Here is a 112,601-nt window from a genome sequence, read left to right on the forward strand (position 1 = left end):
CGTGCCGTACCGTGCTTCTGAATCAGAAACAACGCAACCAGCACGACCAGTGACAGCGGCACCACCCAGTGATCAATGCCATCGAATGCCAGGCCCAAACCCTCAATCGCCGACAGAACGGAAATCGCCGGGGTGATCATGCTGTCGCCGTAAAACAGCGCCGCACCGATCAGTCCGCAGACCACCAGCAACGACCGCAGCTTCTTGCGTTCCCCCGCTGCTCGCCGCGCCAGCGCGGTGAGTGCCATGATCCCGCCCTCGCCCTGGTTATCGGCGCGCAGCACGAACATCATGTATTTGATCGACACGACCCAGATCAGCGACCAGAAGATCAACGACAGAATGCCCAGCACGCCATCGTGATTGACCGGCACACCGTAACCGCCGGAAAACACTTCTTTGAGGGTGTACAACGGGCTCGTGCCGATGTCGCCATAAACCACCCCGACCGCCGCGACCAGCATGCTCAGCGGTTTAGAGGCCGAACCCTCGGCGCCTGCCGCGTGACTACTTGCCTGACCCATCCAACAACTCCTGATTCCAGACCGGCTTCTTCGAATGAAGCACTATGCTTTGTGGTGCAGCATGCGCGTTTTTACGCCTTGTAACAGACGTTTTCTTGACTGTAAAAATTCAGTAAAGCGCAACGGCGCGAAGCATAGCGCAGCACTCGTCGTATTTCCCTGCATAAAGCTGGTCAAGAGAGCTGCTCGTCGATAGAATTGCGCACTTTTTGATCAGAGGCGCGCCCTAAGCGCCCATCCGCCGATTCCCGCGTCAGGCAATCGACGTCACAAAATACCGAGGTTAGACATGTCCACCACTCCTGCGCCAGCCAATCCAAAGGTTGGCTTCGTATCCCTGGGTTGCCCGAAAGCGCTGGTCGACTCCGAACGGATCCTGACCCAGCTGCGCATGGAAGGCTATGACGTGGTGTCCACTTATCAGGACGCCGACGTCGTGGTGGTCAACACCTGTGGCTTTATCGATTCGGCCAAGGCTGAATCTCTGGAAGTGATCGGCGAAGCGATCAAGGAAAACGGCAAGGTCATCGTCACCGGCTGCATGGGCGTAGAAGAAGGCAACATCCGCAACGTGCACCCGAGCGTGCTGGCCGTGACCGGTCCGCAGCAGTACGAGCAGGTAGTCAACGCTGTGCACGACGTCGTGCCGCCGCGCAAAGATCACAACCCGCTGATCGATCTGGTGCCGCCGCAAGGCATCAAGCTGACTCCGCGCCACTACGCCTACCTGAAGATTTCCGAAGGCTGCAACCACAGCTGCAGCTTCTGCATCATCCCCTCGATGCGCGGCAAACTGGTCAGCCGTCCCGTGGGTGATGTGCTCGACGAGGCCCAGCGACTGGTCAAGTCCGGCGTCAAAGAGCTGCTGGTGATCTCGCAAGACACGAGCGCCTACGGCGTTGATGTGAAATACCGCACCGGTTTCTGGAACGGCGCGCCGGTGAAAACCCGCATGACCGAACTCTGCGAAGCGCTGAGCACGCTGGGCGTCTGGGTGCGTCTGCACTACGTTTACCCGTACCCGCATGTCGACGAGCTGATCCCGTTGATGGCCGCCGGCAAGATCCTGCCGTACCTGGACATCCCGTTCCAGCACGCCAGCCCGAAAGTGTTGAAGTCGATGAAACGCCCGGCGTTTGAAGACAAGACCCTGGCGCGGATCAAGAACTGGCGTGAAATCTGCCCGGACCTGATCATCCGTTCGACCTTCATCGTCGGCTTCCCGGGCGAAACCGAAGAAGACTTCCAGTACCTGCTGAACTGGCTGACCGAAGCCCAGCTTGACCGCGTCGGCTGCTTCCAGTACTCGCCGGTTGAAGGCGCACCGGCCAATGACCTCGACCTGGACATCGTGCCGGACGACGTCAAGCAGGATCGCTGGGACCGCTTCATGGCGCACCAGCAAGCCATCAGCTCGGCGCGCCTGCAACTGCGCATTGGCCGCGAAATCGAAGTGCTTGTGGACGAAGTCGACGAGCAAGGCGCGGTCGGCCGCTGCTTCTTCGACGCCCCGGAGATCGACGGCAACGTGTTCATCGATAACGGCAGCAACCTAAAGCCGGGCGACAAGGTCTGGTGCAAAGTGACGGATGCTGACGAATACGATTTGTGGGCCGAGCAGATCTAACACAGCACACCACTGTAGGAGCTGCCGCAGGCTGCGATCTGTTGATCTTGTTTTTTAAAATCAAAAGATCGCAGCCTTCGGCAGCTCAGGATTTTTTCGCCGCGTCAGAAAGCCCCGCTCTTTTCTTGAAGATGCGGGGCTTTTTTACGGCTATCGTTTACCGGGGGATGGACTCCCTTGAAACGGACAAGAGGCAAACGCGCATGCGCCACCATTCGGTCATCCACACGCCGAAACTCAGCGATTATCAGAAACTGACCCAGGTCTGGGAGGCCTCGGTCCGCGCGACCCACGATTTTCTGCCCGACAGCTACATCGAGCTGCTGCGCAAACTGGTGCTGACCCGCTACCTCGACGCGGTAATGCTGATCTGCACCAAGGACAGCCACCAGCGCATCACCGGGTTTGCCGGTGTTGCAGCAGGCAAGATCGAGATGCTGTTTATTGACCCCGCACACCGCGGCCAAGGCCTGGGCAAGCGATTATTGCGTTACGCCATGGAGCACCTGAACGCCGACGAACTGGACGTCAACGAACAGAACCCGCAAGCGTTGGGGTTTTACTTCAAGCAGGGTTTCGAAGTGATCGGACGCTCGGAAGTCGATGGCATGGGCCAGCCGTTTCCGCTGCTGCATATGCGGTTGCGCCAAACCGAGCAACGCTCGGGTAACGGCTGACACAACATAGATCCTTGTGGGAGCTGGCTTGCCAGCGATGCAGACGCCGCGGTCTGACAAATACATCGAGGTGATGCCATCGCTGGCAAGCCAGCTCCCACAAGTAATGCGAACGCACCGAAATGGAACCGGGCTTAACCGGCGCCACACAGGTACAATGCACACCCCTTTTTTGTTACGGCCCTGTCATGACTGACCCGATTCGCCTCTCCAAACGCCTCATCGAACTGGTCGGTTGCTCCCGCCGGGAGGCCGAACTGTTCATTGAGGGCGGCTGGGTCACCGTGGACGGCGAAGTCATCGACGAGCCGCAATTCAAGGTCGAAGGCCAAAAGGTCGAGCTCGACAAAGACGCCAAGGCCACCGCGCCTGAGCCCGTCACTATTTTGCTCAACGTGCCGGCCGGCATCGATACCGACAGCGCAATGCAGCTGATCAGCGCCGAAACCCTGAGCGAAGAGCACCGCTACGGCAAACGCCCGTTGCGCGGGCACTTCCTGCGCCTGAGCACCAGCGCCGACCTGCAGGCCAATGCCAGCGGTCTGCTGGTATTCACCCAGGACTGGAAAATCCTGCGCAAGCTCACCGCCGACTCCGCCAAGATCGAGCAGGAATACGTGGTTGAAGTAGAGGGCGATATGGTCGCTCACGGCCTCAACCGCTTGACCCACGGCCTCACCCACAAGGGCAAGGAGTTGCCGGCAGTCAAAGCCAGCTGGCAGAACGAAAACCGCCTGCGCTTCGCCATGAAAAACCCGCAGCCAGGGATCATTGCCCAGCTCTGCCAGGCCGTTGGCTTGAAGGTTATCAGCGTGCGCCGCATCCGCATTGGCGGTGTGTCCATCGGCAAGGTGCCAGTCGGCCAATGGCGCTACATGTCCGGCAAAGAGAAGTTCTGACGACTCTGTTTTGCCGCCCCACATTTTCGGCAGCGCCCCGCGCGATGCCCACAGCGAAAGATCAGGATTGCTCACATGATTCATAACGACGTATTGCGCAGCGTGCGCTACATGCTCGACATCAGCGACAAGAAAGTCATTGAAATCACCAAGACCGGCGGCATGGAAATCGCCCTCGAAGACCTGGTGAAATACCTAGACAAGAAAGAAGAAGACGAAGAAGGCTTCGTGCGCTGCCCGGACGAAGTCATCGCGCACTTCCTCGACGGCCTGGTGATCTTCAAACGTGGCAAGGACGAAAGCCGTCCGCCGCAGCCGATCGAAGTGCCGGTGACCAACAACATCATTCTGAAAAAGCTGCGTGTGGCCTTCGAACTGAAAGAAGACGACATGCACGCAATCCTCAAGGCTGCCGAGTTCCCGGTGTCCAAGCCTGAGCTGAGCGCGCTGTTCCGCAAGGTTGGCCACACCAACTACCGTCCGTGCGGCGATCAACTGCTGCGCAACTTCCTCAAGGGCCTCACGCTGCGCGTGAGAGCGTAAAACCAGCTACGAGCCGCGAGCTGCAAGCTCTTACTTGTAGCTTGTAGCTTGCCACTCGCAGCTGGCCGCATGGCCTAGAGTGTATTGATCCCTAACACTCAGGACTCGCCATGCACCCGTACTTTTCCCTGCAAGGCCGCACCGCTCTGGTGACCGGTGGAACTCGTGGTATCGGCAATGGGCCGAGCAAGGCAGCCTTGCATCAGTTGTCACGGATTCTGGCACGCGAACTGGTGAGCCAGCACATCAACGTCAACGTGATCGCACCGGGCCGCTTTCCGAGCAAGATGACCCAACATATTGGCAACGATGAGCAGGCATTGGCCGAGGACACGGCGCTGATTCCGATGAAGCGTTGGGGGCGAGAGGAAGAGATGGCGGCGCTGGCGATCAGTCTGGCGAGTACGGCAGGGGCGTATATGACCGGGAATATCATTCCTTTGGATGGCGGGTTCAGCCTCTGAATCGGCGGTGAAGCTATCGCTGGCAAGCCAGCTACCACAAGGTTCTCGAGCGTTTCCGTTATTTTGTGCACCACACAACCTGTGGGAGCTGGCTTGCCAGCGATGGCGTCAGCCCTGCCAACACCAGACTTGAGGTTGGAAGGGTTATCATGCCCGCCCTGATCCCGCTTCTGACCTCAAACCATGACTTACAGCGTCTCCCCCATCGGCTTCGTCCGCTCCTGCTTCAAGGAGAAGTTCGCCATCCCGCGCCAACCGCAATTGGCACCCGCCGCCCGTGGCGTGCTGGAACTGGTGCCGCCGTTCGATCAGGGTGACGCTGTGCAGGGTCTGGAACAGGTCAGTCACGTCTGGCTGCTGTTCCTGTTCCATCAGGCTCTGGAAGAAAAACCGCGTCTGAAAGTGCGCCCTCCCCGGCTCGGCGGCAACAAGTCCATGGGCGTGTTCGCCACTCGCGCCACCCACCGCCCGAATGGCATTGGCCAATCCGTGGTGAAACTGGACAAGGTCGAAGCCAATCGCCTGTTCATCTCAGGTATAGATCTGCTCGACGGCACGCCGATTCTCGACATCAAACCTTACGTGCCTTACGCCGACATCATCCCCGACGCCTCCAACAGCATCGCCAGCGCTGCGCCGCAACTGATTGACGTGCAGTGGACGGACACAGCGCTGCAACAAGCGCACACACACGCACAGCGCCTGGCCGAGCCATTGGTTGAGTTGATCGAGCAGTGTCTGGCGCAGGATCCGCGCCCGGCGTATCAGACGCCAGCGCCGGAGCGTGAATACGGCGCACAATTCTGGGATCTGGATGTGCGCTGGCATTACCCCGTGCCTGAGCAGATTCGCGTCCTCGAAGTCATCCCCGCCCACGCATAAACCCCGAAAACGAAAAAGCCCGCGCCGCCTTCTCAGGCAACGCGGGCTTTTTGCTGTCACACCACAACACCCATTGTGGGAGCGAGCCTGCTCGCGAAGGCGTTGTGTCAGCCAACATAAATGTTAATGACAGATCGCATTCGCGAGCAGGCTCGCTCCCATAGGGAATGTGTCTTACTTCTCGACGAACGCACGCTCGATCAGGTAATCACCCGGCTCGCGCATGCGCGGCGAGACTTTCAGGCCGAAGCTGTTCAACACTTCGCTGGTCTCGTCGAGCATGCTCGGGCTGCCGCACAGCATGGCGCGGTCGTCCTGCGGGTTGATCGGCGGCAGGCCGATGTCGCTGAACAGCTTGCCGCTGCGCATCAGATCGGTCAGGCGACCTTCGTTCTCGAACGGTTCGCGGGTCACGGTCGGGTAGTAGATCAGCTTGTCGCGCAGCGCTTCGCCAAAGAACTCGTTCTGTGGCAGGTGCTCGGTGATGAATTCGCGGTAGGCGACTTCATTCACATAGCGAACACCGTGGCACAGGATCACTTTTTCGAAACGCTCGTAGGTTTCGGGATCCTGGATCACGCTCATGAACGGCGCCAGACCGGTGCCGGTGCTGAGCAGGTAAAGGTGTTTGCCAGGTTTCAGGTCATCCAGTACCAGCGTGCCCGTAGGCTTTTTGCTGATGATGATCTCGTCGCCTTCCTTCAGGTGCTGCAACTGCGAAGTCAGCGGGCCATCAGGCACCTTGATGCTGAAGAATTCCAGATGCTCTTCCCAGTTCGGGCTGGCGATCGAGTAAGCGCGCATAAGCGGGCGGCCATTTGGCTGTTGCAGGCCGATCATCACGAACTGCCCATTCTCGAAGCGCAGGCCCGGGTCTCGGGTGCACTTGAAGCTGAACAGGGTATCGTTCCAGTGATGAACACTGAGGACACGCTCGTGGTTCATGTTGCTCATGTACGTTTGACTCCTGGATATTGGGTCTGCGCGTCTCTTGAAGCCAATGATGGCAGGCCGACGGTGCGCAATTGCATCGCATTCTAATAGCGACGACAATATCTGTTAACTGGATTATTAAGATAAGGGTTATCGGTTATATCGATATGCGATTTACTCTCCGTCAACTGCAAGTCTTCGTCGCCGTCGCCCAGCAGGAAAGCGTGTCCCGTGCTGCGGGTCTGCTCAACCTCTCACAATCGGCGGCGAGCACCTCGATCACCGAACTGGAACGCCAGTCCAGCTGCCAGCTGTTCGACCGCGCCGGCAAACGGCTGAGCCTCAACGCTCTCGGCAAACAGCTGTTGCCGCAAGCGGTGGCCCTGCTTGATCAGGCCAAAGAGATCGAAGACCTGCTCAACGGCAAGTCCGGTTTCGGCTCACTGGCAGTCGGTGCGACGCTGACCATCGGCAATTACCTGGCGACCCTGCTAATCGGCAGCTTCATGCAACGCCATCCGGAAAGCCAGGTGAAGTTGCACGTGCAGAATACGGCTAACATCGTGCAACAGGTCGCTCACTATGAAATTGATCTGGGTCTAATCGAAGGCGATTGCAGCCACCCGGACATCGAAGTGCAAAGCTGGGTCGAGGATGAACTGGTGGTGTTCTGCGCGCCGCAGCATCCACTGGCCAAACGCGGTAGCGCGAACATGGAGGAGTTGACGCACGAGGCGTGGATTCTGCGCGAACAAGGCTCCGGCACGCGCCTGACGTTTGATCAGGCCATGCGTCACCATCGCAGCGCGCTGAATATCCGACTTGAGCTGGAACACACCGAAGCGATCAAACGCGCGGTGGAATCGGGGCTGGGGATTGGCTGCATTTCGCGGCTGGCATTGCGTGATGCATTCCGGCGCGGCAGCCTGGTGGCGGTGGAAACGCCAGATATGGATCTGGCGCGGCAGTTCTACTTCATCTGGCACAAACAGAAGTACCAGACCTCGGCCATGCGCGAATTTCTCGAGCTGTGCCGCGCTTTCACCGCGGGTGTTCAGCGCAGCGACGAGATCGTCTTGCCGACTATCGCTTAAAGCAGAATCACTGCCCACACCAGCGCGATCATGCTCAACGCCACGAATTGCGCGGCGCTGCCCATGTCCTTGGCGTTCTTGGACAGTGGGTGCAGCTCCAGCGAGATGCGGTCGATGGCCGCTTCCACTGCCGAGTTCAGCAGTTCGACGATCAGCGCCAGCAGACACACGGCGATCAACAGCGCCTGTTCAACACGGCTGACATTCAGGAAAAACGTCAGTGGCACCAGCACCACATTGAGCAGCACCAGTTGGCGGAATGCCGCTTCGCCGGTGAAGGCTGCGCGCAGACCATCCAGCGAGTAACCGGAAGCGTTGAGAATGCGTTTCAGGCCGGTCTGGCCCTTGAAAGGTGACATAAAGTAGAAACCAACCAAAAAGGAGTGGGAAAGCTAGATCAACCAAAGTCAAAAAAGCGTGAACGCGCCAGCCATTACTGGCTCGGAATTGACTCCAGTTGTTGCAGAAGCAATGCAGCCTGAGTTCGGGTACGCACATTCAGCTTGCGAAAGATCGCCGTGACATGAGCCTTGATGGTCGCTTCCGACACACTCAACTCATAGGCAATCTGCTTGTTCAACAGACCTTCGCAGACCATGGTCAATACGCGGAACTGCTGGGGGGTCAGGCTGGCCAGGCCATCGCTGGCGGCTTTGGCTTCGGCAGAAACGCTGACCGCTTCAAAAGCTTGCGGCGGCCAGAACACATCGCCATCGAGTACTTTGCGCACGGCTTCCTGAATCACGCTGAGGTCGCTGGACTTGGGAATAAAGCCACTGGCGCCGAACTCGCGGGATTTGACCATCACTGAGGCTTCTTCCTGCGCCGAGACCATCACCACCGGAATTTGCGGGTATTGGCCGCGCAACATCACCAACCCGGAAAACCCGAAAGCGCCGGGCATGTTCAGATCCAGCAGGACCAGATCCCAGTCAGCCTTTTCTGTCAGACGCGTTTCCAGTTCGGCGATGCTCGCCACTTCCACCAGCCGTACACCCGGGCCAAGGCCCAGCGTCACTGCTTGATGCAGGGCGCTACGAAACAGGGGGTGATCATCGGCAATCAGGATGTCGTATGTGGCCATTTTTCAAATGATCCTGTTTTTTGATGGCAGACCCGGTCTAGTCGGCTCTGGCCAAAGCAACTCAAGATGCCGCTTGTAGCGGCATCCACAGGGGCACGTTCAACGCCAATAACCAGCAAACACGGCGTTTCAAACCTTGGCAGCACCCTAATCGGCGCCAAGCATGCCCAGCGAAGACGGGGTGGTCAAGCAACACGGTCGCCGCGATGTGCAGTATGGGCCACTATTGGGCCAAGACCGCCTGCGGCTTTCGTATAAAGGGTTGCAGCTCGGCGTGGGCCGGCGTCGATTCATTCATATCCAATTGCTGTTTGGCGCCCAGATAATGCTGGCTGAACACATCGAAATAAGCGTCCAGCGCCGACGCTGCGTCGCTGTCACCTGCCAGTTCCAGACACAGCGCCGCGACTTCGGCGGTGCACAGGTGCTCACTGCGGGTCGAGCGGCGCAACCGGTAGCGCGACAGTTTGTCGGGCAGCAGACTGAGAATCGGCAAGCGCTCAAAATACGGGCTCTTGCGGAAGATCTTGCGCGCCTCCGTCCAGGTCGCGTCCAGCAGAATAAACAGCGGGCGCTTGCCGCTTTCGAGTTCGACGGTGTTGGTCACCCGCGACGGCTCGACATATTCCCCGGGAAACACCAGATACGGCTGCCACTGTGGGTCATTGAGCAGTGCCAGCATCTGCGGGTCGGGCTCGGTACGTGACCAGATGAATGCGTGGTTATCCCGTACCACATCAGCAATCAGCCAACCGGTGTTGCTCGGTTTGAACACTTCCTTGCCGGTCATGATCAGGCACACACCCGAGCGGGAGTCGACGCTTGGCCGCCAAGCGCACAGGCAATGACTGATGATTACCCGACAGTCACGGCAGCGCTCGGAGCGAAAGCCTCGGGCCTGAATCGGCTTGATGCCCTCGTCCTCGCGCTGATCACGCAAGCGGGCTACGGCGTTGGGGGCATGATGGATCACGGGCGGCGCCACACAGCAGGGAAACTCGACACGAACGACACTCGGCAGGGCAATAAAGACCGGAAGTTTACCAGAGCGACAAGGACAAACCTGTACCGTCCAGACCGGCTCCCCTATAATTCGCCGCCACTGAACGCACAGTCACGTGGCTGGTCGAAACACCAGTCACTGAACCAGGAGAGTTTCATGCTGCGCCTTATCGTTCCCACCGCTGCCATTCTGCTGGCGTCGTCCTTCACCGCTCAAGCTGCATCCTTGAGTGAGCAGAATCTGAACAGAGAGCTGCGCAACGTCGCCGCCCAAAGCAGCGTCGGCACGCCACGGGCAATCAACGAAGACATTCTTGATCAGGGCTATACCGTTGAAGGCACTCAGTTGATCAATCACCTGAGCGTACAAAAGAGCCACGCCGACAAAATGCGCGCAGACCCCAAAGCCGTGTATTTCCAGTTGGGTGCGTCGGTTTGCAACAACCCATCGTTCCGCAAGCTGATGGCCAAAGGCGCGATCATGCGTTACGAATTCACCGAAGTGAAAACCAACAAGGCTGTTGGCGCTGCCAGCTACCAGGATTCGGATTGCCCGAAAGCCGCTCCGGCGAAAAAGAAGTAATCATCGCGAATTGGCGCGCCGCTGTTCATCCTCGGCGCGCAATTCGGCCACCAAGGCCTGTAAATAACGAGAACGCCGCTCCCCGCCTGCCAACCTTCGGCAGCACTCCTCTTCGAGACTCACCTGATTGGTCTCGGCTGACGCCTTCAACATCCGATACAGCTGCGTATCGATTTCCAGAATCACTCTGGCCACGTATCACGCCTCCCTGCTACCCACAAATCCTTGAATAGCTTGCTCCTTGCGTACGGTCAGTAATACCAAGTTGTAGCAAGGTGCCTGTAGGTTAGTTAATCAGAGGGTTTGCCGTTCGGCGCACGTTCGGACGAACGGTGAAATCATCGACCGGACAATCAACAAGCGATTGCTATCCGCCGCGCTGCAGCGCAATGATCAACTCAGCGCAATCACGCGCAAGGGTCTAGATTCAGAGTATTCACGATCAGTTGTCAGCGGCAGGAAAAGGAACTGTCGATTGTGTGTTTTCGCAGCGCAACCCTGACGCCGCATGTCAGGGCGACCCGCTCTGTGCAGAAGGAGACGTTGAATGCCTTACCAACCGAATGACCTGCTCAGCCGTCATTTTCAGGAAAGCGGCCCCGACCTCATCAGCCAGGTCGAAGAACAACTCAACCGTGTTTCCACCAACAGTCCAAATATTCCCATCTACCGAGACATGATCCTGACTGTGCTGCGCATGGCCCAGGAAGACCACAACCGCTGGAACGCCAAGATCACGTTGCAAGCTCTGCGCGAGCTGGAGCAGACGTTTCGGGTTCTGGAACAATTCAAGGGCCGACGCAAGGTCACTGTGTTCGGCTCGGCGCGCACGCCGGTCGAGCATCCGCTGTATGCATTGGCCCGAGAACTCGGCGCGAAACTGGCGAGTTCGGACATGATGGTCATCACCGGTGCCGGTGGCGGCATCATGGCCGCCGCCCATGAAGGCGCAGGGCGTGATCACAGCCTCGGGTTCAACATCACCCTGCCTTTCGAACAACATGCCAACCCGACCGTGGACGGTACCGGCAACCTGCTTCCGTTTCACTTCTTCTTCACCCGCAAGCTGTTCTTCGTCAAGGAGGCCGACGCATTGGTACTGTGCCCGGGTGGCTTCGGCACGCTGGATGAAGCACTGGAAGTGCTGACACTGATCCAGACCGGCAAAAGCCCACTGGTTCCGGTGGTACTGCTGGACGCACCGGGCGGTACGTTCTGGCAAGGCGCGATGGATTTCATCCGCCAGCAACTGGAGGAAAACCACTACATCCTGCCGACCGACATGAAGCTGATGCGATTGGTCTACACCGTCGAGGAAGCGGTGGAACAGATCACCCAGTTTTATAGCAACTTCCACTCCAGTCGCTGGCTCCAGGGGCAATTCGTGATTCGCATGAATCACAAGCTCAGCGATCAGGCGTTGGAGCATATGCAGGAAGCCTTTGCTGATCTGTGTTTGAGCGGCCATTTCCATCAGCATGCCTACAGCGGCGAAGAACACGACGACGCCCAGTTCAGTCATCTGTCGCGCTTGGCTTTTGCCTTTACCGCCCGCAATCAAGGGCGCTTGAGGGAGTTGGTGGACTACATCAACTTGCCGGAAAACTGGGCCCATTCCCAACCGCAAACCGCCCAACGCAGCCGAGAATCTTCCAAGGTAATTTGAAGGCAAAAAAAAACGGCCCGCTATTTTCATAGCGGGCCGTTTCGTTTCAACCGTTCAATCGTCCATCCCTCTGCCGCTGAACAAGCGGTTGATCATCTCCATCGAGAAGCCCCGATACGCCAGGAAGCGGCCTTGTTTGGCCCGTTCCCTAGCATCAATCGGCAAATGCCCGGAGAATTTCCGCTGCCAGGTTTCCTGAAGTTGCTCCTGCCAGCTGATACCGCTTTCGCGCAGGGCGAGTTCGATATCGGCACGTTGCAAACCACGCTGGCTCAGCTCCTCGCGAATTCGCAGAGGGCCATAACCGGAACGGGCTCGGTAGGAAACAAAGCTTTCAAGATAACGGGCTTCGGAAAGCAACCCTTCTTCCGTCAAACGGTCGAGGGCTGTTTCGATCATTTCCGCCTCAGCGCCGCGCTGACGCAGTTTACGCGTCAGCTCGACTCGACCGTGCTCGCGACGTGCGAGCAGGTCCATGGCGGTTCGCCGCACCGCGACGAGGGTATCGAGTACAAGTGTCATTCAAAGACTTCAAACGTCGACATCGGCCTCAGCCATATCGTCGACTTTGTCCTTGGCCAGCGAAGCCTTGACGTCTGCCGCCGGGGCCAGCAGTTTGTCACGCAGTTGCTTCTCGAGCTTCTTGGCGATTTCCGGATTGTCTGCCAGGAACTTGGCCGAGTTGGCCTTGCCCTGACCGATCTTGGTGCCTTCATAGGCGTACCAGGCGCCGGACTTCTCGACGAAGCCGTGCAGCACGCCCAGGTCGATCATCTCGCCGTTGAGGTAGATGCCCTTGCCGTAAAGAATCTGGAACTCGGCCTGACGGAACGGCGAAGCCACCTTGTTTTTCACAACCTTGACGCGGGTTTCGCTGCCGACCACTTCGTCGCCTTCTTTCACCGCGCCAGTACGGCGGATGTCGAGACGAACCGAGGCGTAGAACTTCAGCGCGTTACCACCGGTGGTGGTTTCCGGGCTACCGAACATCACGCCGATCTTCATGCGGATCTGGTTAATGAAGATAACCAGGCAGTTGGCGTTCTTGATGTTACCGGTGATTTTACGCAGCGCCTGAGACATCAGACGGGCTTGCAGGCCCACGTGCATGTCACCCATTTCGCCTTCGATTTCAGCCTTCGGCACCAGTGCAGCCACGGAGTCGACGATGATCACGTCAACGGCGTTGGAGCGCACCAGCATGTCGGTGATTTCCAGAGCTTGTTCGCCGGTGTCAGGCTGGGAAACCAGCAGGTCATCAACGTTGACGCCCAGTTTGCCGGCGTACTCAGGGTCGAGGGCGTGTTCGGCGTCGACGAATGCGCAGGTCGCGCCAGCTTTTTGAGCCTGGGCGATCACGGACAGTGTCAGTGTGGTTTTACCGGAAGATTCAGGACCGTAGATTTCAACGATACGGCCTTTTGGCAGGCCGCCAATGCCGAGTGCAATGTCCAGACCCAGAGAGCCAGTGGAGATAGCCGGGATCGCCTGACGGTCCTGATCGCCCATACGCATTACGGCACCCTTGCCGAATTGACGTTCGATCTGACCCAGGGCCGCAGCCAAGGCTTTCTTCTTGTTGTCGTCCATTAAAGTCCTCACGTAATCAATAAGGCCTGACGGCCAACACCTGTATAAGTAGCCAGTATTATTCCACAGCGTTCGCGGATCGCCTACCCCTGATTTTCGATTTCTCGTGCCGCTAGTCGCATGAGCCCCTCTAGCGCGGCCTTCACCGTTTGTCGGCGGACTTCATCGCGATTGCCCGCGAAGTGCTGCACTTCACTGGTAACCACATCGCCAACGCCCCAGGCCAGCCACACGGTGCCCACCGGTTTGTTTGGCGTGCCACCGTCGGGCCCGGCCACACCGCTGACCGCCACGGCGAACCGCGCCAGGCTCTGTGCCTGCGCACCTCGCACCATCGCCTCGACCACCTCGCTACTGACTGCGCCCACCGAGTCGAACAACTCGGCCGGCACATTCAGTTGCTGGGTTTTCTGTCGGTTGGAGTACGTCACGTAACCGGCCTCGAACCACGCCGAGCTGCCTGGAATCCGCGTGATAGCTTCGGCAATCCCGCCGCCGGTGCAGGACTCGGCGGTGGTGACGTGGGCATTGAGCACTTGCAGACGTCGGCCAAGCTCGGCTGCCAGTTGAGTGATCTCTTTCACGTTGCTCTCCGGATCGTGTGGAATGCGTCCACCGTACACGAGCCGGTTGTGCTTTCAATACACAAGCTTATTCAAAATGTTCGGGCGCCAACGCTCTGACATAGGCCTGACAGGCCTGCAAGGCAATCAGTCCGCGATCGCCTTCGTCGGTGATGGCGACAATTCGTTGAGCATGCGCCGGGTCAAGTCGGGCGCGTACGGTTGCATGATCCACGCCGCCGGTGCCGGCGGCGGCTGGCACTGCACAGCCTGCGGTAACGTCGCCTGCGTCGAGGAGGACTGACAGGCGCACATCAGCAGTGGCAAGACGATCGCGCAGGCGATCCTGATCACGTTGGGCATCACTGAGTGCTCGATAGTGGGTTTGCTCACTGGCTGCGAGCCGCTGCTCGAGGGCCAGACGTTTATCCTGCTCGGCTTGTTGCGCGGTGGCTGCGGTCAGGGTCAGTTGATTGAGGACTTCTGCGTTTAACCGAGCCTGTTCGGCCAGTTGCCGTCCATAGCGCCAGTCCTGAACCTGCCAGCCCAGCGCCGCGGCCCCCAGGGCCAGCAACGCCACGCCGATCACTCGCCAGGTGATTGGCATAACACAGCCCTCGCTCGCGCCCAGATCTCGAGCCGTTCCTGCAAGCCGTTCAACCCGCCGTTGATACGACGGGTGATAGTGTTGAACTGGTCGCGGTCGGCGAGCTCGTTCAAGCCATTCTTTTCCCAGAACCACGCGGCGGACTCGGCGGCCCATTGCGGCTGCTCCAACAGTTCCGGCAAGGACAGCAGACGCTCATCGCCGAACAGCCCGACGCTGCATTGACGATAGTTGCTAAGGCCGGTGATCTGTATCAACCCGCGACCGCGGTACTTTTGTCCATCACCATCGGCCTGCGGCGTATTGCCCAGACGTAACGCCAGCGTGCCGGTGTCGTATTTGCTCAGGTACTGGTTGTTGCCCAACTCGCGCACGTACTGCAACTGGCCCGATTCGTGGCCGATTTGCGCAAGAAATGCAGCGACACGTTTAGGCGTATTGATGCGGTGGTTGGCCATGGCGCTATTGAGCGCAGAAACAAAAACGCCCGCTTGGCTGCGGGCGTTTGGCATGATGTTTAAAAGGTTGTTTTCAGTTATTTGCATGATGCGTAATCCTCCCTGGATGATCGGATTGAATCATGGTTGCCGACCAAACACTGCCAACCATTTGCTTTCCGGAATTTTCGGGGAAACAGTATTGAATTTGAGGCCTGCAGATTTAGAACGCAGCTTCCAACCAACTCGGCGCCACCGGTCGATGCTCGCTGAACGGGAAGAAAGAACCCTGCGGCCAGTCACGCAATTGACGGCGATAGGTTTGCAATTCGGCGTATTGCTCGGTGGTCAGCGTCGTGCCGCCACCGTCCTCGAGCTCATCGCGATCGCGTGCGACCAGACCGTCCGTGGCAGCCAATTGCGCAGTGCGCCACCGGCGCTCGATGTCGGCTGCTGCTTCTGCCGACGGAGGCGGTGGATCAACAAGAATGGGGTAGCCGTTATCCGCACGCACTCCAATCACTTTTGCAGTGACGGCCAGTTGCTGCAGCAGCGAAATCCAATAAGTCTGAGGAATTTCGATGACATCAGCGGGAATGTCGGTTGAGTTGATACCCGGTACATAAACGCCCCGGGTGCTGGCGCTGAACAAAACGTTATGCAGATTCATTCAATAGCCCTTCGCGAAATAGTTGATACCCCAGCCCGCGGCAACGTTACCGCCGAAATCACGCACCTTGAGCTTGCAGCCTTGTTGCTTTCCTGAGCCTGCGATCAAGATGACCATTGCCCCGTCGCCGCCCGCATGGGTGGCCACTACTGAAGAAAATGCAGTGGGGAAGGAAATTGGAAATGTGATATCGACTTCGCCCTTGGCATCCGTTGTGCCGACGCCCCATTGGTCAATGTTGCCGCTGGCAAACCTTTGATAGCCAACGTTGCCGTTAATGCCGGAATGGGCGGTGGCGTACCGATCGCTGACCGACCCTCCGTACAGCCGCCATTGGTTGGCCAGTTTGATCAGACACGCGGAATCACCGAGACCGAGTTTCAACGACCCGATCGTACCGTTACAGGTTTCTATTTGTTCGTTAGCGGCGGGATTGATGGTGAGCACACCGTTACCCGCGTTGATCACGTGAAGTGTGCTGGCATGGGTGATGCCATTAATGGTGGGCAGCGTTGCCGTGATCGGCGTTGTACTGGCAAAACTCGCCACGCCCCCCACGTTGGCCATGGTCAGGGCAGTGCTCGTCGGGTACGAAATGAATCCGGAAAACTGCAAACCCGCGCGGGCCACGAACTCGGTAGTAGCGACTGTTTTGCCTTTGTCGAACTGCGGCGCAGTCACGAACAGATTGCTGCTACGCAGCGCACTGAGCAGCTGATTATTGGAGGCCTCCGTAGGGGTCAGGCCCGCGCTCTGGATGACCGTCAACAACTCTTGCGTAACACCATTGCCCCAACTGGCTGGAATCAACGACCCCGGCTTGCCCGTCAACAAATCCTCATCAACGAACTTGCCGTCTATCAACCCGGCGCTGGGAACACTCTTTGGATAATCCATGACTCATCTCCTTATCTGAAAATACATGCGAGCGGAGCGTCAGCCTGCATCGGCCATCAACCAATGCGGCGCTGTCGGTCGAGAGACCGCTGCCGGGAAAGTTCTGGATTCGGGCCAATCGCGCAGCGCTTGTCGGTATTCGAGTAGCTCCAGATATTGCTGGGCCTTGAGCGTCGTGCCCCGGCCAAGTTCCTGCTCATCGCGATGACGCGCCACCCGCCACTCGGTCGCCGCAAGGGACGCATCCCGCCACGTGCGATCAGGTGTCCTTGGGTCTTGCTCTGCAACAACGCCTGCTGGAGTAACCACTGCTGTTTGCAGAACCTCCTGTGTCTTGATTTGCTGCGGCACCTCGCTCAGCGGCGCACCGATTTCGATCTCCATGCCTTCCGGCACCAACACCATCGACTCGACAAAAGCCGGGGCGAACAGTTGGGTAATCAGGTAGTCACCGGTATCGATCAGTTCGACCGCGACACCGTTTTCAACTCGTGCATAACGGGCCATTATTCGTACTCCCAGATTTCACAGAAGGCGTTGCCGCCAGCGCCGCTGAGCACTGAAGCGGAAGCGTTGGTTGAGCAAGAGCCGCTTCCCCCTGAGCCACGGCCACCAGAACCGCCAGTTCCGTTTACGCCGATACGTGGGGCACCGCCGTCGAACGGACTAGAGCCGCCAGCCCCGGCAAGTACCCCCCAATTGGCGTTGTACATCCCGTACTCACCACCGATGCCACGCGCATTGGAAAGTGTGCCACCGGTAACGGCCTGCCCTCCTGCACCTCCCTGAATGAACCCCACTGCCGTTGCAGTTACCGCCAACGTCAGGATTTGCCCTCCCGCACCGCCCGCAGCACTCATATATGTGCCGAAGGAAGCGCCTCCTCCTGGCTGGCCCGCCGCGTTACTTGCTGCACCACCGGCCCCCAGCGAAACAGGGACACCTGCCAGCATTTGTGGAGTTACCTCATACAGGCTCTCCACGTACGCACCGGAACCTCCGCCGCCGCCGATCATTTGATGACTCGCAGCTACTGGCACACAACCGCCGCCAGATCCACCCGCCCCAACCAATCGCACGCGAATACGTTTGGCTTTCGGATTTGGCTTGTAAACAGTGATACCAACCGTCTCGATCTGCCTGATTGCCAACAGTCGCCCGCCGGCATCGGTGATGCCGTAGCCACTCAGCGTGGTCGGGGTGTTTTTCAGTTTGCGGAAGTCGACCAGCGCGCCAATGGCGATGGCCAACTGGTCGGTTTTAGCCTCATCGGGCGTCAGCCCGGCAGCCTTGATGGCGTTAAGAATTTCTTGTGTAACGTTGTTGCCCCAGGCGGCGGGGATCAACGATCCCGGTGTTCCGGCCACGGGGTTTTCATCGACGAAACCGCCGTTGACCAAGCCCACACCGGGGATGGTTTTTGGGTAGTCCATTGCACTTCTCCCTGTGCAGCCATCAGCTGTCTACGGTTGTGCCAGGCGCGATCGGCCAAGTGATTTGTTCGGGGAAGCCGGGCAGCTTTTCGATACGGTTCAGCTCAACGCTGTAGAGCTTCCATTCGAGCAGTCGCAGCTGTTCATCATGGCTGGCATCACCGATGTCTTCGGCGTATTGCAGGGGCGCGATGCGCAGGACGGCGTCACGAAGTAACGTGTCTCGCAAGCGGAACACATCGACCTTGATCGCAGATACGCGCGCGGTTTCATCGAGTTTCCAAGTGTTGTCGATCCAGAAGTAACCGTCGCCCGGCCACGGTTCGGCAGTGAGTTCGTCTGGTAACTCTCCCGGCTCACTCCATATCTGCTTTACTCCGTTTTCCTTCCGATACACCAATCCTCGACGGTCTATCACCTCACGGGGAACGTTATTCACCAGCGTCCAGACGCGGCCGCTTTCAGGCGCAGGCAATTCGAATGAAAGTTGAACGGCATTACTCGGTAGTTGGACACCGAGGCCTGGCGTAACCGCAAGTTCAATAGGGCCAGTCAGGAAGCCCGAGTGATCAATCAGATAATTAAACATGGGCACCTCAGATAAGTTTGATTCGACCCGGATAGGCAATATTTCGAGGTCGCGTGACACCGCCGTGGTTCAGCAACTCAGAGTCTGCAATTGGCGTAACCGGTGCAGCAGGTGTGATGTACTTGACAGTGGCACCCGCGTAATCGGTGTAGTTCCCCATATCGAGTCCCAACTGGACCTTCTGGGAAACGATGTGTGTCGCGAACAGAATGTTGTCAGCGATGCCGTTGTCACCCTGGACCAACGAGCCTTTTTGCCAAGACCCTGGCGCGCGTCCGGTATCAACCAGACCGCCTTCGGCCAGCACGCGCAAAAATTCACCACGGGCCTCTGGCAGGCGGAAGGTCGTGGCGCCGTCTCCTGGAGTCCACGCACCACCGCGATCAGCTTCAGAACGCAACATGCCCGACTGCTGAGCGTGATCCCAAAGCCATGGCCATTCCGAGCGATTCAGCAAGGAACCATTCAGCGCGGCATAGCCACCCGGTAGAACTGCCAGCGTGGTCTCAAAATCGATACGTCCGATTGAAGAACCGTCCAGACGACCGACCGGCCACCAGTTGCCCGCCAGATCGCTGCGCAGATGCCACCAGTCACCCGCCCCCATCAACACTAGAAATGGATAGCCCGAAGTATTCAGGTGGGTGTGAAACCTGATCACATCACCGCTTGAACTTTGCACGACCAAGCGGTTACCGCTGTTATCAACACGCCGCACAATGACGTCGCGGATACCCAGTTTGGCGTTGGCTGGCGGTAGGCTGACGCTCAATGCGCCGGCCCCGGCATCGATCAAAACCAGACCGAGTTCCTGCTCGATCAACGTCTTGGAAGCAGCGATCCGCGTGACAACCGAACGCATCGGACTGGCACTCCCGACAATCGCCTGAATCGCCTTGAGCAACTGGCTGTTGTCCGCTTCCGAAGCCACCAACCCACCGCCGCTGATCACACTCAGGATCTCCTGAGTCACGCTGTTGCCCCACACCGCCGGAATCAACGAACCGGGCTTACCCGCCACCGGGTTTTCATCGACGAAGCGGCCATCGACAAGGCCGACGCTGGGGACGCTTTTTGGATAATCCATAGGTCTTTCGTTCCTTTGAAATAACAAATGAACCGCGTCACGAGCGCTGCCATTGCAACCTCGTCTACGGTCAGTTTCTGAAAATAAAAAAGCCCACTTTGGAGTGGGCTTTGGTGATACAGCACGAAGGGATCGCAACTGATTGATCGGATGACCGATCTTGATCGGAACAATTTTTCAAGCCACTCGTTAAGACAACCGGGCAAGCCACTTAGGCGTTTGTGGGCGCGACGCGGTATCAACGACATCGTTTGCGGCGGGCCAATCACGCAGGGCTTGGCGATAGGCGAGCAACTTCGCAAACTGCTTGGAACTCAAACTTGTTTGTACTCCGGCGTCTAGTTCATCGCGATGACGGATCACCACCCAGTCAGATTCGATGAGCACTGCCGTGCGCCATTGGCGCTCCGCTGTTGCTGCAGCGTCCTGCGAAACGGTCAATGCGGCAGGCTCGCTGAAGGTGTCGCCCTTAAAGATCCAACCTGTGGAGACCGGCTTGCCAACAGGAATCAAAACGCCGCAATCGACGTCTCCGTTCACCAAAGCAGTCACCAAACCGTTTTCGATTATGGCTTTCATAGTCAAACCTCCCAACGCACGCGCGCGTTGATGACACCTGCAGCACTAAGGTTCTGCGCCCACGCTACAATTAACACGCGTCCCATATAACGGTCCGTAAATCCACCCTCTGGTACAACCTGCGTCCCTGACACCGCTACACCGATCTCTTCACTGACCACGCCATAATCGGTTTTCACGTTGCCGTCAAAGTCGTAGATCCCTGCAATGTAGGCGCGCGGTTTACGGGCCCAGTTCAACGCTACCGAGTAACTGCCACTGGCAGCGGACCAGACTCCTACGGCTTCAAGCCGCGCCTTGTTCGCCAAAAGCGTTAGCTTGGGCGCCGTCCCTGCGCCTGCGGTCACCACTTTGGCTACAAGCATGTCGATACAGGTGGAGTCGAATCCGCCACCTCCGCCCCCGGTTCCGCCCTTCAATGCCGCCGGGATCGCATCGGTATCGGCACCTTTTTGCATGTAGCAAACCAGTGCCTCATCACGCACCTGCAATCGCAGAAAATAAGTGCTGTTGATATCAAGCGCAGGCGATGCCCATGCTGTCGTCAACAAGCCACGCGGCCGAGCTGTCATGCCAACGGTCACTTCTTCGCAGAGACTGACCAGAACACCGCCCGGTACCGACACGTTGCCTCCCGCCAAGCCGCTCGCAGCGGTCACTGCGATGCGGCCATCCACCGTAGCCACCGTCGGGAATGCCAGCGCGGCGAAGGGCAAGGCATCCTGGGACAGCACGGTTTTGAGTGACTTGAACAGTTGGTTCGACTCACTCTCGGAAGGCACCAGACCTGCCGCACGAATCACGGTCAGCAGCTCCTCGGTCACCGCATTGCCCCAAGTGGCCGGAATCAACGACCCCGGCGTTCCCATCAGCGGGTTCTCATCGACAAACTTCCCGTTCACCAACCCGGCGCTGGGCACACTTTTCGGATAATCCATCCCATTTACTCCCTAGTCATAGTTGATGTGCACCTTGGTATGCGCCGGCGCACTGCGGTGGATCAGGCATTCCAGTGCCGAGCCCGGGTTTACGCCGAAGCGTTCGCCCCAGTAACTCGCCCCGAAGCGTCGACCCAGCAGCAGGCGGCCGCCGGTGTTGAGCGTCCACATGAATTGCGCTTCCCAGGTGCCGAAATGCGCCGCGCCGAACCGTGCACGACCCATGCGTGGGGCTTCGTGTTCGGTGATGGAGGCGTTGGGGTAACCCTGGCTTTTGGCGATTTCGAGGTAGTAACCGACGGCCTGACTGCCAACCGCGAGCAAGCGCCGGCGCACGGCGAGGCGGCGGTCGTCGAACAGCGGTTCGGCGCCCAGGCACGGGTCGGGCAGGTTCATCACCCGCTCCCAGTCCGGCACCAGTTCACTGACGCCGGCCGGGTCCATTTCGTTGAGCAGGTCGGCGGCGCGGGCGTCGAGGCGCGCCAGTTCGACGGCGACGCCTTGCAGCACTTCTTCAAGTTCCGGAACCCGCTCCGGGTCCCATGCGGGACCCGATGGCAGCAATGCGCGAAGTTGCGCCTGATATTGTGCGGCGGTTCTTATGCCCCCCATACGCAACCTCCGAAGGTGAGCAGTTCACTTGGGGCGGCGGGCACATCGACGACCGGTGCGGTGAGCGTGTGATCGTATTCGCCGCCAGCGCTGCTGATGGCTTCGCGGATGTGGCTGATCAGCAACGGCACGCCAAGATCGGCTTCACGGTTGTGCAAGTCGCGCAACTGCGCTTCGACGGCGGCACGCACGGCGGTGGTGTCGGGATTGACGCTTTTGAAGCGATACACCACCGGCACTTGAATCGGCTTCTGCACATGCACTTCGGCGGTGACCGGACGCAGCGGTTCGATATAGTCCTGAACCTCTGCCAGTTGCTCGTCGTTGGGCACTGGTTGCGGATCGTCGTCACGCATGATGAACACCGTCACCGTACCCGGACCGAGCAAACCGCCACGGCACCACGCGCGGGTCACGCCCGGCACTTCCAGCGCCCAGGTCTCGTAGTCATTGGCCGAGCCGCCATGGGGGATGACGCGATAGGAGCGGATCACCCGCGAACGCAGCGACTCCAGACTTTCGCGAGCCACGCCACCGCTGAGTCCCGGCGCCAACACCACAAAACTGCTACCGACAATGCCGGCAATCGGCTGCACCGGGGTCAATGCCAGACCGGCATCGGCGTTACCCAAACTTCCGGCATCCAGCGCGGCGATGGTCGTGGCGTTGATGCCATTGGCGGTGGTGCGCGCCGTGGTCACTTTGTACGTGCGACCGTCGTTCGTTTGCAGCAGCGTGTCCACGTCCAGCACCGCACCGGCCGTTGCTGTGAAACTGACGCTGCCGCTGGCCACTTGCGCGGGTTTGCGCGGCTGGTTCAGACGCAGGGCGGCGATGCGTTCCAGGGTCGACTCGTCGGCCTTGTCCGGCAGGATCTGCTCGGCGATCCAGTCGAGATAACCGTACAGACCATAAGCGGCGCCGCCCAAGGTGCGGGCCAGCACTTGCGCATCGGACTGGCGCAGCGAATCGCCGGCCAGGTCGCTTTGGGTGCGCTTGATCAGCACCGGCAGCGAAGGGGTTTCAAACGGCATAGATCACCTGCCAACTGTTATCGGGGTTGATGTCCAGACGTTCACCGTCGGCCAGGGTCAGGACCGTGCGCAGGTTCAGGCGCTGGGCGTCGAGGCGTTCGCTGATGATGTCGATGGCGCTGCAATGGCCGTCGTCGATCAGCCATTGCAAGGCTTCGCGGGCATAAAACTCGGCGTCCATCTGGGTCTGTCGGGTCAGCTTGACCCGACGCAACAGCCACAGACGCGAGCCGATGCGATCGTCGGCAACGGTGGGAAAAGTGTCGCCCCACCAGCCGTAGCGCTCTTCATCGTCGAGGGCGTCGTCATCGGCGGCGCGACGCCAGCTGAACAGGCTGATGAGCACGGCGCGGGTCAGCGCGGCGTGGAGGTTCTGGCTGATAAACATCACTTGCCTCCTGCCGGTGCGCCGGTCTGGCCGTTGCCGGCCTGCACGCCGACGTGCACGTGTTTGATCTGGCTGATGCCGCCGGCGAGTTGATCGCCGGTGGACACGATCTTGCCGGTCTGGTTGATCACCGGCGTATCGAAGTTCACAGCGGTACTGGCGCGTATGTTCAGCGTGGCGGTTTCGATGTCGATGATCCGCCCGCGCTTGAAGTGAATTTTGTCGCCCTCGTCGGTGTAGATCGCCACTTCGCCACTGGCGAGCGATTGCAGGCGGTAGCGACGATCGGCGACCACCAGGGCGATAGCGTGGGAACGGTCACCGCCCAGAAATGTGACGACACCTTCGGCGCCGGGCAGCGGGTTGCTGGTGAAGCCGTAAGGTTCGAAGTGTTCGAGGTCATCGTTGACTTCGCCGGCGGTAAGGCGCATTTGCAGCGATTGCAGCTTGGATGCCGAATTGGCGAGCACGACAGTGCCGCGCGCCAGCAGGCGTGTCAGTAGGCTCATGGGGTGTCCTTCAAAAAGTGGCCCGAATGGGATCAATGTGGGAGCGAGCCTGCTCGCGAATGCGCTGGGTCAGGCACTGTGATGCTGAGGCTGCCGACGCTTTCGCGAGCAGGCTCGCTCCCACAGCGTCGGTGTAGGGCTCAGGTTTTTTTCGGGGGGATTGGATCAGGATCGAAGGTATGCGGCGGCGCGACTTGCAGGGTCGTCACCGAGCCCTGCGCCGACAGTGAATAAGTCACTTTGGATATCAGCATGTCGCCATCAAACCCGAGCACCGGATCCGTGACTTTCACCAGCGTGTTATGACGCCACAGATCACCGTTGGACTGACGCCAGCCCTGCACTTGATAAGTGGTGGACTGCGCCCGACCCATGCGCGTGGCGCTTTCCCATTGGGCGCGCTGCTGGGCCAGTTCGAAAGTCAGCGCGGTGCCCTCGTTGATGATCGTGGTTCGTCGACGTTTGAAGCTCAGGTCGGCCGCTGTCGATTCAACTTCGCTGACGGCCGCCCCACTCTTCTTGTCCGAGCCCTTTTGCTGACCGATCACCCGGTATTCGGAGAACACCTGGCTGTGATCCATCGCAGCGTTGGCCGACAAAATGTTCTTGCCCAACTCCAATGCATCGCTGGCCCGCCCGCCACTGCCGGGCTTGGCCAGTACCAGCCGGCCTTGCTCGTCATCGGTGGAAAACACCCGGAACAACGAGAGCAAACGGTCGATCGACTGGAACACCGTTTCACCCGGCACAATCGTGTGCTTGGCCAGCCGTGAGGTCTCGGCAATTTCGTTGACCACCATCAACGAATACTCCATCGCCAAGGCCTGGACAATGCTCAGCAACGGTTGCTCCTGCCATTGATTGGGCCGGTTGGTGGCGGCGCAATCGACCAGATCCTGAGTTTTGGAACTGCCCTCGACACTCAGGCTGATCTGCCGACCGTCGTAGGTAATGGGCGCCTTGAACACGTAACCGGTGAGCACTAGGTCCTTGCCGATTTTCACTTCGCAGGGGTCACCCGGTTTGATCCGTTGATCCACCGTCTGCCCCGGCCATTGCCAGGTGATGTCGAGTTTGAAGGTGCGAAACTGGCGCTCAAGATCAGCTGTGATTTGCACGCTTTTCCAGCCGCCGTACTCCATGTCGTTGACTATCAACGTAACGCGGTTATCCATCTCGCTCATGGTTCACTCCCCGGAGACTTTCACGTCGTTGGGCGAAAAACCCGGATGAGATATCCCGTTACGCTGAGTCACTTCGGTCACCCGAGTTGCATCGCCAAATTGCTTGTAGGCCACGACCACCGCCGGAAAGCTCTCCTGAAAGGATTTGCTGACTTGCCGCACACCGGACGACGCCACAGCCTTGAGATGCGCAATCAGCGCCTCTTTCACATCGCTGATGGCCTGGAAGTGCGCGGGGTCGGCCTTGTCCAGCATTGGATTGATCGCCACGGCCACGGCGTCACGCAGAGCCTGCATGTCGTCACTGACCGGGACTTCCTGCCGGGCCACCGGGCTCGTCGCCTGTTGGCCTACCGATGGCGTCGATTGCAGCTTCACCGGGGTGGTCGCCACCGGCATCGATGCCACCCATTGCGCCACTTTGACCAGCATTGTGTCCTGCACCAGATCCGCCATGGCTTGCGCCGCCGCGGTGGTGTCCTTGCCGGTGGTGATCTTCGGTGCATCGGCCTTGCGGATGGCTTCGAGTTGTTGCGACACGTCGGCAATCACGCCACGGTAGCCCTCCTTCGCGAACGCCTTCAGCTCCTTGATATCGCCGAGCAAACCCTTGAACTCCGCCGCCACTTCCTTGGGCAGCTCCTTGACGGCTTTGACCAGTTCGGTGATCTGTTTGTATTGCTCGATCAGCGGTTTGAGCTGTTCCTTGATCACTTCATAAACCCCGGTCAGGCTGTTGCGCAGATTGGCGATACCGATCCGCGCAGCCTTGATCAAGGTCATCGCCTGTTCGAAGCGTGCCACCGCCGAACCCAGCAAAGTGTCAGCCTTGGACAACAACACTTTCTGCGTACTGACGGTTGCCGTCGGAAACGGCAACGGCTGATCGGGATAGAACTTCAGCGCGAACGTGACCAACCCACCGTCCTGGCGGGTGTGGGTCATGTCGCACTCGCCGACCTTGACTTGCACGCGTCCGAGCCATGGATGCACCAGCTCACCGCTACCCGCCTCCAGCGCCTTGAGCAATTTGTCGCGCTGCTCCAGGCAATCGGCGCCGACGATAAATGCCGTCACCTCATGAGTCCGGGCCTGCTGGCCGAGATCCTCGAAAAAAGGCAGGTCACGCTGCGGATATTCATGCAACTGACCTTTGCGACCGACCGGGGTTTTCGCCTGATCGATCCAGAACCCGACACCGCGAAAGGATGCCGGCAACAAGCGGTCACGCCAGTTCATTGGAACCTCCTGCCGACAGTGAGCGATAGCCGATGCGCGACGACAGCGCCAGGCCCGGTTGATTGGTTTGCGGTTGATCGGTACGCAGCCCGGCCGGCGCGTTTTCGAAGCGCACGGTGAGGCCGCCCTCGAGTTGCGTGCGGTTGTTGGCGGCGCTTTGCTGGATCAGCGTGTTGGAGGTTTGCGACAGAGAGCCGGCCTGTAGGGCCGGTTTTTCCGGCGTAGTTCCGGGTGCCGCCAACGGGCTCGGTGACGACTCCACGGCGCCTTTGAAAAACACCGGCGCCAGTTCGCCTTTACCTTCAGCGTTGGTTTTCAATTGGGCTTGAGTGAAAACATCCACCCTGGCCTTGGCATCAGCGATCAGCTCGCCGAAACCGCCGTTGAAAAACGCCTTGATCGGTGCGATGGCGTCCTGAAACTTCTGCGCCCACTTTTCGATCCAGGCAGTAACAGGTGCCCAGTTCTCGATGATTTTTTCCAGCGGTGACCAGCCCAGTTGCTCGCGAATAACCGCGTACATCGCCACAAACGGCAGTTTGATGTAATCCCAGATCGCGGTGAACACACTGACCACCCCGCCCCAGACTGCCTGGATTACTTCCAGCGGCGACCAATCAAAGAAGCCTTGCAGGAAAGTCTGCACAGGCACCGAGACCGCCCTGAGCAAATCCCAGATCGAAGAGAACAGCCCGACCAATGGCCCCCAGTTATTCACGACCAGCCCATGAGGCGAATAGTTGAACCAGGTCTTGAAGAACTCCATCACCGGCGCCGCGACAGCCTTGACGCCCTCCCATAACGCCGCGAAAAAAGCCGTGACCGGTCCCCAGTTACTGATCAATTGCCCCAGCGGGGTGTAACCGAACATCGTCTCGAAAAACTCGGCCATCGGAATGACAACCGGCGCAATTTTCTGCCAGAGCCCGATGAAAAACGTCGAGACCGGTTTCCAGTTGGCCACGATCAAACCGGCAGCCAAGGCAATGCCAGCGGCAATCAGCATGATCGGGTTGGCCTTCATCACCATGCTCATCACGTCGAACACCTGGGTCGCGCCGGCCACAGCGGTTTGCATCGCCGAGAAAGCGATAGCCCCCGCCGCCAGGCCTTCGACCAGTTGCGGGTTGTCGGCGAGGATACCGCTGACCTGAGTGAGCATCGGCTCAAGTCCGACGACCAATGCACCGACAGCGGGCACCAGCGCGGCATCAATTGCGCCCGTGACCTTTTCCATCGACGCACTGAACACGTTCATGTTCTGCGCCGCGACTTTCGGTGCGGCGGGCAGGTCGACGGTTTTTGCCGTCGCGCTGACCTCGGTCAATTTGCCCTGAAACGCCGCCGCCGACTTGATCCCATCCACGAACGGCGTAATCACGCTGCCGCCCTTGAACAGACCACTGATGTCCAGTTTGCCGAGACCGGTCTGCTCAAGGTTTTTCTTGAAACTCTCGACATTGGCTCGAAGGGCGCCGAGTTTGGGCGACAGTTCATCGATGCCCGTGATCAGCACCGGTGTTTTCAATTTCTTTTCTTCGTCTGCCATCACTGCACCTGCTGCATCGCATTGATCCGTTGCGCGTGCTCCAGCGATTCGCGGAGCACATCCAGTGGCCTGGCCATCATCTGTTCGGGGTCAACCTTCCAGAACCAGGCCAGGTCATAGGCGACTGCGATCAGGTCGGTGATGGCGCCGACGCCGCACTCATGAAAAAACTCGCAACGGCCCAGCTCAGCGCATTGAGGTCAGCCAGATCCAGCTGGTTGACCGACGACGGCGGAATGCCGGCGCACACGGCGATGTATTTGGCCGCGACGTCCATGTCGAGGCTGACTTCTTCGCTCTTGTCGATCTTGTACGGCAGCGCCTTGATCGCTCGCACTTCCTGCACCGTCGGACGGCGCAGGACGAGTTCGGTCAGGGGCTCGCCGTGAGCTTCGATCGCAACCTGAAGCTTCACGGCGCCGCTCATTGCCAGGTCCCCTTGATGCCTTCGAATTTCAGTTCGATGGTCGCGTCATCGCCTTTGGAGACTGGCTCTTCGACCAGGTAAGCGCCGGCCAGCACATAGACTTTGCCGTTGCTGAATTCGCAGGTGACGGTGATATCGGTGCCGTCGATCAGCTTCTTCAGCGGGAAGTCGGGGGTGTGCAGCGCAGTCACTTTGAACGACGGTGCGATGTCGGTTTCCTTGTAGAAACCGGGTACGACGGTTTCGCGTTTGACCGCCATCAACGGGGCTTCGCAGCCGCCATTGATAGTCAGTTGTGCGCCGTCGACCTTGACGTAGCAGGTGCCTGCAATCAGTTGACCCATGGTGTTACTCCCTTTCATAAAAAAGCCCACGCGAGGTGGGCTGAATGCTTGACGTCAAACGCTGCGATCAGGCTGCGTCGTCGTATTGCAGGCGGAATTGGTTGAGCAGTGCGAACACGCGCAGACCGTTGATGTAATCCGGCGGGAACAGTACGTTCACGCGGCTCGGGTCCTGCACGTCGCGCTCGACGATCAGGTGCTCGGCGAACAGTTCGGCGTTCTCAACGTGGCCTTCCAGTTCGAGCTTGGCGTACTGGGCGATCAGCTCACCGCGAATGGTGCTCGGGGTGACGATTGGCTGGCCGGCGCCGAAACGGGTGCCGTCGGAAGCCAGTTTGTGCCGGCCGTACTTGCTGGTGATCACGCTTTGCAGACGACGCACGATGAACGCCGACTGGTGCATGGTTTCGCTGTCCAGGTAGGAGTTGTCAGCCTGGCCGTAAGCGTTTTTCTGGTAGGTGGTGATCGAACGCTGGATGCGCACGTAGCCGCCTTCGTAGTACGCGGTGGCGATGCCGTAGTTGAGCAGCGACTGACGCTCGGTCAGGGTGAAGCGCTCGCTCGCCGGCGCCGGATCGACACCCGGCAGGCTGCCGCTTTGGGTCGGACGGCTGGCGTCGGCGGAGATGAACACCGAGGTGCGTGCAGCCAGTGCGGCGGCTTGTACCCAGACCGGTTGCGGTACGCCCGGCTCCAGCGCCTGAATGGTCATATGCTGATCGTTACGCGCCTGGCCTGCAGCGACCAGAGTGCCGACGGTGCCGCGTTTGGCGCTGTAGACGTGACCGAACAGTTGCTTGGCCCAGGACCAGCGACCGGTGCTGTCATCCATGACCGCTTGCCAGGTGTTGAGGGTGGCCAGATCCGACCACGGCAGTGCGATGAACTCGAACGGCTCGTCACCCAGTGCCGCGAAAGCAGCGATCTGATCGGGCACGCCGGCGCCGCCGGTCATGGCGGTGACTGCGCTGGTCAGGCCAGCCGGGGTTTCTTCGCCGTTGCTCTTGCCCAGGCGATTGAATTGCAGGCTGATGTCATTGCCGCTGTCGCCAGTCCATTTGGCAGACAGGGTGACCACACCTTCGGCCGCTGCCGCACTCACCGGGAGATCGGCACTGGCATTGATTTTCTGCGCCAGCGCAGTGGCTGCCTGAGCAGCGGTTGCACCGTTGACCACGGTGGCTTGTACACGCACGCCGCCAACATACAGGTTGAGCAGACCCGCCTGAGTCGCGGTGCCGGTCAGGGTCAGCACGCCTTTGGCGACGGCGCCTTCAGTGTTGTGCAGCGGCAGGCACCAGATCTCGCCAATCGGGTCGGCCTTGCGGAAGGTCTCGTACATCGAGGCGAGCATCGAGCCCTGACCACCAATGCTTTTCGCCAGTGCAACGCTGGAGACCAGCACCAGTTTGCCGACCTCGCTCGGGGCGACGTTATCGTTGACCTGGGCGACGATCAAACGGCGCATGGTCGAGCTCGCGCTATTGGCGGCCGAGTTGTCCATTTCGGCATAGAACAGCGGTACACGAATGTCCGCGGGGATGTTGCTGAATCCGATCGCCATTATTTGGCTCCCTGTGGTTTAGCCGCTTTTGCGGTTTTGAGTGTGATATCGCCGTCGGCCAGACGTCGGCGCCACCAGGCGCTGTCCAGCACTTCACGGCCTTCGAGGGGCAGCAGATCGCCCGCCTCCGGGTCAGGTACGGCACGGCCAGCGGCCGGCAGTACGGTGATGCGATTGCTCATGGGGTTACCTCTGCAGAGAAAGTCAGTTCCACGCGCCCATCGGGGCCCGGGCGTTTCAGGTTGGGGTCGGCGGGGTCGATCGCATCGACTCGCACGGTGGCCCCGGTAAAGGACGACAAACCGTCCAGTTCACGTTCGTGCCAGCTCTGCGCAGGTTGACCGGGCAGATTGCGACCGAGCTGGAACTCGGCAAAAAAGCGCAGCCGATAGAAGGCCCGGCTGCTGTTGATCGAGATCATTTCGCCGCCGTCGTAGACGATGGCGCTGTAGTCGGTGCCCGGCTTGAACCCCACCAGCGCGCGCCACAGTTCGGCGCGCAGGTCGTGCAACAGATCCAGCGCTTTTGTAGCGTCGGTGGCGTCAAGCGCGAGGACGATGTCGAAGCGGTCGCGGATTGGTTGGGTGGTGAGGTTTTGTGCGGTGCTGTTGCTGGCCATATCGGCCAGCGGTGTGACGTGGGCCGAAGGTGTCGGCAGATCAGGGTTGCCTTGCAGCAACGCCAGATCGACACCCACTGCAATGTGATTGGCCAGGCTGGGGCATTGCGCACGCAACTGCGTGAGGATCGGGGTGATCTTCATGGTGGTGTTCCGGAATTAGGGGGAGTTAACGCAGAGCCCAATGTAGGAGCGAGCCTGCTCGCGAAAGCGGTGGATCAGTCGCCATCAAAGTTGAAGGTGCCGGCCTCTTCGCGAGCAGGCTCGCTCCCACGGGGTGTTGTGCAGGGATCAGGCTTTGGGATCGAGGCCGGTTGCCTCGATCAGACAGCGATAGCTTTCCTCGCGCTTGCCGCTGGCGGTGACTTTTTCGATCGACCAGCGACCGCGCATGAAGTCTGGCCAGGTGTCATCGAGCACCAACAGGCCTTCGGCAGCCAGCAGCGGATCGCCCGGGCAGGTGACCTTCAGCTTGTATTTCTCGCGCAGCATCTTGCGCACTTCGGCTTCGCCGATGGCTTTGGCTTCTTCTTCACTGGCCTGTTTCTGGCGAATGACCTTGTAGGGTGCGGAACCGGTTATCACCTCGCGCAGTTTGCCGGCGGCGATGTCCCAGAAGCAGGTCTTGCAACCCTGATTCTGGGTGCGGGCAGTCTCTTCCAGTGTGGCGCTGATGAAGGCGTGATCACCCGGTCGATTGTTGCGGGTCACCGACAGCCTGACGTCCGGTATCACTTGGCCCGACAGGTTTTTCAGTTGCGCCGGTTTCGCCAGCACGTAGAGGTCGTTGAACGGTTTGGCCACCGCGTCGTACTTCTTTGCCAGTCGCGTGATAAAGCCCATGTCGGTTTCGTTCGACTGATCAACATGAGCAATCCGGATCAGCGCCAGTTCGGGATCGACGCGCGGCGAAAAACCGTGCGGCGAGACCAACTGGCGAAACAGTGCGCCAAGGGTGGTGGGGCCATGACTGGCCGTGCGCCGTTCCTTGAATCGGGTCTCATCCTTGCCGCTGAAAGGCGCTGCGGTCGCCACCAGCGTCAGGCGCAAAGGGAACAGCGTCGGGGTCAGTCGAGTCACCTTGAACTGGCCCTTTTCGACCAGCCCGGACTCCAGATAGCCCACCCGCAGGCCGATGGTTCCGCCCAGGGTCGGCAAGCCTTCAAGGCCTTCCAGGTCGATCACCAATGTCAGTTGATCGGACTCCATCCCGGCAGCATCAATGTGTTCCCAACTGATCAGGCGCTGGTTCAGCAAGGCCTGGTTGGCGCCGTAGATTTCGATTGCCGGTGTAAATCCCTGTGCCATGCAACCTCCTTAGTCCCAAGCCAAAACCGGTTTGATTGCGGCGGGTCGGCTGTCGAGTTCCGGCAGCGTCACCCAAATGCCCGCCGGCAAAACGGGGCCGTGTTCGGCCAGGGTCGCATTAAGTTGCCACAACGCTTCTTCGGCCTGATCGTCTGAGCGACCCGATTCGCGGTAGAGCAGCAGATTGACCGAATCACCGGCCACGCTTCGGACCTTACGCATTGTTGAACTCCGCTAATTCGAGTACCCACTTGATCACCATCGCGGTGCCGTCATCGATGACCTCGCTCTGGTTTTCCTGAACGCTGTTGATCCGCCACAACCCCCAGTTGCGACCGATGCCGTCGATCAACGGCAGCGGTGCTCTCAAGGCTTGCAGCGCACGCAGTTCATTGAGCCGTTCCATGGCCACGGCGTACATCGCGGTGCCGCCGATGGTCAGGGTTTCGGGCTTCTGTCCGGTCTGATGGGATTTGGGTTTACTGGTGAGGATCTGCAATTCAGTCCAGCCACCGTCGGATTTGCGCGCCAGCGTGCTGTAAGCAAACTCGCGGGACAGGCCGAAGATGAAACTGCCGAGTGCCATTTGTTGTTTCATCAGGCGACTCCATCGCTGAGGGCTGCGTCGCGGCGGGTGGCGAGGGGGTTGGTGCTTATCAAAGGCGTAAAGTCAGAAGTGAAATGTGACTGCATGACCTGCGCGACCATGGCGGTCACTTTTTCAGCGCTCACCAGATCGCCGCCACTGAAGTTAAAAGCGGGCGCGTAGGTGACATTCTGGCTCTGCTGATTTTGCGTCTGCACACTGCTCAGGCCGGCGCTGACTTCTGACGGTGGAGCAAGCCGATCAGGCGCGGGTGTCGCAAGCTTTTCACCCAGCGCTTCCCCTTCCTGACTGCCGTAAAAACTGCCGATAGCACCGCCCAATGCACCACCGATTAACGTACCGATGCCGGGCAGAATGAAAGTACCGATCGTGGCGCCGATACTCGCGCCGGCATAGCCACCGGCCAGGCCGCCCGCTGCCATGCCTACGCCACCAGCGACTTTTTTCGTATCGCCCTCGGCCACGCCTTCGACGACTTTCATACCGGCTCCGACCATCGTCAACGGCATGCTCAATGGACCTGCCACCCGGCCGACCCGGGCGCCCTGACTGATCAGACTGCGGCCTGGAGCGGAGACCAGAAATCTGGCCCGATTCAGGGCGGCGGTACCGAGGGCGCCGGCACTGGCCGTGAGACTGCCCAAGCCGGATCTGATGCCGGCCATGACGGGGCCTGTCCACGTGGCGGCTTGGGACGCCAATGCGCCCAACGGCTTGCCGCCCTTCATTCCGGCAGCCATCAGGATCAGCGCGCCAGCGAGTGCCGGGGCTTTTTCCGCCACCTCACTTAAACCATCGGCTGCACCTCCGACTTTTTCCACCAGGTAATCAAAAACTGGCAGCACGGTATCGCCGGCGGATGAATAGAGCCGGTCCTTCTGGGCGCCGAAGATGTTCCAGCGTGCCTGCGAAGTATCCGCGAGTGTCAGGGCAGTCTGATCAACCGCCCCTGTGTACTGTTTTTTATCCTTTTCATCCTTTTTACCCGCCACCAGTGCAAAGGCGCGCTGCACGTCAGCGGTGTTCTCGAGCATTTGCCGCACCGGTTGGGCGACCGAGAACAACGTTGTCGACAACGCGGATTGCTCATTCGGGGATTGCTTTTTCAGCGCCTCCAGCAACTCCAAGATCGCGCCGGGAGCATTGCCTTTCATTTTCTCGGCCAAGGCCTTGGGGTCGAGCTGCAGCTGAGCGAACGCCGCTTTCTGGCTTGCAGAAGCTTTATCCCCGAGTGCCAGGGTCGTCGTGATTTTTTCGAACGCTACGCCCGCATCGGCCTTGTTTACCCCGGCGTTAAGCAACGCCGCAGAAAATGCCGCGGCTTGCTCGGGCGCCATTCCGGCGCCTTTTGCCGATGTGCCGTAAGTGCCCAGAATCGAACCGATATCAGCGGCAGAAGCGGCCAATCGACTGTCGAGCAAACTGGTCGCGTCAGCGAGATCGAGGGTTTGCGCGCGATTGAGGCTCATCGAGGTACGCCAGCCGATCAACAGGTCCGCGGCATCCAGCGGTTTCATCTTGAACGCGGTCGCCGTGACCGCTGTGTCTCTGGTGAAATCCATCAGGTCGTTTTGCCTGCCGGCTTGATCGATATTGCCTTCGGCATCCAACCGATCATTGCCGACCCCGGCCTTGGCGCCAGCGTAGCCGATGCTTGCCAGCTCAACCGCAGTTGTACCGCCGGCAGCCACCTTCGCCTCGGTGGCCATCTTCTCCAGCGCGACCTGCAACGTTTTGCGTTGGTCGCCTTCAAGCCCGACGACCAGATCAAGCCTCGCCATCGCGGCGTCGAGATTGATGGCCGGTTGCAAAGGCTGATATGGCGCCGTGGCGGCATTCTCACTCGGCGTTTTTTGCCCGGCGTCAAGGGCCATTCCGCCCATTTGTGATTGTCGGTCGTTCAGTGCCTGTTGCAGCGAGTGCTGTGACATCAGCACCGTGTGTATCGACCCCAGCACATCCCTGAGCTGAACCTGTTCGGCCGTCAACTGACGCAGCTCGGCGGTGGCATCTGCCAGCGCCAGGCTCAGCCCGGCAAACCCGCCATCCGCTTTCAACATCGGCTCCACACCTGCCGAACCGATGTCTCGCGCAGACATCACTGGAGACTTCAGCGTGGCCGTGGTGTGTGCCGTTCGGGTCTCTTGATTGACATTCGCGAACGTCAACGCATAGTTATCGTCTGCCATGCCGCTCTACTCCTGTTTCACGCCAAGGCGAGTGATCGCTATGTCGTAGCGGCGCAACGCCTTTTCGGCGTCCCATTCCAGAATTTCCGCCTCACTTACCGGGTAAATGAGCGGCACGATATCGAGGATTACTTCGATGTCGCGTTCCGAAAGTAGGCCGCCGGCTGGTTTAAAAAATCGTCTATGCGCACCTGCAATTGTGTCCAGTCCGGGACGCTCAACAGGGCCAGATCGGGGATCATCAGGCCGGTGCAATGGGCGGTGATGAACTCGGCGCGTTCCTTGGCCGTTTTCAGTTTCTTCATCACTTTGGTGGCGCGCAGTGCGGGCATTTCCAGGCTCAGCGACGTCACAGTGCGGCCGGTGATGGCGAGCGGTTGCAGCAGTTGGATTTGATCGGGATCGTCGGACTTTTCCGCGTTTTCAACCTGATCGAGAAAGTACGACGCCGGACGGGTCGACATTTCGTGCACGTACTGGGCGATGCTCACGTAGTCCGGGCGTTTGAGCTGGTCGAGTTCCTTGACCGACAGGCCGGTGGCCAGCAACGCGAGTTCGAAGAACTGATCGTCTTCGTCATCGCCGGCACGTTCCAGCGCATCTTTCTGCGCGGCGTAGAACAGCGGCTTGAGCTGGATCGTTTCGATCTGCGAGCCGTCGTCACCGGTAATCGGCGACAACAGGTCATGCTTGGGTGGCATCCACGACATGAATGAATTCCTTGGTGATTCTTGGGGGTTACTCAATTTTTCTGCCAGTCACGCTGGCCCACTGTGGGAGCGAGCCTGCTCGCGAAAGCGGTCGTTCAGTCACATTGATGTTGAATGTGCTCAAGCCTTCGCGAGCAGGCTCGCTCCCACAGGTTTTTGCTCTGCGCCGGGTTACGGCATCAACACCGCACGCCGCGCATCACCGAGGATGTCGACGCCGTTGAGCACAAACTTCTGCGTGCGCACGTCGATGTCGATCACCGGTACGCCGTTTTCCAGACGGTTGTAGGTGCGGCAGGACAACTCCAGATTGGTCTTGGGTTTTTCGCCCATTTTCACCGCCGTTTCCTCAAGGGATTTCAGCTTGCCGCCGACGGTGTGGTAGGTGAACCAGGTGTTGCCATCCTGATCCTGACCGGCTTCACGCACGTTCAGCAGAATGTCGTCGCCAAGGTTCACACCCAGCGCCAGCATCACTTCTGTACCCATGCCTTGCAGGGTCAACTTGGCGTTGAGGGCTTTGCCACCTTTGACCATTTCTTCAACAATGAAGCGGCCACCGCGCATCTCTTCCACGTCGAATTCGATCTTCGGCGGAGTAAATTCTTCCACGGTCGCCGACAGCGGCAGGCCTTGCAGAGTGGCCGCGATGGCCTGGCGATTACGGTTGGTAAACATTAGAGAACGTCCTCCAGGAACTGCTCGATGATTTCATCGCGGGCGTTGAGTTGATAAACCATGTGTTCGTTCGGCGCGTAGCGGCCGTAGTCGATGACCACGTACCAGGTGCCGTTCTTGTACTTCTCGACGCTGTTGAGTTCCGGGTGCAGGTACACGCTGCCGCCGGGAATGGTTTCGTCGGCGACCAGGGTTTGCAGCCAGTCGTTGATGCGCTTGACCTCCTGATCCATGAAGGACTTGGTCAGGTTCTTGGCCATGGCTTTCTGGCCGGCCTTGACCAGTTTGCGGCTGATCGCATCTTCGAGGCCGACGTAGCTGATGAACTTGCCGGTGATCGAGCGGTTACCCAGCAGCGAGAAGCCGCCGAGCACGGTGCGGGCGTAGTAGCTGACGCCATAGCGGTTGAGCAGATCGCCTTCGGTGGAGGTGTCGAGGATGTTGTATTCGACGACCCGCGATACATCTTCGGCGTAGGTCACCTGGTTGCCCGGGCTTTCCCATTGCTTGACCTTGGCCAGCGCGGCGATCGCCAGGCTGGAGGGCGACAGGAAGACGTTTTTCTTCGCCGCTTTGGAGTAAACGGCGGGCATGTTGTGCACCACCAGGCAACGGTCGAAACCGAGATCGGCGCCGCCGAGTTCCTGGCTGTAAGCCACTTGATCAGCGACCGAGGCGTCCTTGCCATCCAGTACCACACGGGCCTTGATGCGCTTGCCGAACGAGGCGAACTCGCTGGCCACCGCTTTGGTGCCGGTGAAGCCCGGCGCGCCGATGATGGTCAGGTCTTCCGGGACACTGCCCAGCGCAGCCAGACCAAGCTTGCGGCCAGTCGCCGGCTCAACGCCGCCGATCACTGCATTGACGGTATCAGCCGGGGTCGCACCCGCTTCGACGATCACGACATACACCGGCACCTTGACCACTTTGAGGATCTGGTAAACCGCGTGGTACAGGGTGCCCTCTTCCGAACCGGTCGGATCGAGCAGTGCATGGGTGGTGAAGCTGTTGATGCGGAACGGTGCGTTACGCGGAATCAGCGGATCAGCCTTCGGCGCGGTGCCGACCAGACCGATGACGTTGTCACCCAGGCCACCCATGGCCTCGGGGGATTCAGTGGCATTGACGGTAATGCCGTTGTGCTCGAAGTTCAGAACCTCAGCCATGTTTAGTCAGCCTTCTTGGCAGCGGCCTTTTTGGCCTGAGTGGAGGGTGTTTTCAGTTCAAGTCGACCAGCGATGTGCAGCGCACTGGCCTCGACGTCGAGCAGATCAAGGTCTTGACCGACGCTCGACCAGTGCCCACCGCCGGTGGGGAATGGGACGAGCACGATGTAGGTTTGGCGGGTTGCCATTTTTCGTTTCTCCATAAACGGGAAAGCCCCTCGGGGAGGGGCTTTGGCGGGTGTAGGTTTTTTTAGGCAGATAAGAAAACGCCTCGGGGTTCGGGGCGTTTATTGCAGATTTGCGGATTCAGGCGGCGATGAATCCGGCCAGCCTTCGGCGAGCATCTCATCGCGATACTCGCCCGCCTCGATTGCACGTAACAAGCTCAGCTCACGGTCAAAACAGGCTTGTACGTGTGCCCGAACGGCTTTGGCAATGACGATGATCTGCGCTGATCCGATCTCGACGAAACCGGTCAGGGTTTTGAAATTGCAGCGGTAATTGGTGTCGAGGACGGCAGCCAATCCGGTACTCGCAATGAGCGCCTGGCTATCGCGGGTTGTTTCGATGTGTAGGCCTTCGACAACGACCCCCGTAGCCTCGCGCTTGTAACGTTCAGCAGCGACTACCTGCTTATAGTCCGGAACCACTGCCGGGAAAGGTTGTTTGACAATATCGTCACCCTCCCGTCGCCAGATTCCGTCAGTTTCCTGGGTGATCTGGAAAAACAACGATTCGCTCAGTTTTACAGCAGAGTCCGGAATGACGTGTAGACCATCGATCAGGCAGGTTTGCAGCGTCGAGTCATCGTTAAATACAGCGTATTTCATATGTCCCCCCCCTTAATGACCAATGGCGATGTAGCGGGCAGAGGATGCTCCTTGCCCGTCTGTGCCGTTTGTTCTGACTGTCAGCGTTGTTTTGGATGTCATACCGGAAGCGGTTGCGTAGAGGGTTATGCCAGGCATTACGCCAGTCGTTTTATCCCCCATGCTTACGACGGCTTGAAAGACCCCGTTGGGGAACGCAATTGGATATGGCGCCGACTGATCTCCGATTGTGCCGTTGACAGTGCCCCACTGAATGATCACCCCCCCCAACCAACTCGGGAAAACGATATAGCCATTCGTGGCCTTTTGGATCTGAACCCCCCAGCGTAGCTTTTTCGGGGTCACGATCGTGGCGTCGTCAGTCCCTTCTACCATTTGAGTCTGGGTGGCAACCTTCGCCGTACCCTGATTGCTTTCCGATGCTTGCTGCGCTAGAACGGTCAGCGGTGCAATGTCGATGTTTCCCTGATTGACCGGGGCGTTCCAGGCTTTGATGCACCACATGACGGCGAGGTTGCGAGGCCGGGTTTCAGCGGAAGTGCGCGCTACCCTGGAAGCATCGAAGGTAACGGCGTGATAGGCCTCCTTCTGATTAAGCGGATACGGAGCGGTGTTCAGATTCGACTTTTCAAAAACACCACTGGCCGAAGTGATGTCCAGATAGCCGTCAAAGACGCCGGTAATGTTCTGCAAGCTGTCTAGCTGAGTGCTGCCGATTGCGCGTCCTGCATCCACACCCCGCCCATGATCCCAACCGCGTAAAAACTCCCCACGCGCCTCAGGCAATCGAAAATTCCCAACACCCTCATTACCCTTGTTGAACTTGCCGCCCAGATAAGCGCTCAAGTCCGGGTAGGTCGCACTGCTTCTGACGCTGTTATCCAGCTCAAGAAACCCCGGCGGTGCCGCATCAACCGGGAACGCAACAATCGAACCCACCGGCAATGCCGACGTCTTGGCAATCAGCGCTTCAACTTCAGCCTTGGTGTAAGAGTCCTTGATGCCAAACCCTGCCAACGTCTCAGGATTTGCCCCAGCAGTCGCCCGTCCATATTCATCAACGGTCAGACTCTTGTAAGTCCCGGCAGCAATCCCGGTGCGCCCTGCCAGCATCTTGAACGTCAGCGCAGTTGTACCGAGAGTAATCGGCGCATTGGTAGTCAGGTGCCACAGCGAATCACCATTGGCAGTACCCTCCTCCACCATGACCGTCAAGCCCGGCGTCACCTTGGCACTGGTGCTGGCATCGTTCGCTCGAACCCAGTCACCGTTGGCAACAATCCACAGGCCGTTGTCCTTGGCCAAAGCCTGGTTCGCCAGCAGCACTCGATCACCAGCAATTACCGCCACACCGTCAATCTGCTGCGGGCCTTTCATCACCACGTTGCCAGTTGCCGCAACGCGTACCGATTGCTTGCCATCCAGTTTGCCGAGTTCTTCGGCGAGGTAACTCATGACCCACGCACGCGTCGCTTTCACCACCGTGTCATCAATCAACAACGTCACCAGCGACGCGTTACTGGTCTCGAAAATCGAGCGGATGTAGAACTCTTTACCCGACCCCGAGTTGGCCAGAATCGGCTTGAACGACTCCGGGTACTTGACGATGGCGTAGAGAACACCGGTGTCAGTCCACAACCCCGCTTCGCGCACATACCAACCGCCAACATCCGGCGGGATGGTTACTTCAGCGAGCAGCCAACTCGGATTTTTCTCGTCCTGGAACAGCGCATTGAGCGGCCCGCGCCAGACTTCGCGTTTGAGCGCGGTGGCGGTCGCGGCCGGGTTGTAGACCCCGCCCTCGCCGCCGTCACCGACGGAAATCTGCGTCAACTTGATCGGCGTGCCCGCGGCCTTGCACGCCGTTTCGTAGGCAATCCCTGCGTTGGTGAGCAGGGTGTAATAGTCAGCCATTCAGGCCCCCTGAGGATAAATAGTGGATGTTTCGACGGAGTACATACCGGCAGCCATGAATGCCTCTCCCGAGGTTTCAAGCCCTTCGATGAACACCGGATAAACCGTGGTCAGTTCGCCGCAGAAGGTCGCGGCGCCGATGTAATGGCTGCCGAATGCGCTCAGCCCGACCGACACCGACAGAATGTCCCGTTCGCTCTTGGCATCCGCCAGACGGCGGTCGAGACGAGCATCGATTGCTGCGCTGTAGGGTTGGTCGCTGAAGGCGCGCACGGAAAAACTGTACGGCGCGCCAGGCGGTGTCTGTTCGTACCAGGCGCGGATTTCCGGGCGCAGTTGCAAACCCTTGGCGGCGTTCTCCAGCGCTTTGCGAGTGCCGGCCTGGCGCGCGGTGGGCCAGGCGAGTTCGACGGTCAGGCGCTTTTCCGCTTCCGGTGCAGTCGTGCTCCATTCGGCGACGCCGCGATCCGCCGCCAGATACGGCAGGAACGCGACCGGCGTTTCGCTCGGATTCATCAGTTCGGGAAACGGCGGCGCGATGCGATCAAGCAGTGCGCCGAAGCCCAGATCCAGCCCTCGTTCCAGTGCCGAACTGTTCGCCGGCAGCAACGTCGGGCGCTGAGTTTGATCGCTCATATTGTCAGCACCTCGACTTCGACCGCCGTGCAGTACGGTGCTTGAAACGCGCTGGAGATGATCGAATCCACCGGCTCAAGAATTTGCAGTTGCACGGCGCCGGCGCTGTGCAGCGTGTAGTCGATCCAGCTCGGATCGACCCGCCCTTCAAGGCGATGACAACTGTCGGCGTAGGCCTGCAATTGTTGTTGCGCAGCGACTTTGGTCAGACCCGAATCGGGGCCAGAGTTGATCTTGGCGACGACACGGATTTTGTAGCGCTGAATGTCGGCAGCCTTGACCGTGACCCGATCTGTTTCCGGGCGGACATCGGGCCGGGCAAAGTGTTGGCGAACGCCATTGAGCAATGCCTCGGAAGGCGTGCCGTCACCATCGCGGGAAAGCACAGTGACCTGCACTTCGCCGGGCGCTGTGCGGCGGCCGTTGCCATCCTTGACCTGCGCGGCGAGGCCGTCGGGGTTGAAGGTGTAAGTGACGTTCACCACGCCCGCATCGGCCGACTCTACTTTCACCGTCGGCCGCTCGCCGAGGGTGAACACTTCGCGGCGATACTGCATCCGCGAACCCGCCGCCGGGGCGTGGGGCGCGAGGTAATAACGCAGCCGCGCATCATCGTCGCTTTCATAAATTGCCGGCACTGGCGGGAAGGCTGCCGGATCGCCCGGATCGAGCAACTGCCGCTCCAGGCCCATGTCGGCCAGCCGTGCATCGAGGTTGCTGCCGGTCGCCCACCACGCCAGCATCTGCTTGATACGGGCGTTGTATTTGCGTTCGTGGGTTTGCAGCCGGACGCAAAACGCTTCAAGCGCAAGCGTCAGCAATTCGCTTTCGTTTTCCAGGCTGCTCTTGAGTTTCGCTGCGCTGTCCGGTGCTCGGGCGCCGACGTATTCGACGACGAAGGTCTTGAACTCGGCGAGCAAATCTTCGAAGGCTTCGACGGTAATCAGCGAAGGTTCGGCCAATTGGTTCTGGCCGGGGATCAACATGCTCATGTCACTACCTCGAAAGTCTGTTGACGGTTTTTCCAGGTGCCGGCGAAACGCAGCAACAAACCGGCGCCCTGACGGCTGGCGACAATCACTTGCGGCTGAAAATCATCGATGCCGTTTTGCTTGTTGTAGAACGCCTGCGCCGCGTGGCTCTGGGCCAGAAGCAGCACGTCGTCACCGAGGTTCTGCCCCAGCAGCGTGGGGATCAGCGAGCCATAGAGGGGCCTTTTTTGCCGGGTGCCCAGCGGCGTGGTCAGGGCTCGGGTCGCGCGCTGCACAAACTGCAGCCAGTCGTCGACCGTGGCCCCACTGTCTCTGTCGATTCCGATCATGGGAGGCTCTTGAATCAGGGGCTGATGACGCGACCCTGGTGATCCACCAATGGGCCGCTGAAGTGAACGCCCGAAGCGTCGATGGTCAGGCCGACGGCGCCCAGTTGCAGGTTGATCACCTGCGGGGTCAGCGTCAGTCGCGCCGGGCCGATGCTCAGTTCAAGCGATTCGCGAGACCCGTTGAAAGCCGCCGGGCCGTTAAGCCAATTCAGTGTGTGCGTGGCGTCGTCATAACCGCTTTCGCTGCCGTCCTGATGCACGCGGCGCGTCAGCGTCGGTACGGTCGAGGTGGGCGGAAAACGATCACTGTTCAAGCCGAACAACGCCACGCTCTGCGCGCCGCTTTCACCGCTGCCGTAATTGAACAGCAGGCACTGCTCACCCACCGTCGGTATCCGCGATTCGCTTTGAGCGCCAGCGCTGGGGTTGAAGAACTTGATCGATGGCGTCAGCAATCCACCGTGGCTGACCTTGCAGGTGTTGCTCGCCGCGTCGGCTTCCTGACAGACGCCGATGCGGCAGAAACTTTCGGCGCGTCGGTGCAGGTCTTCGATCTCCGCTTCCATCTCGGCCAGCCGTTCAATGATCGGGCCCAGCTGCATGCGCAGTAATGCGTCAAACATCGGTCAGGCCTCCAGCGTGGTGTATTGGTCGGGGTCGTCGATGTTGCTGACCTCCCAGGTGCGGGCGAATTTCGGGATGCCGAGCGGGTCGTCGAGCAAGGTCGGACCGAGGTAAAGAGTCTGGTTGAATGACAACGTCCAGGCTTTGTATGGTTGCTCTGTGCGGATGAGCAATGACGGCAAGCCATCGATGTTCATCGGCAGATCGCATTGATCGCCGGGCAGGTTCCAGCGGTTGTCGGTGATCAGGTTTTTCAACACGGCAATCAGATCGCAGGCTGCAAAAGCACTCGCGGAAAGCGCCGGGATGACTTGCAGTGACAACGTCAACACATGGGCAATACGCCCGTTGGCGGCGCGCTCTCCCGGTGCATTACGTTCGATGTCGATCAGTACCCAGGCTTGTTCGCCGGGTGCAGTGAAATCGTCGTGATTGCCGACATTGATATTGAGCGCGGCGGTGTTGCGCAGCGTCGTCGCGATGGCTGTAAACAGTTGCGACGGCTGCTGGATCGGTGTGGGCATGCATGACCTCCTTTTCAATCGTCCACGCGCAGCCCTGCCGCCAAAATGGCGGCACGGAGAAACAGTCGGGGTTAAGGCTGGTCGCGCGGTGGAACTTCGCAGACGCCGATGCGCTTGGCGGCCCAGCGTTCGTATAGACCGATGGCCACGTCGGCGCCGGCCATTGCCGTCAGGCAACCGAACGCGCCGGCGGCCCAGATCGACAGCCCTGCGGCATACAGCAGCATGATCGCCGACACGCCGCAGATCATGCAGGCGCCGGAGCGCAGGGCCAGGCGCCGCAGCAGTGACCAGCCACGGGCGCCCTCTTTATCGGCACGCCACATTTCGCCGGACACCCCGCCCACTACGGCAAGGAGGATGACCAGCCAGATCGGCATTTCTGCCAGCGCTTGTTGCTCGCTTGTCATGTCACGCCTCCTGGTGTGATGGATGAGTGGTATGTGTTGGGTTCAATCGTTTTCTCTTGAGGTAGGCATTCCAAAAAGCCCGGCCATTCGCCGGGCTTTTCAGTAATGCGCTCCTTCGCCTTCCTTTAAATCCTGTGTTCAAAAAAGGAAGCTGACTTTTCGGCGCTACTGGCGCGGTACGAGTCCATTCAAATTGTTTTTCCGACCGCGGTCCCTGCCCGCCGGATAACTGCTTGTGGTGCTTTACGCTGCACACCCGGGTCAGTTGCCAACCCTCTGAACCGTTGAGGCCGGTTCATCGCTGCCTGTTCTTGTGGAACTAAAGAGCTTTCGTTTCCAGCCGCTTTGTCGAGCGGCTTGGTGGCAATAATATGCATGGATGCATATACAGTCAATGCGTAAATGCATTTATTTATGCGCGATAAATGCATAGACGCATGGAAGCCGCATGGATCAAGGTTCCAAGGGTTTTTGACGGGCGAAAAAAAACCCGCCGATGGCGGGTTTTATCTGAAAGCGTTGTGATTACCGGGCGTACATGCCCCACCAGAAGACGTGACCGAGGATGACGATTTGCTCCTCCTGGATTTCCTGGAAGCTGTAGTCCTCGTCAGGGTGCTCGTCACGATTGAAGCTGCGCAGTCGAATCCCGGTAGGCAAGCGATAGAGCTGCTTCACCCGCAACTGGCCGTTGTGGTTGATCGCGTACAGATCACCATCAATGATGTCGCCGATGCCGCACTTGCCCGCGTTCACACCCACGGTTGCGCCGTCACGCAGTACCGGCAACATGCTGTTGCCGCGCACGGTCACGCATTTGGCCTGGTCGAACTGCACGCCGTTATGGCGCAGGCTGCGCTTGCCGAAGCGCAGGCTAGAGCGCTCGCTCTCTTCGATGACGAATCTTCCTGATCCTGCTGCCAATTCAACCTCGCGAAGAAACGGCACCGACACCTCGTCGTCATCGACAGGTGTGTCGTCGTCCCACAGCATTATGTCCTTGAGTTCTGCGTGTACGTCACCGCGCCCGGCACCCGCCGACGGCGCGACATCCGCGCGCCCGCGCAACTGATCGGTGCTCACGGCGAAGTACTCGGCGATCTTCGAAATATGTTTATCCGAAGGATCGACGATCTTCCCGCTGAGAATCCGCGAGAGAGTGGATTGAGGCACGCCGGTGCGACGGTGGAGCTCCGTGGGGGAGATCCCGTGCTGATCGAGCAGTGCTCTTAAGACGGAGGATACGTTGCGTTTTTGCATAACGCGCATAATGCTTGAAGTTATTCGCCAAGACAAATGCTGATTTGCATAATCAATGCATATAGCGTCTTTTCGACGAAGGAAATACACAGCGACCTGCGACGCCTGCGTCGAGCAGACTCCCCATGGTAACCTTGCGCCCATCGCGGAAAAGCCCGGCCGTTGTCCCCGCTTTTGCCCTACATCTTTTAACGAGTTGCCTGACAATCCGATGAATAAAGCCGTCTCCGATCTGTCCTCCCACACCCCGATGATGCAGCAGTACTGGCGCCTGAAGAATCAGCACCCGGATCAGCTGATGTTCTACCGCATGGGTGACTTCTACGAGATCTTCTATGAAGACGCGAAGAAGGCCGCCAAGCTGCTCGACATCACGCTGACTGCGCGCGGGCAATCGGCGGGACAGGCGATTCCTATGTGCGGGATTCCTTACCACGCCGCAGAAGGTTACCTGGCGAAACTGGTCAAGCTTGGCGAGTCCGTGGTGATCTGCGAGCAGGTTGGCGATCCGGCCACCAGTAAAGGGCCGGTTGATCGTCAGGTGGTGCGAATCATCACGCCGGGCACGGTCAGTGACGAGGCACTGCTCGATGAGCGCCGCGACAACCTGATCGCCGCTGTACTGGGTGACGAGCGCCTGTTTGGTCTGGCGGTGCTGGACATCACCAGCGGCAACTTCACCGTGCTGGAAATCAAGGGCTGGGAAAATCTGCTGGCCGAGCTGGAGCGGGTCAACCCGGTGGAACTGATGATCCCGGATGACTGGCCGAGGGATCTGCCGGCGGAAAAACGCCGTGGCGTGCGGCGTCGTGCGCCGTGGGATTTTGAGCGTGATTCGGCGCTGAAAAGTCTCTGTCAGCAATTTTCCACCCAGGATCTGAAAGGCTTCGGTTGCGAAAACCTGACACTGGCCATCGGCGCTGCCGGTTGCCTGCTGGCCTATGCCAAGGAAACCCAGCGCACCGCCCTGCCCCATCTGCGCAGCCTGCGCCACGAACGTCTCGATGACACCGTTGTGCTCGACGGCGCGAGCCGGCGCAATCTGGAGCTCGACACCAACCTGGCCGGGGGCCGCGACAACACCCTGCAATCGGTGGTCGATCGCTGCCAGACCGCCATGGGCAGCCGTTTGCTGACCCGTTGGCTGAACCGTCCGCTGCGTGATCTGACCGTACTGCTGGCGCGTCAGACATCGATCACTTGCCTGCTCGACCGCTATCGTTTCGAAAAACTGCAGCCGCAGCTCAAGGAAATCGGCGACATCGAGCGGATTCTCGCGCGAATCGGCCTGCGCAATGCGCGTCCGCGTGACCTTGCGCGCCTGCGCGATGCCCTTGGTGCGCTGCCTGAACTGCAAGTAGCGATGACCGATCTGGAAGCGCCGCACCTGCAAAGTCTGGCGACGACCACCAGCACTTACCCGGAACTGGCGGCACTGCTGGAAAAAGCCATTATCGACAACCCGCCTGCGGTGATCCGTGACGGCGGCGTGTTGAAGACCGGTTACGATAGCGAACTCGACGAGTTGCAATCGCTAAGCGAAAACGCCGGCCAGTTCCTGATCGATCTGGAAGCCCGGGAAAAGGCTCGCACCGGGCTGTCCCACCTGAAAGTCGGCTACAACCGTATTCACGGCTACTTCATCGAATTGCCGAGCAAGCAAGCCGAATCGGCACCGGCGGATTACATCCGTCGCCAGACCTTGAAAGGTGCCGAGCGTTTCATTACGCCAGAGCTGAAAGAGTTCGAAGACAAGGCGCTGTCGGCCAAGAGCCGCGCCCTCGCTCGCGAAAAGATGCTTTATGAGGCGCTGCTGGAAGATCTGATCAGCCAGTTGCCACCGCTGCAGGACACTGCCAGCGCGCTGGCCGAGCTGGACGTGCTGAGCAACCTCGCCGAACGCGCACTGAATCTGGATCTGAACTGCCCGCGCTTCGTCAGCGAGCCGTGCATGCGCATCACTCAGGGTCGTCACCCGGTGGTCGAGCAAGTCCTGACCACGCCGTTCGTGGCCAATGACCTGAGTCTGGATGACAACACGCGGATGCTGGTGATCACCGGCCCGAACATGGGCGGTAAATCCACCTACATGCGTCAAACTGCTTTGATCGTGCTGCTGGCACACATCGGCAGCTTCGTGCCGGCGGCCAGTTGCGAACTGTCGTTGGTTGACCGGATCTTCACCCGGATCGGTTCCAGTGATGACCTGGCCGGTGGCCGCTCGACCTTCATGGTGGAAATGAGCGAAACCGCCAACATCCTGCACAACGCCACCGAACGCAGTCTGGTGCTGATGGACGAAGTCGGACGCGGTACGAGCACCTTCGACGGCCTGTCGCTGGCCTGGGCTGCTGCCGAGCGCTTGGCGCATCTGCGCGCCTACACGCTGTTCGCCACGCACTATTTCGAACTGACCGTGTTGCCGGAAGCCGAGCCGTTGGTGGCCAACGTCCACCTCAACGCGACCGAACATAACGAGCGCATCGTGTTCCTGCACCATGTGCTGCCAGGGCCTGCAAGTCAGAGCTACGGCCTGGCGGTCGCGCAACTGGCGGGCGTACCGAGCGAAGTCATCGTACGGGCGCGGGAACATCTGAGTCGACTGGAAGAGACCGCGCTGCCCCATGAAGCGCCGAAACCGGTCAAGGGAAAACCCGCAGCGCCGCAACAAAGCGATATGTTCGCCAGTTTGCCGCACCCGGTGTTGGATGAGCTGGCTAAACTGGACATTGACGACATGACGCCGCGTCGTGCTCTGGAAATGCTCTATGCGCTGAAGAACCGGATATAAGCACTGAAGAAGCGGATATAACGCAAACGGCTTCAAGCTGTTAGAATCTCGCGCGGTTTGGGATGCTGCTGGCTAATAGCCTGGCCAGCAGACATCGCTCCCGAACCTGGCGACCCCAACCGTGAAGGGGCAACGCTGCCGCCGCCTGAGGAGAGAACTAGAAATGACCTTCGTCGTCACCGACAACTGCATCAAGTGCAAGTACACCGACTGCGTAGAAGTCTGTCCGGTGGACTGCTTTTACGAAGGCCCGAACTTCCTGGTGATTCACCCGGATGAGTGCATCGACTGCGCCCTGTGCGAACCAGAATGCCCGGCCGTAGCCATTTTCTCCGAGGATGAAGTTCCGGAAGAGATGCAGGAATTCATCCAGCTGAACGTTGAGTTGGCGGAAATCTGGCCGAACATCACCGAGAAGAAAGAATCGCTGCCGGATGCCGAAGAGTGGGATGGCGTCAAAGGCAAGATCAAAGATCTCGAACGCTGATCTGTAACGCGCTCGAAAAAAGGCCCCTTGCGGGCCTTTTTGCTTTTGCGGTTTTTACTTTTTTGCAGACAAAAAAAGGGGCGGTTTGACCCGCCCACATTTTTCCCTATTCCCTGTGTTCCCTTTCATCGTCCTGATGAATCGCATCCTGCGATGTCCATTCCCCTCTTCCTTGAAGGGCGTGTCTGTCCGTCGACACAACCCCGATACTAGAGAATTTCCCGGCAAGAGCAATGCGTCCTGAGCGCTCAAACGGTCCGTCACAAACGCTTCATATTAAAAAATAATCATATTAATCAATAGGTTAAAAACAGCCCATTAAAAAACAGACGCCTTCGACCGTGTAAAAATAACGAACACTTACGAAACAGTAAGAAAAGGCTTACAGAGCGAGACTACAAATCTCGACCGATAGCTTTTGTAGGAGCTGCCGAAGGCTCGGGCCGAGATTCGACGCGAACTCCAGGCAACAAAAAACCCCGAACCAGTCGGGGCTTTTTGCGGGTGGTCGTTTGAAGCGCTTACTGAAACAGCGACTCGCTCGACAGGCCATTCTTTTCAAGGATTTCGCGAAGGCGCTTGAGGCCTTCTACCTGGATCTGTCTTACCCGTTCCCGGGTCAGGCCGATCTCCAGGCCTACATCTTCCAGCGTGCTGCTCTCGTGGCCGCGCAGGCCGAAGCGGCGAATGACCACCTCGCGCTGCTTGTCGGTCAGTTCCGACAGCCATTGATCGATGCTCTGCGACAGGTCATCGTCCTGCAGCAGTTCGCATGGATCGGTCGGACGATCATCGGTAAGTGTGTCCAGCAGGGTTTTATCCGAATCCGGACCCAGCGAGACGTCGACCGAAGAAACGCGCTCGTTCAGGCCCAGCATGCGCTTGACCTCACCTACCGGTTTTTCCAGCAGGTTGGCGATTTCTTCGGGTGAAGGTTCGTGGTCGAGTTTCTGCGTCAACTCCCGTGCAGCCCGCAGGTACACATTGAGCTCCTTGACCACATGGATCGGCAACCGGATGGTCCGGGTCTGATTCATGATCGCGCGCTCGATGGTCTGACGAATCCACCAGGTCGCGTAGGTCGAGAAGCGGAAGCCGCGCTCGGGGTCGAACTTTTCTACCGCGCGGATCAAGCCGAGGTTGCCCTCTTCAATCAGATCCAGCAACGACAGCCCCCGATTGACGTAACGCCGGGCGATTTTCACCACCAGCCGCAGGTTACTTTCAATCATGCGCTTGCGCCCGGCCGGATCGCCACTTTGCGACAAGCGCGCAAAATGAACTTCTTCCTCGGGGGAGAGCAATGGGGAAAAGCCGATTTCGTTGAGATACAACTGCGTGGCATCAAGTGCCCGAGTGTAATCGATGTATTTATGTTGTTTGAGTGAAGCAGATTGTTTGGATTTGGAACGAACGGAAGGTGGAGCAGCCCCTTCATCATTCGACATCGAAGATTCCGAATCGATGCCGGCCTCCATAAGGAGAACCTCATCGTCGATGTCAAACTCCGGCACTTCTTTACTGAGAGCCATTGTTATAGTCCTTTGGTGAGTTCGACCCCAAGCTCAAGCGACGCCTCTATCCTTGGCAACGCTGGAGCCTGTCCCCTCTACGCGACGGAACAGGCTGGATTGCAAATCAACGCCTTGGCAGGAACTGCAGCGGATCTACTGGTTTACCTTGTCGGCGAATCTCAAAATGCAGTTTCACCCGGTCTGTACCCGTTGACCCCATTTCGGCAATTGTCTGTCCGACTTTGACCTGCTGTCCCTCCCGAACCAACAGCCTGCGGTTATGTCCGTAAGCACTGACGTAGGTTTCGCTGTGTTTGATGATGACTAATTCGCCGTAGCCCCTTAAGCCACTCCCGGCGTAAACCACCGTCCCATCAGACGCAGCTAAAACAGGCTGTCCCAAATCTCCGGCGATATCAATTCCTTTATTCAAACTACCGTTTGAAGAGAATTTACCAATCAGAATGCCATTAGATGGCCATCCCCAGCCGTTCGGGGCTGGGCCGGCTGGAGGCATTGGAGCCGGGGTTTGCTTGTTGGCGACGGACGGTACAGCACCCGCAGAACCGCGGGTTGTGGTGGTCGTTGTGCCATTTGCCTGGCGCCGGATTACCGTGGTTTTGCTGGACGATGATGGCGAAGAACTGGCGCTGCTCACCACGGCAGTCGACGTTGAACCGGTACGCCCGTCGAAGCGAATTGTCTGACCCGGATGGATCGTATACGGCGTAGGAATATTGTTCCGCGCCGCGAGGGCTTTGTAGTCCCAGCCGTAGCGAAATGCGATGGAAAACATCGTATCGCCCGGACGGACTACATATTGACCGGTCGTCACGGTAGGACGCTGTGCGGCCGCGCCGTTGCGATCGACTACCCGGACACTGCTCGATTTGGTGCTGGAGCAACCCACCAGCAAGGTGCTCAAGACAAGGCCAGTCACCAGGCGCTGAAAGCTCGTGTTACCCATACGCTGCGCAATGACAGTGAGACTCACCCGCCGCTCCCTTTGTGGTGGCTGAAAAATTCGAATGCCGAACTCCGGCATGAGGTGTCGCAAGTATAACGGGCCGAATCGGCTTTACCTTTAATGAAGCGAATTCGCTTCACGCACACGTTTGCAAGCTGACAATCTGCTGCGTTTAAACGATCGCCGCCGGTGTAAGACCAAGGCCAGCGAAAGGAATTCAGCGCCGTTGAACAAATGCTCAGGCCAGTGGACCATTGAGCAATGGCACAAAACGCACGGCGCCTAAAACGCGTCGAGAAAAACCATTTTCTTCGCGCACGATCAGCATCAATTGCTGCACTTCTCCGGAACCGACCGGGATCACCAATCGCCCGCCCGGTGCCAGTTGATCAAGCAACGCTTGCGGCACATCGGTGGCCACGGCAGTCACAATAATGCCGTTGTACGGTGCCAGCGCCGGCCAGCCTTCCCAACCGTCCCCCCAACGAAACACCACGTTGCGCAGATTGAGTTCGACCAGACGCTCCTTGGCCCGATCCTGCAAGACCTTAATGCGCTCGACCGAGAACACCCGCTCAACCAGTTGCGACAACACGGCAGTCTGGTAACCGGAACCGGTGCCGATCTCCAGCACCTTGTCCAAGGGGCCCGCCTCCAACAGCAGCTCGCTCATGCGCGCCACCATATAAGGCTGGGAGATGGTCTGGTTATGGCCGATCGGCAGCGCAGTATCTTCATAAGCGCGGTGCGCCAACGCTTCGTCGACGAACAGGTGACGCGGCGTGCGCCGGATGACTTCCAGCACCTTGGCGTTGGACAGTCCTTCTTCATACAGACGCTGGATCAAACGCTCCCGCGTGCGCTGGGACGTCATGCCGATGCCGCTGCGCATTCTGTCTTCGTGTTCACGAGCCATCAGCGCAGTCCCTCCAGCCAGCCATCGAGACTTCTGAAGGCATCGTTGAAGGTGCGATCGAGCTGCAGTGGCGTGATGGAAACATAGCCCTGCATCACCGCATGAAAGTCAGTGCCCGGGCCGCCATCTTCGGCATCGCCGGCGGCAGCAATCCAGTAACCGGCCTTGCCACGCGGGTCGACCACTTTCATCGGCGCCGCCGCCCGGGCACGGTGCCCCAGTCGGGTCAGCTGGATGCCGCGAATGTGGTCGATCGGCAGATTGGGAATGTTCACGTTGAGCACCGTGCGCGGCGGCAAATCGAGCCCGGCGTGGGCTTCGACCAGTTTGCGCGCAAAGTAGGTCGCTGTAGGAAGATTATCGACCTGGCGTGAGACCAGCGAGAAGGCGAACGATGGGCGCTCGAGGAAACGTCCTTCAAGGGCCGCCGCCACCGTCCCGGAATACAACACGTCATCGCCAAGGTTGGCGCCGAGATTGATCCCGGAAACCACCATGTCCGGCTGGCGCTCCAGCAACCCGTTCAGGCCCAGATGTACGCAGTCGGTTGGCGTGCCGTTGAGGCTGATAAAGCCGTTGGCCAGGTATTGCGGGTGCAACGGACGGTCGAGCGTCAGCGAACTGCTGGCGCCGCTTTTGTCCTGCTCAGGGGCGATAACCACGCACTCGGTGTAATCCGCCAGCGCAGCATAAAGCGCGGCGAGACCGGGTGCGGTTACCCCATCATCGTTAGAAATCAGAATACGCATGGGCTGTCCGTCTGCCCCACCGGCACCAGATCAACGAGCTCGCGCACCAATACAGTGGCGAAGCATCCGGCCGGGAGGACGAATTCCAGTTGCAGAATGTCAGGCTGGGGATAATGCCACGTCAACCCGCCAATGGGCAGCCGCAGGATGCGACGTTCGTGACTCATGCCGGCGTTGATCAACCAATCGCGCAGATCCGCTTCACGCGCGGCAATCCCCTGCTCCAGATCATGGACAGCGCCAGCGGCCGGAGAGTCACCTTCACCCCACTGCGGGCCGGTCGGATGCAGATCGAGAATCGCCAGACGCGGGTCGCTCAATTCAGCTTCACCGGCCGGGAAGAAACTACGGCTATCGGTGAAAGCCAGCAGATCGCCAACCAGCGCGCGCTGCCAGGTGCCATCCGCCACACGTGCAGCCAACACCTGGTTAAACAGAAAACTGCGCGCCGTCGACAGCAGTCGCGAGCGTACATTGCGCTGCTCCGGCAAGGCCTTGCGCGCCGCCCACGATCGGGCATCGACGACGTTGCCGCCGTCATGGCCGAAACGCTGGGCGCCGAAATAATTGGGAATACCTTGTTTGACGATCAGTTGCAGGCGCTCTTCAATCGCGGCTTTGTCGCCGGCGAACTGCGTCAGGCGCAACGTGAAACCATTCGCCGAATGCGCGCCGCGTTGCAGCTTGCGCTTGTGGCGAGTGGTCTTGAGGATTTTCAACGTGTCGTTTTCCGCCGCCGACAGATCAGGATCTGCCTTGCCCGGCAGTTGCACACTGAACCACTGACGGGTCAGCGCCTGACGATCCTTGAGACCGGCGTAGCTGACAGTGCGCAGCGGCACACCGGCAGCCTTGGCGATACGCCGTGCGGCTTCCTCGGTGTTCAGGCCACGTTTTTCCACCCAGATCCACAGGTGTTCGCCGTCGCCACTGAACGGGATATCCAGCACTTCATCCACCTGAAAATCTTCAGCGATGGCTTTCAGTACCGCAGTGCCGAGGGGTTCGCCATAGGCGCGCGGGCCGAGCAATTGCAGTTCATTCATGCGCGCAGCAACAAGGCAACGGAGTGCACGGCGATGCCTTCTTCGCGACCGACAAAGCCAAGCTTTTCGGTGGTGGTAGCTTTCACGTTCACTTGATCCAACTCAACTTGAAGATCCGCGGCGATCAGTGCGCGCATCGATTCGATATGCGGGGCCATTTTCGGCGCCTGGGCAACGATGGTGTTATCGACGTTACCGACTTTCCAGCCCTTGGCGTGGATCAGACCGACCACATGACGCAACAACGCACGGCTGTCGGCGCCCTTGAATTGTGGGTCGGTATCCGGGAAATGTTTGCCGATATCGCCCAGCGCAGCCGCGCCGAGCAAGGCATCGCTCAAGGCGTGCAGCAGGACGTCACCGTCGGAATGAGCGAGCAGCCCGAAGCTGTGTGCAATGCGCACGCCGCCCAGAGTAATGAAATCGCCTTCAGCGAAACGGTGCACATCATAGCCGTGGCCAATACGCATAAAAAAAACGCCCCGATTTTTGTCAGGGCGTGATTCTACCTGCATTAGCCCCGAAGGGCTTGTGCGTGATGCTGCAAGTGGTCGTCTATAAAGCTTGAGATGAAGAAATAGCTGTGGTCGTAGCCCGGTTGCAGGCGCAGCGTCAGCGGATGACCCGCTTGTTTGGCCGCTTGTTGCAGGGCTTCGGGTTTAAGCTGAGTCGCGAGGAAGTCATCGCGATCACCTTGATCGACCAACAGCGGGAGCTTCTCGTCAGCCTCGGCGATCAGCGCACAGGCATCCCACTCTTTCCACTTCGAACGGTCTTCACCCAGATAACGCGAAAATGCCTTCTGCCCCCACGGACAATCCATCGGGTTGTTGATCGGCGAAAAGGCCGACACCGACTGATAACGTCCCGGATTGCGCAAGGCACATACCAACGCACCGTGGCCACCCATGGAGTGGCCGCTGATGCTGCGTTTATCCGAGGCCGGGAAATGCGCTTCAACCAGTGAAGGCAATTCCTGCACGACATAGTCATGCATCCGATAGTGCCGCGACCAGGGTTCCTGCGTGGCATTCAGATAAAACCCGGCACCGAGGCCAAAGTCCCACGCACCATCCGGATCGCCCGGCACATCAGGGCCGCGCGGGCTGGTGTCCGGTGCGACAATGATCAGGCCGAGTTCAGCAGCCATGCGCAACGCGCCGGCCTTGTGCATGAAATTCTCGTCGGTACAGGTCAGCCCCGACAGCCAGTACAACACCGGCAGCTTGCCGCCTTGCTCCGCCTGCGGTGGCAGGTACACGGCAAATACCATGTCGCAGCCCAGCACGTCGGAACGGTGACGATAACGCTTGTGCCAACCGCCAAAACTCTTCTGACAGGAGATATTTTCCAGGCTCATGTAAAGACTCCTACGCGGTCACGGCCACAAGCCTTCAAGACTTGTAGCCATGACATCACGATTGATCAGAAATGGATGACGGTACGAATGCTCTTGCCTTCGTGCATCAGGTCGAACGCCTTGTTGATATCTTCCAGGCCCATGGTGTGGGTGATGAAGGTATCCAGCGGAATTTCACCGCTCTGGGCCATGTCGACATAGCTTGGCAATTCGCTGCGGCCACGTACGCCGCCGAATGCCGAACCGCGCCAGACGCGACCGGTGACCAACTGGAACGGACGGGTAGCGATTTCCTGACCGGCACCGGCGACACCGATGATGACCGACTCGCCCCAGCCTTTATGGCAGCACTCGAGGGCGGCGCGCATCAGTTGCACGTTGCCGATGCACTCGAAGGAAAAGTCGACGCCGCCATCGGTCATGTCGACGATGACTTCCTGAATCGGACGGTCGAAGTCTTTCGGGTTTACGCAATCAGTCGCACCCAGCTGCTTGGCGATTTCGAACTTGGCCGGGTTGATGTCGATGGCGATGATGCGCGCGGCGTTGGCCTTCACTGCACCGATAACAGCCGACAGACCGATGCCGCCCAAACCGAAAATGGCCACGGTGTCGCCCGGTTTGACCTTGGCGGTGTTGAGCACTGCACCGATACCGGTGGTGACGCCGCAACCGAGCAGGCAGACTTTTTCCAGCGGCGCGTCTTTAGCGATTTTGGCCACGGAGATTTCCGGCAACACGGTGTATTCCGAGAAGGTCGAAGTACCCATGTAGTGGAAAATCGTTTCGCCCTTGTAGGAAAAACGCGAAGTGCCATCCGGCATCAGGCCTTTGCCCTGGGTCGCACGAATGGCCTGACACAGATTGGTCTTGCCCGACTTGCAGAATTTGCACTGGCCACACTCCGGGGTGTAGAGCGGGATAACGTGATCGCCGACAGCAACCGATGTCACGCCTTCGCCGATCGCCTCAACGATGGCGCCGCCCTCGTGGCCGAGGATCGAAGGGAAGATCCCTTCCGGGTCAGCGCCGGACAAGGTGTAGGCGTCAGTATGGCAAACACCGGAAGCGACTACCCGCAGCAGCACTTCGCCAGCCTTGGGCATGGCGACATCAACTTCTACGATTTCCAGCGGCTTCTTGGCCTCGAAGGCAACGGCGGCGCGCGACTTGATCATGCTGACTCTCCCGTGAATCCATTAAATAAAAAAGCAGACAAGGAGTGTAATACATGGCCTGACGATGAATAATCAGGCCAAAAGCAAAACATTATTGCCATACAGGGATAATCCTGATGTCCGAAAACCGCTGGGAAGGCATCGACGAGTTTGTCGCCGTCGCTGAATGCAGCCAATTCACCGCCGCTGCCGAACGTCTCGGGGCTTCTTCCTCGCACATCAGTCGACAAATCGTACGACTGGAAGAGCGTTTGCAGACGCGCCTGCTCTATCGCAGTACCCGCAGGGTGACGCTGACCGAAGCCGGGCAGACATTCCTGCAACACTGCCAGCGCTTGCAGGACGGACGCGAAGAAGCCCTGCGCGCGGTTGGCGATCTGACCAGCGAACCCAAAGGCATGCTGCGCATGACGTGCGCTGTTGCCTATGGCGAGCGATTTATCGTGCCGCTAGTGACACGGTTCATGGGGCTCTACCCGCAACTGCGCATCGATATTGAGCTGAGCAATCGTCAACTCGATCTGGTGCATGAGGGACTGGATCTGGCGATTCGATTGGGACGATTGCAAGATTCACGACTGGTCGCGACGCGCCTGGCGCCACGGCGCATGTACCTCTGCGCGTCTCCGTCCTACCTGGAACGGTATGGACGACCACACAGCCTGTCGGAACTGAGCCGGCATAATTGCCTGATCGGCAGCACGGACATCTGGCAGCTTGAGCAAAATGGGCGGGAATTTTCCCAGCGAGTGCAGGGAAACTGGCGTTGCAACAGTGGGCAAGCGGTGCTGGATGCAGCTTTACAAGGGGTCGGTTTGTGTCAGTTGCCGGACTACTACGTGCTGGAGCACTTGCACAGCGGCGCATTGATTTCGTTGTTGGAGGCGCATCAGCCGCCGAATACTGCGGTGTGGGCGCTGTATCCGCAACAGCGACATTTGTCGCCGAAGGTGCGCAAGTTGGTGGACTTTCTTAAGGAAGGGTTGGCCGAACGGCCAGAGTATCGGATTTAAGATCAAAAGATCGCAGCCTGCGGCAGCTCCTACGGTGGTTTTTGTCGCGGCAAATCCCCTTGTAGGAGCTGCCGCAGGCTGCGATCTTTTAGCGACGGTTAGCCCAACGCTGACGCAACCACTCCAGATCTTCCGGGCGGGTCACCTTGAGGTTATCCGCACGCCCTTCGATCAGACGGGGTGCCTGCCCCGCCCACTCCATCGCCGAAGCTTCATCGGTAATCACCGCATCCGCCACCAGGCTGTCCGCCAATGCGCGATGCAGTGCACCGAGGCGGAACATCTGCGGCGTGTAAGCCTGCCAGATCACGCTGCGGTCAACGGTTTCAACCACACGACCGTGCTTGTCGATCCGTTTCAGGGTGTCGCGCGCGGGCACCGCCAGCAAACCACCCACCGGGTCATCCGCCAGTTCAGCGAGTAATTTGTCGAGATCATCGCGACTCAGATTGGGCCGCGCCGCATCGTGCACCAGCACCCAGTCCTCATCGTCCGCACCTTGCGCGTGCAGATGCAGCAAGGCATTGAGCACCGAACCGGAACGCTCGGCACCGCCGTCAACGCGCTGAATACGCGAATCGTTGACGCATGCCAGGCTCGGCCAATAAGGATCATCAACAGCAACACTGACCACCAAACCCTTGAGGCTCGGGTGATCGAGGAAACAGCCGAGGCTGTGTTCGAGAATTGTGCGCCCGCCCAGTTGCAGATATTGCTTGGGACGGTCCGCGGCCATTCGGGCACCGACGCCCGCGGCAGGAATCACGGCCCAGAAGGCCGGCAGGGAATTGATCATTGAGCCAACTGGTAAAGGGTTTCGCCGTCCTTGACCATGCCCAACTCGTGACGAGCCCGCTCTTCAACGGTCTCCATGCCTTTCTTCAACTCGCTGACCTCAGCGTCCATCACCCGGTTACGCTCCAGCAAACCTTCGTTCTCGGCATGTTGATCAGCAATCTGCTGATTCAGCTCGGCGACTTGCGCCAGACTGCCATTGCCCACCCACAGGCGGTACTGCAGACCGGCCAGCAGCAGGAGCAAAACGAGAAACAACCAGTAAGGACTGCGCATCGAATATCAGGTATCCAGTGAAAAAAGACAGCCACGCCAAAACTTTGCAGCGTCTGATAGCACGAAGCCTGGAAAATCCAGGCTTGTGCTGTTAAGGCATCAGATTAGTGGCAAATCCATCGCTGTCACGACTTTTTCGACACAATCCGGTGTCCTTTTATCAGTTTCAGCTTAACCGCGGAACTCGCTACGACCGTTGTACTTGGCTTTGCCATTCAACTGCTCTTCGATACGCAGCAGTTGGTTGTACTTGGAAACGCGGTCGGAACGGCACAGCGAACCGGTCTTGATCTGGCCAGCCGAGGTGCCCACAGCCAGGTCGGCAATGGTCGAATCTTCGGTTTCGCCGGAACGGTGCGAGATCACTGCGGTGTAACCGGCAGCCTTGGCCATCTGGATGGCTTCCAGGGTTTCGGTCAGGGTGCCGATCTGGTTGAACTTGATCAGGATCGAGTTGGCGATCTTTTTATCGATGCCTTCTTTCAGGATCTTGGTGTTGGTCACGAACAGATCGTCGCCCACCAGCTGCACTTTCTCGCCGATTTTGTCGGTGAGAATTTTCCAGCCAGCCCAGTCGGACTCGTCCAGACCGTCTTCGATGGAGATGATCGGGTAACGCTCGGTCAGACCTTTGAGGTAGTCGGCGAAACCTTCAGCAGTGAACACCTGGCCTTCGCCGGACAGGTTGTACTTGCCGTCTTCGTAGAATTCGCTGGCTGCGCAGTCCAGGGCCAGGGTCACGTCGGTGCCCAGCTTGTAACCGGCGTTGTCCACAGCTTCGGAAATCACTTTCAGCGCGTCTTCGTTGGAAGCCAGGTTAGGCGCAAAACCACCTTCGTCGCCGACAGCAGTGCTCAGGCCACGGGCCTTCAGCACAGCTTTGAGGTGATGGAAAATCTCGGTGCCCATGCGCAGACCTTCCGAGAAAGACTTGGCGCCAACCGGCTGAACCATGAATTCCTGAATGTCGACGTTGTTATCGGCGTGCTCGCCACCGTTGATGATGTTCATCATCGGAACCGGCATCGAGTACACACCCGGGGTGCCGTTCAGGTTGGCGATGTGAGCGTACAGCGGCAGGTCCTGATCCTGTGCAGCAGCCTTGGCCGCAGCCAGGGACACGGCGAGAATGGCGTTGGCGCCCAGGGTCGCTTTGTTTTCGGTACCGTCGAGCTTGATCATCGCGTGATCGAGGGCTTTCTGATCGCTTGGGTCAGTGCCCAGCAGCAGATCGCGGATCGGGCCATTGATGTTGGCTACCGCTTTAAGCACGCCCTTGCCCAGGTAACGGCTCTTGTCGCCATCACGCAGCTCGAGCGCTTCACGCGAGCCAGTGGATGCACCGGACGGCGCGCATGCGCTGCCGATGATGCCGTTGTCGAGAAGCACGTCCGCTTCCACGGTGGGATTGCCACGGGAGTCGAGAACTTCACGACCTTTGATGTCGACGATTTTTGCCATTGTTGTAAACACTCCAAAGTTGACGAAAACGACGCAGCTAGAGGAAATCTTTTTACCGTCGGCAAGGGGGTGCAGCGGGCAGATTTGCAGACGATAACGCTCATGCCCGAGGGCATGAGCGACAAATCGTGCGGTACTTTACCGGAGAATTGAGGTTTACGCGGTTTCTACCGTCGGAAAACTCTTAACCAGTTCGTCCAAGGCTTTGAGCTGGGCCAAGAATGGCTCCAGTTTGTCCAGACGCAAGGCGCAAGGGCCGTCGCATTTGGCGTTGTCCGGATCCGGGTGAGCTTCGAGGAACAGACCTGCCAGACCTTGGCTCATGCCAGCCTTGGCGAGGTCCAGGACCTGTGCACGGCGACCGCCGGCGGAGTCGGAACGACCGCCAGGCATTTGCAGCGAATGGGTCACGTCGAAGAATACCGGGTACTCGAACTGCTTCATGATGCCGAAGCCGAGCATGTCGACCACGAGGTTGTTATAGCCGAAGCTCGAACCACGCTCGCAGAGGATCAGTTGATCATTACCCGCTTCAACGCACTTGTTCAGGATGTGTTTCATTTCCTGAGGGGCGAGGAACTGGGCTTTCTTGATGTTGATGATCGCGTTGGTCTTGGCCATCGCCACGACCAGATCGGTCTGGCGCGACAGGAAGGCCGGCAACTGGATGATGTCGCAGATCTCGGCGACGACCGCGGCCTGTTCAGGCTCGTGGACGTCGGTGATGATCGGCACGCCAAAAGCCTGCTTGATGTCCTGGAAGATGCGCATGCCCTCTTCCAGTCCAGGACCGCGATACGAGGTCACAGAAGAACGGTTGGCCTTGTCGAAACTGGCCTTGAACACGTAAGGGATACCGAGTTTTTCGGTGACCTTCACATACTCTTCGCAAACCTGCATGGCCATGTCACGGCTTTCCAGCACGTTCATGCCGCCGAACAGCACCATGGGTTTGTCGTTGGCAATCTCGATGTCGCCGACGCGGATGATCTTCTGTGCCATCGGGGTTACGCCTTCTTCTGGTGTTGAGCCAACGCTGCTTTGACGAAGCCGCTGAACAGCGGATGGCCATCACGTGGTGTCGAGGTGAACTCTGGGTGGAACTGGCAAGCGACGAACCATGGATGATCCGGTGCTTCAACCACTTCAACCAGGGCTGCATCAGCGGAGCGACCGGAAATCTTCAGGCCGGCCTCGATGATTTGCGGCAGCAGGTTGTTGTTCACTTCGTAACGGTGACGGTGACGCTCGACGATCACGTCCTTGCCGTAGCAATCGTGCACTTTGGAGCCGGTTTCGAGCAGGCATTCCTGAGCGCCGAGGCGCATGGTGCCGCCCAGATCGGAGGCTTCAGTACGCACTTCTACGGCACCGGTGGCGTCTTCCCACTCGGTGATCAGGCCGACAACCGGGTGGCCGCTGGCGCGATCGAACTCGGTGGAGTTGGCGTCTTTCCAGCCCATGACGTTACGAGCGAACTCGATGACCGCCACTTGCATGCCCAGGCAGATACCCAGGTACGGAACCTTGTTTTCGCGAGCGTACTGAACGGCAGTGATCTTGCCTTCCACGCCGCGCAGACCGAAACCGCCCGGAACGAGGATGGCGTCTACGCCTTCCAGCAGCGCAGTGCCCTGGTTTTCGATGTCTTCGGAATCGATGTAGCGCAGGTTGACCTTGGTACGGTTGCTGATGCCCGCATGGCTCATCGCTTCGATCAGCGACTTGTAGGCGTCCAGCAGTTCCATGTACTTGCCGACCATGGCGATGGTGACTTCGTGTTCCGGGTTCAGCTTGGCATCAACCACAGCTTCCCACTCGGACAGATCGGCACCGCCGCACTGCAGACCGAAACGCTCGACGACGAAATCGTCCAGACCCTGCGAATGCAGAATGCCCGGGATCTTGTAGATGGTGTCGGCGTCTTCCAGAGCGATGACCGCACGCTCTTCAACGTTGGTGAATTGCGCGATCTTGCGACGCGACGAGATGTCGATCGGGTGATCGGAGCGGCAAACCAGCACGTCAGGCTGCAGGCCGATGGAACGCAGTTCCTTGACCGAGTGCTGGGTTGGCTTGGTTTTGGTTTCGCCGGCGGTGGCGATGTACGGCACCAGCGTCAGGTGCATCAGCATCGCGCGCTTGGCGCCGACTTCGAATCGCAGCTGACGGATGGCTTCGAGGAACGGTTGCGACTCGATGTCACCCACGGTGCCACCGATTTCGACCATCGCCACGTCGGCATCGCCTGCACCCTTGATGATGCGGCGCTTGATTTCGTCGGTAATGTGCGGAATCACCTGGATGGTTGCACCCAAGTAGTCACCACGGCGCTCTTTGCGCAGCACGTGTTCGTAAACACGGCCGGTGGTGAAGTTGTTGTTCTGAGTCATGGTCGTGCGGATGAACCGCTCGTAGTGGCCCAGGTCCAGGTCGGTCTCGGCGCCGTCGTGGGTGACGAACACTTCACCATGCTGGAACGGGCTCATGGTGCCCGGGTCGACGTTGATGTACGGATCCAGCTTAAGCATGGTGACCTTAAGCCCCCGCGCCTCCAGGATAGCCGCCAATGAAGCCGAGGCAATGCCTTTCCCCAATGAAGAAACAACACCGCCCGTGACGAATATGTAGCGCGTCATGAAAAACCCTAGAAGTCTGCGTTAAAGCGGTACGAGCCGCCGGGGAAAGCGAAGGAAGGCCGAAGCCCCCGATCACCTGCATTAATCACAGTGCACCTTTCAAAAAAACCGCCGCGTTGGGACAGACCGGCAGATGAAACACCGGTACGTTGCTCGCTACACATTTTTTGGAATCGCCCAGCAAAGACTGCTTGGTAATCGGCAACTCCTGCAATTCAGGCGAATCCACAGAAGTTGTATCAAGAAGGGAGCGTAGTCTACCGGAATGCCCCTTTCATCTCAAACCTTGATCTTCGTCTGTTGGCTGCCAATGCAATTTCCAGCCGTCCTGCGCATTGCCATCAAGGCCCGGCAGGTTCGCCACCGCGAGCAATTCTTCACCGCGAAACAGCAGCGGCAATCTGCCACGCACGAAGGCCGGCACCGCACGCTCGTTGAGCAACCGTTTGAGATCACGATGGCCACGATCGGCCAGATGCATCAATTCCCCGCCCTGACGGTAAGCAATGCGCAACGGCCCGCAAGGCGCCTGGCCACTGAACACGACGACCCCGTTACCGGACAAGCGTAGCGGTGATGTCGGGGTGTGCCACTCGCCGCCGATCACTGGTGCACGCAGCCAGTCGCCGCTCAGCCACCAGAGACGACCGGCGCTGCGGTGCAACTCGCCATCGGCCAAACGCCAGACCGGCGATGCATCGTTGGCGGCATCGCACAAATCCGTCCAACCCGACCAATGGTCAGTATCAGGCAGCCGGGTGAGTGGTTCGAGCCAGTGGCTCAATGCATTTCGCTGACGGGCCACGGACAACGCCGCCAACGGTGCCAATTCCAGCGACGGCACACCCAGCCAGTCGAAATCAGTCGAGGCTTTGGCGTGCGCCAGATCGATCTGTGCCAGCTCATCCAGCAAGCCTTGCGCCTCACGCAAATGCGCGGCGCTGCGGGCCATGTTGGCTTGCGCTTGCGGCCAGCGCCCGGTCAGCAGCGGCACGATCTGATGACGCAGGTAATTGCGCGAAAACTGCCGATCTTCGTTTGAAGGGTCTTCGATCCATTGCAACTGGTGCGCCGCGGCGTAGGCTTCAAGTTCGGCGCGAGTGACGTCGAGCAAAGGCCGAACCAACGTGCCCTGCCCCAAGGGACGTTGTGCCGGCATTGCCGAAAGCCCACGCACGCCGGCACCGCGCAACAGACGAAACAACAGGGTTTCGGCCTGATCGTCGCGGTGCTGACCGGTCAGCAAAACGTCGTTGGACTGGTTTACCGAACCGAACACCGCATAACGCGCATCCCGCGCCGCCCGCTCAAGACTCGCGCCCGGTTGCACCTTCACCCGCTCCACTTGCAATGGAATGCTCAACGCATCGCAGACCGCCTGGCAATGTTCCGGCCACGCATCGGCTGCAGCCTGAAGGCCGTGATGGATGTGGATGGCGCTTAGCGTCGGGAGGGACTCGGTTTTGGCGAGATGGGCCAGCAGATGCAGGAGGACAGTGGAATCGAGGCCGCCGGAGAAAGCGACGCGCCAGTTCCTGGCATTGCGCCAGGCTGCAAGATTAAGCAAAAGCCGGGAAGGCAAATCAATCATGGACTGCCCCATATCGTTCTCTTTGCCTCAATCAAATGTGGGAGCGAGCCTGTTCGCGAAGACGGTTTAACATTCAACACATTCGTCGATTGTCATACCGCTTTCGCGAGCAGGCTCGCTCCCACATCAGGTATCGCGTTTCGACTTAGAGACCGTAGCTCATCAGTCGATCATAACGGCGCTTGAGCAGCGCTTCGTTGTCGAACTTCTTCAGCATCGCCAGCTGCGAGCTCAGCTCGGCACGGATCGACGCCGCAGCAGCTGCCGGGTCACGATGCGCGCCGCCCAGAGGCTCGCCGATAACCTTGTCGACAATGCCCAGGCCTTTCAGACGCTCGGCAGTGATGCCCATCGCTTCGGCGGCATCCGGCGCTTTCTCGGCGGTTTTCCACAGAATCGAGGCGCAACCTTCCGGCGAAATCACCGCGTAGGTCGAGTACTGCAACATGTTCAACTGATCGCACACGCCGATCGCCAATGCGCCACCGGAACCACCTTCACCGATGACGGTGGCGATGATCGGAGTTTTCAGGCGCGACATGACACGCAGGTTCCAGGCGATCGCTTCGCTCTGGTTGCGCTCTTCAGCGTCGATGCCAGGGTAGGCGCCCGGCGTGTCGATGAACGTCAGGATCGGCATTTTGAAACGCTCGGCCATCTCCATCAGACGGCAAGCCTTACGGTAGCCTTCCGGACGCGGCATGCCGAAGTTGCGGCGAACCTTCTCGCGTACTTCGCGGCCCTTCTGGTGACCGATGATCATCACTGGCTGGTCGTCCAGACGGGCAATACCGCCAACGATTGCAGCGTCGTCGGAGAAATGACGATCGCCGTGCAGTTCGTCGAACTCGGTGAAGATGTGCTCGATGTAGTCCAGGGTGTACGGACGTTTCGGGTGACGTGCCAGACGTGCGATCTGCCAGCTGGTCAGCTTGCCGAAGATGTCTTCGGTCAGCGTTTTGCTCTTGTCCTGCAGGCGGGAGATCTCATCGCCGATATTCAGCGAATTGTCATTACCGACCAAGCGCAACTCTTCGATCTTGGCTTGCAGGTCGGCGATCGGCTGTTCGAAATCTAGAAAATTCGGGTTCATAGGCGTCCGTCTTGGGTCGTGTCCCAAATGAGCTTGGGCCGGCCGGTTGTCTATTCGCGCCCTACCTTAAGGGAGAGGCGCGCTGAGGTCGAGATTAAAAATTCAGGTTGCGGGCAAGTGCAATGATGGCACCTGCCGGTCAACGGTATTGGAGGAAGACGTTGTCTCGCCCGAACTGGTCACGCAGGGCTTGAATCAAGGCATCCGCCGGGTCGATTCGCCAAGTCTCGCCGAACTGCAGCAAGGTCTTCGCATCAGGGCTGGTGTACTCCATTGTGATCGGGCACGCCCCGCGATGACGCTTGAGCAGATCACCCAACCAGCGTAGCTGATCGCCTTTGAGATCCTGCGTCTGCAACTTCAGACGCAGGCTCTCGGCGAGGTTGGTACGCGCATCTTCCATGCTCATCACCCGCTTGACCCGCAGGCGCAGGCCACCGGAGAAGTCGTCGTTACTGACTTCACCTTCGACCACCACCATCGCGTCGGTCTGCAGCAGCGACTGCGCCGAGTGGAACGCCTCGGCAAACAGCGACGCCTCGATCCGCCCGGAGCGGTCGTCGAGGGTGATGAAACCCATCTTGTCGCCCTTCTTGTTCTTCATCACCCGCAGGGCAATGATCATCCCCGCCACGGTTTGCGTATCGCGCGCCGGTTTCAGGTCGATGATGCGCTGACGGGCGAAACGACGAATTTCGCCTTCGTATTCGTCGATCGGGTGGCCGGTAAGGTAAAGGCCCAAGGTGTCTTTCTCACCCTTGAGACGTTCCTTGAGAGTCAGCTCCTTGGCCTTGCGATGCACCGCATACACATCGGCGTCTTCCTCGACGAACAACCCGCCAAACAGGTCGGCGTGGCCACTGTCGCGGGTACGGGCGGTCTGTTCGGCTGATTTGATTGCCTCTTCCATCGCCGCCAGCAGCACGGCGCGGTTGCGATCGATGTTGGCCTGATAAGCCTTCTGTTCGTCGTGGAAATACGGACCGAGACGATCCAGCGCACCGCTGCGGATCAAGCCATCAAGGGTGCGCTTGTTGATGCGTTTGAGGTCGACGCGGGCGCAGAAGTCGAACAGATCCTTGAACGGTCCCGCCTGACGCGCCTCGGTGATCGCTTCCACCGGGCCTTCGCCGACGCCTTTGATTGCGCCGAGGCCATAGACGATGCGGCCGTCGTCGTTCACCGTGAACTTGAACTCCGAATTATTCACATCCGGCGCGTCGAGACGCAGCTTCATGGTGCGAATTTCTTCGATCAAGGTCACGACCTTGTCGGTGTTGTGCATATCCGCCGACAGTACCGCCGCCATGAACGGCGCCGGGTAATGCGTCTTCAGCCAAGCGGTCTGATACGACACCAGGCCGTAAGCGGCAGAGTGAGACTTGTTGAAGCCGTAACCGGCGAACTTTTCCACCAGGTCGAAAATGTTACCGGCCAGGTCCGCGTCGATATTGTTGGTCTTGCAACCTTCAATGAAACCGCCGCGCTGCTTGGCCATTTCTTCGGGTTTTTTCTTACCCATGGCCCGACGCAGCATGTCCGCACCACCAAGGGTGTAACCGGCCATGACCTGGGCAATCTGCATCACCTGTTCCTGATACAGGATGATGCCGTAAGTCGGCGCCAATAAAGGCTTGAGGCCTTCGTACTGGTAGTCCGAGTGCGGGTACGCGAGTTCGGCTCGACCGTGCTTACGGTTGATGAAGTCGTCAACCATGCCTGACTGCAGCGGGCCCGGACGGAACAGGGCCACCAGTGCAATAAGGTCTTCCAGGCAGTCGGGCTTGAGCTTTTTGATCAGCTCTTTCATACCGCGCGACTCGAGCTGGAACACCGCCGTGGTTTCGGCTTTTTGCAGTAGCTGATAGGTCGGCTTGTCGTCCAGCGGGATGAACGCGATGTCCAGCGGCGGCTGATCGACCTTGGCACGGTCGCGGTTGATGGTCTTCAGCGCCCAGTCGATGACCGTCAGGGTTCGCAGGCCGAGGAAGTCGAACTTCACCAGTCCGGCGGCTTCAACGTCGTCCTTGTCAAACTGGGTCACCAGACCGTCGCCGGCCTCGTCGCAATAGATAGGCGAGAAGTCAGTCAGCTTGGTCGGCGCGATTACTACACCACCGGCGTGCTTGCCGACGTTACGCACAACACCTTCGAGCTTGCGCGCCATCTCCCAGATTTCCGCGGCTTCTTCATCGACCTTGATGAAATCACGCAGGATCTCTTCCTGTTCGTAAGCTTTTTCCAGGGTCATGCCGACTTCGAACGGAATCATCTTCGACAGACGATCCGCCAGGCCATAGGACTTGCCCTGCACCCGCGCCACGTCACGCACCACAGCCTTGGCAGCCATGGAGCCGAACGTGATGATCTGGCTTACCGCGTTGCGGCCGTACTTCTCGGCAACGTAGTCGATGACCCGGTCACGCCCGTCCATGCAGAAGTCGACGTCGAAGTCGGGCATGGAAACCCGTTCCGGGTTAAGGAAACGTTCGAACAGCAGGTCGTATTCCAGCGGATCAAGGTCGGTGATCTTCTGCACATAGGCCACCAGCGAGCCGGCACCCGACCCACGGCCCGGGCCTACCGGTACTCCGTTGCTCTTGGCCCACTGGATGAAGTCCATAACGATCAGGAAGTAACCGGGAAAACCCATCTGGATAATGATATCCAGCTCGAAATTCAACCGGTCGACATAGACCTGACGCTTGGCGTCGTAATCTTCGGTGGTGTCTTTTGGCAACAAAACTGCCAGCCGCTCCTCCAGACCATCGAAGGACACCTTGCGGAAATACTCGTCGATGGTCATGCCATCGGGAATCGGGAAGTTGGGCAAAAAGTGTGTGCCCAGTTTTACTTCGATGTTGCAGCGCTTGGCGATCTCGACGGTGTTTTCGATTGCGTCGGGAATGTCGCTGAACAGCTCGGCCATTTCCTCGGCGCTTTTGAGGTATTGCTGATCGCTGTAATTCTTCGAGCGCCGAGGATCGTCGAGGGCACGGCCCTCACCGATGCACACCCGGGTTTCGTGGGCGGCGAAGTCTTCCTGCTTGATGAAACGCACATCGTTGCTCGCCACCAGCGGCGCGCCGAGCTTGTCGGCCAGGGCCACGGCGCCGTGCAACTGCTCTTCATCGTTAGGGCGACTGGTGCGCTGGATTTCCAGATAGAAGCGGTCCGGGAACACCGACATCCACTCACGCGTCAGGGCCTCGGCTTCGGCCGGGTTGCCACTGATCAGCGCCATGCCGATCTCGCCCTCTTTGGCGGCGGACAGCATGATCAGGCCTTCATTCGCCTCGGCAACCCACTCACGCTCGATGATGATCATGCCGTTGCGCTGGCCTTCGATGAAGCCGCGCGAGATCAACTCGGTGAGGTTGCGATAGCCCTTGGCGTTCATCACCAACAGGCTGAGCCGGCTCAGGGGCGCGTCCGGGTCCTTGTTCGACAGCCACAGGTCGGCGCCGCAGATCGGCTTGATGCCTGCGCCCATGGTGTTTTTATAGAATTTGACCAGGGAACACATGTTGTTCTGATCAGTGACCGCAACCGCCGGCATGTTCATGGCGGTCAGCGCCTTGACCAGCGGCTTGATCCGCACCAGCCCGTCGACCAGGGAGTATTCAGTGTGCAGGCGTAGATGAACGAATGAAGCCGGCATAGTGATCCTGTCCAGTTACAGAGAGACAACAAGGCCCGGATTGTACCGGGCCTCGAACAAAACATCAGCCTTGCGACTAAACCTGCGTCAGACCTTCAAGCGCCTCATAAGCCTGACGCACCGGGGCGAACGAGCGCCGGTGAATCGGCGTCGGGCCCAAACGGACCAACGCTTCCAGATGAACGGGCGTCGGGTAGCCTTTATGGCCGCCGATACCGTAACCCGGATAGATCAATTCGAATGCGGCCATTTCGCGGTCACGACTGACCTTAGCCAGAATCGATGCCGCTGCAATGGCTGGAACCTTGCCATCGCCCTGCACCACCGCTTCGGCGCGCATGGGCAAGTGCGGGCAGCGATTGCCGTCGATCATCGCCAGTTTCGGCTGAATGTGCAGCCCGGCCACCGCGCGCTGCATGGCCAGCATGGTCGCGTGCAGAATGTTCAGCTCGTCGATTTCTTCGACTTCGGCACGGGCGATGCACCAGCTCAGGGACTTCTCGATGATCTCGTCGTAAAGCTTTTCACGCTTGGCTTCGGTGAGTTTCTTCGAGTCATTGAGACCGAGAATCGGCCGATTCGGATCGAGGATCACCGCCGCCGTCACCACCGCACCGCACAACGGGCCACGACCGACTTCATCGACACCGGCGACCAGTTCTTCAACTTCGGCAACCAGAGTGAAATCCAGGCCCATCTGCATATCTTTCTTGCTCATCGTGTTTGACCGACCAGGTTCAGCACGGCATCCGCCGCTTGGTTGGAAGCATCCAGCCGCAGGGTGCGATGGATCTCGTCGAAACCACGGGTCTGCTCTTCGCCGCCCTCGATCAATGGCGACAGGGTCTGAGCCAGCGCCTCGACTGTCGCATCGTCCTGCAACAATTCCGGCACCAACAGGCGCTGGGCCAGGAGGTTCGGCAGGGACACGTACGGACTCTTGACCATGCGTTTGAGAATCCAGAACGTCAGCGGTGCCAGGCGATAGGCAACCACCATCGGCCGCTTGTACAACAGCGCTTCAAGGGTCGCCGTGCCGGAAGCGATCAGCACCGCATTGCACGCAGCCAGAGCCAAGTGGGATTTGCCATCGAGCAACGTCACCGGCAGATCACGGCCGGCGAGCAGTTCTTCAAGTTGCACACGGCGCTCCGGACTGGCGCACGGCATGACAAAACGCACACCCGGACGCAGGGCTCGCAGGCGCTGGGCAGTATCGAGAAACAGCGCGCCGAGACGACCGACTTCACCGCCACGGCTGCCGGGCATCAACGCGACCAGCGGCCCGTCTGGCAGGCCCAGCTCGGCACGTGCAGCGGCGCGATCGGCTTGCAGCGGTATGGCGTCGGCCAGCGAGTGACCGACGAACCGCACCGGCACGCCTTTCTCTTCGTAGAATTTGGCTTCGAACGGGAAAAGCGTGAGCATCAGATCGCAACCTTCGCGAATCTTCAGCACGCGCTTCTGCCGCCATGCCCACACCGACGGGCTGACGTAATGCACGGTTTTGATCCCGGCCTGACGCAGCTTGAGTTCGATATTGAGGTTGAAGTCCGGGGCATCGATGCCGATGAACGCGTCAGGCTTCTCGGCAATCAGTGTGGCAATCAGCTTTTTGCGACGCTTGAGCAACTCGCGCAGTCGGCCGAGAACCTCAACCAGCCCCATGACCGACAAGCGCTCCATGGGGAAGTAGGAAGTCAGGCCTTCGGCCTGCATCAACGGACCGCCGACACCGATGAACTCGACTGACGGGTGTTGTGCCTTGAGGGCACGCATGAGGCCGGCACCGAGGATGTCACCGGAAGCCTCCCCCGCCACCAGCGCAATACGCAGACTGGCCATGATCAGCGGGTGATGCCGCGAGTCGACGACTCGATGGAGTCGCGAAACACCGCAACTTCCGGGAACTGAGCAGCAGGTCCTGCCAGGTCGGCCAAGGCCTGATCAACTGTCAGCCCTTGGCGATAAACGGTTTTATAAGCACGGCGCAGCGCGTGGATAGCGTCTTCGCTGAACCCGCGACGGCGCATACCCTCGAAGTTCATGCTGCGCGCTTCGGCCGGGTTGCCAAATACCGTGACAAATGCCGGAACATCTTTGCCGATCGCCGTGCCCATACCGGAAAAACTGTGGGCGCCGATGTGGCAATACTGGTGAACCAGGGTGAACCCGGAGAGGATCGCCCAGTCATCGACGTGCACGTGGCCAGCCAACGCGGTGTTGTTGACCAGAATGCAGTTATTGCCGATGACGCTGTCGTGACCGATGTGGGCATAGGCCATGATCAGGTTGTGATCGCCCAGCGTGGTTTCCGAACGGTCCTGAACGGTGCCACGGTGAATCGTCACGCCTTCACGGATGACGTTGTGGTCACCGATCACCAGGCGGGTTTCTTCGCCCTTGTACTTCAAGTCGGGCGTGTCTTCGCCTACCGAAGAAAACTGGTAGATGCGATTGTGTTTACCGATGCGGGTCGGACCTTTGAGGATCACATGCGGCCCGATCACGGTACCCTCGCCGATTTCCACACCTGCGCCGATGATCGACCACGGGCCGACCTCGACGCCGTCAGCCAGAACGGCCGACGGATCGATGATTGCGCGAGGGTCAATCAAACTCATACTTTTTGTTCCGCGCAGATGATCTCGGCCGAGCAGACCGGCTTGCCATCGACCGAAGCCTGGCATTCGAATTTCCAGATCTTGCGTTTGCAGCTGATGAACGTGGCTTCAAGAATCAACTGGTCGCCCGGCTTGACTGGCTGACGGAAGCGCAGTTTGTCCGAACCAACGAAGTAATACAGAGTGCCGTCGGCCGGTTTGACGTCGAGCATTTTGAAACCGAGGATCCCGGCAGCCTGAGCCATGGCTTCGATGATCAGCACGCCCGGCATGATTGGGTGCGCAGGGAAGTGACCATTGAAGAACGGCTCATTGATGCTGACATTCTTGTAGGCGCGAATTCGCTTGCCTTCAGTGTCCAGATCCACCACCCGGTCCACCAGCAGGAACGGGTAACGGTGAGGCAGGTATTCGCGAATCTCGTTGATGTCCATCATTTCGGGGGGAAGCCTATGTAAAGATTGGGAGCGCGACTGACGCGCACTCCTCTAGCAAATCAAGGAGGCAGTCTAGAGGCTGTGCACACTTGATATGGAAATGGTATCAGCCATCTGATGAAGCATTGCCGTCAGGGGTCACTTCCCCTACGCGCTTTTCCAGCTGTTTCAAACGTCGCGCGATGTCATCGAGCTGACGAATGCGTGCCGCGCTTTTGCGCCATTCGGCAGCCGGTTGCATGGCTGTGCCGGAAGAATAGGCACCCGGCTCGGTAATCGAGTGGGTCACCATGGTCATCCCGGTCAGGAAAACGTTGTCGCAAATATCAATGTGCCCGACCAGACCGACACCGCCGGCCAGCATGCAGTGCTTGCCGATTTTGGTGCTGCCGGAGATGCCCACGCACGCAGCCATCGCGGTGTGATCACCGACCTGGACGTTGTGAGCAATCTGGATCTGATTGTCGAGTTTTACACCATTGCCGATAACGGTATCGGCCAGCGCACCGCGGTCGATGGCGGTATTCACGCCGATCTCCACATCGTCACCGATGGTCACACCACCAATCTGGGCGATTTTCTGCCAGATACCCTTCTCGTTGGCAAAGCCGAAGCCTTCACCACCGAGTACGGCTCCGGACTGGATAACCACACGTTTGCCGATGCGCACATCGTGATACAGCGTCACCCGTGGAGCGAGCCAGCCGCCCTCACCGATTTCACTGCGTGCACCGATAACACAATGGGCACCCAGAGTGACCTGCGCACCAATCCGCGCACCCGCCTCGATCACCACAAACGCACCGATGCTGGCGGTTGGATCAACCACCGCATCAGCCGCAATCACCGCCGAAGGATGGATACCCGCAGTGGCTTTTGGCTTGGGATCGAACAAGTGAGAGATGCGTGCATAGGCCAGATAAGGATCCGGCACCACCAATGCATTACCGGCAAAACCCTCGGCGTCCGCTTCTTTGAGCAGCAACGCTGCTGCCTGAGAACCGGCAAGGAATTTGCGATATTGCGGATTTGCCAGAAAGCTCAACTGAGCTGGGCCAGCCTCTTGCAAAGTGGCTAGCCCAGTAATTTGCTTCTCCGCGTCGCCACGCAGGGTGGCGCCGAGGAACTCGGACAACTGGCCGAGCTTGATAGTCACGGTCATGGGTTACTTCAGCTGATTCATGCGCTCGATAACCTGGCGCGTGATGTCGTACTGAGGCTTGACATCGATGACTGCGCCACGCTCGAACACCAGGTCAAAACCACCTTTCTTGATGACTTCTTCCACGGCGCCATCCAGTTTAGGCTTCAGTTGCTTGAGCATTTCGCGGTCGGCAACGGCTTTGGCTTCGTTCAGTTCCTTGGACTGGAACTGGAAATCACGGGCCTTCTGCTTGAATTCAAGTTCCAGACGCTCACGCTCACCTTGCTGCATCTTGTCGCCACCGGCCATCAGACGATCCTGAATGCCTTTGGCGCTGCTTTCCAGAGTCTTCAGTTTGGTCAGTTGCGGACCGAACTTCTTCTCGGCATCCACGGCGTACTTCTTCGCCGCGTCGGATTCCAGCAAGGCCATCTGATAGTTCAGGACAGCGATTTTCATGTCGGCGAACGCCGGGCCTGCCACCAGTACGGAGGCCAGGAGAACCAATTGAGTCAACTTACGCACGATGCACTCCTACAAAATCCATTGTCGTTATCTTGGGTCAGACGCTTAGAACGTCTGGCCGAGGGAGAATTGGAACACTTGAGTTTCAGCGTCATCCGGTTTCTTGATCGGCATGGCCAACGCGAAGCTCAGAGGACCCAGCGCGGTGACCCAGGTCACGCCCACACCGACGGAACTTGCCATGTTGCTCAGGCTGATGTCGTTGCACTTAGTGGCGGAAGTCGAACCGACGGTAGCGTTGGTAGTCTTCTCGCACTTGGAGTCAAATACGTTACCCACGTCCCAAAATACCGAAGTACGCAGGGAGCGCTGATCTTTGACAAACGGCAGCGGGAACAGCAGTTCAACACCACCCTGGATCAACACGTTACCGCCAAATGGCAGCGGATCCTGATCCGGGTCGGCCAGCGTACCGGTGTTACCGGTCTTATCTGCGCCACGACTCGGCGTGCTTCGCGGGCCAAGCGTACTGTCCTTGAAACCACGAACCGAGTTGAAACCACCAGCATAGTAGTTTTCATAGAACGGCAAGCCGTCAGTCGAACCGTAACCGTCGCCATAACCGAGTTCGGTGTGCAGACGCATGGTGTAGTTTTCGCTCAGCGGCTGGAACAACTGACCACGGTAATCAAGTTTGAAGAATGATAGGTCGCTGCCCGGAATGGTGCTCTCCAGGGTCAGGCTCTGGGAACGGCCACGGGTCGGCAAAACGCCTTTGTTCAGGGTCGATTCGGACCAGCCGGCCGAAGCCTTGAAGTTCAGATAGCTGTCACCTTCCTTTTTGACGAAGTCAAAAATCTCGTCAACGGTGTATTTACCTGTATTGATCGTGTCTTGCTGAGCAGACAGGCCGAAGGTCAGTCGCGAAGTCTCGCTGATCGGGTAGCCAACGTTGACACCGGCGCCCAGGCTGTCTACGGAGTAGCTCGAGATATCGGCATCGAGTTCATCGTAGTCAGTGGTGCGGTAGAACGCGTTGTAACCCAGGCTCACGCCATCGGCGGTCCAGTACGGGTCAACGTAGCCGAAGTTGTAGCGGCTCTGGTATTCGCTTCGGGTCAGACCGATGCTGACGCGGTTACCGGTGCCGAGGAAGTTGTTCTGGGTGATCGAACCACCGAGGATCAGACCGGCACTCTGGGCGAAACCGACACTGGCGGTAATCGAACCCGACGCCTGCTCTTCAACGCTGTAGTTCACATCAACCTGGTCATCGACACCCGGAACGGCCGGGGTTTCGACGTTGACTTCTTTAAAGAAGCCCAGACGCTCAAGACGGGTCTTGGACTGGTCAATCAGGTAAGTCGAAGCCCAGCCACCTTCCATCTGACGCATTTCACGACGCAACACTTCATCTTCCGACTTGGTGTTACCACGGAAGTTGATGCGGTTGACGTAGGCACGCTTGCCCGGATCGACGGCAAACAGGATGTCCACGGTGTTGTCATCATCGTGCGGCTGAGGCACGCCGTTGACGTTGGCGAAGGTGTAACCCTCGTTACCCAGACGACGGGTGATCAGTTCAGAGGTGGTGGTCATCAGCTTGCGCGAGAACACCTGGCCTTTCTGCACCAGCAACAAGGACTTGATCTGGTCTTCAGGAACTTTGAGGTCACCGCTGAGTTTGACGTCGCGAACGGTGTACTTCTCGCCTTCGGTCACGTTGACAGTGATGTAGACGTGCTTCTTGTCCGGGGTGATGGACACCTGGGTCGAAGCGATATCCATGTTGATATAGCCGCGGTCCAGATAGTAGGAGCGCAGACGCTCCAGGTCACCGGACAGTTTTTCACGGGCATATTTGTCATCGTTCTTGAAGAACGACAGCCAGTTGGTGGTCTTCAGCTCGAACAGGTCGGTCAGGTCATCCTCAGGGAAAACCGTGTTACCCACCACGTTGATGTGCTGAATGGCCGCAACGGTGCCTTCGTTGATCTTCACTTTCAGGCCGACGCGGTTACGCGGCTGCGATACCACTTCGGTATCGACCGTAGCCGAATAGCGACCTTGCGCGACGTACTGGCGCTGCAGTTCGTTACGCACACCTTCGAGGGTGGCACGCTGGAAGATTTCGCCTTCGGCCAGACCGGACTGCTTAAGGCCTTTCATCAAGTCTTCAGTGGAGATCGCCTTGTTGCCCTCGATCTCGATACTGGCAACCGACGGACGTTCGACGACCGTGATCACCAGAACGTTGCCTTCGCGGCCCAGCTGGATATCTTGAAAGAAACCGGTTTTGAACAACGCACGAGTGGATTCCACCAGGCGACGATCATCCGCCTGCTCGCCGACGTTCAACGGCAAGGCACCAAAGACACTACCCGCGGAGACCCGCTGGAGGCCATTGACGCGAATATCAGAGATGGTGAAGGACTCGGCGTGAACTTCGGCGATCATCAATACGGTGAGAACCGCAGTTAGCAGCAGACGTTTCATGAAGTCCTTTCTTATTCCAACTGGCAATAAACAAACTGCCGCAAAATGCGGCAGATTCGCAATTCAGCGAAGCGTTACAGTCGACCCAGATCGTTGACCAGAGCAAGCAACATCACCCCGACCACCAAACTGATACCGATCTGTATCCCCCAACCTTGCACCCGATCCGACAAGGGACGACCACGCGCCCACTCGATCAGATAAAACAACAAATGCCCCCCATCCAGTACAGGAATGGGCAGCAAATTCAGAACACCCAGGCTAATACTCAGATAAGCAAGGAAATTCAGGAAATCAGCGACACCCGACTGGGCAGAAGCGCCCGCCACTTTAGCAATGGTTATCGGTCCACTCAAGTTTTTTACCGAGAGCTCGCCGAACAGCATTTTCTTGAGCGAATCCAGCGTCAGGATGCTCATGGTCCAAGTACGACGGGCGCCCTCGCCAATCGCGGCTAACGGACCATAACTGACTTCGCGGATCATCTCCGGCGGCCAGTCGATCGCTTTGACACCTGCGCCCAGATAACCGCTTGGCGCCTTGCTTTCACCGCGCGCTGCCAAAGTGACAGGGACGTCGATTTGAGCACCATCGCGCTCGACCCGCAGCAAGATTTTGGTATCAGGACGCGTACGAACGGTATCGACCACCTGCTGCCAGTCATTGAGCGCCTGACCGTCAAGAGACACCAGGCGATCACCGGTTTTCAGGCCAGCGGCCTGGGCCGGGCCTTTTGGATCAAGCTCGGCGAGCACAGGTGGCAGGGCAGGACGCCATGGACGAATCCCCAGAGAGCGGATCGGATCCGGCTCATCAGCCCCCTTGAGCCATTTGTCCAGCGTCAGCTCACGCGGCGAATCCGCCGTAGAGCCCTGCTCGCGCACCAGCACCTGCAGCGAGCCGCTTTCGCCGAGCCGGCGAACCAGCTGCAAATTGACGGCGGCCCAGCCGGAAGTCGGCTCGCCATCAATCGCCACGATCTCCTGACCTGCACCCAGACCAGCCTTCGCGGCGATGCTGCCGGATTCGACCGCACCGATTACCGGGCGGACCTGCTCACTACCGAGCATCGCCAATACCCAGAAGAACACCAGGGCCAGAAGAAAGTTGGCGATAGGGCCAGCCGCGACAATAGCAATACGCTGGCGAACGGACTTGCGGTTGAACGACTGATCGAGCTGATCAACCGGGACGTCGCCTTCGCGCTCGTCGAGCATCTTGACGTAGCCACCCAGCGGAATCGCAGCGATGACGAACTCAGTACCTTGCTTGTCGTGCCAGCGCAGCAGTGGCATGCCAAAGCCTACGGAAAAGCGCAGAACCTTGACGCCACAGCGACGCGCGACCCAGAAGTGGCCGAATTCGTGAAAGGTGACCAGCACACCCAAGGCGATCAGGGTGCCGGCAATCATATAGAGCGCGCTCATCTACTTTCTCCGCAATCCTGTTCAGTGCTGCTTGAAACTATTGTGTTGCAAAACCTATCGGTCGTGACGAGCCAGCCATTGCTCGGCCAGAACTCGCGCCTTCGCGTCCGCCGTGAACACAGCATCGAGATCATCCAGCGCTACGACCGGCTCGAGGTTCAAGACCTCCTCGATGATACTCGCGATTTCCAGGTAACGAACCCGTCCGTCGAGAAACGCTGCCACCGCCACTTCGTTGGCCGCATTGAGCATCGCCGGTGCGCTGTCGCCCACCTCGGCCGCTTGCCGCGCCAGACGCAGGCACGGGAAGCGCTCTTCATCCGGCGCTTCGAAGTCAAGACGTGCGATCGCAAACAGATCCAGCGGCGCGACGCCGGAGTCGATACGCTCCGGCCAGGCCAGCGCGCTGGCGATCGGAGTGCGCATGTCAGGATTGCCCAACTGAGCCAGGACCGAACCGTCGACATAATCGACCAGCGAGTGAATCACGCTTTGCGGATGAATCACCACCTCGACCTGCGCTGGTTTTGCATCAAACAACCAGCAGGCCTCGATCAGTTCGAGACCTTTGTTCATCATGCTGGCCGAATCCACGGAAATCTTGCGACCCATTGACCAGTTCGGATGCGCACACGCCTGCTCAGGCGAAACATGCGCCAACTCACTCATGGGCGTCTGCCGGAACGGTCCACCAGAAGCTGTCAGTAAAATCCGACGGACTCCGACCTTGCTTAATCCACTGGCGAAATCCTGTGGCATGCACTGGAAAATCGCATTGTGCTCGCTGTCGATTGGCAGCAGCACCGAACCACTCTTGCGCACAGCCTGCATGAACAAGGCGCCGGACATGACCAGCGCCTCCTTGTTAGCCAGGAGAATCTTCTTGCCTGCTTCGACAGCCGCCAGCGTCGGACGCAGGCCTGCGGCGCCGACGATCGCCGCCATGACCGCATCGACTTCCGGCGCAGAAGCGACCTGACACAAGCCAGCCTCACCCACCAGCACACGGGTCGTCAGACCGGCTGCACGCAAATCGTCCTGCAAACCGCGAGCTGCAGCGACTTCCGGCACCACGGCAAATTGCGGCACGTGACGTATGCACAAGGCCAACAGTTCGCTGAGGCGCGTGAAACCGCTCAACGCGAACACCTGATAACGCTCAGGATGACGCGCAATCACATCAAGGGTGCTCAGACCAATCGAGCCGGTAGCACCCAGTACGGTAATCAGTTGCGGGCGGCTCACGGCGCAGCCATCCACAGCAACACGGCAAACACTGGAATGGCCGCGGTCAGACTGTCGATGCGATCAAGCACGCCGCCATGACCGGGCAGCAGGTTACTGCTGTCCTTGATGCCGGACTGACGCTTGAACATGCTTTCGGTGAGGTCTCCCACGACCGAGATAAAAACGATCAGCGCAGCGCCAATCAGACCCTTGAGCAACTCGGCCACCGTCCAGTCACGCACCAAGCCAACAATCGCGGTGATCACCAGGCTTAGCGCCAGACCACCGTAAACGCCTTCCCAGCTCTTACCGGGGCTGACTTGAGGAGCCAACTTGCGCTTGCCAAATTTACGGCCAGAGAAATAGGCACCAATATCTGCGCCCCAGACCAACACCATGACCGCCATGATCAGCCAGTTACCCAACGGGTACTGCTTGATCTGTACCAGACCTTGCCAGGCCGGCAGCAAAATCAGCAAGCCGATCACCAGTTTGGTGGCCGCACTGGACCAATGCTCGCTGGAACGTGGATAGGTCAGCACCAGATACGTCGCGACCACCCACCACAGCACCGAAGCACCGAGCACCCAAGGTGCGAGACCGGGCAGCACATACATGACGAACAGCATCAACGCGACGACGGCGGCAAAACCGACGCGGAACGATTGTGCAGTGAAGCCCGCGAGTCGCGCCCATTCCCAGGCGCCCAGGCTCACGACCAGACCGATGAACAGCGCAAAACCGGAACCTTCAAGCAGGAAAAACCCGCACAAGGCGATCGGCAGCAGGATCAGCGCGGTGATGATTCGTTGTTTAAGCATTAAACCCGGGCTCCAGCTTCGACCTGTTCGCTCGTTTTACCGAAGCGACGTTGGCGCGAAGCGAAATCGGCCAGCGCATTGCGCATGGCATCGTGTTTGAAGTCCGGCCAAAACAGGTCGGAGAAGTACAACTCGGCGTAAGCCAGTTGCCACAACAGGAAGTTGCTGATGCGGTGCTCGCCACCGGTGCGGATGCACAAGTCCGGCAACGGCAGATCGCCGGTTGCCAGACACGTTTGCAGCAGATCCGGGGTGATGTCTTCCGGACGCAGATGCCCGGCCTGAACCTCACGTGCAAGACGCTGTGCAGCTTGTGCGATATCCCACTGACCGCCGTAATTGGCGGCAATTTGCAGGATGAAACGGTTGGCACCCGCGGTCATGGCCTCGGCTTCGCGCATCGCGACCTGAAGCTCCGGATGAAAGCGCGAGCGATCACCGATGATGCGCAAGCTGATGTTGTTGTCGTTAAGGCGCTTGGCCTCACGACGCAGCGCCTTGAAGAACAGGTCCATCAAAGCGCTGACCTCATCGGCCGGGCGCTGCCAGTTTTCACTGGAGAAAGCGAACAGGGTGAGCACCTCGACCTTGGCCTCGGCACACACCTCGATTACCGCACGAACCGCATCCACGCCCGCCTTATGCCCGGCGACACCCGGCATAAAGCGTTTTTTCGCCCAGCGATTGTTGCCATCCATGATGATCGCGACATGGCGCGGCACCGCGGACGGCGCAGTCTGCTTGGTCTTGTCCATTAAAAACTCGACCCTTATACGGCCATCAAATCCGCTTCTTTCTGCTTGGTAGCCGCGTCGATATCAGCCTCAGCCTTGTCGGTGAGTTTCTGGATATCGGCTGCAGCGCGACGCTCTTCGTCTTCGCTGATTTCTTTGTCTTTAACCAGCTTCTTCAAATCGCCCAGCGCATCGCGACGGATGTTGCGCACGGCAACACGAGCGTCTTCAGCGGCACTGCGTGCCTGCTTGGTGAAGCCCTTGCGGGTTTCTTCGGTCAGGGCAGGCATGGAGATCAGCAACAACTCGCCCAGGTTGGTCGGGTTGAGGTTCAGGCCAGCGCTCTGGATCGCCTTGTCGACAGCCGCGAGCATGTTGCGCTCGAAAGCCACGACTTGCAGGGTGCGCGAGTCTTTTACGGTGATGTTGGCCACTTGGGTAATGGAGGTATCAGCGCCGTAGTACGGCACCATTACGCTGCCCAGAATGCTTGGGTGAGCCTTGCCGGTACGAATCTGACCAAATGCGTGGGCCAGAGAGTCCAGGGATTTCTGCATACGCTCTTGAGCGTCTTTCTTGATTTCGTTGATCATTGTTGACCTTCCTCGATCAGGGTGCCTTCAGCGCCGCCATGCACGATGTTCAGCAGGGCGCCGGGCTTGTTCATGTTGAATACACGCAGCGGCATCTTGTGGTCGCGGCACAGGCAAATAGCTGTCAGGTCCATTACACCCAGCTTGCGATCCAGTACTTCATCATAAGTCAGATGATCGAACTTCTCGGCATGCGGGTCTTTGAACGGATCTGCGGTGTAGACGCCATCGACCTTGGTCGCCTTGAGGACGACATCGGCATCGATTTCGATTGCACGCAGGCAGGCTGCCGAATCCGTGGTAAAGAACGGATTGCCGGTACCGGCTGCGAAAATCACGACGTCTTTGGAGTTCAGGTGACGCATGGCTTTGCGGCGATCATAGTGATCGGTCACGCCCACCATCGAAATGGCCGACATGACGATTGCCGAGATATTCGCACGTTCCAGCGCGTCGCGCATGGCCAGGGCGTTCATCACAGTGGCCAGCATGCCCATGTGGTCGCCTGTCACCCGATCCATACCGGCTTTGCTCAAGGCTTCGCCGCGGAACAGGTTGCCACCGCCGATCACCAGACCGACCTGTACGCCGATGCCGACCAGTTGGCCGACTTCCAGCGCCATCCGATCCAGCACTTTTGGATCGATCCCGAACTCTTCCGAGCCCATCAGGGCCTCGCCGCTAAGCTTGAGTAGAATGCGTTTATAGCGAGCCTGATAACCACTGCCCTGCTGAGCCATTGCGAATCTCTCCTGCGGCGTATTTAAAATTCTTTGCGAGCTGTTTTCAGCTGGCGTTCACTCTAGCTTGGCGCTGCTTCAGCGCCATCGGAACATGGCTTTGTAAGTCAGTTCCAAGTGGAAACCAATAAATAATTGGTTACCCCATCTGAAAAGAGGCTGCGCGCGTGAGCGGGCAGCCTCTTTCGGGCGACAGTTGAAAACCGTCTTACTGCTTGGCGGCAGCCAGCTGGGCAGCAACTTCTTCAGCGAAGTTGTCGACCGGCTTCTCGATGCCTTCGCCTACTTTGAAGTAGGTGAAGGAAACGATTTCAGCACCGGCTTTCTTGGCCAGGTCGCCGACCTTGATTTCAGGGTTCTTGACGAACGCCTGCTCAACCAGGCTCGCTTCAGCCAGGAACTTGCTGATACGGCCTTTGATCATGTTTTCAACGATGTTTTCTGGCTTGCCAGCGATCTTGTCAGCGTTCAGGCTCAGGAAAACGCCCTTCTCACGCTCAACCGCTTCAGCGGAAACTTCCGATGGCAGCAGGAATTCAGGGTTGGTCGCCGCTACGTGCATAGCGATGTCCTTGGCCAGCTCAACGTCGCCGCCTTTCAGAACAACTGCAACACCGATCTTGTTGCCGTGCAGGTAACCACCAACAACATCACCTTCAACGCGAACCAGACGACGGATGTTGACGTTTTCGCCAACCTTGCCGACCAGTACCAGGCGATCAGCTTCCTGCGATTCGATCAGAGGCTCAACGGTAGTGAGCTTCTCGTCGAATGCTTTTTTGACGCTGGCAGCAACGAATGCCTTGAAGTCGTCTTGCAGAGCCAGGAAGTCGGTCTGCGAGTTCACTTCCAGCAGAACGGCAGACTTGCCGTCTTCAACCAGAGCGATCGCGCCTTCAGCAGCGACGTTGCCGGCTTTCTTGGCGGCCTTGATGGCGCCCGAAGCACGCATGTCGTCGATGGCTTTTTCGATGTCGCCGCCGGCCTTGGTCAAGGCCTTTTTGCAATCCATCATGCCTTCGCCAGTACGCTCACGCAGTTCTTTAACCAACGCTGCAGTAATCTCTGCCATTTTCAAATTCCTCTTGGATAGGTTTTCAACCATTCCACCCGATCGAACGGGCGTTCAATTCTTCCCGAAACACCCTTGTTAGCCGCTGCACGTTACAGATGCTGTAGCTGCGCTGTTAACAAATGGTTTTCGAGGTGGCAAAAAGGGGGCCAAGCCCCCTTTTTGCTTACTGAGTCAACGCCAGGGCGTCAATTACTCAGCTGCAGCTGCCGGAGCTTCTTCAGCTGCGAACTCTACAGTGCCGCCGCCAACATTGCTGCGACCACGGATAACAGCGTCAGCCATCGAACCCATGTACAGCTGGATAGCGCGGATTGCGTCATCGTTGCCTGGGATGATGTAGTCAACGCCTTCCGGGCTGCTGTTGGTATCGACAACGCCGATTACCGGGATGCCCAGCTTGTTGGCTTCGGTGATCGCGATGCGCTCGTGGTCAACGTCGATCACGAACAGTGCGTCTGGCAGACCGCCCATGTCCTTGATGCCGCCCAGGGAGCGATCCAGCTTCTCAAGATCACGAGTGCGCATCAGCGCTTCTTTCTTGGTCAGCTTGGCGAAAGTACCGTCTTCGGCTTGAACTTCAAGGTCACGCAGACGCTTGATGGAAGCACGAATGGTTTTGAAGTTGGTCAGCATGCCGCCCAACCAGCGGTGATCGACGTACGGCGAACCGCAACGTGCTGCTTCTTCAGCAACGATCTTGCCAGCGGAACGCTTGGTGCCGACGAACAGAATCTTGTTTTTGCCCTGGGCCAGACGCTCTACGAAAGTCAGAGCTTCGTTGAACATTGGCAGGGTTTTTTCAAGGTTGATGATGTGAATCTTGTTACGCGCGCCGAAAATGTATTTACCCATTTTCGGGTTCCAGTAACGGGTTTGGTGACCGAAGTGCACACCGGCCTTCAGCATATCGCGCATATTGACTTGGGACATGATAGTTCCTTAATAAGTCGGGTTTGGCCTCCACGTATCCCAATGACCAACCAGTGGCTTAACGCCAAAAGCACCCAGGTCATCGTGTCGACACGTGTGTGGATTTAAGCCTTTTGGGGTATCCCCGGAAAGCGGCGCATTTTATATCACAAGGAAGGCAGAAACGGAACTCGAAATCTGCAATCACACCAAGGACATGGGCTCAGCCCTCTTGGAATCGGCGCCGCGGGCACCATTGTATAGACAGAAGCGATGCATGCAGGCGCGGATTTGCTCCTCTCGTCTGTTAGAATCGCGTTTTTCAGGGTCGCAAAAAACTCACACCTGCCACCCTATCCGTAACAGCAAGCGCCGCCGAGCGCAAAGAGAGCCTGTATGACCGTTAACCTCAAAACTCCCGAGGACATCGCTGGCATGCGTGTCGCCGGCAAACTGGCCGCCGATGTGCTGGAAATGATTGCCGAACACGTCAAACCGGGCGTTACCACCGATCAACTGAACCAGATCTGCCACGACTACATCGTCGACGTGCAGCAGGCCATCCCTGCCCCGCTCAACTACAAGGGCTACCCGAAGTCGATCTGCACCTCGATCAACCACGTCGTCTGCCACGGCATCCCGAATGACAAGCCGCTGAAAAACGGCGACACCCTGAACATCGACGTCACCGTGATCAAGGACGGTTACCACGGCGATACCAGCCGCATGTTCCATGTCGGTGAAGTGCCGGTGTGGGCTGAGCGTCTGTCGCAGATCACTCAGGAATGCATGTACAAGGCGATCGAGATCGTCAAACCTGGCTGCCGGCTCGGGGACATCGGTGAAGTTATCCAGAAACACGCGGAAAAGAACGGCTTCTCGGTGGTTCGCGAGTTCTGTGGCCACGGCATCGGCAAGGTGTTCCACGAAGAGCCGCAGATCCTGCACTACGGCCGCGCCGGTACTGGCATGGAACTGAAGGCCGGCATGACCTTCACCATCGAGCCGATGATCAATCAGGGCAAGGCCGACACCAAGGTATTGGGCGACGGCTGGACCGCGATCACCAAGGACCGCAAGCTCTCGGCCCAGTGGGAACACACCCTGTTGGTCACCGACACCGGCTACGAGATCTTTACCCTGCGTGCCGATGACACCATTCCACGCATCTCGGCCTGATCCACAAACGCTCCCAGCCTTATAGAAGGAAAGCCAATCGATGCCGCAGGTGGATCCCGAACTCTTCGACCGTGGCCAGTTCCAGGCTGAGCTGGCCCTGAAAGCGAGCCCCATCGCCGCCTTCAAGAAGGCGATTCGCCAGGCCCGCGACGTGCTCGACGCACGTTTTCGCAGCGGTCGTGATATTCGTCGGCTGATCGAAGACCGTGCCTGGTTCGTCGACAATATCCTGCAAAAGGCCTGGGAGCAGTTCAACTGGAGCGAAGACGCGGACATCGCACTGGTCGCGGTCGGCGGCTACGGCCGGGGCGAATTGCACCCTTACTCGGACATCGATTTGCTGATCCTGCTGGACAGCGCCGACCACGAGGTTTTCCGCGATTCCATCGAGCGTTTTCTCACATTGTTGTGGGACATCGGCCTGGAAGTCGGTCAGAGCGTTCGCTCGGTGGACGAATGCGCGCAAGAGGCGCGCGCTGACCTGACCGTGGTCACCAATCTCATGGAAAGCCGCACCATCAGCGGCCCCGAGCGTTTGCGCCAACGCATGCTCGACGTCACCAGCACTGCGCACATGTGGCCGGCCAAGGAGTTTTTCCTGGCCAAACGCGCCGAGCAGAAAGCTCGCCACCACAAGTACAACGATACCGAATACAACCTGGAACCCAACGTCAAAGGCTCGCCCGGCGGACTACGGGATATTCAGACGATTCTGTGGGTTGCCCGTCGTCAGTACGGCACGCTGAATTTGCGTGCACTCGCCGGCGAAGGTTTTCTGGTGGAGAGCGAGAATGCGTTGCTCGCGTCCTCTCAGGAATTCCTCTGGAAGGTGCGCTACGCCCTGCACATGCTCGCCGGGCGCTCCGAAGACCGCCTGCTGTTCGATCATCAGCGTTCGATTGCGACGTTGCTGGGGTTCGAAGGCGATGACGCCAAGCACAGCATCGAAAACTTCATGCAGCAGTATTATCGGGTGGTGATGAGCATCGCCCAGTTGAGCGACCTGATCATCCAGCACTTCGAGGAAGTCATCCTCGCGCCGGAAGACGAAGCGCCGCCGCAGCCGATCAATTCGCGCTTCCAGCTACATGACGGCTACATCGAAGCGCGCAACGACAATGTGTTCCGCCGCACCCCATTCGCCATGCTCGAGATATTCGTGCTGATGGCCCAGCAGCCGGAAATCAAAGGCGTGCGCGCCGACACCGTTCGTTTGCTGCGCGAACATCGTCATCTGATCGACGACGACTTTCGCAACGACATCCGCAACACCAGCCTGTTTATCGAGCTGTTCAAATGCAAGATCGGCATTCATCGCAATCTGCGACGGATGAACCGTTACGGCATTCTCGGGCGCTACCTGCCGGAGTTCGGTTTTATCGTCGGGCAGATGCAACACGACCTGTTCCACATCTATACGGTCGATGCACACACGCTGAACCTGATCAAACACCTGCGTAAGCTCCAGTACACCCAGGTGTCGGAAAAATTCCCGCTGGCCAGCAAGCTCATGGCCAAGCTGCCGAAACCCGAGCTGATTTATCTCGCAGGCCTGTATCACGACATCGGCAAGGGCCGTCATGGCGACCACTCGGAGATCGGCGCGATCGATGCCGAGGCGTTCTGTCAGCGCCATCAGTTGCCAGTGTGGGATAGCCGCCTGATTGTCTGGCTGGTGCAGAACCACCTGGTGATGTCGACCACCGCCCAGCGCAAGGACTTGTCCGACCCGCAGGTGATCCACGATTTCGCGCAGGCGGTCGGCGATGAAACCCGTCTCGACTATCTGTACGTACTGACCGTGGCCGACATCAACGCGACCAACCCGACGCTGTGGAATTCGTGGCGTGCCAGCCTGTTGCGCCAGCTCTACACCGAAACCAAGCGGGCATTGCGTCGCGGTCTGGAGAACCCGGTGGATCGCGAAGAGCAGATCCGCCAGACCCAGAGCGCGGCACTCGACATCCTCGTGCGCGGCGGCACCGATCCGGACGACGTCGAACAATTGTGGGCGCAACTGGGCGACGACTATTTCCTGCGCCACACCGCCGGCGACGTGGCCTGGCACAGCGATGCGATCCTCCAGCAACCCGTCGATGGCGGGCCGCTGGTACTGATCAAGGAAACCACCCAGCGCGAGTTCGAGGGCGGCACACAGATCTTCATTTATGCGCCGGATCAGCACGACTTCTTCGCGGTGACCGTGGCGGCGATGGATCAGCTCAACCTGAACATTCACGACGCCCGGGTTATCACCTCGAGCAGCCAGTTCACCCTCGACACCTACATCGTGCTCGACAACGATGGCGAATCCATCGGCGACAACCCTGTCCGGATCAAGCAGATCCGCGACGGTTTGACCGACGCTCTGCGCAATCCGGACGACTACCCGACGATCATTCAGCGCCGGGTGCCGCGCCAGCTCAAGCATTTCGCGTTCGCGCCACAGGTCACTATCCACAACGACGCGCAACGCCCGGTCACCGTACTGGAATTGACCGCGCCTGACCGACCAGGTCTGCTGGCGCGGATCGGCGGCATCTTTCTGGAGTTTGACCTGTCGCTGCAAAACGCCAAGATTGCAACGTTGGGCGAACGAGTGGAGGACGTGTTCTTTATTACTGATGCGAAAAATCAGCCCTTGTCCGATCCGCTGCTGTGCAGCCGCTTGCAGGATGCGATTGTCGAGCAGTTGAGCGTCAGCCATGAACCCGATATCAATCTTTCGCGCATCAGTATTTGAATGCGCGACCTGATTTAACCGCTTTGCACGAGACCCCGCACCGATGAACAACGCTCTGAACCAGCTCCAGCCCTACCCGTTCGAGAAGCTCCGCGCCCTGCTCGGCACCGCGACCCCGAACCCGGACAAGCGCCCGATCGCGCTGTCCATCGGTGAGCCGAAACACCGTTCGCCAAGCTTTGTCGCCGAGACATTGGCAAACAGTCTGGATCAGATGGCGGTGTATCCAACCACGCTCGGCATCCCGGCCCTGCGCGAAGCCATCGCCGGCTGGTGCGAACGCCGCTTCGGCGTTCCGAGCGGCTGGATCGACCCGGCCCGCAACGTGTTACCGGTCAATGGCACCCGTGAAGCGCTGTTCGCCTTCACCCAGACCGTGGTCAATCGTGGTGATGATGCGCTGGTGGTCAGCCCGAACCCGTTCTATCAGATCTACGAAGGCGCGGCGTTCCTGGCCGGCGCCAAGCCACATTACCTGCCTTGTCTGGACGATAACGGCTTCAACCCTGATTTCGACGCTGTTTCAGCGGACATCTGGAAGCGCTGTCAGATTCTTTTCCTTTGCTCGCCGGGTAACCCGACAGGCGCGCTGATTCCGGTCGACACCCTGAAAAAACTCATCGCCCTGGCGGATGAACACGACTTCGTAATCGCCGCCGACGAGTGCTACAGCGAGCTTTACTTCGACGAGCAGACACCCCCGCCGGGCCTGCTCAGCGCGTGCGTCGAACTGGGTCGCAAGGATTTCAAGCGCTGCGTGGTGTTCCATAGCCTGTCCAAGCGCTCGAACCTGCCCGGTTTGCGTTCCGGCTTCGTTGCCGGCGATGCCGAGATCCTCAAGGGTTTCCTGCTGTATCGCACCTATCAAGGCTGTGCGATGCCGGTTCAAACCCAACTGGCCAGCGTTGCCGCCTGGAATGACGAAGAACATGTGCGCGCCAACCGCACTTTGTATCGCGAAAAATTCGACGCGGTACTGGAAATCCTCAGCCCGGTAATGGACGTGCAGCGTCCCGATGGCAGCTTTTATTTGTGGCCAAACGTGAAAGGTGACGACGCGGCATTCTGCCGTGACCTGTTTGCCGAAGAACACGTGACCGTAGTGCCAGGTTCGTACTTGTCCCGCGAAGTGGACGGCGTCAATCCGGGCGCAGGCCGGGTACGGATGGCGCTGGTTGCACCACTTGCCGAATGCGTTGAGGCGGCACAGCGGATCCGCGCGTTCATTACTCGCCAACAGTAATCATGGCCCGCACCGGGCAATCCGGTGCGGGTATCAACCGTCGTGATATAAGCGTTTACAACGAGCACATTTACTCTTCTCCCTGCTCGGTCTAATTTCCCCCTTGAAACGCTGGCCACTGTAGAGCGACTTTAATCGCGCGAACTTCTACTAAAACCGAGCCTGCCGAAAACCAAAACCCTATTACCCTCAAATATAAAAATTTTGACGCCAGCTGAATCAAGGCGACACTTTGGCAATCAATAAGGATATTGACCGTGCACAACTATAACCTCGTAAGAATGGCAAAACCGACAGACAACTTCGAGCGGCTCCCGGAAAACCATAACGACGCGCCGGCAGTGCGCCGTAAACGTTCCTTGGGTTACACAACCAAGTTCTGGGAGAATGCCAGCACTATTACGTTCTCTTTCATGCATGACGTGTCCGACGAACTGAAATATCGAATCGAACTAGGCATCCGGAAGTGGGAACCTTTCGTCAGCCTGGCCTTTGAATTGGTCGAAAACGTGCCAGGGATGATTCGGATCGCCCTGCAAGGAAAGGACAGCTATTCGTTTATAGGGATCGACGCAATGAAAGTGGATGTCAACGAACCCACAATGGTTTTGGGCACCACGCCGGACTCACCGCTTTTCGACCACACGGTCCAGCATGAATTTGGCCACGCCCTGGGCTTCCACCACGCCCATTTGCACCCGGAGGCGCGCATCCCGTGGAACAAGGAAGCGGCCTATGAGTTCCTGGGCAAGCAACATGGCTGGACAAGGGAGGACGTAGACAGCAACCTTTTCGAGCTGGAGTCTCCGCACGCTGCTGTCTTCGGCGACTACGACAAACTCTCGATCATGCATTACCCAACTACCAACCTGATCTACGGAAATGACGCGGTTGGCCTCAATTTGACGCTTAGCGACAAGGACAAGGCCTTCGCCAGAAAAATCTACCCTGCCCTCAACTATGGGCAGTTGCCTGCCTGAGCATGTCAGCGCCAACCCGGCAATTTCAAGTGACGCGCAACTGTGGTGTCCTGCTCGCACTTGCTTGAAACATTCAAAAACCAAGTAACATCCCATATAACTGTGTAACGCACTTGTCTGTCGGCCAAGTACTAGTCTTGAATTGCACTATTCGCAGCATCTGAATAACTGCCGACTCTTAATTTCAAGGATGAAATCCACCATGCACGAACTGACAGATTGCCAACTTATACAATGGCCTGACGACCAAGAAGCTTACGCGGCAGCCATCAATGAAAATCCGGCCAATGCCGGCACGACGAAAAGCGCAACTACCGGCAACCGCCGTAAACGCTCGGTATTTAATTATTCAAAGCTATGGGCAAACGGCCGCACCTTGAAGATTGCCTTCATGGACGAACTCGAAGCGGATCACAAAGACAAAATCATCAAGGCAGCCAGTCAATGGTTGCCGTATATCAACCTGAAATTCGAGTTCGTTGATGACCTCGTGGGTGACATACGCATCGCCACTACCAATAACTTCAACAGCTCAATGCTCGGCACCGACGCGTTGTTGATTCATCCTGATGACAGAACCATGGACCTGGGTGTAAAACCGGATCATCCAGACTTCGAAGTCATCGTGACTCATGAGTTTGGTCACGCCCTTGGCGCGATGCATGAACACCAGCACCCGCAGGCGAAAATCCCTTGGGATAAGCCAAAGGTCTACGAGTTCTATCAGAATCGCGAAATGGGTCCGCTCACGCCCGCGCAAGTCGACCACAACCTGTTTACCCCTTTCGACACGCTGGAAGCGATTTACACGGCCTACGACAAAAGGTCGATCATGCATCACCCGGTGGCGAACGATCTGACAGTGGGTGACTGGGAAGTCCCCATCAACCGCAAGATCAGCAAAAAAGACAAACAACTGATGAAATTACTTTATCCGAGGTAAGCCAACTCGAACCGGGTGATTCCTTCACTTCACTACCCCCAGATTGGCCTCACTCAGATCCAGTTCACCCAACACTTCTCGCAGTACGTCATCGCCAATCTGGTGATGACGGCTGAGGCTATATAACTCCAGTCGTTGCGCCCGCAACGCTTTGAGGCGCAATCGGCGTTCCAGCAGATCCATCTGGAACGCCAGCGCCTGGGCTTCCGCCGAATCGTTGAACACGTCCAGTTGATGGCGGTATTCGGACATGATCCGCGCCTTCAGTTCCGCCGCCAGCGCAGCTTGCGCGGCGTCCTGCTGATTGGCCTCTTCGGTTTCGAGCGCATGAATCGCGGCCTCGGCCGTCTTGCGCCAGGCATCGCGAACCTCTTGACGACGCTTGTCATCAGGGCTTTTTTCGATGCCGCGCAGCAACAACGGCAAGGCGATGCACGCCGACACCAGCGACAACAGGATCACCCCCGCAGCAATAAAGATCAGCAGATCACGCTCGGGAAAGGCGTCCGCCCCCATCAACATTGGCACCGACATCACACCCGCCAGTGTCACCGCACCGCGCACGCCGCCGACGGTCAGCAGCCAGCAGGATCGCGCAGTCGGCACTTGCGTCAGCGCACCTTTACCACGCAACCGCCGTAACAACACCGATAAGCGCCAGATGCTCTGTACCCAGATAAACCGCAACAGCACCAGCGCGAGGAAAATCGCGATCACATCGAGGCAGCGGTAAAACAACGCCGGCCACAACGTCGGTTCATGGCTGACCACCGCTTTGATGATGTCCGGCAATTGCAGACCGAGCAGAAGGAAAATCAAGCCATTGAAAGCGAATTCCAGCAGCGACCAAACGCTGCGATTGAGCAATCGTGTGCTGGTCTGGCGCGGCAGCAGATCGAGCCAGCTCTGCATCATCCCCGCCGCCACCGCCGACAGAATGCCCGAGGCGCCAAGCCGTTCAGCCAACACATAAGCCGCAAACGGCAGCAGCAACATGAAGACCACGTGGGTCGCCGGATCATCCCACCCGCGAGCGATCATCCACGACCGCAAACGCCCGACCAGCCAACTCAGCGCCACACCAACGGCCAGGCCGCCGACCGCCACCAATACAAACGTCAAACTGGCGGTGGCCAGCGAGAACACGCCCGTTACCGCAGCGGCCAAAGCAAACTTGAACGTCACCAGGCCCGACGCATCGTTCATCAGCGCCTCGCCTTGCAGCATGTGCATCAAGGGGGTCGGCAAGCGGTTTTGCGAGATCGCCGAGACGGCCACGGCATCAGTCGGCGACAGCACTGCCGCCAACGCGAACGCCACCGGCAGCGGAATCGTCGGCAATAACCAGTGAATGAAGTACCCGGCGCCGACCACCGTGAACAGCACCAGCCCCACAGCCAGTGTCAGGATCGGGCCACGCAGGTGCCAGAGTTCGCGTTTGGGCATGCGCCAGCCGTCGGAGAACAGCAGCGGCGGCAGGAACAGGAACAGAAACAACTCGGGATCCAGCGCCACGTGCAAACCAAGGGTCGGCCAGGCCAGCAAGGCGCCGGCAGCAATTTGCACAAGTGGCAGCGGCAGTGGGATAACCCGTCCGACCAGACGCGAAACGCTGACCAGCATCAGCAGGATCAGGACGGTGTAAGCGGATTGCATAAATCAAAATCTCGGACAATCGACAGCGTTGAACTGCCATATTAGCCGTTTAGGCTGCGCCTGACCGTTGCACCTATGTCGCACGCCGACACTGATCCCCGTGCAGGAGCTGCGGCACGCTGCGATCTTTTGATGTTTAAAAACAGAATCAAAAGATCGCGGCCTCGCTTCACTCGACAGCTCCTGCAGGGATTTGGTGCAGGGTAATGAAGCCGGGCGCCCGAAACCCTTTGGTCATGGCATAATCCGACACCATTTTTTTCCAGCACCTGTAAAGGGGGCAATTCCTTGACCGTTTCAAGTAAAACGTTGCACCTTTTCGGCATCAAAGCCTGCGACACCATGAAAAAGGCGCGCACCTGGCTTGATGAACACGCTGTCGCCTATGACTTTCACGACTACAAAACCGCCGGTATCGACCGTGAACACCTGACCCAATGGTGTGACGAGCACGGCTGGCAAACGGTGTTGAACCGCGCAGGCACGACCTTTCGCAAACTCGACGACGAACGTAAAGCCGATCTCGACCAAGCAAAAGCCATCGAACTGATGCTCGCCCAACCCTCGATGATCAAGCGCCCGGTGCTCGATCTCGGTGACCGAACCCTGATTGGCTTCAAGCCAGATATCTACGCGGCCGCTCTGAAGTAAGCAGCCCGTCACTCTTTGTAGAGGTATTCACATGTCCAACTCTCTGTTCAGCATCGCCTTCGGTGTCGGCACGCAAAACCGTCAGGGCGCCTGGCTCGAAGTGTTTTACGCACAGCCACTGCTCAACCCTTCGGCCGAACTGGTCGCTGCTGTTGCGCCGATCCTCGGTTACACCGAAGGCAACCAGGCCATCACCTTCACCACCGCACAAGCGGCGCAACTGGCTGAAGCAGTCAAAGGTATCGACGCTGTTCAAGGCAAACTGCTGACCCGTCTGGCCGAGAGCCACAAGCCACTGGTCGCCACTTTGCTGGCTGAAGACGCGCAACTGACTTCCACGCCAGAGGCGTACTTGAAGCTGCATCTGCTGTCGCACCGTCTGGTCAAGCCGCACGGCGTGAGCCTGGCCGGGATCTTCCCGCTGCTGCCGAACGTTGCATGGACCAGCCAGGGCGCAATCGACCTGAGCGAGCTGGCGGAAATGCAACTCGAAGCGCGTCTGCGTGGCGAGTTGCTGGAAGTGTTCTCGGTGGACAAGTTCCCGAAAATGACCGACTACGTGGTACCGGCCGGCGTGCGTATCGCTGACGCCGCGCGTCTGCGTCTGGGCGCTTACGTGGGCGAAGGCACCACCGTGATGCACGAAGGTTTCATCAACTTCAACGCCGGCACCGAAGGCCCGGGCATGATCGAAGGCCGCGTGTCGGCTGGCGTCTTCGTCGGCAAGGGTTCGGACCTGGGCGGCGGTTGCTCGACCATGGGCACCCTGTCGGGCGGCGGCAACATCGTGATCAAGGTTGGCGAAGGCTGCCTGATCGGCGCCAACGCCGGTATCGGTATTCCGTTGGGCGACCGCAACACCGTCGAGTCGGGCCTGTACGTGACCGCCGGCACCAAAGTCGCGCTGCTGGATGAGCACAATAATCTGGTTAAAGTTGTGAAGGCCCGTGAACTGGCCGGCCAGACTGACCTGCTGTTCCGTCGCAATTCGGAAACCGGTGCGGTGGAATGCAAAACCCACAAATCGGCGATCGAGCTGAACGAAGCGCTGCACGCTCACAACTAAGCAGCACATTGATCACCTGTGGGAGCGAGCTTGCTCGCGAAGGCGTCCTTGAAGTCGCCAAAAGCTTCGCGAGCAAGCTCGCTCCCACAGGGTCAGGCGTATAACCCATGATGATTCCTTCTCCCTGGCGCGCCGATTTCCCGGCCATCGCCGCCCTGCAACGGCAAGACCAGACCTATCTGGATAACGCCGCCACCACCCAAAAACCCCAAGCCCTGCTCGACGCGCTGACGCATTACTACGCCAACGGCGCGGCCAATGTGCACCGCGCACAACACTTGCCCGGGGCCCATGCCACCCAGGCGTTCGAAGACAGTCGGCTGAAAGTTGCGCAATGGCTCAATGCCGGTGACAGCGGACAGATCATCTTTACCCACGGCGCCACCAGCGCGCTGAATCTCCTGGCTTATGGCCTGGAACATCTTTTCCAGCCGGGCGATGAAATTGTCATCAGCGCCCTGGAGCATCACGCCAACCTGCTGCCGTGGCAGCAACTGGCACAACGTCGTCAACTGAAACTGGTGATCCTGCCACTGGACGCCGACGGTTTGATCGACCTCGCCGCCGCTGTGCACCTGATCGGCCCGCGTACGCGCTTGCTGGCGGTCAGTCAGTTGTCCAACGTGCTCGGCGCCTGGCAACCCTTGCCGGCGCTGCTGGGCATGGCCAAGGCGCACAACGCGCTGACCGTGGTCGATGGCGCGCAAGGTGTGGTTCACGGTCGGCATGACGTGCAGGCACTGGGTTGCGACTTCTACGTGTTTTCCAGTCACAAGCTGTACGGCCCCGATGGCCTCGGCGTGCTATTTGGGCGCAACACTGCGCTCGAACAGCTGAAGCCGTGGCAGTTCGGTGGCGAAATGGTCCTGGAAGCCAACTATCACGACGCACGCTTCCGCCCTGCTCCGCTGGGTTTTGAGGCGGGCACGCCGCCGATTGCCAGCGTGATCGGCCTCGGTGCGACCCTCGACTATCTGGCCGGGCTGGATCAGGACGCGGTATCGGCGCACGAAGCGGCATTGCATGACTATCTGTTGCGTGGCCTCGCGGCGCGTAACGGCATTCGCCTGCTGGGCAAACCGCAACTGGCGCTGGCCAGTTTTGTCGTAGAAGGCGTGCACAACGCGGATCTCGCGCACCTGCTGACCGAGCAAGGCATTGCCGTGCGCGCGGGTCATCACTGCGCGATGCCACTGCTGAAGCGTTTCGAGTTGGCAGGGGCGATTCGGGTGTCGCTGGCGCTGTACAACGATTCCGAGGATCTGGAACGGTTCTTTGAAGCGCTGGATCAGGCGCTGGAGTTGTTGCGATGAGCTTGCCGGTAGAGGCTGCCGAGGCGCTGCAAACGTTTCAGAATGCCGCCGGTTGGGAACAGCGGGCGCGGTTGTTGATGCAGTTTGGTGATCGTCTGCCGCCGTTGAATGACGCAGACAAGTGCGACGCCAACCGGGTACATGGCTGTGAAAGCCAGGTGTGGCTGGTCGGCGCGTTACAGGATGGCCACTGGCAGTTCGCAGCGAGCAGCGATGCACGGATGATTCGTGGATTGGTGGCGTTGCTGCTGTTGCGAGTCAATGGCCTGACCGCTAATGAGTTGCAGCAAGTGGATTTGCCGGACTGGTTCAGTCAGTTGGGGCTGTCGCGACAGTTGTCGCCGTCGCGCAGTAATGGCCTGAATGCTGTGCTCAAGCGAATGAATGAGTTGGCAGGTTGATCGCCTTCGCGAGCAGGCTCGCTCCCACATGTGAACGCATTCCAGTGTGGGAGCGAGCCTGCTCGCGAAGGGGCCATCACTGGCAATCTCAAACCTGAGGTTTGACCCGCTCCGCCGGGCGCCGAACACCCGCCACAATCTTGTCCACCGCCTTGGTCGCCGCAACCATCCCGAACGTCGCCGTGACCATCATCACCGCGCCAAACCCGCCCGCGCAGTCCAGCTTCACACCGTCGCCGACAAAACTTTTCTGCAAACAAATGCTGCCGTCCGGTTTCGGATAGCGCAGTTGTTCGGTGGAGAACACGCACGGCACGCTGTAATGACGGGTCACGGTGCGCGAGAAACCGTAATCACGGCGCAATGTCGAGCGCACTTTCGAAGCCAGCGGATCGTTGAATGTGCGGTTGAGGTCACAGACCTGAATCAGCGTCGGATCAATCTGCCCACCCGCGCCACCGGTGGTGATGATTTGAATCTTGCGGCGCTTGCACCAGGCGATCAGCGCCGCTTTGGCGTTGACCGCGTCGATGCAGTCGATCACGCAGTCGATGTTCGGCGTGATGTATTCGGCCATGGTCTCGCGGGTGACGAAATCCGCCACGGCGTGCACCGTGCAGTCGGGGTTGATCCCGCGCAGACGCTCGGCCATCACCTCGACCTTGGGTTTGCCGACGGTGCTGTCCAGCGCGTGCAACTGGCGGTTGGCGTTGCTGACGCAGACATCATCGAGGTCGAACAGCGAAATCTCGCCCACGCCACAGCGCGCAATGGCTTCCGCCGCCCAGGAACCGACGCCACCAACGCCGACGATCGCCACATGGGCCGCGCACAAGCGCTCCATGCCTTCGATGCCATACAAACGGGCGATGCCTGCAAACCGCGGATCTTCTGTACTCATGACCATTACCCCAAAAACCGGCGCGCATTATAGGGCTACGCAGCCACAAGTTTTAAGCTTCAAGCGACAAGTGTAAGAACTTAAGTCAACGGCACTTGCCCAATGTGAGTAATTTCCCCGTCCGTTGTACGACTGGCGAACTACCGGTGTAGGATGCGCGCCCCTTTGGCGTATAGCCTACCGATCCTTCGTTCCACAGCCTTTGGAACCCGAAACAGCTATGTCATCGCGTAAATTTGGTCTCAACCTGGTGGTGGTTCTGGCAATCGCCGCCCTGTTCACTGGTTTCTGGGCGCTGATCAATCGCCCGGTCTCCGCGCCCAACTGGCCGGAACAGATCTCCGGTTTCTCTTATTCGCCGTTCCAGCAGGGCCAGTACCCACAGAAGGACCAGTATCCGTCTGACGACGAGATGCGCCGCGACCTCGAGATCATGAGCAAGTTGACGGATAACATCCGCATCTACTCGGTCGACGGCTCCCTGCAAGACATTCCGAAACTGGCTGAAGAGTTCGGTCTGCGCGTGACTCTGGGGATCTGGATCAGCCCTGATCAGGAGCGCAACGAGCGCGAAATCACTCGCGCCATCGAACTGGCCAACACGTCGCGCAGTGTGGTGCGCGTGGTGGTCGGTAACGAGGCGATCTTCCGTAAGGAAATCACCGCTGAACAACTCAGCGTATTGCTCGACCGGGTTCGTGCTGCGGTGAAAGTGCCGGTCACCACGTCCGAACAGTGGCACGTCTGGGAAGAACACCCGGAACTGGCCAAGCACGTTGACCTGATCGCCGCGCACGTTCTGCCTTACTGGGAATTCATCCCGGTCGACAAGGCCGGCCAGTTCGTCTTCGACCGTGCCCGCGACCTGAAGAAGATGTTCCCGAAAAAACCGTTGCTGCTGTCTGAAATCGGCTGGCCGAGCAACGGTCGCATGCGCGGTGGCGCTGATGCGTCGCCGGCGGATCAGGCGATCTACCTGCGCACGCTGGTCAACAAGCTCAATCGCCAGGGCTTCAACTACTTCGTGATCGAAGCGTTCGACCAGCCGTGGAAGGCCAGCGACGAAGGTTCGGTCGGCGCCTACTGGGGCGTTTTCAACGCCGCGCGTCAGCAGAAATTCAATTTCGAAGGCCCGGTGGTAGCGATCCCGCAATGGCGCGTGCTGGCAGTCGGTTCGGTGGTGCTGGCGCTGTTGTCGCTGACGTTGCTGATGATCGATGGCTCGGCGCTGCGCCAGCGCGGACGCGTCTTCCTGACCTTTATCGCCTTCCTTTGCGGATCGGTGCTGGTGTGGATCGGTTACGACTACAGCCTGCAATACAGCACGTGGTTCAGTCTGACGGTGGGTTTCCTGCTGGCGCTCGGTGCGTTCGGGGTGTTCATCGTGTTACTCACCGAGGCCCATGAACTGGCCGAAGCGGTGTGGATTCACAAACGTCGACGCGAATTCCTGCCGGTCGTTGGTGATTCGGACTACCGCCCGAAAGTGTCGATCCATGTGCCGTGCTACAACGAGCCGCCGGAGATGGTCAAACAGACACTCGACGCCTTGGCTGCCCTCGATTACCCGGACTACGAAGTCCTGATCATCGACAACAACACCAAGGACCCGGCAGTGTGGGAGCCGGTGCGCGACTACTGCGAAACCCTCGGCCCGCGCTTCAAGTTCTTCCACGTTTCGCCATTGGCCGGCTTCAAGGGCGGCGCGCTGAATTACCTGCTTCCGCACACCGCCAAGGATGCCGAAGTGATCGCGGTTATCGACTCGGACTACTGCGTGGCGCCGAACTGGCTCAAGCACATGGTGCCGCACTTCGCCGACCCGAAAATCGCCGTGGTGCAGTCGCCGCAGGATTACCGCGACCAGAACGAAAGCACCTTCAAGAAGCTCTGCTACGCCGAGTACAAAGGCTTCTTCCATATCGGCATGGTCACCCGCAACGACCGCGACGCGATCATCCAGCACGGCACCATGACCATGACTCGCCGTTCGGTTCTGGAAGAGTTGGGCTGGGCCGACTGGTGTATCTGCGAGGATGCCGAACTCGGTCTGCGCGTATTCGAAAAAGGCCTGTCGGCGGCGTATTACCACGACAGCTATGGCAAGGGCCTGATGCCGGATACGTTCATCGACTTCAAGAAGCAGCGCTTCCGCTGGGCCTACGGTGCGATTCAGATCATCAAGCGCCACACCGGCAGCCTGCTGCGCGGCAAGGACACCGAATTGACTCGCGGTCAGCGCTACCACTTCCTTGCGGGCTGGTTGCCGTGGGTCGCGGACGGCATGAACATCTTCTTCACCGTCGGCGCGCTGCTGTGGTCGGCGGCGATGATCATCGTGCCGCAACGGGTCGATCCGCCGCTGCTGATTTTCGCGATCCCGCCGTTGGCGCTGTTTGTGTTCAAGGTTGGCAAGATCATCTTCCTGTACCGTCGCGCCGTTGGCGTGAACCTCAAGGATGCGTTCTGCGCCGCGCTGGCCGGCCTGGCGTTGTCGCACACCATCGCCAAAGCGGTGTTGTACGGTTTCTTCACCAGCAGCATTCCGTTCTTCCGCACGCCGAAAAACGCTGATAACCACGGTTTCTGGGTGGCGATCTCCGAAGCACGCGAAGAGCTGTTCATCATGCTGCTGTTGTGGGGCGCGGCGCTGGGGATCTATCTGGTCAACGGCATGCCGAGCAACGACATGCGTTTCTGGGTGGTCATGTTGCTGGTGCAGTCGCTGCCGTATCTGGCGGCGTTGATCATGGCGTTCCTGTCGTCGCTGCCAAAACCGGCGGCGGCGCCTGAGCCGGCACCGGCCGTCTAATTCCTTGTCGATGCACTAAACGGCGGCCAATGGTCGCCGTTTTGCTTTAAGATAACCGCCATTTTGCGGGGCTTGGCGTGATAACCGGTCTTACTGACCGAACTCAATCCCCTGTGAGAGCGAGCCTGCTCGCGAAGGCGTTGTAACAATCACCGATTATGTTGACTGACACACCGCATTCGCGAGCAGGCTCGCTCCCACATTGGCCCTTGCCCAATTTCAAGTTTTCGGAGTTTTCCATGACGGCCCACGCCGACCTTTCGCCGACCCTTCAACTCGCCATCGACCTGATCCGCCGTCCGTCCGTGACGCCGGTCGACGCCGACTGCCAGAAGCAGATGATGCAGCGCCTGGGCGATGCCGGTTTCAAACTGGAGCCGATGCGCATTGAAGACGTGGATAACTTCTGGGCCACCCACGGCAACAACGATGGCCCGGTGCTGTGTTTCGCCGGTCACACCGACGTGGTGCCGACCGGTCCGGTGACTGCCTGGCAGATCGACCCGTTCAACGCGCTGATCGATGAACACGGCATGCTTTGCGGCCGTGGCGCGGCGGACATGAAAGGCAGCCTGGCGTCGATGACCGTCGCCGCCGAGCGCTTCGTCACCGACTACCCGAACCACAAAGGCAAGGTCGCGTTCCTGATCACCAGCGACGAAGAAGGCCCGGCGCACCACGGCACCAAGGCTGTGGTTGAGCGTCTGGCCGCACGTAACGAGCGTCTGGACTGGTGCATCGTCGGCGAACCGTCGAGCACCACCCTGGTCGGCGACGTGGTGAAAAACGGCCGTCGCGGCTCGCTGGGTGCCAAGCTCACCGTCAAAGGCATTCAGGGCCACGTGGCCTATCCGCACCTGGCCAAGAACCCGATCCACCTCGCCGCGCCGGCGTTGGCCGAACTGGCCGCCGAGCACTGGGATCACGGCAACGATTTCTTCCCGCCGACCAGTTTCCAGATTTCCAACGTCAATTCCGGCACCGGCGCGACCAACGTGATTCCGGGTGATCTGGTGGCCGTGTTCAACTTCCGCTTTTCCACTGAATCGACTGTTGAAGGCCTGCAGAAACGCGTTGCCGACATCCTCGACAAACATGACCTGGACTGGCACATCGACTGGGCGCTGTCCGGCCTGCCATTCCTCACCGAGCCGGGCGCACTGCTCGACGCGGTGTCGGCGAGCATCAAGGACATCACCGGTCGCCAGACCAAGGCTTCGACCAGCGGCGGCACCTCCGACGGCCGTTTCATCGCGACCATGGGCACGCAAGTGGTTGAACTGGGCCCGGTCAACGCGACCATTCACCAGGTCAACGAGCGTGTGCTGGCGGCCGATCTCGATGTACTGACCGAGATTTACTACCAGACCATGATCAAGTTGCTCGCCTGATGCTCGCGTGCCCGATCTGCAGTGAGCCGCTGAATGCGGTGGATAACGGCGTGGTCTGTCCCGCCGGGCATCGTTTTGACCGTGCGCGGCAGGGTTACCTGAACCTGCTGCCGGTGCAGCACAAAAACAGCCGCGATCCTGGCGACAATCAGGCGATGGTCGAGGCCCGCCGTGATTTCTTGAACGCCGGGCATTACGCGCCGGTGGCCAAGCGTCTGGCCGAACTGGCGGCGAGCTACGCGCCGGCACGCTGGGTCGATATCGGTTGTGGTGAGGGTTACTACACCGCGCAGATCGCCGATGCGCTGCCGGATGCCGATGGCTACGCATTGGACATCTCGCGTGAAGCCGTCAAACGCGCCTGCAAACGCAATCCGCAACTGACCTGGTTGATCGCCAGCATGGCCCGCGTGCCATTGGCCTCGGTCAGCTGCCAGTTTCTCGCCAGCGTCTTCAGTCCATTGGATTGGGAAGAGGCCAAACGCCTGCTGAGCGTCGGCGGCGGATTGATGAAAGTCGGCCCGACCAGCGGACATTTGATGGAACTGCGCGAAAGCCTGTACGACGAAGTGCGTGAATACACCGACGACAAGCATCTGGCCCTGGTGCCGCAAGGCATGGCGCTGGCGCACAGTGAAATCCTGGAATTCAAGCTGACGCTGGACAAGCCGCAGGATCGCGCCAACCTCCTGGCGATGACACCCCACGGCTGGCGCGCCAGTGCCGAGCGTCGTGCAGCAGTGATCGAGCAGGCCGAGCCGTTCGAGACCACCGTGTCGATGCGCTACGATTATTTCATTCTTCAATAACTATTGGTCTCGGGCAAATGCCCGGGGCCGGCTAAATCCGCGAATGGATTTTTCAGACCCGCAGTGAGGACATCCATGCGCCAACCGGACATCGAGATTTACCTGAAAGACGCCGACGTCGACCACAAGGCCATCTCCGCCTGGCTCGGCGCCGCGCTGGGCCCGTGCAGCGACTGGGTACAGAAGGGCCAGACCTACAAGTGCAAGGCCGGCAACGTCCCGGTCACCTGGCTGCCAAAAGCCGTGGGCAAGTGGAACAGCCTGTACCTGGAAAGCGACCAGACCCCGTGGGACGACGACATCGCCTGCGCCCGCGCAGCCTTTGCCGCGCTGAACGTCGAAGTGCGTTGCGCGCCGGGCACGTGGGTCGAGGAAGAAGGTGAGGAGACGGCGGATCGCTGGATGCGCATCAGCGAAGACGGTGAAGAAGAGATCACCTGGAAAACGGCGTAAAAGCAGCTACAAGCTACAAGCTGAAAGCCTCGAGCTGACCGCTTGTAGCTTGTAGCTCAAGCCTACAGCCCGACTACATCCTCAGCCTGCAAACCCTTCTCCCCCGTCACCACGGCGTACTCGACCTGCTGACCTTCCGCCAGCGAGCGGTGCCCTTCGCCGCGAATCGCGCGATAGTGCACGAATACGTCCACCCCGTCGTCGCGCTGAATGAAGCCATAGCCCTTGGCGTCGTTGAACCACTTCACGTTGCCGGTTTCACGTGTTGCCATCTGTTCATACTCCTTTTTTATTATTGGACAGGCTTTTCGCAGGAAAGCCTTTGAGGAACGCCAGCCTGCGTCCGACGGCCATTAAAGGGCCGCGACGACAGACCGCCGAGTATATGACAGGCGCAAAAACTCTCAACAGGAGATTACTTCGCCGCTTTTTTGCCGATTTTCGCCTAATCCGGCACACTAGGGGGCGTTCTTCATGAGTTTTCGCGCCGCGTTGTCGCCTTAAAGCGGACCAGGCAAGGCGCAGGCCGCTGGGAATGGTTGTTCCCTTTCCAAGGCCTGCAACGCAGCCTGGTCCGCTTTAAGGCACAACCCGAAGGGCCGCGCCTGCTGTTGTGCAGGGCTGCGTTGCGCGAAGCTTGTTTGGAATGACCAAACCACGCTTCTCGCGCCTTGCCCTGCACAGCAGCAGGCACGGCGCGGCACGAAAACTCATGAAGAACGCCCCCTGCCCACCCGAGCAAACGCTCGGTTTTATCCACTCACGCAGAAGCCGTATGACCCGTTCCCCGTTCCGCCGTCTTGTGTTTGGCACCTTGCGCCGACTGTTGTATCTCTGGGTTCGCTCGGAGACCATCAACCAGTCGTCGTTCACCCTCAACCTCGACCGCAGTCGTCCGGTGTTCTACGTCCTGCAAAACCCTTCGCTGACCGATCTGGCCGTGCTCGACACCGAGTGCACCAAGGCCGGCCTGCCACGGCCGGTGCTGCCGGTGTCGGTGGGTAATCTGCTGGAGCCGGCCGCGTTCTTCTACCTGACGCCGGACCCGGACTGGCTTGGCCGTCAGGACAAACGCGGCGCGCCGCCGACGCTGACTCGACTTGTCAGCGCCCTCACCCAGAATGCCGCCGAAGACGCGCAGATCATTCCGGTCAGCGTGTTCTGGGGCCAGTCGCCGGACAGCGAATCGAGTCCGTGGAAGCTGTTGTTCGCAGACAGCTGGGCAGTCACCGGGCGCTTGCGTCGACTGCTGAGCATCATGATTCTCGGGCGTAAGACCCGCGTGCAATTCTCCGCGCCAATTCATCTGCGCGAACTGATCGATCACAACAAGGGCCACGAACGCACCGTGCGCATGGCCCAGCGAATCCTTCGCGTGCACTTCCGCAATCTCAAAGCCGCCGTTATCGGCCCGGACATTTCTCACCGGCGTAATCTGGTGAAGGGTTTGCTCAACCAGCCGCTGGTCAAGCAAGCGATCCTCGACGAAGCCGAACGCGAAAACATTTCGCCGGAAAAAGCCAAGGCCCAGGCCCTGCGCTATGGCAACGAGATCGCCTCGGACTACACCTACACCGCAATCCGCTTTCTCGAAGTGGTGCTGAGCTGGTTCTGGAACAAAATCTACGACGGCATCAAGGTCAACCACATCGAAGGCGTACAGAAAGTCGCGCAGGGTCACGAAGTGATCTACGTGCCGTGCCACCGCAGCCACATCGATTACCTGCTGCTCTCGTACTTGCTGTTCCGCAACGGCCTGACCCCGCCGCACATCGCCGCCGGGATCAACCTGAACATGCCGGTGATCGGCAGCCTGCTGCGCCGTGGCGGCGCGTTCTTCATGCGCCGCACGTTCAAGGGCAACCCGCTGTACACCTCGGTGTTCAACGAATACCTGCACACCCTGTTCACCAAAGGTTTCCCGGTCGAATACTTCGTCGAGGGCGGTCGCTCACGCACCGGACGCATGCTGCAACCGAAAACCGGGATGCTCGCGATCACGATGCGCAGTTTCCTGCGCTCGTCGCGGATGCCAATTGTGTTCGTGCCGGTGTACATCGGTTACGAGCGGGTGCTGGAAGGTCGCACCTACCTCGGTGAACTGCGCGGCGCGAGCAAGAAGAAAGAGTCGATCTTCGACATCTTCAAAGTCATCGGCGCACTCAAGCAGCGCTTCGGTCAGGTCGCGGTCAACTTCGGCGAACCGATCAAACTGGCGGAATTCCTCGACAGCGAGCAGCCGGACTGGCGCCAACAGGAACTCGGTCCGCAATTCAAACCGGCGTGGCTCAACGAAACCACCAATCGCCTCGGCGAAAAAGTCGCGCAGCATCTGAACGAAGCGGCGGCGATCAACCCGGTGAATCTGGTCGCGCTCGCCCTCCTGTCGACCACACGCCTGGCGCTGGACGATCGGGCGATGGCACGGGTGCTGGATCTGTACCTGGCGCTGCTGCGCAAGGTTCCCTACTCGCCGCACACCACGCTGCCCGAAGGCGATGGCCGCGCGCTGATCGAGCATGTGAAGGACATGGACCTGCTGTCCGAGCAGAACGATGCGCTGGGCAAGATTCTCTATCTCGACGAGCAAAATGCCGTCCTGATGACCTACTACCGCAACAACGTGCTGCACATTTTCGCGCTGCCGTCGCTGCTGGCGAGCTTCTTCCAGAGCACTTCGCGCATGAGCCGCGAACAGATCCTGCGCTACACCCGCGCCCTGTACCCGTACCTGCAATCGGAGTTGTTCATCCGCTGGACCCTGGACGAACTCGACGCTGTGGTCGATCAGTGGCTGGAAGCGTTTGTCGAGCAAGGTCTGCTGCGCTTCGAGAAAGAGGTGTACATGCGCCCGGCGCCAAGTTCGCGGCACTTCGTGTTGCTGACTCTGCTGTCGAAAAGCATCGCGCAGACCTTGCAGCGCTTCTACATGACCGTGTCGCTGCTGCTCAACGCCGGGCAGAACACCATCAGCGCCGAAGAACTGGAAGACCTGTGCACCGTCATGGCCCAGCGCCTGTCGATCCTGCACGGCCTCAATGCCCCGGAATTCTTCGACAAGAGCCTGTTCCGCCATTTCATCCAGACCCTGCTCGACCTCGACGTTTTGCGCCGCGACGAAGCCGGCAAACTGAGCTACCACGAACTGCTCGGCGAACTGGCCGAAGGCGCGGCCAAACGCGTGCTGCCGGCGGAGATTCGCTTGTCGATCCGTCAGGTGGCGCTGCATCGCAGTGAAGATGCGGCCGATCAAGTCACCGCAGAGCCCGAAGTTTGATGCTTACCTGTAGGAAATCAGTCATGAAAAAACTCACCCTGCTCGCAGCCGCCACCCTATTGAGCGCCTGCCAATCGACCACACCCGCCGGCAAGGCCAGCCTCGACGGTGAGGTGTTCTACCTGCAACGCATCGCCCTGCCACCGAGCGCGACCCTGAGCGTGAGCCTGCAAGACGTATCGCTGGCCGACGCCCCGGCCGTGGTGCTCGATGAACAGAAAGGCCCGGTCAAAGGTCAGGTGCCACTGCCGTTCCACTTGACCTACGATCCGGCGCAAGTCAAACCCGGCCACCGCTACTCGGTCAGCGCACGCATCGAGGTCAACGGTGAACTGATGTTCATCACCACCGAAAACCACGCCGTGCAACTCGACGGCAACGATCCGCAGCCGCTGAAAATCCGCGTCGACGCCATTCGCTAATTGCCTATCAAGGAAGCTGCCATGTTCCGCCCTACCCTTCGCTTCGCCGGCCTGTGCGCGGGCCTGATGATCTCCGCCAACGTGCTGGCGCTGTCGCTCGCCGACCTGTCGCAGCAAGACGCCACCGGCGGCCTCAAGGATGCCCTGACCCAAGGCGCACAACTGGCCGTCAAACAATTAGGTACCCCAGGCGGCTTCAGCAACAACCCTGACGTGAAAATCGAACTGCCGGGCAAACTCGGCAAAGCCGCCAGCAAGATGAAAGCCTTCGGCATGGGCGCCCAGGTCGAAGAGCTGGAAACCGCCATGAACAAAGCCGCGGAAACTGCCGTAACCCAGGCGCAGCCGATCCTCGTCGACGCTGTGAAGAAAATGAGCGTCGCCGACGCCAAAGGCATCCTCAGCGGCGGCACCGACTCGGCCACCCAATACCTGGACAAATCCAGCCGCGAACAGATCCGCGCCAAGTTCCTGCCGATCGTCAAACAAGCCACCGACAAAGTTGGCGTGGCACAGAAATACAACGCCTTCGCCGGCCAGGCCGCGACCTTCGGCGTTGTCGACGCGAAGAGCGCCAACGTCGAAAACTACGTCACCGAGCAAGCGCTCAACGGTTTGTTTGAAATGATCGGCAAACAGGAAGAAACCCTGCGCAAGAACCCGGCCGCTGCGGCGACGAGTCTGGCGAAGAAAGTGTTCGGCACGTTGTAAAGTTCTGAACGACAAAAAGCCCGCTGAACTTCACAGGTTCAGCGGGCTTTTTGTTGGGCGTCAGATTTGCGGATCGACTTGATCGAGGACGCGGTTCACCGACAGTTCTGCGAGGGAGATCATCTGCTGAATACCCAGAAGATGATTACACGTCGGGCCACTCAGGGTGAACGCCAGCTCCGTGGCCATGATATTGGCTGAGGCCAGCGTTTCACAGGCGTGAGCGAGTAGTGTTTCGGAATCGACTTCGGGGAGGACAGTGAAGATCGTGCTGGGATGATTGACGGGTTTGGGCGGGTTTGGCGTGGGTTTGAACATGGCGAAATCTCCTGAAGAGGTGGAGCCGCCACCGTTCGCTGCGAAACGAATGATAGGTGGCAGCTGTACGCAGGTTCGCAGACCGGGACTTCAGGCACCCGGCATACCCGAAGGTATCCCGCGCACAGCCGCCATGACAAAGGCATAAAAAGCGCCCGTTTTCGGATGGTGGACGCTGTGCGTCTGAAGTTTAACCGGGCTGCGAAACCCGGTCGCTGATTTTTGCAGCGACGGCCAAAGGCTAGAGATCGCACGTCCGACGGACAACCTGAAAAACATGTGGGAAGGTTCTGAGTTTTCGTCACACCGTTAAACAACTTTGCTTTTCAGATCGCCTTCGCGAGCAGGCTCGCTCCCACAATTTGGGCTCGGGGTAGTCAGATAGAAAACCGGGAGCCTGTCAGGACGCCATCGCTGGCAAGCCAGCTCCCACAATTTCAGCCGCGCGCAATCAGGCAGAGATCGGTCGGCTGCCAGGCCGCCTTCGCGAGCAGGCTCGCTCCCACAATTTGAGCTCGGGGCATTCAGATAGAAAACCGGGAGCCTGTCGGACGCCATCGCTGGCAAGCCAGCTCCCACAATTTCGGCAGCGCGCATTCAGGCAGAAATCGGTCGGCTGTCAGGCCGCCTTCGCGAGCAGGCTCGCTCCCACAATTTGGGCCACGCGCATTCAGGCAGAGATCGGTCGGCTGCCAGGCCGCCCTCGCGAGCAGGCTCGCTCCCACAATTTGGGCTCGGGGCATTCAGATAGAAAACCGGGGGCCTGACGGACGTCATCGCTGGCAAGCCAGTTCCCACAATATCGGCCGCGCGCAATAGGCAGAGATCGGTCGGCTGTCAGGCCGCCTTCGCGAGCAGGCTCGCTCCCACAATTTGAGTTCGGGGCATTCAGATAGAAAACCGGGAGCCTATGAGGACGCCATCGCTGGCAAGCCAGCTCCCACAATTTCGGCCGCGCGCAATCAGGCAGAGATCAGTCGGCGGTCATGCCGCCTTCGCGAGCAGGCTCGCTCCCACAATTTGGGCTCGGCGTAGTCAGATAGAAAACCGGGAGCCTGACGGACGTCATCGCTGGCAAGCCAGCTCCCACAATTTGGGCTCGGGGCATTCAGATAGAAAACCGGGAGCCTATGAGTACGCCATCGCTGGCAAGCCAGCGCCCACAATTTCGTCCGCGCGCAATCAGGCAGAGATCGGTCGGCTGTCAGGCCGCCTTCGCGAGCAGGCTCGCTCCCACAGAAAAACAAAAGCCAAAGCCAAAGCAAAAGCAAAAACAGCACCCCCCCGCCCCGCTTCGCTTCTCACCACTCAACAGGATGAGCGTTAGCTCGGCTGCAGCTCTTGATCTTGCCGTACCGGCCCCTTCGGCAGGCTGAGTGGAGGGATTGATCCGGGGGTGGGCGCGAAGCGCCGTTCGACGAAGTCGAATACATCGAAAGGAGGTGCAGCGAAGCAAACCGGAAGCGATGCCCCCGGATCAATTCCGGAGCGAAGGAACCCCGAGCCCCAGCGAGCGGGCCGAACGCCGGGGCCCAGACCTTTGGTTCCTTTGGGGCGTTTGCCAAAGGGACTCGCTGTAAGAGCGAAACCGCCAGCGGCAACACCCGCAGAAACGGATATTCACCCAAAAACCCCAGAGCATGGTCGGCCCAAAGGCCGCCAAGGCTCAACCCTCCCGACGCACCCGAAACCAAGCCGCATACAAAGCAGGCAAAAACAAAAGCGTCAGAGCCGTAGCCACAATCAACCCGCCCATGATCGCCACCGCCATCGGCCCGAAAAACACACTGCGCGACAACGGAATCATCGCCAGAACCGCCGCCAGCGCCGTCAGCACAATCGGCCGAAAACGCCGCACAGTCGCCTCGATAATCGCCTGCCAAGGCTTCAAACCCGAGGCAATATCCTGCTCAATCTGATCCACCAGAATCACCGAATTGCGCATGATCATCCCCGACAGCGCGATCGTCCCCAGCATCGCCACAAACCCGAACGGCTGACGGAACACCATCAAAAACAACGTCACCCCGATCAACCCCAACGGCGCCGTCAAAAACACCATCGCCGTGCGCGAGAAGCTACGCAGTTGCACCATCAGCAACGTCAGCACCACAACGATGAACATCGGCACCCCGGCGTTCACCGACTTCTGCCCACGCGCCGAGTCCTCCACCGTACCGCCGACATCCAACAGATAACCGTCCGGCAATTCAGCGCGAATCGAATCCAGCGTCGGCATGATCTGCTTCACCAGCGTCGCTGGCTGCTCCTTGCCATAAATGTCCGCACGCACGGTCACGTTCGGCAGGCGATTACGGTGCCAGATGATGCCTTCTTCAAAACCATATTCGAGCGTGGCGACCTGCGACAACGCCACACTGCGACCGTTATCAGTCGGTACCGCCAGGCTCGGCAACAACGACAACTCGGTGCGCTCATGCACCGTGCCGCGCAGCAGAATCTCGATCAATTCGTTGTCTTCGCGATACTGACTGACGCTCGATCCGGTTAACGAACTTTGCAGGAATTTCGCCAGATTGGCGGTGCTCACCCCAAGTGCCCGAGCGCGATCCTGATCGATATTCAGGTACACAACCTTGCTCGGTTCTTCCCAATCCAGATGCACATTGGCCACATGCGGGTTCTCGCGAACCTTGGCCGCCACCTTGCGCGCCAGCGCGCGGACTTCTTCGATGTGTTCACCCGTGACGCGGAACTGCACCGGATAGCCAACCGGCGGGCCGTTTTCCAAACGCGTGACTCGCGAACGCAGTGCCGGGAATTGCTCGTTGAGCGTGCTGATCAGCCAGCCCCGCAGCGCCTCACGCTCCTCGATGTTTTTCGCCAACACGACAAACTGGGCGAAGCTCGCCGCCGGCAGTTGCTGATCCAGCGGCAGGTAGAAACGCGGTGACCCAGTGCCGACATACGCCACATAGTTGTCGATACCGGCGTGCTCCTTGAGCATCGCTTCCAGGCGTTTGACCTCGCCAGTGGTATTGGCCAGCGACGCACCCTCGGCCAGTTTCAGATCGACCATCAATTCCAGCCGATTGGAGGCCGGGAAGAACTGCTGCGGCACGAAACGGAACAACACCACCGAGGCGATAAACAGCCCGACCGTCAACACAATCACGGTTTTGCGATGCGACACACACCACTCCACCACACGTCGAACCCGCTGATAGAACGGCGTGCCATACGGGTCCGCCTGACCATCGGCAGTGCCATGTTTAGCCGCATGAATTTTCGCCAGATCCGGCAGGAGTTTTTCCCCCAGATACGGCACGAACACCACCGCCGCCACCCATGAAGCGAGCAACGCAATCGTCACGACCTGAAAAATCGAACGGGTGTATTCGCCAGTACCGGACTGCGCCGTGGCAATCGGCAGGAAGCCAGCGGCGGTGATCAACGTACCGGTAAGCATCGGGAACGCGGTGCTGGTCCAGGCGTAGCTCGCCGCGCGAATGCGATCGAAGCCCTGCTCCATTTTGATCGCCATCATTTCCACGGCAATGATCGCGTCATCCACCAGCAGCCCCAACGCCAGCACCAGCGCACCGAGGGAGATCTTGTGCAGGCCGATGCCGAGGTAATACATGCAGGCGAAGGTCATCGCCAGCACCAGCGGAATGGTCAGCGCCACGACCATGCCGGTGCGCATGCCAAGGGAGAAGAAGCTCACCAGCAACACGATCGCCAGCGCCTCGACCAACACTTGAACAAACTCGCCGACCCCGGTTTTCACCGCTGCTGGCTGGTCGGAGACTTTGCGCAATTGCATGCCGGACGGAAGGTTTTTCTGGATCCGCGAGAACTCGCCTTCCAGTGCCTTGCCGAGCACCAGAATGTCGCCGCCGTCCTTCATCGCCACGGCCAGACCAATCGCGTCTTCAGCCATGAAGCGCATGCGCGGCGCCGGCGGATCGTTGAAACCGCGCCGCACGTCGGCAACATCGGAGATACGGAACGTTCGATCGCCAACGCGGATCGGGAAGTTCTTGATCTCGTCGACTGTCTGAAAATTCCCCGTGACCCGTAGCTGCAAGCGCTCGCTGCCCGTCTCGAAGAAGCCAGCAGTGGACACCGCGTTCTGCTCTTCCAGCGCCTGTTGCACCGCCGCCAGCGGCAAACCGAGAGTGGCGAGTTTGACGTTGGACAGCTCGACCCAGATCTTCTCGTCCTGCAAACCAAGCAAGTCGACCTTGCCGACATCCTTGACTCGTTGCAGCTGAATCTGGATGCGGTCGGCGTAATCCTTGAGCACGGCGTAGTCGAAACCGTCGCCGGTCAGCGCGTAGATATTGCCGAAGGTGGTGCCAAATTCATCGTTGAAAAACGGCCCCTGAATCCCCGGTGGCAAGGTCTGGCGAATGTCGCCGATCTTCTTGCGCACCTGATACCAGAGCTCGGGAATGTCCTTGGAATGCATCGAGTCGCGAGCAATGAACGTGACCTGAGATTCGCCGGGACGCGAGAAGGAAACGATGCGTTCGTACTCGCCGGTTTCCATCAGTTTCTTTTCGATGCGCTCAGTCACCTGGCGCGAGACTTCCTGCGCCGTCGCGCCCGCCCAGCGGGTCTGGATGACCATGGCTTTGAAGGTGAACGGCGGGTCTTCGCTCTGGCCGAGCTTGGTGTAGGACAACGCACCGACGATGGCCAGCAAAAGCATCAGGAACAGTACGATCTGGCGATTACTCAGCGCCCATTCAGAAAGGTTGAAGCGCATCGGGGCTTACTCCTTGTCCGCCAGATTGACCACACGGTTGGAGCGATCAACGGGTCGCACCTGCTGCCCTTCGAGCAGTACATGCACACCAGCGGCGACCACCCAATCATTGGCGTTCAAGCCTTCGAGCACCGGCACGACTTTCTCGCCAAACGGGCCGACACGCACCGGGGTTTTCTTCAATGTGTTGTCGGCGCCAACGACCCAGACATAGGTCGCGCCATTTTCAGCGGTCAGCGCCGAGAGCGGCACCGACAGCGATACGGCATCGGCCGATTGCACAAACACCCGGGCGCTCTGACCCAGTTCGGCCGGGACCTTGCCGCTGGTAAAGGAAATTCGCGCGGCGAAGGTGCGCGATCTTGGGTCGGCAGACGGCGACAGCTCACGAATCTGCCCGGCGAAGCGCTGATTCTGCTGGGTCCAGAGTTCCACCGACACCGGTTGCCCGACTTTGAAGCGGCCGAAGCTTTGCTCCGGCAGGCTGATCAGCACTTCACGTTCGCCATCGGTGGCGAGGGTGAACACGGTTTGCCCGGCGGCGACCACTTGCCCTACTTCGACCGAACGCTTGGCCACCACGCCATCCTGTGGCGCGCGCAGCACGGCGTAACTGGCCTGATTGGTCGAGACGTTGAATTCGGCTTTGATCTGTTTGAGGCGGGCTTCGCCGGAGCGGTAGAGGTTTTCGGCGTTGTCGTACGCGGAGCGGCTGACCATCTGCCGATCCATCAGGGTTTTATAGCGGTCGCGCTCGGCACGGACGAGGTTGAGATTGGCTTCAGCGGCGGAAACCTGAGCGCGGGTGGCTTCCAGTTGCAGGCGCACGTCCTGCGGATCGAGTTCGGCGAGGGGTTGATCAGCCTTCACACGCTGACCTTCATCGACCAGTCGTCGGCTGACTTTGCCTCCAATGCGGAACGCCAGATCGGGTTCGTAGCGAGCGCGCACCTCGCCCGGATAACTTTCCATCGCCTGCGCCGAAGGCTCTGGGTGCACCACCATGGCCGGTCGTACGGTGACTTGCGCCGCCTCTTCCTGGCCGCACGCGGACAATAAAAAAACCAGACTGACTGGCAATGCAAATGGCCACGTGAGGTGCAGTGCATGGCGGAACATGATGACGGACCTTTCGCTAATGGTGCTTGGAATAATTATACTGGCGGGTATGTTATTAATAGCAAACTCACCAGTCCAGTAATAAAAGCGAAGAATGTCGAACAATCTTTCAGCTCCAAACGGCCCGGGCCGCCCCAAGGATCTGGCCAAGCGCCAGGCCATCCTCGATGCGGCGAAAACTCTGTTTCTGAGTCACGGCTATGCCAACACCAGCATGGACGCGGTGGCCGCCGAG

113 protein-coding genes and 1 pseudogene (2 of these 114 cut by a window edge) are annotated in these 112,601 nt (G+C 59.0%); 29 read left to right on the forward strand and 85 right to left on the reverse strand.

Annotated features, from left to right (window positions below):
* Window positions 1-464 carry the beginning of a potassium transporter Kup gene (locus tag JJD74_RS10605; RefSeq protein WP_442793282.1) on the reverse strand. The gene continues 1,378 nt to the left of window position 1, outside the view, so only the first 464 of its 1,842 coding nucleotides appear in the window; the start codon lies at window positions 462-464; its stop codon lies off the left edge, out of view.
* Between the two features lie 349 nt (window positions 465-813).
* Here JJD74_RS10605 and rimO point away from each other — a divergent pair, with 349 nt between their 5' ends.
* From rimO to tsaA, 6 genes and pseudogenes are all read left to right on the forward strand, one after another.
* Window positions 814-2,151, forward strand: coding sequence for a 30S ribosomal protein S12 methylthiotransferase RimO (gene rimO, locus JJD74_RS10610; RefSeq protein WP_042557939.1), 1,338 nt, complete (start codon window positions 814-816; stop codon window positions 2,149-2,151).
* Between the two features lie 203 nt (window positions 2,152-2,354).
* Window positions 2,355-2,828 carry a GNAT family N-acetyltransferase gene (locus JJD74_RS10615; RefSeq protein WP_200613571.1) on the forward strand — a complete coding sequence of 158 codons (474 nt, stop codon included), beginning with the start codon at window positions 2,355-2,357 and terminating at the stop codon, window positions 2,826-2,828.
* Window positions 2,829-3,016: 188 nt separating this feature from the next.
* Window positions 3,017-3,727, forward strand: coding sequence for an rRNA pseudouridine synthase (locus tag JJD74_RS10620; protein WP_042557937.1), 711 nt, complete (start codon window positions 3,017-3,019; stop codon window positions 3,725-3,727).
* 75 nt (window positions 3,728-3,802) lie between these two features.
* Window positions 3,803-4,270, forward strand: a complete 468-nt coding sequence (locus JJD74_RS10625; protein WP_042557936.1) for a DUF1456 family protein — start codon at window positions 3,803-3,805, stop codon at window positions 4,268-4,270.
* Between the two features lie 176 nt (window positions 4,271-4,446).
* Window positions 4,447-4,734, forward strand: a pseudogene (locus JJD74_RS10630) (SDR family oxidoreductase); the annotation flags it as partial.
* Window positions 4,735-4,917: 183 nt separating this feature from the next.
* Entirely contained in the window at window positions 4,918-5,616 is a 699-nt protein-coding gene (gene tsaA, locus JJD74_RS10635) for a tRNA (N6-threonylcarbamoyladenosine(37)-N6)-methyltransferase TrmO (protein WP_042557935.1), read from the forward strand.
* Between the two features lie 174 nt (window positions 5,617-5,790).
* Here tsaA and fpr read toward each other — a convergent pair whose 3' ends face one another.
* Window positions 5,791-6,570, reverse strand: coding sequence for a ferredoxin-NADP reductase (gene fpr, locus JJD74_RS10640; RefSeq protein ID WP_003443014.1), 780 nt, complete (start codon window positions 6,568-6,570; stop codon window positions 5,791-5,793).
* 146 nt (window positions 6,571-6,716) lie between these two features.
* Between fpr and JJD74_RS10645 the strand changes: the two genes are divergently transcribed.
* A complete protein-coding gene (locus JJD74_RS10645) occupies window positions 6,717-7,643 on the forward strand; it encodes a LysR family transcriptional regulator (protein ID WP_200613574.1) in 927 nt (308 codons plus the stop codon).
* Here the strand turns inward: JJD74_RS10645 and JJD74_RS10650 are convergent.
* The 3 genes from JJD74_RS10650 to JJD74_RS10660 all read right to left on the reverse strand — a co-directional run bounded on the left by JJD74_RS10650 (window position 7,640) and on the right by JJD74_RS10660 (window position 9,697).
* A complete protein-coding gene (locus JJD74_RS10650; RefSeq protein WP_042557932.1) occupies window positions 7,640-8,002 on the reverse strand; it encodes a diacylglycerol kinase in 363 nt (120 codons plus the stop codon). The genes JJD74_RS10645 and JJD74_RS10650 overlap by 4 nt on opposite strands.
* Before the next feature lie 74 nt (window positions 8,003-8,076).
* Window positions 8,077-8,727, reverse strand: a complete 651-nt coding sequence (gene erdR / locus JJD74_RS10655; RefSeq protein WP_200613577.1) for a response regulator transcription factor ErdR — start codon at window positions 8,725-8,727, stop codon at window positions 8,077-8,079.
* Window positions 8,728-8,950: 223 nt separating this feature from the next.
* Window positions 8,951-9,697 (reverse strand): tRNA-uridine aminocarboxypropyltransferase, encoded by a 747-nt coding sequence (locus tag JJD74_RS10660; RefSeq protein ID WP_200613810.1) that lies wholly within the window; start codon window positions 9,695-9,697, stop codon window positions 8,951-8,953.
* 189 nt (window positions 9,698-9,886) lie between these two features.
* Between JJD74_RS10660 and JJD74_RS10665 the strand changes: the two genes are divergently transcribed.
* Window positions 9,887-10,312 carry a PA3611 family quorum-sensing-regulated virulence factor gene (locus JJD74_RS10665; RefSeq protein WP_042557929.1) on the forward strand — a complete coding sequence of 142 codons (426 nt, stop codon included), beginning with the start codon at window positions 9,887-9,889 and terminating at the stop codon, window positions 10,310-10,312.
* Here JJD74_RS10665 and JJD74_RS10670 read toward each other — a convergent pair whose 3' ends face one another.
* The gene (locus tag JJD74_RS10670) at window positions 10,313-10,507 is read right to left on the reverse strand and encodes a hypothetical protein (protein WP_003222272.1); all 195 of its coding nucleotides are present in this window, start codon (window positions 10,505-10,507) and stop codon (window positions 10,313-10,315) included.
* Window positions 10,508-10,859: 352 nt separating this feature from the next.
* Between JJD74_RS10670 and JJD74_RS10675 the strand changes: the two genes are divergently transcribed.
* Window positions 10,860-11,978, forward strand: coding sequence for a TIGR00730 family Rossman fold protein (locus JJD74_RS10675; RefSeq protein ID WP_200613582.1), 1,119 nt, complete (start codon window positions 10,860-10,862; stop codon window positions 11,976-11,978).
* Between the two features lie 54 nt (window positions 11,979-12,032).
* Here the strand turns inward: JJD74_RS10675 and recX are convergent, their stop codons facing one another.
* The 42 genes from recX to JJD74_RS10885 all read right to left on the reverse strand — a co-directional run bounded on the left by recX (window position 12,033) and on the right by JJD74_RS10885 (window position 45,023).
* Window positions 12,033-12,500 (reverse strand): recombination regulator RecX, encoded by a 468-nt coding sequence (gene recX / locus JJD74_RS10680; protein WP_115146419.1) that lies wholly within the window; start codon window positions 12,498-12,500, stop codon window positions 12,033-12,035.
* A gap of 9 nt (window positions 12,501-12,509) precedes the next feature.
* Window positions 12,510-13,568 carry a recombinase RecA gene (gene recA, locus JJD74_RS10685; RefSeq protein WP_042557927.1) on the reverse strand — a complete coding sequence of 353 codons (1,059 nt, stop codon included), beginning with the start codon at window positions 13,566-13,568 and terminating at the stop codon, window positions 12,510-12,512.
* Between the two features lie 83 nt (window positions 13,569-13,651).
* Window positions 13,652-14,152, reverse strand: a complete 501-nt coding sequence (locus JJD74_RS10690; RefSeq protein WP_115146418.1) for a CinA family protein — start codon at window positions 14,150-14,152, stop codon at window positions 13,652-13,654.
* Window positions 14,153-14,219: 67 nt separating this feature from the next.
* Window positions 14,220-14,738 (reverse strand): lysis system i-spanin subunit Rz, encoded by a 519-nt coding sequence (locus JJD74_RS10695; RefSeq protein WP_200613584.1) that lies wholly within the window; start codon window positions 14,736-14,738, stop codon window positions 14,220-14,222.
* Complete coding sequence (locus JJD74_RS10700; RefSeq protein WP_042557924.1) at window positions 14,717-15,283, reverse strand: glycoside hydrolase family 19 protein; 567 nt, start codon at window positions 15,281-15,283, stop codon at window positions 14,717-14,719. The genes JJD74_RS10695 and JJD74_RS10700 overlap by 22 nt, the downstream gene beginning before the upstream one ends.
* A 115-nt stretch (window positions 15,284-15,398) precedes the next feature.
* Window positions 15,399-15,845: a phage tail assembly chaperone gene (locus JJD74_RS10705; RefSeq protein WP_100847370.1), complete on the reverse strand. Its 447-nt coding sequence runs from the start codon at window positions 15,843-15,845 to the stop codon at window positions 15,399-15,401.
* Complete coding sequence (locus JJD74_RS10710) at window positions 15,846-16,742, reverse strand: gp53-like domain-containing protein (RefSeq protein ID WP_200613587.1); 897 nt, start codon at window positions 16,740-16,742, stop codon at window positions 15,846-15,848.
* Between the two features lie 39 nt (window positions 16,743-16,781).
* Window positions 16,782-17,249 carry a phage tail assembly chaperone gene (locus JJD74_RS10715; RefSeq protein WP_200613604.1) on the reverse strand — a complete coding sequence of 156 codons (468 nt, stop codon included), beginning with the start codon at window positions 17,247-17,249 and terminating at the stop codon, window positions 16,782-16,784.
* Window positions 17,249-18,175 (reverse strand): glycine-rich domain-containing protein, encoded by a 927-nt coding sequence (locus JJD74_RS10720; RefSeq protein WP_200613608.1) that lies wholly within the window; start codon window positions 18,173-18,175, stop codon window positions 17,249-17,251. The genes JJD74_RS10715 and JJD74_RS10720 overlap by 1 nt, the downstream gene beginning before the upstream one ends.
* 22 nt (window positions 18,176-18,197) lie before the next feature.
* Window positions 18,198-18,764, reverse strand: a complete 567-nt coding sequence (locus tag JJD74_RS10725; RefSeq protein WP_115146412.1) for a tail fiber assembly protein — start codon at window positions 18,762-18,764, stop codon at window positions 18,198-18,200.
* Between the two features lie 7 nt (window positions 18,765-18,771).
* Complete coding sequence (locus JJD74_RS10730) at window positions 18,772-19,851, reverse strand: phage tail protein (RefSeq protein WP_115146411.1); 1,080 nt, start codon at window positions 19,849-19,851, stop codon at window positions 18,772-18,774.
* Window positions 19,852-20,040: 189 nt separating this feature from the next.
* Window positions 20,041-20,430, reverse strand: a complete 390-nt coding sequence (locus JJD74_RS10735; RefSeq protein WP_200613614.1) for a phage tail assembly chaperone — start codon at window positions 20,428-20,430, stop codon at window positions 20,041-20,043.
* A gap of 2 nt (window positions 20,431-20,432) precedes the next feature.
* A complete protein-coding gene (locus tag JJD74_RS30775) occupies window positions 20,433-21,368 on the reverse strand; it encodes a hypothetical protein (protein ID WP_234451706.1) in 936 nt (311 codons plus the stop codon).
* Window positions 21,369-21,380: 12 nt separating this feature from the next.
* The gene (locus JJD74_RS10745) at window positions 21,381-21,980 is read right to left on the reverse strand and encodes a YmfQ family protein (protein ID WP_042557915.1); all 600 of its coding nucleotides are present in this window, start codon (window positions 21,978-21,980) and stop codon (window positions 21,381-21,383) included.
* A complete protein-coding gene (locus JJD74_RS10750) occupies window positions 21,968-23,014 on the reverse strand; it encodes a baseplate J/gp47 family protein (protein WP_200613619.1) in 1,047 nt (348 codons plus the stop codon). Before JJD74_RS10750 ends, JJD74_RS10745 begins: the two co-directional genes overlap by 13 nt.
* On the reverse strand, window positions 23,004-23,402 hold the full coding sequence (locus tag JJD74_RS10755; RefSeq protein ID WP_042557913.1) for a phage GP46 family protein: 399 nt from the start codon (window positions 23,400-23,402) through the stop codon (window positions 23,004-23,006). The genes JJD74_RS10750 and JJD74_RS10755 overlap by 11 nt, the downstream gene beginning before the upstream one ends.
* Window positions 23,402-23,911: a phage baseplate assembly protein V gene (locus tag JJD74_RS10760; RefSeq protein ID WP_042557912.1), complete on the reverse strand. Its 510-nt coding sequence runs from the start codon at window positions 23,909-23,911 to the stop codon at window positions 23,402-23,404. The genes JJD74_RS10755 and JJD74_RS10760 overlap by 1 nt, the downstream gene beginning before the upstream one ends.
* 140 nt (window positions 23,912-24,051) lie before the next feature.
* Window positions 24,052-25,095, reverse strand: a complete 1,044-nt coding sequence (locus JJD74_RS10765; protein WP_200613624.1) for a phage baseplate assembly protein — start codon at window positions 25,093-25,095, stop codon at window positions 24,052-24,054.
* A gap of 3 nt (window positions 25,096-25,098) precedes the next feature.
* Entirely contained in the window at window positions 25,099-26,334 is a 1,236-nt protein-coding gene (locus JJD74_RS10770; RefSeq protein ID WP_047299941.1) for a DNA circularization protein, read from the reverse strand.
* Window positions 26,321-27,883 carry a phage tail protein gene (locus tag JJD74_RS10775; RefSeq protein ID WP_200613629.1) on the reverse strand — a complete coding sequence of 521 codons (1,563 nt, stop codon included), beginning with the start codon at window positions 27,881-27,883 and terminating at the stop codon, window positions 26,321-26,323. The genes JJD74_RS10770 and JJD74_RS10775 overlap by 14 nt, the downstream gene beginning before the upstream one ends.
* 130 nt (window positions 27,884-28,013) lie before the next feature.
* Window positions 28,014-28,310 (reverse strand): phage tail assembly protein, encoded by a 297-nt coding sequence (locus tag JJD74_RS10780; RefSeq protein ID WP_007908778.1) that lies wholly within the window; start codon window positions 28,308-28,310, stop codon window positions 28,014-28,016.
* Window positions 28,307-28,654, reverse strand: coding sequence for a phage tail tube protein (locus JJD74_RS10785; RefSeq protein ID WP_042557909.1), 348 nt, complete (start codon window positions 28,652-28,654; stop codon window positions 28,307-28,309). The genes JJD74_RS10780 and JJD74_RS10785 overlap by 4 nt, the downstream gene beginning before the upstream one ends.
* Before the next feature lie 67 nt (window positions 28,655-28,721).
* Window positions 28,722-30,218, reverse strand: a complete 1,497-nt coding sequence (locus JJD74_RS10790) for a phage tail sheath subtilisin-like domain-containing protein (RefSeq protein ID WP_200613644.1) — start codon at window positions 30,216-30,218, stop codon at window positions 28,722-28,724.
* The gene (locus tag JJD74_RS10795) at window positions 30,218-30,400 is read right to left on the reverse strand and encodes a DUF2635 domain-containing protein (protein ID WP_003222219.1); all 183 of its coding nucleotides are present in this window, start codon (window positions 30,398-30,400) and stop codon (window positions 30,218-30,220) included. The genes JJD74_RS10790 and JJD74_RS10795 overlap by 1 nt, the downstream gene beginning before the upstream one ends.
* On the reverse strand, window positions 30,397-30,981 hold the full coding sequence (locus JJD74_RS10800) for a phage tail terminator protein (protein ID WP_200613647.1): 585 nt from the start codon (window positions 30,979-30,981) through the stop codon (window positions 30,397-30,399). The genes JJD74_RS10795 and JJD74_RS10800 overlap by 4 nt, the downstream gene beginning before the upstream one ends.
* Before the next feature lie 147 nt (window positions 30,982-31,128).
* Window positions 31,129-32,145 (reverse strand): phage-like tail protein, encoded by a 1,017-nt coding sequence (locus JJD74_RS10805; protein ID WP_047299937.1) that lies wholly within the window; start codon window positions 32,143-32,145, stop codon window positions 31,129-31,131.
* A gap of 9 nt (window positions 32,146-32,154) precedes the next feature.
* Window positions 32,155-32,367: a tail protein X gene (locus tag JJD74_RS10810; RefSeq protein ID WP_047299936.1), complete on the reverse strand. Its 213-nt coding sequence runs from the start codon at window positions 32,365-32,367 to the stop codon at window positions 32,155-32,157.
* Window positions 32,360-32,743, reverse strand: a complete 384-nt coding sequence (locus JJD74_RS10815; RefSeq protein WP_047299935.1) for a phage tail protein — start codon at window positions 32,741-32,743, stop codon at window positions 32,360-32,362. Before JJD74_RS10815 ends, JJD74_RS10810 begins: the two co-directional genes overlap by 8 nt.
* Window positions 32,743-34,941, reverse strand: a complete 2,199-nt coding sequence (locus tag JJD74_RS10820) for a phage tail tape measure protein (protein ID WP_200613650.1) — start codon at window positions 34,939-34,941, stop codon at window positions 32,743-32,745. Before JJD74_RS10820 ends, JJD74_RS10815 begins: the two co-directional genes overlap by 1 nt.
* Window positions 34,942-35,069: 128 nt before the next feature.
* Window positions 35,070-35,651 (reverse strand): phage tail assembly protein, encoded by a 582-nt coding sequence (locus tag JJD74_RS10825; protein WP_047299933.1) that lies wholly within the window; start codon window positions 35,649-35,651, stop codon window positions 35,070-35,072.
* Window positions 35,652-35,822: 171 nt separating this feature from the next.
* Entirely contained in the window at window positions 35,823-36,329 is a 507-nt protein-coding gene (locus JJD74_RS10830) for a phage major tail tube protein (RefSeq protein WP_047299932.1), read from the reverse strand.
* Window positions 36,329-37,495, reverse strand: coding sequence for a phage tail protein (locus JJD74_RS10835; RefSeq protein WP_115146400.1), 1,167 nt, complete (start codon window positions 37,493-37,495; stop codon window positions 36,329-36,331). The genes JJD74_RS10830 and JJD74_RS10835 overlap by 1 nt, the downstream gene beginning before the upstream one ends.
* Window positions 37,496-37,497: 2 nt before the next feature.
* Complete coding sequence (locus JJD74_RS10840) at window positions 37,498-37,683, reverse strand: hypothetical protein (protein ID WP_200613652.1); 186 nt, start codon at window positions 37,681-37,683, stop codon at window positions 37,498-37,500.
* Window positions 37,684-37,782: 99 nt separating this feature from the next.
* Window positions 37,783-38,325: a DUF4376 domain-containing protein gene (locus JJD74_RS10845; protein WP_200613655.1), complete on the reverse strand. Its 543-nt coding sequence runs from the start codon at window positions 38,323-38,325 to the stop codon at window positions 37,783-37,785.
* 12 nt (window positions 38,326-38,337) lie between these two features.
* Window positions 38,338-40,239, reverse strand: a complete 1,902-nt coding sequence (locus JJD74_RS10850) for a phage tail-collar fiber domain-containing protein (protein WP_200613660.1) — start codon at window positions 40,237-40,239, stop codon at window positions 38,338-38,340.
* Entirely contained in the window at window positions 40,240-40,875 is a 636-nt protein-coding gene (locus tag JJD74_RS10855) for a phage tail protein I (protein WP_200613664.1), read from the reverse strand.
* Window positions 40,872-41,867 (reverse strand): baseplate J/gp47 family protein, encoded by a 996-nt coding sequence (locus JJD74_RS10860; RefSeq protein WP_200613667.1) that lies wholly within the window; start codon window positions 41,865-41,867, stop codon window positions 40,872-40,874. Before JJD74_RS10860 ends, JJD74_RS10855 begins: the two co-directional genes overlap by 4 nt.
* On the reverse strand, window positions 41,864-42,196 hold the full coding sequence (locus JJD74_RS10865; RefSeq protein ID WP_016985063.1) for a phage baseplate protein: 333 nt from the start codon (window positions 42,194-42,196) through the stop codon (window positions 41,864-41,866). Before JJD74_RS10865 ends, JJD74_RS10860 begins: the two co-directional genes overlap by 4 nt.
* Before the next feature lie 14 nt (window positions 42,197-42,210).
* Window positions 42,211-42,819 (reverse strand): phage baseplate assembly protein V, encoded by a 609-nt coding sequence (locus JJD74_RS10870; RefSeq protein ID WP_200613671.1) that lies wholly within the window; start codon window positions 42,817-42,819, stop codon window positions 42,211-42,213.
* Window positions 42,820-42,822: 3 nt separating this feature from the next.
* Window positions 42,823-43,344, reverse strand: a complete 522-nt coding sequence (locus JJD74_RS10875) for a hypothetical protein (protein WP_047299924.1) — start codon at window positions 43,342-43,344, stop codon at window positions 42,823-42,825.
* Between the two features lie 71 nt (window positions 43,345-43,415).
* Window positions 43,416-43,754 (reverse strand): phage holin family protein, encoded by a 339-nt coding sequence (locus tag JJD74_RS10880; RefSeq protein ID WP_047299923.1) that lies wholly within the window; start codon window positions 43,752-43,754, stop codon window positions 43,416-43,418.
* 525 nt (window positions 43,755-44,279) lie between these two features.
* A complete protein-coding gene (locus JJD74_RS10885; protein WP_080895993.1) occupies window positions 44,280-45,023 on the reverse strand; it encodes a LexA family transcriptional regulator in 744 nt (247 codons plus the stop codon).
* A gap of 202 nt (window positions 45,024-45,225) precedes the next feature.
* Between JJD74_RS10885 and mutS the strand changes: the two genes are divergently transcribed.
* Both mutS and fdxA read left to right on the forward strand, forming a co-directional pair.
* Complete coding sequence (mutS, locus tag JJD74_RS10890; RefSeq protein ID WP_115146394.1) at window positions 45,226-47,805, forward strand: DNA mismatch repair protein MutS; 2,580 nt, start codon at window positions 45,226-45,228, stop codon at window positions 47,803-47,805.
* 163 nt (window positions 47,806-47,968) lie between these two features.
* Window positions 47,969-48,292 (forward strand): ferredoxin FdxA, encoded by a 324-nt coding sequence (gene fdxA, locus JJD74_RS10895; RefSeq protein ID WP_007908827.1) that lies wholly within the window; start codon window positions 47,969-47,971, stop codon window positions 48,290-48,292.
* Between the two features lie 521 nt (window positions 48,293-48,813).
* Here fdxA and rpoS read toward each other — a convergent pair.
* The 8 genes from rpoS to JJD74_RS10935 form a co-directional block, all read right to left on the reverse strand.
* Entirely contained in the window at window positions 48,814-49,824 is a 1,011-nt protein-coding gene (gene rpoS, locus JJD74_RS10900) for an RNA polymerase sigma factor RpoS (protein WP_047299921.1), read from the reverse strand.
* A gap of 106 nt (window positions 49,825-49,930) precedes the next feature.
* Window positions 49,931-50,800, reverse strand: a complete 870-nt coding sequence (locus JJD74_RS10905; RefSeq protein WP_200613676.1) for a peptidoglycan DD-metalloendopeptidase family protein — start codon at window positions 50,798-50,800, stop codon at window positions 49,931-49,933.
* Between the two features lie 211 nt (window positions 50,801-51,011).
* A complete protein-coding gene (locus JJD74_RS10910) occupies window positions 51,012-51,647 on the reverse strand; it encodes a protein-L-isoaspartate(D-aspartate) O-methyltransferase (RefSeq protein WP_200613814.1) in 636 nt (211 codons plus the stop codon).
* A 41-nt stretch (window positions 51,648-51,688) separates the two neighbouring features.
* Window positions 51,689-52,438 (reverse strand): 5'/3'-nucleotidase SurE, encoded by a 750-nt coding sequence (gene surE / locus JJD74_RS10915; protein ID WP_042557899.1) that lies wholly within the window; start codon window positions 52,436-52,438, stop codon window positions 51,689-51,691.
* Window positions 52,426-53,484: a tRNA pseudouridine(13) synthase TruD gene (gene truD, locus JJD74_RS10920; protein WP_200613680.1), complete on the reverse strand. Its 1,059-nt coding sequence runs from the start codon at window positions 53,482-53,484 to the stop codon at window positions 52,426-52,428. The genes surE and truD overlap by 13 nt, the downstream gene beginning before the upstream one ends.
* Window positions 53,481-53,954, reverse strand: a complete 474-nt coding sequence (gene ispF / locus JJD74_RS10925; protein WP_042557897.1) for a 2-C-methyl-D-erythritol 2,4-cyclodiphosphate synthase — start codon at window positions 53,952-53,954, stop codon at window positions 53,481-53,483. Before ispF ends, truD begins: the two co-directional genes overlap by 4 nt.
* A 44-nt stretch (window positions 53,955-53,998) precedes the next feature.
* Entirely contained in the window at window positions 53,999-54,844 is an 846-nt protein-coding gene (gene fghA / locus JJD74_RS10930; RefSeq protein ID WP_042557896.1) for an S-formylglutathione hydrolase, read from the reverse strand.
* A 65-nt stretch (window positions 54,845-54,909) separates the two neighbouring features.
* On the reverse strand, window positions 54,910-56,022 hold the full coding sequence (locus JJD74_RS10935) for an S-(hydroxymethyl)glutathione dehydrogenase/class III alcohol dehydrogenase (protein WP_200613685.1): 1,113 nt from the start codon (window positions 56,020-56,022) through the stop codon (window positions 54,910-54,912).
* 116 nt (window positions 56,023-56,138) lie between these two features.
* On the opposite strand from JJD74_RS10935, the gene JJD74_RS10940 reads away from it, so the two are divergent.
* On the forward strand, window positions 56,139-57,035 hold the full coding sequence (locus JJD74_RS10940; protein WP_200613688.1) for a LysR substrate-binding domain-containing protein: 897 nt from the start codon (window positions 56,139-56,141) through the stop codon (window positions 57,033-57,035).
* 88 nt (window positions 57,036-57,123) lie between these two features.
* Here the strand turns inward: JJD74_RS10940 and ispD are convergent, their stop codons facing one another.
* From ispD to rpsB, 23 genes are all read right to left on the reverse strand, one after another.
* Window positions 57,124-57,831 carry a 2-C-methyl-D-erythritol 4-phosphate cytidylyltransferase gene (gene ispD / locus JJD74_RS10945; RefSeq protein ID WP_200613692.1) on the reverse strand — a complete coding sequence of 236 codons (708 nt, stop codon included), beginning with the start codon at window positions 57,829-57,831 and terminating at the stop codon, window positions 57,124-57,126.
* Window positions 57,828-58,106: a cell division protein FtsB gene (gene ftsB, locus JJD74_RS10950; RefSeq protein WP_007908838.1), complete on the reverse strand. Its 279-nt coding sequence runs from the start codon at window positions 58,104-58,106 to the stop codon at window positions 57,828-57,830. The genes ispD and ftsB overlap by 4 nt, the downstream gene beginning before the upstream one ends.
* A gap of 171 nt (window positions 58,107-58,277) precedes the next feature.
* Window positions 58,278-59,567: a phosphopyruvate hydratase gene (gene eno / locus JJD74_RS10955; RefSeq protein ID WP_047299915.1), complete on the reverse strand. Its 1,290-nt coding sequence runs from the start codon at window positions 59,565-59,567 to the stop codon at window positions 58,278-58,280.
* Window positions 59,568-59,723: 156 nt separating this feature from the next.
* Window positions 59,724-60,569: a 3-deoxy-8-phosphooctulonate synthase gene (gene kdsA / locus JJD74_RS10960; protein ID WP_150594518.1), complete on the reverse strand. Its 846-nt coding sequence runs from the start codon at window positions 60,567-60,569 to the stop codon at window positions 59,724-59,726.
* Window positions 60,570-60,574: 5 nt separating this feature from the next.
* Window positions 60,575-62,206, reverse strand: a complete 1,632-nt coding sequence (locus JJD74_RS10965) for a CTP synthase (RefSeq protein WP_042557891.1) — start codon at window positions 62,204-62,206, stop codon at window positions 60,575-60,577.
* A 274-nt stretch (window positions 62,207-62,480) separates the two neighbouring features.
* Entirely contained in the window at window positions 62,481-63,809 is a 1,329-nt protein-coding gene (gene tilS, locus JJD74_RS10970) for a tRNA lysidine(34) synthetase TilS (RefSeq protein WP_200613704.1), read from the reverse strand.
* Window positions 63,810-63,942: 133 nt separating this feature from the next.
* A complete protein-coding gene (locus JJD74_RS10975) occupies window positions 63,943-64,890 on the reverse strand; it encodes an acetyl-CoA carboxylase carboxyltransferase subunit alpha (RefSeq protein WP_042557889.1) in 948 nt (315 codons plus the stop codon).
* Between the two features lie 139 nt (window positions 64,891-65,029).
* Window positions 65,030-68,551, reverse strand: a complete 3,522-nt coding sequence (gene dnaE / locus JJD74_RS10980; RefSeq protein ID WP_200613706.1) for a DNA polymerase III subunit alpha — start codon at window positions 68,549-68,551, stop codon at window positions 65,030-65,032.
* Window positions 68,552-68,627: 76 nt separating this feature from the next.
* A complete protein-coding gene (rnhB, locus tag JJD74_RS10985; protein ID WP_042557887.1) occupies window positions 68,628-69,254 on the reverse strand; it encodes a ribonuclease HII in 627 nt (208 codons plus the stop codon).
* 11 nt (window positions 69,255-69,265) lie between these two features.
* Window positions 69,266-70,396 (reverse strand): lipid-A-disaccharide synthase, encoded by a 1,131-nt coding sequence (gene lpxB / locus JJD74_RS10990; RefSeq protein WP_042557886.1) that lies wholly within the window; start codon window positions 70,394-70,396, stop codon window positions 69,266-69,268.
* A gap of 2 nt (window positions 70,397-70,398) precedes the next feature.
* Window positions 70,399-71,175, reverse strand: coding sequence for an acyl-ACP--UDP-N-acetylglucosamine O-acyltransferase (gene lpxA / locus JJD74_RS10995; RefSeq protein ID WP_042557885.1), 777 nt, complete (start codon window positions 71,173-71,175; stop codon window positions 70,399-70,401).
* Entirely contained in the window at window positions 71,172-71,612 is a 441-nt protein-coding gene (gene fabZ, locus JJD74_RS11000; RefSeq protein ID WP_042557884.1) for a 3-hydroxyacyl-ACP dehydratase FabZ, read from the reverse strand. The genes lpxA and fabZ overlap by 4 nt, the downstream gene beginning before the upstream one ends.
* 106 nt (window positions 71,613-71,718) lie before the next feature.
* A complete protein-coding gene (gene lpxD, locus JJD74_RS11005) occupies window positions 71,719-72,774 on the reverse strand; it encodes a UDP-3-O-(3-hydroxymyristoyl)glucosamine N-acyltransferase (RefSeq protein ID WP_200613709.1) in 1,056 nt (351 codons plus the stop codon).
* 3 nt (window positions 72,775-72,777) lie between these two features.
* On the reverse strand, window positions 72,778-73,281 hold the full coding sequence (locus tag JJD74_RS11010; protein ID WP_042557882.1) for an OmpH family outer membrane protein: 504 nt from the start codon (window positions 73,279-73,281) through the stop codon (window positions 72,778-72,780).
* Window positions 73,282-73,326: 45 nt separating this feature from the next.
* Window positions 73,327-75,717: an outer membrane protein assembly factor BamA gene (gene bamA, locus JJD74_RS11015; RefSeq protein WP_200613712.1), complete on the reverse strand. Its 2,391-nt coding sequence runs from the start codon at window positions 75,715-75,717 to the stop codon at window positions 73,327-73,329.
* Window positions 75,718-75,791: 74 nt separating this feature from the next.
* A complete protein-coding gene (rseP, locus tag JJD74_RS11020; protein ID WP_047299911.1) occupies window positions 75,792-77,144 on the reverse strand; it encodes a sigma E protease regulator RseP in 1,353 nt (450 codons plus the stop codon).
* 54 nt (window positions 77,145-77,198) lie between these two features.
* Window positions 77,199-78,389, reverse strand: coding sequence for a 1-deoxy-D-xylulose-5-phosphate reductoisomerase (gene ispC, locus JJD74_RS11025; RefSeq protein ID WP_200613715.1), 1,191 nt, complete (start codon window positions 78,387-78,389; stop codon window positions 77,199-77,201).
* Window positions 78,386-79,192: a phosphatidate cytidylyltransferase gene (locus JJD74_RS11030; protein ID WP_047299909.1), complete on the reverse strand. Its 807-nt coding sequence runs from the start codon at window positions 79,190-79,192 to the stop codon at window positions 78,386-78,388. Before JJD74_RS11030 ends, ispC begins: the two co-directional genes overlap by 4 nt.
* Window positions 79,192-79,947, reverse strand: coding sequence for a polyprenyl diphosphate synthase (gene uppS, locus JJD74_RS11035; protein WP_042557877.1), 756 nt, complete (start codon window positions 79,945-79,947; stop codon window positions 79,192-79,194). Before uppS ends, JJD74_RS11030 begins: the two co-directional genes overlap by 1 nt.
* 14 nt (window positions 79,948-79,961) lie before the next feature.
* Window positions 79,962-80,519: a ribosome recycling factor gene (gene frr / locus JJD74_RS11040; RefSeq protein ID WP_042557876.1), complete on the reverse strand. Its 558-nt coding sequence runs from the start codon at window positions 80,517-80,519 to the stop codon at window positions 79,962-79,964.
* Window positions 80,516-81,259 carry a UMP kinase gene (gene pyrH, locus JJD74_RS11045; RefSeq protein WP_003222124.1) on the reverse strand — a complete coding sequence of 248 codons (744 nt, stop codon included), beginning with the start codon at window positions 81,257-81,259 and terminating at the stop codon, window positions 80,516-80,518. The genes frr and pyrH overlap by 4 nt, the downstream gene beginning before the upstream one ends.
* 208 nt (window positions 81,260-81,467) lie before the next feature.
* The gene (tsf, locus tag JJD74_RS11050; RefSeq protein ID WP_042557875.1) at window positions 81,468-82,331 is read right to left on the reverse strand and encodes a translation elongation factor Ts; all 864 of its coding nucleotides are present in this window, start codon (window positions 82,329-82,331) and stop codon (window positions 81,468-81,470) included.
* 192 nt (window positions 82,332-82,523) lie between these two features.
* Window positions 82,524-83,264, reverse strand: a complete 741-nt coding sequence (rpsB, locus tag JJD74_RS11055) for a 30S ribosomal protein S2 (protein ID WP_042557874.1) — start codon at window positions 83,262-83,264, stop codon at window positions 82,524-82,526.
* Window positions 83,265-83,639: 375 nt separating this feature from the next.
* Here rpsB and map point away from each other — a divergent pair, with 375 nt between their 5' ends.
* The 5 genes from map (at window position 83,640) to JJD74_RS11080 (ending at window position 90,331) form a co-directional block, all read left to right on the forward strand.
* A complete protein-coding gene (map, locus tag JJD74_RS11060) occupies window positions 83,640-84,422 on the forward strand; it encodes a type I methionyl aminopeptidase (RefSeq protein WP_042557873.1) in 783 nt (260 codons plus the stop codon).
* A 40-nt stretch (window positions 84,423-84,462) separates the two neighbouring features.
* Window positions 84,463-87,165, forward strand: a complete 2,703-nt coding sequence (locus JJD74_RS11065) for a [protein-PII] uridylyltransferase (RefSeq protein WP_047299908.1) — start codon at window positions 84,463-84,465, stop codon at window positions 87,163-87,165.
* Window positions 87,166-87,208: 43 nt separating this feature from the next.
* Window positions 87,209-88,408, forward strand: coding sequence for a succinyldiaminopimelate transaminase (gene dapC, locus JJD74_RS11070; RefSeq protein WP_200613719.1), 1,200 nt, complete (start codon window positions 87,209-87,211; stop codon window positions 88,406-88,408).
* A gap of 257 nt (window positions 88,409-88,665) precedes the next feature.
* Window positions 88,666-89,388 (forward strand): M12 family metallopeptidase, encoded by a 723-nt coding sequence (locus JJD74_RS11075; RefSeq protein WP_325166979.1) that lies wholly within the window; start codon window positions 88,666-88,668, stop codon window positions 89,386-89,388.
* 202 nt (window positions 89,389-89,590) lie between these two features.
* Entirely contained in the window at window positions 89,591-90,331 is a 741-nt protein-coding gene (locus JJD74_RS11080) for a M12 family metallopeptidase (RefSeq protein WP_200613722.1), read from the forward strand.
* A gap of 24 nt (window positions 90,332-90,355) precedes the next feature.
* Here the strand turns inward: JJD74_RS11080 and JJD74_RS11085 are convergent, their stop codons facing one another.
* Complete coding sequence (locus JJD74_RS11085) at window positions 90,356-91,987, reverse strand: Na+/H+ antiporter (RefSeq protein ID WP_200613725.1); 1,632 nt, start codon at window positions 91,985-91,987, stop codon at window positions 90,356-90,358.
* A 288-nt stretch (window positions 91,988-92,275) separates the two neighbouring features.
* On the opposite strand from JJD74_RS11085, the gene JJD74_RS11090 reads away from it, so the two are divergent.
* The 4 genes from JJD74_RS11090 (at window position 92,276) to JJD74_RS11105 (ending at window position 95,418) form a co-directional block, all read left to right on the forward strand.
* Window positions 92,276-92,638, forward strand: a complete 363-nt coding sequence (locus JJD74_RS11090; protein WP_042557868.1) for an ArsC family reductase — start codon at window positions 92,276-92,278, stop codon at window positions 92,636-92,638.
* A 31-nt stretch (window positions 92,639-92,669) separates the two neighbouring features.
* The gene (gene dapD / locus JJD74_RS11095) at window positions 92,670-93,704 is read left to right on the forward strand and encodes a 2,3,4,5-tetrahydropyridine-2,6-dicarboxylate N-succinyltransferase (protein WP_003222105.1); all 1,035 of its coding nucleotides are present in this window, start codon (window positions 92,670-92,672) and stop codon (window positions 93,702-93,704) included.
* A gap of 107 nt (window positions 93,705-93,811) precedes the next feature.
* A complete protein-coding gene (locus tag JJD74_RS11100; protein ID WP_042557867.1) occupies window positions 93,812-95,017 on the forward strand; it encodes an aminotransferase class V-fold PLP-dependent enzyme in 1,206 nt (401 codons plus the stop codon).
* Entirely contained in the window at window positions 95,014-95,418 is a 405-nt protein-coding gene (locus JJD74_RS11105) for a SufE family protein (RefSeq protein ID WP_042557866.1), read from the forward strand. Before JJD74_RS11100 ends, JJD74_RS11105 begins: the two co-directional genes overlap by 4 nt.
* A gap of 88 nt (window positions 95,419-95,506) precedes the next feature.
* Here the strand turns inward: JJD74_RS11105 and tcdA are convergent, their stop codons facing one another.
* A complete protein-coding gene (tcdA, locus tag JJD74_RS11110) occupies window positions 95,507-96,325 on the reverse strand; it encodes a tRNA cyclic N6-threonylcarbamoyladenosine(37) synthase TcdA (RefSeq protein WP_200613729.1) in 819 nt (272 codons plus the stop codon).
* Window positions 96,326-96,539: 214 nt separating this feature from the next.
* Between tcdA and JJD74_RS11115 the strand changes: the two genes are divergently transcribed.
* The 4 genes from JJD74_RS11115 to JJD74_RS11130 all read left to right on the forward strand — a co-directional run bounded on the left by JJD74_RS11115 (window position 96,540) and on the right by JJD74_RS11130 (window position 101,784).
* Window positions 96,540-99,131, forward strand: coding sequence for a glycosyltransferase (locus JJD74_RS11115; RefSeq protein ID WP_047299902.1), 2,592 nt, complete (start codon window positions 96,540-96,542; stop codon window positions 99,129-99,131).
* A 239-nt stretch (window positions 99,132-99,370) separates the two neighbouring features.
* Entirely contained in the window at window positions 99,371-100,522 is a 1,152-nt protein-coding gene (gene dapE, locus JJD74_RS11120; RefSeq protein ID WP_042557863.1) for a succinyl-diaminopimelate desuccinylase, read from the forward strand.
* Window positions 100,522-101,331: a putative RNA methyltransferase gene (locus tag JJD74_RS11125; RefSeq protein ID WP_200613734.1), complete on the forward strand. Its 810-nt coding sequence runs from the start codon at window positions 100,522-100,524 to the stop codon at window positions 101,329-101,331. Before dapE ends, JJD74_RS11125 begins: the two co-directional genes overlap by 1 nt.
* A 75-nt stretch (window positions 101,332-101,406) precedes the next feature.
* Window positions 101,407-101,784, forward strand: a complete 378-nt coding sequence (locus JJD74_RS11130; protein ID WP_016985110.1) for a hypothetical protein — start codon at window positions 101,407-101,409, stop codon at window positions 101,782-101,784.
* Window positions 101,785-101,846: 62 nt separating this feature from the next.
* Here the strand turns inward: JJD74_RS11130 and JJD74_RS11135 are convergent, their stop codons facing one another.
* Window positions 101,847-102,056, reverse strand: coding sequence for a cold-shock protein (locus tag JJD74_RS11135; RefSeq protein WP_042557861.1), 210 nt, complete (start codon window positions 102,054-102,056; stop codon window positions 101,847-101,849).
* Between the two features lie 503 nt (window positions 102,057-102,559).
* Between JJD74_RS11135 and plsB the strand changes: the two genes are divergently transcribed.
* From plsB to JJD74_RS11150, 3 genes are read left to right on the forward strand one after another with little or no spacing between them, the layout of a single operon-like run.
* On the forward strand, window positions 102,560-105,061 hold the full coding sequence (gene plsB / locus JJD74_RS11140) for a glycerol-3-phosphate 1-O-acyltransferase PlsB (protein ID WP_200613755.1): 2,502 nt from the start codon (window positions 102,560-102,562) through the stop codon (window positions 105,059-105,061).
* A 23-nt stretch (window positions 105,062-105,084) separates the two neighbouring features.
* On the forward strand, window positions 105,085-105,483 hold the full coding sequence (locus JJD74_RS11145; protein WP_115146377.1) for a YbaY family lipoprotein: 399 nt from the start codon (window positions 105,085-105,087) through the stop codon (window positions 105,481-105,483).
* Between the two features lie 21 nt (window positions 105,484-105,504).
* Window positions 105,505-106,194: a DUF4197 domain-containing protein gene (locus JJD74_RS11150; protein ID WP_042557857.1), complete on the forward strand. Its 690-nt coding sequence runs from the start codon at window positions 105,505-105,507 to the stop codon at window positions 106,192-106,194.
* A gap of 60 nt (window positions 106,195-106,254) precedes the next feature.
* Here the strand turns inward: JJD74_RS11150 and JJD74_RS11155 are convergent, their stop codons facing one another.
* From JJD74_RS11155 to JJD74_RS11165, 3 genes are all read right to left on the reverse strand, one after another.
* Window positions 106,255-106,512: a DUF6124 family protein gene (locus JJD74_RS11155; protein WP_200613760.1), complete on the reverse strand. Its 258-nt coding sequence runs from the start codon at window positions 106,510-106,512 to the stop codon at window positions 106,255-106,257.
* A 1,666-nt stretch (window positions 106,513-108,178) separates the two neighbouring features.
* On the reverse strand, window positions 108,179-111,247 hold the full coding sequence (locus JJD74_RS11160; RefSeq protein ID WP_200613763.1) for an efflux RND transporter permease subunit: 3,069 nt from the start codon (window positions 111,245-111,247) through the stop codon (window positions 108,179-108,181).
* Window positions 111,248-111,253: 6 nt separating this feature from the next.
* The gene (locus tag JJD74_RS11165) at window positions 111,254-112,366 is read right to left on the reverse strand and encodes an efflux RND transporter periplasmic adaptor subunit (protein WP_200613766.1); all 1,113 of its coding nucleotides are present in this window, start codon (window positions 112,364-112,366) and stop codon (window positions 111,254-111,256) included.
* Window positions 112,367-112,460: 94 nt separating this feature from the next.
* On the opposite strand from JJD74_RS11165, the gene JJD74_RS11170 reads away from it, so the two are divergent.
* Window positions 112,461-112,601, forward strand: partial view of a TetR/AcrR family transcriptional regulator gene (locus tag JJD74_RS11170; RefSeq protein ID WP_042560793.1) — the 5' portion only. 495 nt of this gene lie beyond the right edge of the window; the window shows 141 of its 636 coding nt (coding positions 1-141); it begins with the start codon at window positions 112,461-112,463; the stop codon falls past the right edge of the window.

Source organism: Pseudomonas sp. MF6776, assembly GCF_016613125.1.
Lineage (GTDB): Bacteria > Pseudomonadota > Gammaproteobacteria > Pseudomonadales > Pseudomonadaceae > Aquipseudomonas > Aquipseudomonas iridis.

What these genes read in the sequence shown, in the direction of transcription:
- rimO (WP_042557939.1), top strand. Translation starts at nt 814, where the DNA reads ATGTCCACCACTCCTGCGCCAGCCAATCCAAAGGTTGGCTTCGTATCC.
- JJD74_RS10615 (WP_200613571.1), top strand. Translation starts at nt 2,355, where the DNA reads ATGCGCCACCATTCGGTCATCCACACGCCGAAACTCAGCGATTATCAG.
- JJD74_RS10620 (WP_042557937.1), top strand. Translation starts at nt 3,017, where the DNA reads ATGACTGACCCGATTCGCCTCTCCAAACGCCTCATCGAACTGGTCGGT.
- JJD74_RS10625 (WP_042557936.1), top strand. Translation starts at nt 3,803, where the DNA reads ATGATTCATAACGACGTATTGCGCAGCGTGCGCTACATGCTCGACATC.
- tsaA (WP_042557935.1), top strand. Translation starts at nt 4,918, where the DNA reads ATGACTTACAGCGTCTCCCCCATCGGCTTCGTCCGCTCCTGCTTCAAG.
- fpr (WP_003443014.1), bottom strand. Translation starts at nt 6,570, where the DNA reads ATGAGCAACATGAACCACGAGCGTGTCCTCAGTGTTCATCACTGGAAC.
- JJD74_RS10645 (WP_200613574.1), top strand. Translation starts at nt 6,717, where the DNA reads ATGCGATTTACTCTCCGTCAACTGCAAGTCTTCGTCGCCGTCGCCCAG.
- JJD74_RS10650 (WP_042557932.1), bottom strand. Translation starts at nt 8,002, where the DNA reads ATGTCACCTTTCAAGGGCCAGACCGGCCTGAAACGCATTCTCAACGCT.
- erdR (WP_200613577.1), bottom strand. Translation starts at nt 8,727, where the DNA reads ATGGCCACATACGACATCCTGATTGCCGATGATCACCCCCTGTTTCGT.
- JJD74_RS10665 (WP_042557929.1), top strand. Translation starts at nt 9,887, where the DNA reads ATGCTGCGCCTTATCGTTCCCACCGCTGCCATTCTGCTGGCGTCGTCC.
- JJD74_RS10675 (WP_200613582.1), top strand. Translation starts at nt 10,860, where the DNA reads ATGCCTTACCAACCGAATGACCTGCTCAGCCGTCATTTTCAGGAAAGC.
- recX (WP_115146419.1), bottom strand. Translation starts at nt 12,500, where the DNA reads ATGACACTTGTACTCGATACCCTCGTCGCGGTGCGGCGAACCGCCATG.
- recA (WP_042557927.1), bottom strand. Translation starts at nt 13,568, where the DNA reads ATGGACGACAACAAGAAGAAAGCCTTGGCTGCGGCCCTGGGTCAGATC.
- JJD74_RS10695 (WP_200613584.1), bottom strand. Translation starts at nt 14,738, where the DNA reads ATGCCAATCACCTGGCGAGTGATCGGCGTGGCGTTGCTGGCCCTGGGG.
- JJD74_RS10700 (WP_042557924.1), bottom strand. Translation starts at nt 15,283, where the DNA reads ATGCAAATAACTGAAAACAACCTTTTAAACATCATGCCAAACGCCCGC.
- JJD74_RS10705 (WP_100847370.1), bottom strand. Translation starts at nt 15,845, where the DNA reads ATGAATCTGCATAACGTTTTGTTCAGCGCCAGCACCCGGGGCGTTTAT.
- JJD74_RS10710 (WP_200613587.1), bottom strand. Translation starts at nt 16,742, where the DNA reads ATGGATTATCCAAAGAGTGTTCCCAGCGCCGGGTTGATAGACGGCAAG.
- JJD74_RS10715 (WP_200613604.1), bottom strand. Translation starts at nt 17,249, where the DNA reads ATGGCCCGTTATGCACGAGTTGAAAACGGTGTCGCGGTCGAACTGATC.
- JJD74_RS10720 (WP_200613608.1), bottom strand. Translation starts at nt 18,175, where the DNA reads ATGGACTACCCAAAAACCATCCCCGGTGTGGGCTTGGTCAACGGCGGT.
- JJD74_RS10725 (WP_115146412.1), bottom strand. Translation starts at nt 18,764, where the DNA reads ATGTTTAATTATCTGATTGATCACTCGGGCTTCCTGACTGGCCCTATT.
- JJD74_RS10730 (WP_115146411.1), bottom strand. Translation starts at nt 19,851, where the DNA reads ATGGATTATCCAAAAAGCGTCCCCAGCGTCGGCCTTGTCGATGGCCGC.
- JJD74_RS10735 (WP_200613614.1), bottom strand. Translation starts at nt 20,430, where the DNA reads ATGAAAGCCATAATCGAAAACGGTTTGGTGACTGCTTTGGTGAACGGA.
- JJD74_RS30775 (WP_234451706.1), bottom strand. Translation starts at nt 21,368, where the DNA reads ATGGATTATCCGAAAAGTGTGCCCAGCGCCGGGTTGGTGAACGGGAAG.
- JJD74_RS10745 (WP_042557915.1), bottom strand. Translation starts at nt 21,980, where the DNA reads ATGGGGGGCATAAGAACCGCCGCACAATATCAGGCGCAACTTCGCGCA.
- JJD74_RS10750 (WP_200613619.1), bottom strand. Translation starts at nt 23,014, where the DNA reads ATGCCGTTTGAAACCCCTTCGCTGCCGGTGCTGATCAAGCGCACCCAA.
- JJD74_RS10755 (WP_042557913.1), bottom strand. Translation starts at nt 23,402, where the DNA reads ATGTTTATCAGCCAGAACCTCCACGCCGCGCTGACCCGCGCCGTGCTC.
- JJD74_RS10760 (WP_042557912.1), bottom strand. Translation starts at nt 23,911, where the DNA reads ATGAGCCTACTGACACGCCTGCTGGCGCGCGGCACTGTCGTGCTCGCC.
- JJD74_RS10765 (WP_200613624.1), bottom strand. Translation starts at nt 25,095, where the DNA reads ATGAGCGAGATGGATAACCGCGTTACGTTGATAGTCAACGACATGGAG.
- JJD74_RS10770 (WP_047299941.1), bottom strand. Translation starts at nt 26,334, where the DNA reads ATGAACTGGCGTGACCGCTTGTTGCCGGCATCCTTTCGCGGTGTCGGG.
- JJD74_RS10775 (WP_200613629.1), bottom strand. Translation starts at nt 27,883, where the DNA reads ATGGCAGACGAAGAAAAGAAATTGAAAACACCGGTGCTGATCACGGGC.
- JJD74_RS10780 (WP_007908778.1), bottom strand. Translation starts at nt 28,310, where the DNA reads ATGAGCGGCGCCGTGAAGCTTCAGGTTGCGATCGAAGCTCACGGCGAG.
- JJD74_RS10785 (WP_042557909.1), bottom strand. Translation starts at nt 28,654, where the DNA reads ATGGGTCAACTGATTGCAGGCACCTGCTACGTCAAGGTCGACGGCGCA.
- JJD74_RS10790 (WP_200613644.1), bottom strand. Translation starts at nt 30,218, where the DNA reads ATGGCGATCGGATTCAGCAACATCCCCGCGGACATTCGTGTACCGCTG.
- JJD74_RS10795 (WP_003222219.1), bottom strand. Translation starts at nt 30,400, where the DNA reads ATGAGCAATCGCATCACCGTACTGCCGGCCGCTGGCCGTGCCGTACCT.
- JJD74_RS10800 (WP_200613647.1), bottom strand. Translation starts at nt 30,981, where the DNA reads ATGAAGATCACCCCGATCCTCACGCAGTTGCGTGCGCAATGCCCCAGC.
- JJD74_RS10805 (WP_047299937.1), bottom strand. Translation starts at nt 32,145, where the DNA reads ATGGCACAGGGATTTACACCGGCAATCGAAATCTACGGCGCCAACCAG.
- JJD74_RS10810 (WP_047299936.1), bottom strand. Translation starts at nt 32,367, where the DNA reads ATGCGTAAGGTCCGAAGCGTGGCCGGTGATTCGGTCAATCTGCTGCTC.
- JJD74_RS10815 (WP_047299935.1), bottom strand. Translation starts at nt 32,743, where the DNA reads ATGAAACAACAAATGGCACTCGGCAGTTTCATCTTCGGCCTGTCCCGC.
- JJD74_RS10820 (WP_200613650.1), bottom strand. Translation starts at nt 34,941, where the DNA reads ATGGCAGACGATAACTATGCGTTGACGTTCGCGAATGTCAATCAAGAG.
- JJD74_RS10825 (WP_047299933.1), bottom strand. Translation starts at nt 35,651, where the DNA reads ATGTCGTGGATGCCACCCAAGCATGACCTGTTGTCGCCGATTACCGGT.
- JJD74_RS10830 (WP_047299932.1), bottom strand. Translation starts at nt 36,329, where the DNA reads ATGTTTACCAACCGTAATCGCCAGGCCATCGCGGCCACTCTGCAAGGC.
- JJD74_RS10835 (WP_115146400.1), bottom strand. Translation starts at nt 37,495, where the DNA reads ATGGCTGAGGTTCTGAACTTCGAGCACAACGGCATTACCGTCAATGCC.
- JJD74_RS10840 (WP_200613652.1), bottom strand. Translation starts at nt 37,683, where the DNA reads ATGGCAACCCGCCAAACCTACATCGTGCTCGTCCCATTCCCCACCGGC.
- JJD74_RS10845 (WP_200613655.1), bottom strand. Translation starts at nt 38,325, where the DNA reads ATGAAATACGCTGTATTTAACGATGACTCGACGCTGCAAACCTGCCTG.
- JJD74_RS10850 (WP_200613660.1), bottom strand. Translation starts at nt 40,239, where the DNA reads ATGGCTGACTATTACACCCTGCTCACCAACGCAGGGATTGCCTACGAA.
- JJD74_RS10855 (WP_200613664.1), bottom strand. Translation starts at nt 40,875, where the DNA reads ATGAGCGATCAAACTCAGCGCCCGACGTTGCTGCCGGCGAACAGTTCG.
- JJD74_RS10860 (WP_200613667.1), bottom strand. Translation starts at nt 41,867, where the DNA reads ATGAGCATGTTGATCCCCGGCCAGAACCAATTGGCCGAACCTTCGCTG.
- JJD74_RS10865 (WP_016985063.1), bottom strand. Translation starts at nt 42,196, where the DNA reads ATGATCGGAATCGACAGAGACAGTGGGGCCACGGTCGACGACTGGCTG.
- JJD74_RS10870 (WP_200613671.1), bottom strand. Translation starts at nt 42,819, where the DNA reads ATGTTTGACGCATTACTGCGCATGCAGCTGGGCCCGATCATTGAACGG.
- JJD74_RS10875 (WP_047299924.1), bottom strand. Translation starts at nt 43,344, where the DNA reads ATGCCCACACCGATCCAGCAGCCGTCGCAACTGTTTACAGCCATCGCG.
- JJD74_RS10880 (WP_047299923.1), bottom strand. Translation starts at nt 43,754, where the DNA reads ATGACAAGCGAGCAACAAGCGCTGGCAGAAATGCCGATCTGGCTGGTC.
- JJD74_RS10885 (WP_080895993.1), bottom strand. Translation starts at nt 45,023, where the DNA reads ATGCGCGTTATGCAAAAACGCAACGTATCCTCCGTCTTAAGAGCACTG.
- mutS (WP_115146394.1), top strand. Translation starts at nt 45,226, where the DNA reads ATGAATAAAGCCGTCTCCGATCTGTCCTCCCACACCCCGATGATGCAG.
- fdxA (WP_007908827.1), top strand. Translation starts at nt 47,969, where the DNA reads ATGACCTTCGTCGTCACCGACAACTGCATCAAGTGCAAGTACACCGAC.
- rpoS (WP_047299921.1), bottom strand. Translation starts at nt 49,824, where the DNA reads ATGGCTCTCAGTAAAGAAGTGCCGGAGTTTGACATCGACGATGAGGTT.
- JJD74_RS10910 (WP_200613814.1), bottom strand. Translation starts at nt 51,647, where the DNA reads ATGACGTCCCAGCGCACGCGGGAGCGTTTGATCCAGCGTCTGTATGAA.
- surE (WP_042557899.1), bottom strand. Translation starts at nt 52,438, where the DNA reads ATGCGTATTCTGATTTCTAACGATGATGGGGTAACCGCACCCGGTCTC.
- truD (WP_200613680.1), bottom strand. Translation starts at nt 53,484, where the DNA reads ATGAATGAACTGCAATTGCTCGGCCCGCGCGCCTATGGCGAACCCCTC.
- ispF (WP_042557897.1), bottom strand. Translation starts at nt 53,954, where the DNA reads ATGCGTATTGGCCACGGCTATGATGTGCACCGTTTCGCTGAAGGCGAT.
- fghA (WP_042557896.1), bottom strand. Translation starts at nt 54,844, where the DNA reads ATGAGCCTGGAAAATATCTCCTGTCAGAAGAGTTTTGGCGGTTGGCAC.
- JJD74_RS10935 (WP_200613685.1), bottom strand. Translation starts at nt 56,022, where the DNA reads ATGATCAAGTCGCGCGCCGCCGTTGCCTTCGAGGCCAAGAAGCCGCTG.
- JJD74_RS10940 (WP_200613688.1), top strand. Translation starts at nt 56,139, where the DNA reads ATGTCCGAAAACCGCTGGGAAGGCATCGACGAGTTTGTCGCCGTCGCT.
- ispD (WP_200613692.1), bottom strand. Translation starts at nt 57,831, where the DNA reads ATGATCAATTCCCTGCCGGCCTTCTGGGCCGTGATTCCTGCCGCGGGC.
- ftsB (WP_007908838.1), bottom strand. Translation starts at nt 58,106, where the DNA reads ATGCGCAGTCCTTACTGGTTGTTTCTCGTTTTGCTCCTGCTGCTGGCC.
- eno (WP_047299915.1), bottom strand. Translation starts at nt 59,567, where the DNA reads ATGGCAAAAATCGTCGACATCAAAGGTCGTGAAGTTCTCGACTCCCGT.
- kdsA (WP_150594518.1), bottom strand. Translation starts at nt 60,569, where the DNA reads ATGGCACAGAAGATCATCCGCGTCGGCGACATCGAGATTGCCAACGAC.
- JJD74_RS10965 (WP_042557891.1), bottom strand. Translation starts at nt 62,206, where the DNA reads ATGACGCGCTACATATTCGTCACGGGCGGTGTTGTTTCTTCATTGGGG.
- tilS (WP_200613704.1), bottom strand. Translation starts at nt 63,809, where the DNA reads ATGGGGCAGTCCATGATTGATTTGCCTTCCCGGCTTTTGCTTAATCTT.
- JJD74_RS10975 (WP_042557889.1), bottom strand. Translation starts at nt 64,890, where the DNA reads ATGAACCCGAATTTTCTAGATTTCGAACAGCCGATCGCCGACCTGCAA.
- dnaE (WP_200613706.1), bottom strand. Translation starts at nt 68,551, where the DNA reads ATGCCGGCTTCATTCGTTCATCTACGCCTGCACACTGAATACTCCCTG.
- rnhB (WP_042557887.1), bottom strand. Translation starts at nt 69,254, where the DNA reads ATGCAGATGGGCCTGGATTTCACTCTGGTTGCCGAAGTTGAAGAACTG.
- lpxB (WP_042557886.1), bottom strand. Translation starts at nt 70,396, where the DNA reads ATGGCCAGTCTGCGTATTGCGCTGGTGGCGGGGGAGGCTTCCGGTGAC.
- lpxA (WP_042557885.1), bottom strand. Translation starts at nt 71,175, where the DNA reads ATGAGTTTGATTGACCCTCGCGCAATCATCGATCCGTCGGCCGTTCTG.
- fabZ (WP_042557884.1), bottom strand. Translation starts at nt 71,612, where the DNA reads ATGATGGACATCAACGAGATTCGCGAATACCTGCCTCACCGTTACCCG.
- lpxD (WP_200613709.1), bottom strand. Translation starts at nt 72,774, where the DNA reads ATGACCGTGACTATCAAGCTCGGCCAGTTGTCCGAGTTCCTCGGCGCC.
- bamA (WP_200613712.1), bottom strand. Translation starts at nt 75,717, where the DNA reads ATGAAACGTCTGCTGCTAACTGCGGTTCTCACCGTATTGATGATCGCC.
- rseP (WP_047299911.1), bottom strand. Translation starts at nt 77,144, where the DNA reads ATGAGCGCGCTCTATATGATTGCCGGCACCCTGATCGCCTTGGGTGTG.
- JJD74_RS11030 (WP_047299909.1), bottom strand. Translation starts at nt 79,192, where the DNA reads ATGCTTAAACAACGAATCATCACCGCGCTGATCCTGCTGCCGATCGCC.
- uppS (WP_042557877.1), bottom strand. Translation starts at nt 79,947, where the DNA reads ATGGACAAGACCAAGCAGACTGCGCCGTCCGCGGTGCCGCGCCATGTC.
- frr (WP_042557876.1), bottom strand. Translation starts at nt 80,519, where the DNA reads ATGATCAACGAAATCAAGAAAGACGCTCAAGAGCGTATGCAGAAATCC.
- pyrH (WP_003222124.1), bottom strand. Translation starts at nt 81,259, where the DNA reads ATGGCTCAGCAGGGCAGTGGTTATCAGGCTCGCTATAAACGCATTCTA.
- tsf (WP_042557875.1), bottom strand. Translation starts at nt 82,331, where the DNA reads ATGGCAGAGATTACTGCAGCGTTGGTTAAAGAACTGCGTGAGCGTACT.
- rpsB (WP_042557874.1), bottom strand. Translation starts at nt 83,264, where the DNA reads ATGTCCCAAGTCAATATGCGCGATATGCTGAAGGCCGGTGTGCACTTC.
- map (WP_042557873.1), top strand. Translation starts at nt 83,640, where the DNA reads ATGACCGTTAACCTCAAAACTCCCGAGGACATCGCTGGCATGCGTGTC.
- JJD74_RS11065 (WP_047299908.1), top strand. Translation starts at nt 84,463, where the DNA reads ATGCCGCAGGTGGATCCCGAACTCTTCGACCGTGGCCAGTTCCAGGCT.
- dapC (WP_200613719.1), top strand. Translation starts at nt 87,209, where the DNA reads ATGAACAACGCTCTGAACCAGCTCCAGCCCTACCCGTTCGAGAAGCTC.
- JJD74_RS11080 (WP_200613722.1), top strand. Translation starts at nt 89,591, where the DNA reads ATGCACGAACTGACAGATTGCCAACTTATACAATGGCCTGACGACCAA.
- JJD74_RS11085 (WP_200613725.1), bottom strand. Translation starts at nt 91,987, where the DNA reads ATGCAATCCGCTTACACCGTCCTGATCCTGCTGATGCTGGTCAGCGTT.
- dapD (WP_003222105.1), top strand. Translation starts at nt 92,670, where the DNA reads ATGTCCAACTCTCTGTTCAGCATCGCCTTCGGTGTCGGCACGCAAAAC.
- JJD74_RS11100 (WP_042557867.1), top strand. Translation starts at nt 93,812, where the DNA reads ATGATGATTCCTTCTCCCTGGCGCGCCGATTTCCCGGCCATCGCCGCC.
- JJD74_RS11105 (WP_042557866.1), top strand. Translation starts at nt 95,014, where the DNA reads ATGAGCTTGCCGGTAGAGGCTGCCGAGGCGCTGCAAACGTTTCAGAAT.
- tcdA (WP_200613729.1), bottom strand. Translation starts at nt 96,325, where the DNA reads ATGGTCATGAGTACAGAAGATCCGCGGTTTGCAGGCATCGCCCGTTTG.
- JJD74_RS11115 (WP_047299902.1), top strand. Translation starts at nt 96,540, where the DNA reads ATGTCATCGCGTAAATTTGGTCTCAACCTGGTGGTGGTTCTGGCAATC.
- dapE (WP_042557863.1), top strand. Translation starts at nt 99,371, where the DNA reads ATGACGGCCCACGCCGACCTTTCGCCGACCCTTCAACTCGCCATCGAC.
- JJD74_RS11125 (WP_200613734.1), top strand. Translation starts at nt 100,522, where the DNA reads ATGCTCGCGTGCCCGATCTGCAGTGAGCCGCTGAATGCGGTGGATAAC.
- JJD74_RS11130 (WP_016985110.1), top strand. Translation starts at nt 101,407, where the DNA reads ATGCGCCAACCGGACATCGAGATTTACCTGAAAGACGCCGACGTCGAC.
- JJD74_RS11135 (WP_042557861.1), bottom strand. Translation starts at nt 102,056, where the DNA reads ATGGCAACACGTGAAACCGGCAACGTGAAGTGGTTCAACGACGCCAAG.
- plsB (WP_200613755.1), top strand. Translation starts at nt 102,560, where the DNA reads ATGACCCGTTCCCCGTTCCGCCGTCTTGTGTTTGGCACCTTGCGCCGA.
- JJD74_RS11145 (WP_115146377.1), top strand. Translation starts at nt 105,085, where the DNA reads ATGAAAAAACTCACCCTGCTCGCAGCCGCCACCCTATTGAGCGCCTGC.
- JJD74_RS11150 (WP_042557857.1), top strand. Translation starts at nt 105,505, where the DNA reads ATGTTCCGCCCTACCCTTCGCTTCGCCGGCCTGTGCGCGGGCCTGATG.
- JJD74_RS11155 (WP_200613760.1), bottom strand. Translation starts at nt 106,512, where the DNA reads ATGTTCAAACCCACGCCAAACCCGCCCAAACCCGTCAATCATCCCAGC.
- JJD74_RS11160 (WP_200613763.1), bottom strand. Translation starts at nt 111,247, where the DNA reads ATGCGCTTCAACCTTTCTGAATGGGCGCTGAGTAATCGCCAGATCGTA.
- JJD74_RS11165 (WP_200613766.1), bottom strand. Translation starts at nt 112,366, where the DNA reads ATGTTCCGCCATGCACTGCACCTCACGTGGCCATTTGCATTGCCAGTC.